Genomic DNA, 109,049 nt, shown 5'->3' on the forward strand with positions numbered 1-109,049 from the left:
TCCCGCGCCCCCGTCCCTTGGTTAACCCCAGCCCGCTACTGATCTCAATCCGTTAAACCCCCCCGCCGGCCCCGCGACACCAGGTGTCGCGGGCCCGCTTCGTGTCGAAGGGTCAGACCTTGACGGTCTGTGCTTCGCGCGGGTCGACGGCGTCGCGCGGATCGTCTTGCTGCGGTGCCTCGGTTACGGGCAGTGTCTCGGTTACGGGCAGTGCCTCGGTCGCGTGCGGTGGCTCGGCGGCGGCCTGCGACTCGGCCGACTGCTCCAGCTCGACCGACTGCGCCGGCTCGGTGGGCTGTTCCTCGATGGCTTCCTCGAATTCGACTTCCGCCGAAACGGTTTCGGCAACCACCGGCTGAGGCAACGGAACAGGATCTACGCCGAAGCCTTTCGTGGCGATCTCGATGCCGAGCTCGATCCGTGTCGTCTCGACCAGCGCCCGCTCCTGCTCGGCGGCGTGGCGCATCGCCTTCTGCCACAGCGAGGCCATCTCCTCGAGCTCCTCGACGGTCGCCTCCACGTCGATGTGCAGCTTCAGCCGCTGCATCGTGATGTGCTGGGCGGCGGTGAGGGTGCGCAGCAGGTCTTCGCACTTGTTGGGAATCCGGCGATGCGCCACCACCCGCAAGCGAGTCAGCATGCCGCCCGGGCGATCCCAGATCACCTTGTGAATCTGGGCGCCGACGCTGTCGATCTCGTCGGCCGTGACCAGATCCCATTCACCGCAGGTGGTCAGATCGGCGCGCACCGAGGCCGAGGTCTCCAGGATCGAGGCGACCGCGGCGAGCACCGCCTCGCGGCGCCACGCCTCGTGATCGCGCTGGTCGCCCACCATGTTCGACAGCTCGACATTGCGCTGCGCGGCGTCGAGTGCCTGCCTGCCGCGCTCGTCGGCGGCCGCGATTCCTTCACGGTGGGTTCGGTTGTTGGCGATGACGCCGACCAGAACTGCGCCGGCGACGGGGAGCGAGCCGAGGAGTGGGAGCCACTGAGTCACCAGGCGATCATTGCACCGGTACTCGAAACAGTCACCATGATCGGCGCGTTGGTATCGATGTCGCGTGCCGATTCGGCGCGGCCGGTGTAGTCGCCGCGGCAGATCAATGCCGCGGACCTGGGACTTCGTGTAGCAACACGCCTGCGGAGCACCGCTCGCGCATCGGCGGTGTTCTAGGCTCCCTCTTCATGCGCGTGAAATGCGTTCGCACTATTGAGGTCGTCATTCTCGGCGGCGGTCCCGCCGGATTGGTTCTCGGCAACATCCTGCAAGCGGCGGGCATCGAATCAGTGATCCTCGAGCGACGGAGTCGCGCGCATATCGAGAGTCGGGCGCGGGCGGGCTTTCTCGCACCGGACAGTGTGGCGGTTCTGCGCGAACACGGGCTCGACACCGGTCTGCGCGTCAATGGACATACCCACGGCACCTGTGAATTCCGCAGTGCCGACGGCCGATTCACCCTGTCCTACGGTGAGCTCGGGCAGCGCGAAGTACACACGGTGTATCCGCAGCAGCATCTGGTCACCGACCTCGTCGCCGAGTATCTGCGGCGCGGTGGCGAACTGCTGTGCGAGACAACCGCACAGCGAATCGGCGATCACCAGGGTGATCGGCCGTGGGTATCGGGGCAGAGTATCGACGGCACCGAGTACCGATTCCGCGCGCAGTATGTCGCCGGTTGCGACGGTGCGCGGGGGCTGGCTCGGCAGACGATCACAGTGCCACGGGCGGTGTGTGAGTACGGCATCACCTGGCTCGCCCTCTTGGCGCAGGCCCCACCCACCGCCGAGACCGTGATCTACGGCGTGCACGCCGACGGTTTCGCCGGTCAGATGCCGCGCAGCCCGTATGTGACCCGGTACTACCTGCAGAGCGCCGGACACGAGGACCCGCTGGGCTGGGACGAGCGGCGGATCTGGAAGGAACTGGCGGCGCGGCTCGGCGCGGATCGGTACGGGGCGTTGTCCGAGGGCGCGGTCATCGAGCGGAGCCTGGTGCGACTGCGTTCGGAGATCCTGGATCCGATTCAGCAGGGTCGGTTGTTCCTGGTCGGTGACGCGGCCTCGTCGATCAGCCCCTCGGCCGCCAAGGGGGCGAACCTCGCGATCCTGGGTGCCGACACCCTGGCCCGAGCGCTCCGGTCGGCGCTGCGCAACGGTGACGAGACCGCGCCGCACCGGTATTCGGCCGACTGCCTGCCCCGGATCCGGCGCGCGCACGAATTCTCGAACTGGATGATCGGCATGCTGCACCCGCCCACCGGACCGCGTTCGGTGTTCGACGCCGCCCTGCAGCAGTCCCGCTTGCACAGTTTGGCCACCTCACGAACACATCAGGACCTTTTCGCGGAGAGCTACGTCGGCATCTGACAACTGGAGGACGCGTGACCCGTTCGCTGGCAGCACCGGTAGGTATCGACACGAACGATCGCGAAAGAATCGAGGCGACGGTCGATTTCATCAGAACGCACGACACCGATGGGGTGCTGGCCGCGATGGTGCCCGATCTGACCGCGGCCGACCACGCCGCGATCGCCGAGCACTGCCGGTTCGCGCACGCGGCGGTACTGGTGTTCCCCAGTGAGCTGTCGGCCGTCGCCGCGACGCTGGAGACCTTCGATCTGGTCGCGTCGGCCAATCAGCCGAGCACCGTGGTCCGGGGTCGGCTCGCCCTTCGGCACGGCCTGTCCGAGGACCGACTTCCGGTCCAGATCCTGCGTGCCAGGGTGGGCGCTGCCGACGGAACTCTGTGCGAGATAGAGGTGTTCGTCCTTGTCGACGCGCCGCCGAAGGTCGTCGCCGCCGAACGGGCCACTGCCGCCGAGGCCCACCTGGCCCTCGACACCGGTCCTGTCGACGACCTCACGCTGACCGGCCTGCGGGCACTGTTCACCGGCGCGGGCAAACTGCGTGCCGACGGTGGCGGCTACAGTCCACACGAGGATTCGACGGTCCTCTACTTCGCCTGTATCGGGACGCGGACGTGCTCATACCGGCGGCTGGAATTGCGCGTCCCCGGTCACCGCCCGCACGTGCTCAGCACCCATCTCGACGAATCCGAGGACCCCGCACACCGTTTGCTGCGCCAGCTCACCGGAGCATGGACCACCCAGGCCCTTGCGGTGGCCGCCGACCTCGGCATCGCCGACCGCCTCGCCGCGACACCGGGTCTGCCGGTCGCCGAACTCGCCGCACAGACCGGCACCGACTGCGCCGCGCTGACCCGGCTCATGCGCTACCTGGTCGACCTCGAGGTGGTCCAGACACACGATGCCGGATACGAACTCACCGACACCGGTGCCTTGCTCGCGCGCGAGTCCGACCGAACGTTGCGGTCGATCGCGAGCCTCTACGGTGGAGCGTTCTACGAATCCTTCGGCGCCCTCGGTTTCGCGATCCGCACCGGCACCACCGCGTTCGACCATCATTTCGGCCGCCACCATTTCGACTACTTCGCCGCCGAACCCGAACGCGCCGCCCTGTTCGACAGCGCCATGGCCGCTTCCGCCGCGATCTTCGGCCAGCTCGGCCACCTCATCGACACCACCAGCGCCACCACCGTTGTCGACGTGGGTGGTGGCAGCGGCGAACTACTGGCTCGTGTCCTGTCCGGCAAACCGGGACTGCGGGGGATTCTCTTCGAACGCGACAGCACCTTGGACCGGGCGAGAGCCACCTTCGCCGAGGCCGACTGCGCGAGCCGATGCGACCTCGTCGGCGGCGACTTCTTCACCACCGATGTGCCGTCCGAAGGCGACATCTATCTGCTCTCGCGGGTGCTGCACGACTGGAACGATGACGACTGCCGCACGATCCTGCGAAGCTGTGCGGCCGCGATGAGCGCGCACGCTCGCCTGTACGTCATCGAAAGGCTACTGCCGAAAAGCAGTTCCCGGTCGCTGGTTCCGGCATGGGATCTGCACATGCTGTGCAATGTCGGTGGCCGCGAACGCAGTCGTGACCACTACGGGGCGTTGGCGGCCTCGGCCGGGCTCGAGGTCGTCGGTGCTGATGCGCTTCCGTTGGGGTTCGCCATGTTGTGCGTGCGCCACGTCACCGGGTGTGGTCCGAGCGATGAGAATTGAACCGGTGACGTAACACTCGCGGGTGAGCTAGTTGGCCGACGGGGTGGTTGTCGGGGCAACTGTGGTGGTCGGCGCGACAGTCGTGGTGGGAGCCACCGTCGTGGTCGGCGCGACGGTCGTGGTGGGTTCCACGGTCGTGGTCGGGGCGGGGGCCGCCGCCTGGTTGGTCGCCGGTTCCGGAGTGGTCGTCGACGGCGTAGTGGTCGACGGGGCCACGGTCGTGGACGGTGTCGTGGTGCTGGTGCCCGTCTTCGACGTGGTGGTCGGCTTGGGGGTGGTCGTCGACTTCGTGGTGGTCGACTTCGACGTGCTGGTCGGCGCGGTGGTGGTCGTCGCCGGCTTGGTCGGGGCTGCCAGCGCGGCAGTCACCGAGGCGTCGTCCGGTGCGGCCTTGGTGTTCACCGTCTCGCCCGCCTGTGCCTGCTTGGCCAGGTGCGTCAGCCACGCCGCGGCGTACTCCGCCGAGGTCAGCGGCTTGCCGTTCGCGGCGTCGGAGTCACGCCAGTAGTCGAAGTGGTGACCGGTCCCGTTCGGGCCGAGGGTGAGCTGGTACGGATCGTTCATGGCCACCGGGATCGTGTTCTGGTTCGTCACGATCAGCCCGACGATCTCGTTGAAGATCTTCTGCGGCAGGTACGCCAGCGGCGAGAGCTGCTCACCGGCGATCACGTCGGCCTTGACCGGCGTGGTGGTCTGCCCCGGCTTGTAATCCGGGTCCGACACCTTCAGCAGTACGTCGAGGAAGGTCTCGTCGCTGGCCATCCAGTTCGGGTTCGACCCGATATCGGAGAACGCTGCCATCGCGATCCGGCCCAGCGTGAACGCCATGTCCTGGCCCATCGCCGGGGTGATCGCGGTGATGCCGTTGCGCTCCAGGTCGGCGCGCTGCAGTTCGTCGATATTGATCTGACGACCCACATTCGCGGCCAGTTGCAACAGTGAGATGTTGTCCGGTGCCGCGCAGGTGAGGTCGCCCTCGGAGCAGAAGGAGGCGATCTTGCCGTTGAGCGCGCCGAAATCAGCGCCCGTGGTTACGCCCTGGCCCGAGACTGGCGTCTTGCCGTCCTGGTACTTCTGGTCGAAGTTGTCGGGGCGCGCGAACGGGTCGTCCGCACCGAGGAAGGTGCCGTCGCCTGCCTTACGACCCGGATCGGCGAACATCACCACACCGAGCACGTCGTCCGGGTTCACGGTCGCGTACCCGTCGGCGGGGTCGTCGTTGCCGATGCCCTCGGCCACGCGGCGCACCACATCGGCGCCCTCGCTGTAGCCGACGATCGAGAACTTGGTGTCCGGGCAGGCCGCCGAGATCTCCCGCATCACCTGCTGGGTGTTCTCCACACCGCGGTTGACCGCGTCCTCATAGCTCGCCAGATCGGCCGGATAGGCGATGTACACGGCCGCGTACTCACCCTCGGCCACATCGTCGCGCGGGGCGTTCACCACCGGATCCACCCACACACTGCTGTGGTCGCCCGACAGCGCGGCGGGCAGCGGATTCCCGTTGGCATCGAGCAGCATCGCCGTCGTGCCCTCGACCGGGGTGTCGTTGCGCCCGGCCACCGAGATGGTCACCATCTCGCGGCACTCGGTCACCGACGTGGTCAGCTCGTAGCTGGGTGATGCCGGCTGCGACGTCACCGCGAACGAAGCGGCGACGATCGCCGCGACACCCAACGCCGCAGGCGCGGCAACAGCCGAAGCAATGCGATGTTTCGCAAGAAACTCACGCAGATTCATATGTTGATCCCGTTCGAATGACCTACAGGTGGGCAGGCCCCCCGACGGGCCGCATGTCACGAACAATGTCGTGACCACCAGCAAGATCGTTACTGACGCGAACAGGAACCCGGTCGACTCAGAGGCCGAGCGGGGTGGCAGGCAGCTTCGCCGCGAGTCGCCCGGCCGCCAGCGCCGCCACCGCGATGGTGCACAGCGTTGCCAACATGATCGCCGAGCCCTCACCCGGCACGAGCACCCCCAATTGACTGCCGACGGTCACCGCCGCCACCGGCACCCCGATCTGTGCCGCGGCCAGCGCGCCGTAGGCCACCGGCTGGCCGAGCAGGCGCGCCGCGCAGTGGACAGCGACAGCACCGAACCCGAGGGCGAGGCCGAGCAGGATGAACCGCGGATGCTCCCCGAACTCCCGCAGATCGAGCCGGGCGCCGAGCCACACGAAGAACAGCGGAGCGAGCAGTCCGTCGCTGATCGCGAACACCTGCTTGGCCACCCGCCGCGGCTCGCCGACCCCGGCCACCGCCAGGCCCGCCGCGAACCCGCCGAGCATGATCGAGACTCCCATCTCGCTGGCCACCCCGCACAGCGCGAACACCAGGACCAGGCTCACCCGCAGTTCGAGCGTGAACTTCCGGTCCTCGGACACCTCGTGCATCTGACGCTGCGCACCCGTCTTTTGTAGATAGCGCAGGACGAAGAACATCACGACGGCACAGAGCGCGACGACCACCGCGCCGATCGCGGCCTTGCCCGCGTTCGCCGGGTCGATCACCAGCGGCAGCGCGACGATGCAGGCGGTGTCGGCGATGGCGACCTGTGCGGTGAGCGAGAGCACCGGCGGCCCGCTCAACCGCATCGAGTCGATGATCGGCAACGCCATCGCCGCCGACGACGACGCCATCAACACCGCGTACACGGCCGCGTGCCCGATATCGAACGCCTGCGCCACCGCCCAGCCCGCGACCGCCGCGACCACACCGACCAGCACGGCCCGCGCCGCCCCGCTGCCGAGCGCGGTCCGGACCCGCGGATCACGCACGGGCACGTGGGTCCCCGCGGCGAACATCACCAGCGCGAATCCCATGTCGGCGAGGAACACGAAGATCGGGTCGGTGGGGTCGAGAATGCGAAGACCGGTGGTGCCGAAGATGATTCCCGCGATCAGTTCGCCGAGCAGCACCGGCAGGTACAGCTGCTTCGGCAAGGCGAGCAGCGGCCCGATCAACCCGAGCGCGACCACCAGCGCCAGGGTCGCGAAAGTCATGGCATCGTGGCGATCTTGGCGGGAATCTCGATGTTCTCGTCGGCCCAGTACAGCGCGCACACGCGGTGATACCCGTCGGCGATCAGCATCGGCACGTTCCGGCGGCAGTCACCGCGCACCAGCAGGATCGGCGAGAGCTTCTTGCCCTCGTTCACCTTGAGCAGGTCTTTGCGGACATGCGGGTTGTCGGGGGTGAGGGCATCGAGCTGGGAGGCGCGCAGAATGTCCTTGGCCTTCTTGACGACCACCGGCGCGGCCATGAGCTCGGCCACGATCGCGTCGACCATCGTCTTGTCGCCCAGTAGCTCGAGATAATCGGCGGCAGCGGGATAGTCATGGTCTTCCGGCGCGGACTTCCACTTCACCTGCAGGATCGGGTCGGTCATCGAATCATCATCCGCCGCACCCAACCGGTTTGCCGAGAGGTCGCTATCTGTCGGCGATCCGGTGGTCCTGCCCTGATTCCGATCTCTGTGCGTGTGTTCAGTTGGTTTCGGCCGAGACCGGTGGGTCCACGGGCAGGAACATCGACAGGATCGTGGGGTTGGCCATGACGATCTCCATCAGCTTGTAGCGCAGTTCCGGCGGGACGAACTCGGCGAGCGCCTGCGGGTCGGCGAGGATCGAGTCCATGATCTCCTCGCGGATCCGGATGGTCGGGTCGACACGGATCGCGCTGATCACCGCTCCGATGTAATTGGTCACGATGAGCTCGCGGACTTGGTCGCGGGTCAGGGCGTCGGTGTGCAGCCAGTGCAGGACCAAGCCCTCGATCGACGCGATACAGCCGGTGATCGCGGCGCGAAGAACGGGACCCGGTTCCGCGCCGGTGAGCTCGAGCGCCAGTTGTTCGGTGATCTGGTCGAAGCTCCGGTCCCTGATCTCGCGGACCTGGGTGTCGGCGACATCGGCGACCATCAGCTCGTAGCCGCCGGGATGCTGCTCCGCCCGGTCGAGCAGACTGTCGATGACGCGGTTGAGCCACTCCAGTGCCGGTCCCCGCGTTGCCAGGATGTCGGCGCGGAACTCGTCGAAGGTCTGCTCGATGACGGCGAGATAGAAGCCGCGCTTACCACCGAAGTGGTAGCTGATCGAGCCCGCGGCGACGCCGAGGGTGCGCGCGAGGTCGACGATCGAGACTTCCTCGTACCGTTGGTGGCTGAACGCATCCTTGCCCGCGTCGAGCAGCGCCGCTCGCGCCGCCTCCCCGCGTCGGTTGCCTGCCACTGAACCTCCGCCCTGGAACAGCCGTTGAAGACCGCTCGAGTTGAAGATATGTCGCGTCCCGCCGAGACGTCAAACCAGCTCCGCGCAGCGCGATACCCCCCGCCACGGCATCAGGACGCGAGCTCTGAGCTCGGCTTTCGGTCCGCTTCGGCGAAGCGATCGGCAAGGAACGCGAATCCGGCACGGGCGAATCGCGGTGCCGAGGTGAAGTGCCCACCGAGCCGGATCCGGTGCCGGCTGATCTCGACACCGAGTTCGCGCCAACGCTGGGTGAGCAGCTCGGTCTGCCGATAGGCGACCACCCGGTCGCGCTCGCCGTGGCCGACGAGCACGGGCGCGGTCGGCGGCAGATACCCGAGGCTCGCCTCACGCATCCGCTCGATCCATGCCGGATCCTCGAACGGGTCGGTACTGAGATAGAAGGTGCGAGATTTGGGCAGGATGAACCCGGCCGAGGCGAGCAGCAAGGGGTGCAGCCGACGGGCGAACGGCATCATGAGCTTGCCTGCGGTATTGAGGCATCGCTCGAGATCCAGGTCATCGAAGCTGGCCGCCAAACCCATCGCCGAGTACATGAGCAGGAACACGCCCGCGGTGCGATCGAGGCTCTTACCCATTTCCACGAGGTCGGCCGGCGGAGCGCCGACGGCGACACCGGCCAACGGCAGATCCGGGGCGTAGGAGGCGTTGAGCTGCGCGGCCCAGGCGGCAGCGTTCCCACCTTCGGAGTAGCCGTAGATCCCGTACCGGCTCACCTGCGTGGAACGGGTTCCGAGCAGAAAGCGCGCGGCCCGCATGACATCGAGCACCGCGCGACCATTGGTAGGACCGATCACATAGGGATGGGTTCCCTGCGTGCCGAGTCCGGGATAGTCGGTGACCGCGACCGCCCAGCCGCGGGCGAGCGCGAGCGCGATGAACACGCCTTCGTATTCCAGTCCCTTTTCGAGCAGCTGTGACACCGACGCCGAACGCGACATTCCCTGCGTGCCGGGGGCGAAACCGACGAGCGGAACAGACCCGGAACTCTGCCGGGGAATCAATATCGCGCCCGACACCGTGATCGGGTTCCCGGCCAGATCGGTCGAGCGGTACAGCACGCGAAACGCGTCGGCACGCATCGTGATGCCGGGGGCGATCCGCGCCGTCATCGTGCTGACGCGCAGCACCTCCCCGCACTCGGCCCGGCTGACGGTCAGGTCGGGAAGATCTCGGTAGAACTGTTTGCGGCGCCCGCGCCCGGTCGACATCATCGTCATCTTTCGGATTCGCATCAGGTGAGATCAGCGCCGCGCCGACGCGGTGATTTTGTCGAACCGCAGGACACCGTCGAGTAGTTCGTCTTTGCCCAGCGATACGCGGTCGCGGTAATAGTTGTTGACGACTTTCCACGGAGCGCGCCGTCCTTGCCGTGGCATGACACCGTCACCGCGTTTGATGTATCCGGCGGTCAGGGCGTCACCCATGACGGACGATTCAGCGAAGTCGTCGGCGCCGGCTCGAACCGAGAATTGTGAATATCCGCCGTCGCGCATGGCGTTGAGTAATCGACAGAAATACTGCGCGGCGAGGTCGGCCTTGAGCGTCCACGACGCGTTGGTGTAGCCGAGGATGATCATGGCGTTGGGCACGCCGGAGATCAGCACTCCCTTGTAGAGCACCGACTCGCGGGTGTTGACCGGCACACCGTCGACAACCAGTTCGGCGCCGCCCGCGATCTGCACGTTCAGGCCGGTCGCGGTGACGATGATGTCGGCCTCCAGCTCCTGCCCCGATTCGAGCAGAATGCCCTTCTCGGTGAACTTCGCGATGCGGTCGGTGACGATGTCGGCCTTACCGCTCTGAAGGACTTTGAACAGATCGCCATTGGGCACCACACACAGCCGCTGATCCCACGGGTTATAGGACGGCGTGAAGTGCTTCATGTCGATCTTGTCGCCCACCTGCAGCTTGATCTGCTTCAGCAACGCCTTCTTGGCCAACTCCGGGCTGGTGCGCGAGAGCTGGAAACTGGCGCGCTGCAACGCGATATTGCGGGCGCGGCCGATGCGATAGGCGATCTTGTCGGGCACGCGGGCCACGCGCATCGCGATCGCGGCCGGGTCGTCCGAGGGCAGCGCCAGGATGTAGGTGGGTGAGCGCTGCAGCATGGTGATGTGTTCGACGGCATCGGCCATCGCCGGAATCAGCGTGATCGCGGTGGCACCCGAACCGACTACCACGACCTTCTTGCCCTGGTAGTCAAGGTCTTCGGGCCAATGCTGAGGGTGCACGATCTGCCCGGTGAAGTCATCGGCGCCGGGGAAGTCGGGCTGGAATCCCTGGTCGTAGTCGTAGTAGCCGGTGGCGCCGACCAGGAACTTCGACGTCCAGATCTCGGTCTCGCCGGTCCGCTCGTCGACGACCTCGCCCGTCCACAGTCCGGTGCTGCTGTCGTAGGAGGCGCGAATCCCCCTGCGGCCGAAGTGAATATGTTCGAAGACGCCGTATTCGCGGGCGGTGTCCTCGATATAGCGACGGATATTGCGCCCGTCGGCCAAGACCTTGGTGCCGATCCACGGACGGAACCCGAAACCGAAGGTCAGCATGTCCGAATCCGACCGGATTCCGGGGTATTTGAACAGGTCCCACGTTCCACCGACATTGTCGCGGCGTTCGATGATCGCGAAACTACGACCGGTCTTCTCCCGGATGAGCTGGCAGGCCGTGCCGATCCCGGACAGCCCGGCACCGATGATCAATACGTCGACATAGCGTGTCGTCATCGCAGGTTTCCATCCTTGTGGCCGATCAGGAAGTCACGGTCGTCGGGTGCGGTGAGCAGGGCGGTCATGGTCTTGCGGTCGAAAGGCCACAGGTCGATGGTGTTCTCCTCGGTGAAGTACCAGGAATTGCAACCGGTGTTCCACACAGTCGGGCCCATCGCCTCGGCGACGCTGTCGTTGAACCTGACGGTCGCTTCCTCGGTCACTTCGACCGTCTCGAACTCGCCGTCGCGGAAGCGTTCCAGCCACTGCGTGATGTACCGGGCGGTCAGTTCCGCCGAGTACTGCAACGAGATCGACCCGGTGGGCGAGTTCGGGCCGAGCACAGTGAACAGGTTCGGGAAACCGGGGATCGCGGTCATCCGGTAGGCGCGCGGCCCTTTCGCCCATGCCTCGTCGATGCTCAGTCCGTCGCGGCCACGCAGGTTCATCGGGCGCATGTAGTTGTGCGGGTGGAAGCCGGTCGCGAAGACGATCAAGTCGAGGTCGTGGTGGGTGCCGTCGGCGGTGCGGAGACCGGTTTCGGTGATCTCGCTGATCGGTTCGGTCACCAAGGCGGCGTTGTCGGCGCCGATCGCGCGGTGATAGGTGCCGGAGAGCACCTGCCGCTTGCAGAACGGCTCGTAGTCGGGGGTCAGCGCGGTTCTCAGCTCGCGATCGCGGACCTGGGTGGTCAGCGACCACCGGGCGAGTTGCTGCGCGGCCCGGCGTCGCCACGTCGGCTTCAACGCGATATCGGCGAGGATGCCAGAGCCCCACAACAGCGTGGAGTAGAGCCGCTGATGCGCGGCGGGTGCGGCGGCAAGCAGCTTGGCCACCAGCCGCGGCTGGCGCAGACCCATCGGCGCCCAGAGCACCCACTGCGGTGTGCGAGCGAACTGGGTCAGCGCGGCCGCCTGCGGTTGCAGCGCCGAGACCACCTGCACGCCGGTGGATCCGCTGCCGATCACCGCGATGCGTTTGCCGACCGTCTCGATCGCCTCGCGGTGATAGCGCTGGATCTCGCTGCCCTCGGCCCAGATCTGCGACCAGTCAGGCTTGGGTGCGAAGCCGAACTGATAGATCTGCGACGGAACATCGCAGGTCAGGCCGGGATACCGGTTCCAATGCCAGACCCCGCCGACATCGGACCCCTTCTCCACGATCACGAAGTTCTCGAAGCCGGCCTGTTCTAACACGACACCAGCGGTGATTCCGGCGACGCCCGCTCCGATGATCACAACCCTGGGGTCACGGGATGGCATCTTGCTCATGGCCTCAGACTGCCACATGTATTGAATCGAATTCAAGAACTTGTGGAGAATCTTCGGCGAAACCAGGTGCTCGCAGTCGTCTACCACCCGAAATGCTGAATCGAATTCAAAGCAGGACTTCACCAGATGAGTCGCAGCCCATACCCGCTTGACCTGAACCACTGTTGAGGGTCGAGGGTTTCTCCCATGAGCACGAACATGATTCAGCCCCCGGTCGTCGACGACGCCACCGTGGACCACACCGCCGACATCGCCGCGATTCGCCAGATCGTCGCCGACACGCAGACCGCGTACAACACCAACGACGCGGACCTCATGACCGCGCAGTTCACCGCGAACGCCGTGGTCGGCAACGCGGTCGGCATGCTGATCAGCGGGCACGACGCGCTACTCGACTCGAACCGGCGCGGGCTGGCCGGATTCCTGAAGGACGAATACGTCCGCTACGACGTCGTCGACGTGGTCTTTCTGCGCCCGGACGTGGCGATTGCCCACAAGACAGCACGCGCCACCACCGCCGACGGCACCCTGATCGACACCGAACCGGCGATGGTCGCGCTCTACGTGCTGGTCAAACAGGACGGGCAGTGGTGGACCGCCGCCCGGCAGAACACCCTGGTGCCGTCGGCAGTGTAGGTTCTCACTTCTCCTAGCTCGCCCTGCACGGATTGCGATCGGGCTGACTGCCGATAACCCGGATGCACTGCACCGCAACCGATTCGGTGCCACCGCAATTGGCCATCGAACCCCCGGCGAAGTAGAGTCCGAGTGGCCCGACCAGCGTCGGACCGCGCAGGAATATCGAAGACCTGCGAGTTGGAGAATGTGATGCACGAGGAAATTCAAGGTGGCGAGAATGGACAGGCGCCGCCGATCAAGAGTTACGACACTTCTATCCATCCAAATTTTCCAGTAGTCGACTTGAGCAAATTCAAGACAATTCGCGATTTCACCGGTGATTTGATTCAAGCCAATGCCACTCAAGCGGCGGCTGTGGGGATCTACTTCAGCTCGAGAGATCGCCCCGTCGCCAAAAAATTGTTCGATCACTATTATCGCGTGACCGGCGATGACTACGTGCTGGAGGAATCGACGATCGAAAGTTGGATCAGCGAAGACCGCCACGCGTACAACAATTCCGCGATTTCAACCTGCCCCGTGGCAATCTCCGACAACAAGGAGGCCGCGATAAGCCGGGCGATCACCGAAGTGGACAAGACCCAGAATCCCGTCAAGGTCATCCTGTCCACCGACTGGGTCATCGTCGCCGGAATCTCGAACGATCATGTCCAATCGCTCGGCCGGTACAGCCTTGCCTCGACCACCGTGGTGGTCGCCCATCCAGGTGCGGCAGGATCACATCAGATCGAACTGAGGCAGCAGTCCCACATCTGCGATATCTACAATTTCCATACCGACGCCGACTACGGCAACATGGCCCAGGCCGCCGTGAATACCATGGCGCAGAGCGAGGAACTCGGCCTTGCCAAGTCGTTCCTGGTATACGGTTCCGGTGCGGTGCATTCCTGGTCGGGTTCGAAATAGGTGGGGATATGACTGACAAGAACAGCAGGACGGATGATGTACTGGTCCCAGCGACCTTCGGAGTCATCACCGGCGGCATACTGGCGGTGATCGCCTATTTCCCCTTGGTCGCGCTGCTGCAGAACGTCTTCGACGTCCCCGAGCTCACGGCGACTCCCAAGAAATACCGAGGCGACACGGAACCGATCTCGCCGTGGTATTGGATAACGTGGATGGTTCCGGTACTCGTCGCGATTCCCGCCGGATTGGCATTGTCCTGGTGGCGGCGCATCCGGGTTTTCGCACTGGCGTCCACGGTGACGTTCGTCCTCGGCGCTGCCGCGGTCGCCGCTGTCGTGATTTCATTCGAGGTCAACGGATTCGCGCCCGACTGACCTGTCCGGCGTAGCCGGGTCAGACGGAGACGGCGTGTTCGAACCACACGTTGTCGCCGTATCCGTACCGAATGGCGCCCAGGTCGACGATCACCTTCTCGGGGAGTTCGAATTCACTCGCCTTGTAGACCGGGGCGGTGCGGCCGGACTCGTAGCCCAGGGCGCCGGAGATCCGCTGGATCGTGGTCGTTATCGCGTCCTGGCGAGTCGCGGCCGACTTCTTCAGCGCGTCGACGGCGGAGGTGATCTGAGATTTGGTCGACTCGTCCATCGGCTGGTCGATCAGCTGCGCCCAACTGGCTAGGGGGAGCATGAAATTGGCGAAAGTCATGCGCTTCGTGAGGGAGCTCGCCAGGTCCGCGGCCTGGTTGTAGACGAGCCGTTCGAGCAGTAACGCGCCGTTCTCGACGATCTTGGCGACCGCATCGAGATCGATGCTGCGGGTGTCGAACGACTGTCCGAGGGTGGTCGCGGTAGCTCCGAACGCGGTCGCGGCTGCACCGGTCCAGTCGGCCTGGATCCACCCGGTGCCCGCGGACAGGTTCTGCGAGTGGGCGAAGTCGTTGATGCCGAGCAGGCCGATCCGCTTACCCACTCCCCGCAGCGCCTCCCAGTCCGCCTCCACCGGCGCCAGGTAGTCGGCGACGGGCTTGATGCCGATGGTCCGGCCGAGCGGCTCGTCGTAGGAGGTGAGCAGCTCGACGCAGCCGGTGACGACCTGGCGGACCGTGTACTGGGCTTCCTCCACGTTCTGCAGGCTGGGCTCCTGCAGGCCGGTGAATCGGCGGACGTCCCCGGCCGGGCTTGTCGCCGCGACACCCTGCCCGTCGGTCACGGTCGCCCCGGCCTGGTTGATCGAGACAGCGTGCTGCTCATCGGAATTCTTGTACGCGGTGGCCGCGGTCCCCAGTCCGGAACCTAGCGTGCCGAGGGCGCTCGTGTCCTTCTGATGGTCGCCGGACAGTGTGGTTTGCAGCTTCTGGATCGGCAGCGACAGCTGTGCCAGCTGTCCGGATGTTCCGGCTGGTAGCGCTAGACCCGGTAGCAATCGGCCCGCGTTCTCGGTGAAATTGGCGCCGATGTTCTGGAGATCCAGTGTGAAGCCGGACAGCTTCGACACATCAACAGTGAAGTCGACCATTCCATCCCCCCGAGACAAACGCTGCGCACATGCTGACCCGGGACGACCGCAGCCGGGTCACCGAGGCTCGGGCCGGGTGAACCGGCAACCAATCCTGGCAACCAACGAATCCAACTCGGCCACATTGTGATCCAACACCACACTACATCTACCAGCACGGCCTTAGGAGAGCCTGCGGCTGCGCCGCCCGCGTAGCACCAGGGTGATCAGCCGCGGGCCATGTCCACGAAGCGGCTCAGGTGCAGCTGGTGGGCAACGGTGATGGTCGCGGTGGGGCCGTTACGGTGTTTGCCGACGATGAGGTCGGCCTCGCCGCCGCGCGGGTCGTCGCGTTCGATGGCATCCGGGCGATGCAGCAGGATGACCATGTCGGCGTCCTGCTCGAGCGAGCCCGACTCGCGAAGGTCGGAGACCATGGGCCGCTTGTCGGTTCGCTGTTCCGGACCACGGTTCAGCTGCGAGATCGCGATCACCGGAACCTCTAGCTCCTTGGCGAGCAGCTTGAGGTGGCGTGAGAATTCCGAGACTTCCTGCTGCCGGGACTCGACCTTCTTGCCCGAGCTCATCAGCTGGAGGTAGTCCACCACAACGAGTTTCAGGTCGTGGCGCTGCTTGAGGCGTCGAGCCTTGGCCCGAATCTCCATCATGGTCAGGTTCGGCGAATCATCGACGAACAGCGGCGCTTCGCTGATCTCACTCATGCGGCGAGCCAGTTTGGTCCAGTCGTCATCGCTCATGCGGCCCGAGCGCATGTCGCCCAGCTTGATCTTCGCCTCGGCCGAGAGCAGACGCATGACGATCTCGGTGCGGCTCATCTCGAGCGAGAAGATGACGCTGGCCATGCCGTGCTTGATCGAGCAACTGCGCATGAAGTCCATGCCGAGCGTGGAGTTGTGCGTGGGCACCATGGTGCGCCCGGCCAGGTACATGTGATCGGTGTTGTCGACCTCGACGCAGCGGACGAGTACCGGGTCGACCTTGCGGACATCGACGATCTGACGGGCCGCCGAACGCGGGGATCGAGGCACCATGTGGGCGAAATTGTCCCTCGGTGTGCGCAGGGTGTGCGCGATATCGCCGGTTGTCCGGACCACCGGATGCGGTGCAAGGGTGGGGGCGAGCGTGGTCCACTGATGTTCTTCGTCGGCGACGATCACTGTGCCGTCGGAGAATTCGACCTCGTAGCAAGGCCGGTCGGCCATCTCCTCGGTGGCCGCGAGCACCCTGGTGGGCCTGCCATCGGCCCCGAGCAGCTCGTCACCGACGCGAACCTCACCCATCGTGGTCCAGCCACCGGGCTTCGGCAGCGGGGTGTCGAGCGCCAGCGCCTTACCGACACCGGGCCGGGCCGCCACGATGATCATCTGACCCGGGTGCAGACCGTTGGTGAGTTCGTCGAGTTCGGTGAAGCCGGTGGGGACGCCGAGGGAGATGCCGCCGCGGGAGGCGATGGAGTCGATTTCGTCCATGGTGGGCTGGAGGAGTTCCTCCAGCGGGGTGAAGTCCTCGGTGGTGCGGCGTTCGGTGACTTCGTAGATTTCGGCCTGCGCGCGGTCGACCACTTCGGCGACGTCCTGGCCGTCGGCGCCCGCGTAGCCGAACTGCACGATGCGGGTGCCCGCTTCGACGAGGCGGCGCAGGATGGCCTTCTCGGCCACGATCTCGGCGTAGAAGCCGGCGTTGGCCGCGGTGGGGACGGTCTGGGTGAGGGTGACCAGGTAGGGCGGGCCGCCGATGCGCTTGAGTTCGCCGCGGCGGTCGAGACCGGCCGAGACGGTGACGGGGTCGGCGGGTTCGCCACGGCTGTAGAGGTCGAGGATGGTGTCGTAGACGGCCTGGTGCGCGGGGCGGTAGAAGTCGCCGGGGCGCAGCACCTCGATCACGTCGGCGATGGCGTCCTTGCTCAGCAGCATGCCGCCGAGGACGGACTGCTCAGCGGCCATGTCGTGCGGAGGCTGACGGCCGAAGTCCTCGCCGGGGGGTTCAGGCGTGAACTCGGTTTGCGCGCGGTCACCGGTGGTTGTCACCAGGGGAGTCCTCTCTGCCCGCAGAACCGGGGGTTACACATCGATGTACTCGTTGTACTCCCGGACACCGACACCGATGTCAGCAATCGGTTGCCTGCGCGATTCCCGGGCCCGCCCGCAGGGCAATGCGACGAACCTAGGCGACGTTTTCGGGACTCGCCAACCCGACATGTGCACACAACTGTGGATAACTTGGGGGTAGTTCACCCGTTGTTGTGCAGCGCCTGTGGAAAACATGGGGAAAACCCAGGTCAGTACGGAAAAACGCCCTGCTAGGCCCTGGTTTGTCCAACTTCGGCCCTGTGGATGAAAGAAGTTCCGGCGTGTCGGTAAAGGTGAACAGCCGGGCGTGTTGGGTAAACAGCGATGGTGCAGGATATGACGGGAGTCACAAATCTGCCGGTCGTGTTCCTCGGTCATCCACAGGGTGAATAACCGGAGGTCAACAAGTTACCGACCGTGAGCCGCGCAACACGACCTCCGCCGACCGCGAGATGGGCTACCGATCAGTTATCGCGAAATCGGCTTGAAAAAGGCAAGCAGAAACCACCCCTGTGCGCGCACAGGGGTGGTTTCCGGCGAACTCAGTTCGCAGCAACCTCGAGGTTGAACTTCGCCGACACGTCGGGGTGCAGGTGCACCACGATGCCGTGCTTACCGGTCGCCTTGATGTGCGACTTCGGCAGCTCGATGCTGCGCTTGTCGACCACGGGGCCGCCGGCGGCCTTGATGGCCGAAGCCACGTCGGTGGTGGTGACCGAACCGAACAGCTTGCCGCTGTCGGCGGTCTTCACGGCCAGCGAAACCGCGGCGAGGCCCTCGATGGCCTGCTTCAGCTCGTTGGCGTGATCCAGGTCGCGCACCTTGCGGGCGTCCTGGGCGCGACGGATTCCGTCGACCTGCTTCTGGGCGCCACGGGTGGCCGGGATGGCCAGACCGCGGGGCAGCAGGAAGTTACGGCCGTAGCCGTCCTTGACCTCGACAAGGTCGCCGGGGGCGCCGAGGTTGTCGACATCAGCGGTGAGGATGAGCTTCATCTGTGTGACTCCCTTTCTCAGCGAGCGGTCGACACGTAAGGAAGCAGAGCCACCTCACGCGAGTTCTTGACGGCGACAGCGATGTCACGCTGGTGCTGCACGCAGTTGCCGGTGACGCGGCGAGCGCGGATCTTGCCGCGATCGCTAACGTACTTACGCAGCAGCGTGGTGTCCTTGTAATCGATATTGACGATTCCGGACTTTGCTTCCTTGCAGAAAGCACAGGCCTTCTTCTTCAGTACCTTTTCGCGCGCGGGCGCTTTAGGCATGGTTTTTCTCTCCGTACTATGAGTGCCGTTCGATCAGAACGGCGGTTCGTCATCCATGCGGCCGCCGCCCCCGAAGGAGCCGGCCGCGGGCGCGCTACCCCACGGATCGTCTTCGCCACCGGCATTGCTGCCACCGGCCGGACGTCCGCCGCCATTGTTGGCGTTGTAGCCGCCTGCGCTAGATCCACCACCGGCATTGCCGGAACCACCACTGAAGCCGCCACCGCCGCCTCCGCCACCGCGACCGGCCTTGGAGACCTTCGCAGTCGCGTAACGCAGCGAGGGACCGACTTCGTCGACCTCGAGCTCGACCACAGTGCGCTTCTCACCCTCGCGGGTTTCGTAGGAGCGCTGCTTGAGCCGACCACTCACGATGACGCGAGCGCCTCGGGTCAGACTTTCGGCGACGTTCTCCGCTGCTTCACGCCAGATGTTGCAGCGCAGGAACAGAGCCTCGCCATCTTTCCATTCGTTCGAATTGCGATCGAACACACGGGGAGTCGACGCGACGGTGAAATTTGCCACCGCTGCGCCTGCGGGCGTGAAACGAAGCTCCGGGTCTGCCGTCAAGTTTCCGATGACGGTAATGACCGTGTCGCCTGCCATGGGGTTCCTCCTGCTCGGGGTGCAGTCCGCATCTCGGGGATTTGCGCTCGAGCCTAAAGCCAGGCTCCGACAAATTCGAGGGTGCGGACTACTTGTCGTTGCGCAGAACCTTGGTGCGCAGCACCGTCTCGTTCAGGCCCAGCTGGCGGTCGAGTTCGCTCACGGTGGCCGGGGTCGCGGTCAGGTTGACGATCGCGTAAATGCCTTCGGCCTGCTTGGCGATTTCGTAGGCGAGCCGGCGGCGGCCCCAGATGTCGACCTTGTCGACGTTGCCGCCCTCGGTCTTGACGACCGTGAGCAGGGTATCCAGGGACTGCCCGACGATGCGCTCGTCCAGGCTCGGGTCGAGGATGACCATTACTTCATATTGACGCACGGACCAATCACCTCCTGTGGACTAGGAAACGGCCATGGACTCTCCATGGCAGGAGGGTTCGTTGCGTCAGCAACCCGCCAAGGCTACATGAGCGGGTAGTGACCAGCGAAATCGATGCCCGGCGCGGGTGTGCACGGGTGATCGGCGCGCCGCCGCATAATGTGGTCGCATGACCACAGTCGGCCCGCGACAGCGCGCAGCACACCGCGGCGCGACGTGGGCCGCGGCCTTCAGCATCCTGGTGATGCTGCTGTGTGCACTCACTCTCGCGCTGGCCTATGCCAACAAGGCCAGGTGCGCGGGCGGCGCGATCGATGAATCCGGTCGCAGTCTGGTATTCGAGGAGCGCAAGGATTCGGATGTCTGCTATTCCGATATCCAATTCCTGTGGCTGGGCCGCGATATCGACAATCACGTCTTCCCGTACATCGACGGCGCGATCACCGACGACGGGGCGCTGACCGGCGGCGCGGTGGAATACCCGGTACTCAGCGGCGTGCTGATGTGGGCGGGCGCCATCGGGGTGGACAACGACGCCGACTTCCTGTGGCACTCGGCGCTGTTGCTCGCGCCGTTCGCCCTGCTCACGGCCTGGATGCTGGCCCGGCTCGCAGGCCCGGCGGCGCTGCTGTGGGCGATCGGCCCGCCGCTGGTGTTCTACGCCTTCCACAACTGGGAACTGCCGGTGGTGTGCACGGCGGTGGCGGCGGTCTACGTGATGACGATGCTCACCGGCTTGTCCGTGCGCACCCGCGGAATCATCGCCGCGGTGCTGCTCGCGCTGGGTTTCTGTCTCAAGCTCTATCCCGGAATCTTCGTGCTCCCGCTCGCGGTGTTCGTGCTCACCGAGGGCGCCCCGCGCGGTCGGCGCCGGATCGGCGAGCTCGACGTGGCGGGTGCCGCGCAGACCCTGCTGGCCGCGATGGTCACGGTCGTGGCGGTGAACCTGCCGTTCGTGCTGGCCGGGGTGGAGGGCTGGCGCGCCTCGATCACGTTCCAGCAGCTGCGCCAGGCCGACATCACCACCAACTCGATCTGGTACTGGGGCCACCAGCTCCTCTTCGGCCGGTCGGCGGAAACGACGCAGACCTGGCACGACGCTGTCGCGATCGCCTCGCCCGCCTTGATCTTCGGTGGGTTCGCGCTGGCGATGTGGCTGGGCTGGCGGCGCTGGACCCCGAGTTCGGCGTACCCGTGGGTGGGCGTGAGCGCGGCGATGCTGGCCGCCTTCATGCTTTTCCACAAGGTGCATTCACCGCAGTACACCCTGTGGATAATTCCGTTCCTGGTGTTGCTGGAGGTGCCGTGGTCGCTGGTCGCGGCCTATCTGGTGGCCGACGCGGCGGTGGGCGTGGGGGTGTTCCGGTACTTCGCCGCGCTGGGTGAGGGCGAGGGCGTCGAGCTGATGGAAGGGATCGTCCAGTTCGGCGTGTGGTTGCGCACCGCCCTGTTGATCACCCTGTTCTTCCTCTTCCTGCGGGCGAGGGCGCGCGGCCCGCGCATCGAACCGAGCACCGCGCCGGGCCGCCAACTGCAACCCGCGTAGACGACAACGGCGGCGAATCCCCGAAGGGACTCGCCGCCGTTGTGGATCTTCGGCCGTTGATCAGCTGACCGGAGTGGATTCCTTGGCGTCCTCCACAGCGTCGGGCTCGGCCTTGCGGTTGCGCAGGACGCTGGAGACGAGCGCCGCGCCGATGAACGCCACGCCGATCAGGCCCGTGATGAGCTCGTTGACGTGCACGCCGATCGAGACGAGCAGGATCGCCGCCAGCGCACCGATCGCCCAGTGGGCGCCGTGCTCGAGGTACACGTAGTCCGACAGCGTGCCCTGGCGAACCAGGTACACCGTGATCGACCGGACGAACATCGCACCGATCAGGCCGAGGCCGAGCGCGATGATGATCGGGTCGGAGGTGATGGCGAACGCGCCGATGACACCGTCGAAGGAGAACGACGCATCGAGCACTTCCAGGTAGAGGAACAGGAAGAACGCGGCCTTACCGGTCGCCTTGACCAGCGTGGACGGGCCGCCCTTCGGGCCTTCTTCGAACTCCTCGGTGTGGAACATCGAACCGAGTCCGTCGACCAGGATGTAGACGATCATGCCGAGCAGGCCGGCGGCCAGCACGGTCGAGCGGTCCTCGTCCTTGGCCAGGAATTCGGCGACCAGCACCAGGCCGGTACCGGAGACGACCACCGACAGCATGTCGAGCTTGCCTGCCTTGGCCAGCGGCTTCTCGAGCCAGCTGAGCCAGGTGATGTCGCGCTCTTCGAAGATGAAGTTCAGGAACAGCAGCGCGAGGAACATGCCACCGAACGCCGCGATCTGCGGGTGCGCGTCGGTGAGCAGGGTCTCGTAGCTCGGGCTGCCGTCAGGGAAGGTGGCCGCGTCGTTCGGCGGCGGGTTGAGGGCCAGATCGAAGGCCTCGATCGGGTTCAGTCCGGCGGTGACCCACACGATGGCCAGCGGGAACACCAGACGCATACCGAACACGGCGATCAGCACGCCGATGGTCAGGAAGATCTTCTGCCAGAATTCGCTCATCCGTTCCAGGACGGTGGCGTTGATGACGGCGTTGTCGAACGACAGCGACACCTCGAGAATGCCGAGGATGGCGCACAGTGCGAGAGCGGTCAAGCCACCGTAGAGGTAGGCCACGACCAGCGAGACCACCGTGATGGCGATGGACAGGCCGAAGATGCGCGTTATCACGCGGAGGGACCTTTCTGTTTCGCACAAACAGGGGGCCCGATGTGTCGAGCCCCCTGTTCGCGATGATGACTAGACGTTGACGCCGTAGTCGCGGGCGATACCGGACAGGCCGGAGGCGTAACCCTGTCCAACAGCGCGGAACTTCCATTCGGCACCGTTGCGGTACAGCTCGCCGAAGACCATAGCGGTCTCGGTCGAGGCGTCCTCGGACAGGTCGTAGCGGGCGAGCTCGGTGCCGTTTGCCTTGTCGACCACGCGAATGTAGGCGTTGCGCACCTGACCGAACGACTGCGAGCGGGTCTCGGCATCGTAGATCGATACCGGGAAGAAGATGCTCTCGATGGTCGGCGGGGTGTTGGCGAGGTTGACGTCGATGACCTCGTCGTCGCCTTCGCCTTCACCCGTGGTGTTGTCGCCCTTGTGCTCGATGGCACCTTCGGGAGACTTCAGGTTGTTGAAGAACACGAAGTGCTTGTCGGAGACGACCTTCTTGTCGGCGCCGGTCGCGATGGCGCTGGCGTCGAGGTCGAAGTCGGTGCCGGTGGTGGTGCGCACGTCCCAGCCGAGGCCGACCGACACAGCGGTCAAGTTCGGAGCCTCTTTGGTCAGCGAAACGTTGCCGCCCTTGGACAGACTGACACCCATGCGGGAATCCCTTCGGTTAGTCCGGTGTGTCGTTTCCCAGCATGTCCGAATCGCCGGGTACCGCTACGACAGTAATAGGTTTCGCGGATCTTGCGTAGGAACCGTCTGCAGCCCAGGTTAACGGGGGGAATCTCCTACCATCGACGGCAGTGAGCGACGTGGTCCGCATGCGCGGTTCGGAAAGGGGATGTGCCGGTGACACCTCGCAGACGCGGATGGTTCAGATCGGGGGCGGATCATGAGTGGATCAGCGGGGCTCGGGCCGCTACCTCGGCCGCCTTTCTGGATATGGATCGCAGGCAAACGGCGGCGGAGGCGGGCGTGGTGGCCAGTGAGCAGGTCTTCCCCGAGCGCCGGATGGGCGCGATCTGGGAGCCGGTGCGCGCGCGGTGCTACGCCGCGGCGGGCGCGTACCTGAGCTACACCGATGAGCTCGACGCCGCCGAGGCCGCGGGCACCCCGATCGCGGACGGCCGGGCCAGAGCCGACGCGTTGGTCGGGCAGCTGAACGACGCCGCACGCGGGGTCGACGATTTCTACAACGCGCACCGCAACGGCCTCGCCGAAGCCGCGACCGTGCGGGCGTCGGTGCCGCAACTGCTCACGCATGTGCGTGCCGAGGCCGAGCAGGTACTGGCCGCGGCGGAGTCGTCCGGATTCACGAAATACCCCTCGATCTCCACTGGTGTAAGGAGGCTGAATGAGGCTCTGATCACAGCCTCTTCGACCGATCCCGGCACGGCTGTCGCGGGCGCGCGCGAGGCAGCGGCACAGGTGCAACAGGCGACCGCGGAATTGTCGAATGCATTGGCGCAGGCGCCTTCTCGTGCCTCGGCTGCCGCGAACGGGATCGCCTCGGTGACCACCAGGCTGGCCGCGGTCCGCAATCGCGCGGGCGCGCTCGGCCCGGCCTACTCCGCGCTGCTTCGTGAGTTCAGTGCTGCGAGTTCGGCGGACTTGACCAACAATGAGCGGGAAAGCCGTCGTGGCATGGACGCCGCCGACGAAGCGCTGGTCGGCGCGCGCGTCGCGGCAGCCGATCGTGATCCGGAGACCGCCCTTGATTTGACCGCCACCGCACGCGAGTACCTCGCCGAGGCCGAGCAGTTGGTCGACGCCGTCACCCGGCGCCTCGAATTGTTGCGTGAGGTACGTACCGACCCCGGAGCTCAGGCTCGCACCGTACGATTCCGGCTGCGGGACGCGCAGATGCTCGCGGTCGACCGAGGACTGGTCGCCGAGTGGGGCTCGGTTCTCGATGCACAAGCAGAACGCCTCGACCGCGTCACTGCCGGACTGACGGGTCGTCATCCAGACTATTGGGCGTATGTCACCGAGCTGGGTACCGTCGCAGAGTTCATCGCCGGTGTGGTCGAGCGCATCAGAAAACAAGCTTCCGAAAAGTAGAAATGACAATGGGTCGACAGATGAGGTGGGGGGAATGACCGCGGGCTACGCCATCGCACCGGAAGTTTGCTTGCGTAAGCAGGTGCCGCTGCGCCATTTCCAGCAGTTGCAGGGTCCCCGCAGCCGGGAGTTGTTCCTGGTGGAACCGGAGCCGATACAAGGCCACGAAGACCGGGAGTTATTGGCGACCGCGCTCGGCGCCACGCTGTATGTACCCGCGACCCGCCCCGATCTCGCCGCGACGATCCGCAGGCGGGCCGAGCGCGGGGTGTGCTCGATGGTGATCGACCTCGAGGACGCCGTCGCCGATCACCAGGTCGAGGCCGCCAAACAGCACGCCGTGGACACCCTGGATCTGCTCGCACGCAGCGAGGCCGCCAATCCGATGCTGTTCATCCGGGTCCGCGACGCGGCCTCGGTCGGCGAGCTGGTCGCCGCGCTCGGGCCGGGCGCCGACGTGCTCACCGGATTCGTCTTCCCCAAGTTCGACGCTGTCAGCGGGCCCGCCTACCTGGCCGCCCTCGACGACGCCAACCGCGAGCTCGGCCGTCCCGTCTACGCGATGCCGGTGCTCGAATCGGCGAACCTGGTGCACCGCCAGACCCGCGACGAGCAGCTCTCACGCATCGCCGAACTGCTCGCCGGGCACCGTGAGCAGCTGCTGGCTGTGCGGATCGGCGCCACCGACATGTGCTCGACCTTCGGTATCCGCCGCGACCGCGACCTCACGATCTACGACGTGCGGGTGGTCGCCGACGTGATCGCCGACATCGTCAACTACCTCGGGCGCGTCGACGGCACCGGCTTCATCATCACCGGACCGGTGTGGGAGTACTTCGCCGATCACGAGCGGATGTTCCGGCCGCAGCTGCGCAGCGCGCCCTTCGAGGAATCCGACGCGGTGAAGTTCCGCCAGTACCTGGTGAGCCGCGACCTCGACGGCCTGCTGCGCGAGATCACCCTCGACCGCGCCAACGGCATCCAGGGCAAAACGGTGATCCACCCCTCGCATGTGGCGGTGGTACACGCGCTGTCGGTGGTGACCCACGAGGAGTACGCCGACGCGCTCGACATCATGGAGGCCGATGTCGGTGGCGTCGCGGCCTCGGAATACCGCAACAAGATGAACGAGATGCGCCCGCACCGCAGTTGGGCCCGCCAGACGCTGGTTCGGGCCCGTGCGTTCGGGGTCGCGAACAAGGGAGTGTCTTTCGTGGACTTGCTGACAGCGATGATCGCCGAATGAACGGCGTCGAAACTCCATGGGCCACGGCTCATCTGGGCATTCGCCTGCATCACGGTGAATCGTTCGCCGCGTCGCTCGACGCACCGGCGGCCGACCTGTCGATCGCTGAGCTGGTGCAGCCCGGCCTGCGCCGCAATCCACGCCGGGCGCACCTGTTGGTGTCCACCGTGCTGGGTAAGCACCTGCCGACCGACCCGCGCGTGGTGATCGGCGCGGGCAACCGGCTGGGTGATCTCGTGCGCGAGGTACTCGGTGATCGTGAAGCTGTGGTGCTCGGATTCGCCGAGACCGCCACCGGTTTGGGCCACTGTGTCGCCGCGCGGATCGATGCGGGTTGCTACTTGCACTCCACCCGCAGGCACGAGTCGCGCGCCACCACGCTCACCGGCTTCGAAGAGGGCCATTCGCACGCCACCTCGCACCTGCTCCAGCCCGCGCCCGCCGCGATCTTCGCCAACGATCTCCCGCTGGTGCTGGTCGACGACGAGATCTCCACCGGCGACACCGCCATCGACGCGGTCCGCGCGCTGCACGCCTTCGCGCCCCGCGCGCACTACGTGCTCGCCTCGCTGGTGGATATGCGTACGCCTGCCGATCGCACCAAATTCGAAGCTGCCGCAACCGAACTCGGTGCGCGCATCGACACGGTCTGCCTGGCGTCCGGTAGCACCGAGCTGCCATCCGGGCTGATCGACACGGTGACCGCCCTGCCCGATCCGCAGCTGAATCCGGTGGCAGACCGACCGGGTTCGTACGGCCGCATCCCATTGAGCTGGCCCGCGGACGTTCCCGAGGGTGGCAGGCACGGAATCCTGCGCTCGGATTCCGCTGCCTTCGACGTCGCGTTGAAATCCATCGCCGACGAGGTGAACACCCGCCTCGACGCCGAGTTCGCCGGGCGCCCGGTCATCGTCATCGGCCACGAAGAACTCATGTACCTGCCCCTGCGCCTGGCCGCCGACCTGGCCGACGCGGGCACCCCCGCCCGCTTCCAAACCACCACCCGCTCACCGGCATACGTCCTCGACGATCCCGGCTACCCGCTGCGCCGCGGCTTTCGCTTCACCGCCCCGGAACCGGACCCCACTGCCCAGCGCTACCTGTACAACGCGCAGTGGCCCGACGCAGACCCCGTCCTGCTGGTCGTCATCGATCCCCCCGCCGACACCCCCGAACTCGTCGCCCCCGGCGGCCTGGTCGACGTCCTCACCGCATCGGGCGCCGATGTCCTGATCGCGGTGCTCCCGGGCGCGGATCCCCGCGCGCTGCATGCGGGCCGCACCGCTGAGCCGGTCGCCGCGAAGGCGTCTGTGTCGGCGTCTCACACCGCTTCCGCGAGTGCGGATCCGGCGGTCCGAACCGAATCGACCGCTGATCTCCCCGTGGCCCTACAGGGCCCCGAGTTCGGTTCCTATGCGCCCGAGGATGTTTCGTGGCTGCTCAAGGATCTCTCCGACGCCGATCTCGAAGCCGACGTCGCCGAACGCGAACGGCGTATCCAGGCCGGTCATGCCCACTACGCGGAATCGCTGCCGGTGGAGTTCCAGCCCGATGCCGAGTACCGCGAGCTCTTCGATCGGGTGCTGGCCGACAGCGCCGAGCGGTTGGCGCTGGCAGTGGCGACCGTGGCCGAACTCGTGATCGCCGAACGCGGCGAGAACGTCGTGCTGGTCTCGCTGGCGCGGGCGGGCACCCCCGTCGGCGTGCTGATGCGCCGTTGGCTGGCCGGCGGTATCGGCCGCCCCGCGCTGGCCGTCCCGCACTACGCCGTGTCGATCGTGCGCGACCGCGGCATCGACGCGGTGGCCCTGGACTACCTCGCCCGCCACCACGATCCGTCCTCGATCGTCTTCGTCGACGGCTGGACCGGCAAGGGTGCGATCACCCATGAACTCACCGCCGCTCTCGACGCGTATCACGCCGCGGGTGGCGCCCGGTTCAACGACGAGCTCGTCGTCCTCGCCGATCCCGCCAACTGCGTGCGGACCTACGGCACCCGCGACGACTTCCTCATCGCCTCCGCCTGTCTGAATTCGACAGTGTCAGGGCTGGTTTCACGAACGGTCCTCAACGACACCTTGATCGGGCCCGGCGAGTTCCACGGTGCCAAGTTCTACCGAGACCTGATCGACTCCGATGTCTCGAACCAGCTGATCGACACCGTCACAGCGGCTTTCGACGCGATCGGCGACAAGGTCCCGGCCGCCGTCGCCGCGATCCGCGATTCCGACCGCACCCCGGACTGGTCCGGGTGGGCGTCGGTAGAGAAGGTCCGCGCCGAATACGACATCAGCACAGTCAATTACGTGAAGCCCGGCGTCGGCGAGACCACTCGCGTGCTGTTGCGCCGGGTACCGTGGCGGGTGCTGGTCCGCGAGGCAGACGCACCGGAGCACGCCCACATCCGCCTGCTCGCCGCGGCGCGCAATGTCCCGGTGGAAGTGGTCCCCGACCTGGCCTACTCCTGTATGGGCCTGATCAAGGAGCTATCCCGGTGACCGCCGAGTCCCTCTTCGCGACCGATCTGGATCGCACGATGATCTTCTCCCGCAACGGCTTCGGTGGTGCCGAGGCCGTTGCGAAGGAGTGTGTCGAGTACTACGAGGGCGAACCCCTCTCCTACATGACCACCACCGCCGTCGCCGCCCTGCGCGAACTCGCCGACATCGCCCCGGTGATTCCCACGACCACCCGCACGATCGAACAGTTCCAGCGCATCACCCTCCCTGGTGCGCCTTGGCGCTACGCCATCACCAGCAACGGTGGCAACATCCTCGTCGACGGCATTCCCGACCCCGCGTGGCGCGTCGCCATCGACGACCAGGTCAACGCGTCCGGCGCCACTCTTGCCGATGTCGGTGCCGAATTACGTTCGCGCACAGACGATTCCTGGGTCACCAAGTACCGCGAGGCCGACGAGCTGTTCTGCTACCTGGTTGTCCTCCCCGACGAGGTCCCCGCCGGTTTCCTCGCCGAATGGGATACCTGGTGCCGCGCCAACGGCTGGTCGGCGTCCCAGCAGGGCCGCAAGATCTACACCATGCCCGACGCCGTCTGCAAGAGTCTCGCCGTTGCCGAGGTTCGCCGAAGGCTGACCGAATCCGGCGACTTGACCACCGGGGCAACCCTGTTCACCGCGGGTGACGGCGCACTGGACGCCGAAATGCTGAAGGCGGCCGATGCCGCGATCCGCCCGCGCCACGGCGAACTGGAAGAACTGAACTTCACCGCGCCCAACCTCACGATCACCACGGCAACGGGAATCCTCGCAGGCGAGGAAATCCTCGATTGGTTCCATACCGCGCAGCAGCGCGTCACTGTGCCGGTCGGTTAGCCGGCGAAAACCCGGGTGCCGCAACGGCACCCGGGTTCGACGCGTTCAGTACTGCTGCGGCTGACCAGCCAGCTGCTGAGCGATCACACCTTGAATGCGCTGTAGACCACCGACCGTGACTCCGCTCTGGAGCTGGCCCTCGATGGTGCGGACCAGCGCGTTGTCGCTCATGATCTTCTCGGTCGACTGAATCAGCACAGTGCCCGCGCCGGTGAAGTCGAACTGACGCTCCTCGCCGGAGTTGGCGCCCATCCTGGCCGCGCCCGCCGCGAGGAAGCTGCCGATCCAGCCCTGGTCGTAGTGGTGACTGGGCGAAGGGCAATCGGCCCAGCCGACAAGGGATTCGGGGTCGACGCGCAGGGGCGGCTCGGCGAACATCACCGGCCCGTTGGACGACGCGAGGAACTTACCGGTGCCGATCAGCGTGAGGAACCCGGGCACGATCGACTGCTTGAGCGCCAGTCCCGGCTCGAAGGCCAGCAGATTCGCACCACGGATGGTGAGGTTGCCTTCTTCGAGGTCATAGGAATTGATGTCGTAACCGCGGTCGCCGATGATCAGCTTGCCGTGGCCCTGCGCCACCACGTAGTCGCCCGCGAACAGCGGCGCCGAGAACTGGCTGCTCACCATGTGCATCAGGCCGCCCTGCAGCCCGTGCGTGAGCATCTGGAACTCGATCTGGCCGTAGTAGGCGATCATCGCGCCCTTGCGCATGAACCACGGCCCGGTCAGGTCGATGCAGTAGGCGTAGCTGTTACCCGGAATGTTGTCGCTGGCACCGAGATTCATCGGCGAGAGGATTTCGCTCATCGGTTCACAACTTCTCTTCGGAGGCCTGCACGTACACCACACCCTGTCCGTGGCAATGCAATTGCATCGCCTCGCCCGCGCCGCGGCCCACCGCGTCGCGCCAGCTCATCGCGGATTTCAGTTCGGTCTGCACATTGCCGTACGCGGCGACGAACGCCTGCGGGTCGACAACGACCGGATTCGGTCCGCCCACCTGGAGTTCCAGGAATCCACCGTGCGCGAGCAGTACCGCCGAACCCTGTCCACTCAGCTGAGTGGTGAACATGCCCGTGCCGGTCGCGACACCCGCGGCGGCACCGCGCAGCGCGCCCATCAGACCGCCGCCCCCACCGCCGCCGCCACCCGAACTGGCCACCGACACCACGGAAGCCTGCAATCCGGCCGACTGCGCGAGCAGTCGCGAAGCCTCGGCTCGCATCACCGCGCCCGGCTGCATCTGCACCACGTGCACTTCGAGCCCGGCGAATCCGTAATGGACTTCGCCGTTGCCCTGCGCCAGCATGGTTCGCTCGTGCTCACCGGCCATCATCTGCCCGGCCATCCGCATCAAACCACCGCCGCCCATGCCCTGACCGGCACCGGGAATCTGATGCGGCGCGAACGCCACCTGACCCGTGTAGAACAGCATCGCGCCGGAGCGGGCGACGACGCCGCCCGCCTGCCCGACGTTTACCTTCACGACCTTGCTGTTGACCTTCTCGAACATCGCCTGCCCCTACCGTTCCGCCGGCTGGATCAGCACGACACCCTGGCCGTCGAACCGCAGCGAGAATGCCTCGCCCGCGTCCTGGCCGACCATCGTCCGCCAGGAGACATCGGTGACGAACGACTGGTTGAGATTTCCGCGCGAAGCGACGAACGCGTCGGGATCCACGATCAGCGGATACTGCGGCGTCACCTCGAGGTGAATCAGCGGCCCACCGGCCGACAGCAGCGCCACCTGCCCCTGACCGCTGACCGTGGTGGTGAACAGCCCGCTGCCCGCCGACATCCCGCCGACCCCGGCGAACCGCACATCGGTGCGCAGATTGCCCGCGAAGGCCAGCAGCTGCTGCGACTCCACCTGCAGTGTCTCGTTGTTCAGGTTCACCACGGTGACGTTCTGGCCGTTCACCGCCAAGAACACGCGCCCGTTGCCGTTGCACTCCATCAGTGACAGTTTCTCGCCGGTGGCGCGGCGCTTGAGGCCGTTGAGCACGCCCTCGCCGCCGCCGAACCCGGCCGATTTGAACTGCACATTGCCTTCGTAGGCCACCATCGAGCCTGCGATCGCGCGGATGCTCGTCCCCGCGAGCTGCGCCTCGATCACCTTCTTCGACTGTTCGAACAATTGCGCCATGACAGGCTCCGCTGTCCCCTCTGAATAGGCGGCGAACCGCCGCCGTCCGACTGCGTCGTCACCCTAACCGATCAGGCGAAACTCCGCCCGCGACGCCGGACAATGTGTGCCCGCGGCACAACGCCCGGACGCGTGCGCCCGGTTTCTCGTAGAGTGGCAGGCGAGTCTCGTCGACACCCCACAACGACAAGCGAAGGGTCGAACTTGTCTGCAACACTCGCCAAGGGCCAGAACGGCCCGGTGGCCGTCAGTGACGTGGTGATCTCGCTCCAGGTCACCGCACCGGCCGACCTGTCCGCTCTCCTCGTGACCGAGCAGGGCAAGGTCCGCACCGACGCTGATTTCGTCTTCTACAACCAGCCGAGTGGACCGGGTGTCGATCTGCGCCCCGGGCCGGCGGGTCAGCCTGCCTCGCTTGCTGTTTCGCTGCCCGCGGTACCCGCCGACATCGATCAGATCCGCGCGGTGATCACCCTCGACGACGCGAACAGCAATTTCGGCCGCTTCGCCCCGCCCACCGCCATCGTCTCCGACGCATCGGGCAACCAGCTGTTCAGCTACCAGATCGATGGTCTCGACGCCGAGTCGATCGTGATCGCGCTCGAGCTGTACCGCCGTCAGGGCAGCTGGAAGGTGCGCGCTGTCGGCCAGGGCTACGCCGGTGGTTTCGCGGCACTGGTCACCGATCACGGTGTGCAGGTCGACGATTCGCCCGCGCAGGCCGCCCCGCAGCAGGCGCCGCCGCCCCCGCCGCAGCAGGCCCCGCCCGCGTACCCGGCGCAATCCGCGCCCAGCTACCCGCAGCAGCCCGCGCCCACCTACGCCCCGCCCGGTGGTGGCTATCCGCCCCCGCCCGGCCCGGCCCAGCAGCCGCCCGGTGGTGGCTACCCGCCGCCGCCCGGACAGGGCTTCCCGCCGCCCGCGCAGGGTGCGCCACCGGCGCCGCAGCAGCCGCCCGCCGAGATCAGTTTGAGCAAGGATCGCCCGGTCAGCCTGCAAAAGGGCCAGCGGGTGACGCTGCGCAAGGAGGGCGGCGCCGCGCTGACCTTCGTGAAGATGGGCCTCGGCTGGGACCCGGTGCGCACGCGCGGGATGTTCGGCAACCGCACCGTCGACATCGACCTCGACGCCTCGGTCTGCCTGTTCGCCGACCAGAACCTCGTCGACGTGGCCTATTACGGCCAGCTGTCGTCGAAGGACGGTTCGGTGCGCCACCAGGGTGACAACCTCACCGGCGAGGGCGAGGGCGACGACGAGATGATCCTCGTCGACCTGACCAGGATCCCGGCGCACATCAGCACACTGCTGTTCATCGTCACCTCCTACAAGGGGCACTCCTTCGAGCAGGTGCAGAACGCGTTCAGCCGCCTGATCGACGGCACCACCAACGCCGAGCTGGCGCGCTACACCCTCGCGGGCGGCATGCCGTTCACCGCGATGGCGATGGCGAAGGTGTATCGCGTCGGCGGCGACTGGAAGATGCAGGCGCTCGGCGAGGGCTTCAACGCCAAGCACCCCGGCGAAGCGGTGCCCCAACTGGGCCGATTCCTCGGCGGCAACTAAAACCGCGACAGAGCAGGGCAGACACCGTGATTCACCTGAAGGCGGGGCAGAACACTGCTCTGACCGCTGATTCCGTGCGCTTCACCGCGCAGACCGCAGGCGCCGTCGAACTCGGCGCGCTGGTGGTCGGCGAGGATCTGCGGGTTCGCGACGTGCACGATCACGTGTGCGCGTCGCGGCCCGCGGCACCTGGCGTGAGCTTCGCCGGGGCGGCGGTGGATCTCACGCTGTCGCAGATCAGGTCCGACGCGCATGCTGTGCTGCTGTTCGTCGTCGGCGGGCAGACGCTGGGCACCGTCACCGCCGCGCTGTACGAAAACGGCAGTCCGGCTGCTGAATTCGTCATCGCGCCCACGTCCGGTGAGAGCGCGCTGATCTGCCTCGAGGTGTACCGGCGCGGTGGTGGCTGGAAGTTGCGGGCGCTCGGTCAGGGTTACGCGGGCGGCGCGGCACAATTGCTCACCGCGCACGGCGTGACCGCGCCCGAGCCCGCACCGGCGCAGGCGTGGCAGCCCGCACCACTGGCACCGCCGAGCGCCCCCACCGAGACGGTCGCGAGACCCGTACCCACATCGGGCATTCCGCTCGAGGTCGACCACGGCCTGCAACGCATGTGGATGATCTTCGAAGACGCCGCCCGCTCGGCCGCCGCGCTCGTCTCGGCCCGGGACTACGCGACCAAACGCCTGGATCAGGAACTCTCCGAAGCGGTTTCGAACCCGGCGACCCGTAATACCCCCGCCGCCGACGCGGCTCGCGCCCAAGCGCAACGTCGCCACGACGACCTGGTGGCCCTCGCCGACGCCGACCACCGTCGCGACAGCGACCAGCTCGGCCACGAGATCGCCGAGGCCGACGCCTCCATGCCCGCCGCGCTGGCCTCCTGGCTCGCTCCCGCATGGACCACCCGCGCCGCCCGCAGCGACGGCATCCGCCTCGGCGAGCTCTACGCGCTCGACCGCGGCGGCCTTCGCGTGCCGTATTGCGTTCCGGTGCCGCTGAATCGGCCGCTGTGGGTCGACACCGAATCCACCGGCGCGGCCGCACGCGTGATCGGCGCACTGGTGGCCCGCCTCGTCGCCGCGATCCCCGACAAGCCGACCAAGGTCGACCTGATCGACCTCACCGGCGGCCTGCGCACCCTCGCCGCCCCCCTCGCCCCACTCTTGGCGGGCCCGGTGATCGCCGACCACGGCGACATCTCCGCCCGCCTCGCCGAGCTCGCCCACGCGGCCGAACTCGCCGAAATCGCCTACAACAGCGGACAAGCCGTACCCCCCACCGAACACCGCATCCTCGTCGCCGCCGACTTCCCCCACGGCTACCAGGGCAGCGATGTGGTGCGCCTGGGCCAACTGATGGTCCGCGGCGACCTGATCGGCCTGTCCCTGGTCATAGTCGGCAGCGGTAGCGGTGAATTCGGCGACGGCCCGGTGGACCTGCTGGCCCAGTCGTGCAGACACCTGCCCACCATGCCCGGCACCCCGCTCTTCGACCCATGGACAGGCAACGCCTGGGAACTCGACCTCGACATGCTCCCCGCCGAGCCCGAACTCCAGGCCCGCTACTTACGAATGTAGAACCGGGGTTCCGGTCAGTTCAGCACCGACACGGGTCGGGAGCTGATCGTTGCCTGCCTCGGGCGCAGGAATTCCGGGAGCCAGGGGAGTAGTGGGTCGAGGGCGCGGTCGAGTACGCCGCCTGCCGGGTCGTCGACGAAGTCGCGACGGACGACGTCGTTCTGGGGGCGCAGGATCTCGTAGACGATCAGCGCGCACAATCCGAGTACCGCCAGGTCGCGCAGGACGACGGTGCCGGTGAACCACTGTTCCGGCAGGCCCTTGTTGTCCTCGCCGAGGTAGTAGTACATCCGCGGTACCCAGACGAGTGCGTCGATCGTCATCCAGGCCAGCAGGATTCGCCGATGCGGCAGCGCGAGTACCGCCAGCGGCACCAGCCACAGCGAATACTGCGGGCTCCACACCTTGTTCGTCAGCAGGAAGGCCGCGACGACGAGGAAGCACAGCTGGGTCAGGCGTGGGCGCCGTGGCGCGGTGAGCGCGAGGTAGGCGATGCCCGCGCAGGCGGCGACGAAGGCCAGCAGCGAGACCGTGTTCAGGATGGTGGGCGGTTCGCCGTGCCCGATCGGGCCGTCGAAGCCAGTCCAGCCGGTGAACGAGGTGATCACGTTGTAGATCGAATCGGGGTCGGCGTGCCGAGTGGTGTTGAGCCGGAAGAACTCCCGCCAGCCATCCGGGTACAGCGCCGCGATCGGGAGGTTCACCGCAGCCCATGTTCCCGCGGCGGCGAGCACGGTGAGGGTGGCCGCGCCGAGCGGGCGCAATGCGAAAAGGTGTGTCCTCGCCGGTGTCTCACGCAACCAGATGCGGGCGCTTTCGAGACTGTCGACATCGCGCAACCGCAGCCCGGCCCGTGCGGCGGGCTGACGCTGCATCGGGTCGATCCGCATGCACAGCACCACGATCGGCCCGAGCAGCAACAGCGGATACAACTTCGCCGCCCCGCCGAGTCCGAGCAGAACGCCCGCGAGCACCGGCTTACGCCGCGCCCACGCCAACAGCCCCGTCGCCGCGAAAGCCGTTGCGAGAGCATCGAAGTTGGTGAACATGTGCACGATCACCAACGGCGACACCGCGATCAACGCAGCGTCCCAAACCCGGCGCCCGGCTAATCGCGACGACGCCCACACCGTGATCAGCCACCCGACCGAAAGGCCGAGTGCGACAACGTTGAAGTACACCACCACCGACAGCGCACCGGGCAGCGGCAGGTGATCCCAGACATTGCCGATCTGCATCGCCGCGTACTGGTACAGGCCCGAAAGCACCGGATACTCCATGTATCTGGTCTCGGTGCCACCGTCGGGCGTCGATTCGGTCCAGGATTTCTTGTACGGGAACGCGCCCTCGTTGAGCCGTTCGGCGCCGTAGAGCGGCACCGTGTCGGAGTAGCACATGGCCACGTACTGGCGGCCGTTGTTCCAGTCCAGCATCAGGCCACCCTCGCCGTCGCTGGTCTGCTGGATGCAGCCGGCCTTGGCGGTCCAGCCGAGCGCCAGGAAGATCACCGTGAAGGCGAACAGCACCCGCAGCGGCGTCCAGAACCGCACCCGCCCGATCAGCGCGTGATCGCCGACCGGGCCGCCGATCACGGTGGAGAGCTGCGCGGTCAGTGAATCGTTGCGGCTGGGCCGGTCCCGCGCATCGATCGAGCGCAGGTCGGGTGCCAGCCGGGCGGGCGCCACGTACCCCACCTCGCGGCCCGGCCGGGTACCACTCGACGCCGGCTGGTCCGCGAGTTGCTGATCGGTCACGACATCCGAGGCTACCGGTGGCTACCGGGATCGGGTCGGCGTGGTTCCCGCGCCGCTGCTCTCGTTGTCGTTGCCCGAGGCGCCGTTACTCGGTCTGGTCGACCCGCCGTTGCCATTTCCCGGCGTCGCGGGGGAGCCATCCGGGCCTGCCGTCGGCTGACCGGGCAGCGGGCCCGCACCGGTCTCAGCAGGCGACTGCTGCGACTGCGGCACCGCGGGCTGCTGCACCCCCGGCACCGGAATCCGGATGCCGGGCAGGATCTCGACCTGCGAGGGCACGATCACCGGCGGCACGATCGCCGGAGCGGTGGTGGACGGCGCGGTGTAGGGCGCCGACCATTCCGGCACACCGGCCTGGCCCTTGATCGGGGTGGGCTTGGGGAACGACTCGTTCGACGTGCCCGACAGCGCGCCGTCCATCGTCGCCTTCCAGATGTCGGAAGGCAGACCGGAACCGTAGATGCTGCCGCCGCCGTAGTTCTTGAGCGGGTCGCCCTGCTCGGTGCCGACCCATACCGCGGTCGACAGCGACGGGGTGTACCCGACCATCCAGGCGTCGCGGTTGTTGCCGGTGTCGCCGAGCTGGTGGGTGCCGGTCTTGGACGCGGACTCCCGGCCACCGGCCAGGTTGTGGTTGCGCGAGTACGCCGCGATCGGCTTCATCGCCGCGGTGACGTTGTCGGCCACGGCCGCGCTCACTCGCTGCTCACCGGCGGGCTCGCCGCGGTCGAGCAGCACCTGCCCGTCGGCGGTCACGACCTTCTGCACGAAGTGCGGCGCGTGGTAGACGCCCGACGCCGCCAGGGTGGCATACGCCGAGGCCATGTCGAGCGGCCGCGACTGATACTGGCCGAGCACGATGCCGTTGTTGGGGCCCACGCCGCCGGGCTCGGTCAGCGTCTCGCCGACACCGGGCAGCTCCTTCGCGATACCGAGCTTGTGGCCCATATCGGCGATCTTCTGCGGACCGTTCTGCATGTCCAGCTGCATGCGGTAGAAGCTGGTGTTCAGCGAACGCTTGAGCGCCTCGGCGATGGTGCACATGCCGCAGCCCTCGCCCTCGACATTGCCGATCTTGATGCCGTTGACGGTGATCGGTCCACTGTCGTAGAGCTGCGAAAGCGGAACGCCCTGTTCGAGATTCGCGGCAAGGCCGATCACCTTGAACGAAGAACCCGTCGGCAGACCGGCATTGGCGAAGTCGAAGCCCTGACCGTCGCTACCGCCGTAGTAGGCGCGGACCGCACCGGTGCGCGGGTCGACCGAGACCACCGCGGTGCGCAGGTTCTCCGGCTCGCCTTCGAGCTTGCCCTGCGCGGCCTTGATCGCGGCGTCCTGCGCCTTCTGGTCGATCGTGGTGGTGATCTGCAGGCCTTCGGTGTTCAGCTGCTGCTCGCTGATGCCGGCGGTCGAGAGCTCTTGGAGCACCTGGTTCTTCACCAGGCCGGACGGGCCCTCGTCGTTGTTCTTGTCGCCCAGCGATTCCAGCGAGACCACCTGCGGGTACTGCATCCCCTGACGCTCCGTCGCGGGCAGGTTGTTCTCCGCGACCATGCCGTCGAGCACGTAGTTCCAGCGCGTCCTCGCGCCCTCGGGGTTCTTCTCCGGATCCAGCATCGAGGGCAGCTGGATCGTGGCGGCGAGGACAGCGCCCTCGGCCACGGTCAGCTCCTGCACCGGCTTGCCGAAGTAGGACTTGGACGCGGCGTCGATGCCGTACGCGCCACGACCGAAGTAGATGGTGTTCAGGTAGGCGGCGAGGATGTCTTCCTTGCTCCACTGCCGCGCCATCTTGGCCGAGATCACCAGCTCGTGCATCTTGCGCGTCATCGACCGCTCGTCACCGACCAGCGCGTTCTTCACGTACTGCTGGGTGATCGTGGAACCACCACCGGCGCTTTCCTTGCCGAGGATGTTGTCGCGGGCGGCGCGGGCGAAGCCCGAGACCGAGAAGCCGGGGTTGGTGTAGAAGTCGCGGTCCTCGGCGGCGATCACGGCATTGCGCACGTGCGGCGGGATCTGATCGATCGAGACCTCGGTGCGGTTGCCCTGCGGCGGAACCACCTTGCTGATCTCGGTGGTGCCGTCGCTGGCGAAGATCGTCGCTACCTGGTTGGTCTCCAGATCGCCCGGCTTCGGCACCGATACCGCCGTGTAGGCGACCAGGAACACCGCGCTCGGCACGACGATGGCAAGGGCCATCAGGACATAGAGCGTCCGGCGAACGATCCGCCACGGCGATTTCTTCACCGCACCAGCACTACCCGAGCCGTCGTCGCCCCCGCCGCCGGCGCGGCGGCTGCGCGGACCGGTCGGCGGTGGTGTGCCACCCACACCCGCGGCACGACGTTCACCGGTGCTCGGGCCACCCACGGTGGCGCGACGTTCACCGGACGTAGGGCCACCGGGGCGTCGCCCCGCACCGGCCCGCGCGGCCGCGGCGGCACCGCCCGCGCGAGCTGTCCGCGCTACGTCTTCGTTCGCACCACGCACGGCCCGGCCCGCACCGGTCTGACCCGAACGCACGGTCGACTCGTCGGGGCCGCCGGGACGCGGCAACTTCTGGGTGGCACCGGCAGCGGGCGTGCCGGGACGGCCCGGCTGCGCGGGCCTGCCCTGCGGCGGCCTGCCCTGACCGGGCGCACCCTGCGGAGCGGGTCCACCCTGCGGTCCACCCGGACGCTGCGGGGGCGGACCAGGCCGACGCGGTGGCATCCCACCGGGCGGGGGACCCTGCTGACGATTCGGCGGCGGCCCTTGCGGACCACGCCCTCCAGGCACCGGACCACCCTGCGGACGCCCACCCTGCGCGGGACCACCGGGCGCACCCTGCGGGCGCGGGCCCGCGGGCGGCATCGGCCGACGCGGCGGGGGACCGCCGGGCCGATCACCCGACTGTGGGGGGAGACCCGGTTGCGCACCCCGAGCCGGACGGCCGCCGCGCGGATCATCGCCGTGGGGGGAGGACTCGTAGGGCGAACTCACTGACCAGATCTCCATAACTTGTAAGGTTCGGGCACACAACATCCGCGCCGGAGTACCGGCGCGGAGAGGGTGCACCCCGAACAGTGGCGCATCACGCGGTGGCCACCATCACTTGTGCGGGCCGCCCGTCACCGGGCAGCCCCGTCGCTGCGCAAGCCATCATTCGGCAGCAGAGCGCCGGGCTCGCGAACTCGTCCGTCGCCTGGCGGGGGCGGGAGCCGTGCCGAGCACATACGACTGCACCAGATGGTTCCAGCTGCACGAGCGACATACCTCGACGACATGCACCGAGAATTCCTCGTTCGCCTCGGCCATCCGAATCAGTTCCTCGGGCGTTCGCGCCGACCCGGCCACTTGGCCGAGCCCATCGCCGAACACCCACGAAACCAACGTCAGCTGCTCTTTCCGGCAGATCGGGCAGGTCGCCTCGCTGCCCCGGCCATGGAACTTGGCGGCCCGGAGCAGATACGGATTCGCGTCGCACACCTCGGCGACGCCGACCCGCCCCGCGTAGACATCGGCCAGCAGGGACCGGCGCCGGAGCGCATAGTCCACCACCTGCCGCTGAATTCGCACGATCACCAGAGTAGCGGGGTTCGCATACGCGTGCCCACGGCATCGTTTGATCCGATCTCCCTGACCACTCCGGCTATTTCGGGGCAGATCCGGGTGTTTTCGCAGGTGAGGCGACGCGCGGCACGCGGATGCCCGGCAGACCTCGATCGGGGGTCGCCCATCCGGTCTCGCGGGTACGTGACATCGATCGCCCAGCGGCGTCGAGCATGCTTGACGCCGACGCACCCGTAAAAAGCGCCAGTTCACCCCACTGCGCTGACCTGCGGGAATGACGCCTGCGTCACATTCGACTGTGCGTAGATGTATCGCTCCGATATAGTTGGAACTCGCATCCACGGTTAGGTCTGTTCGGCCTGTCAGGTCGTCATAGTCAGGGAGTGAGGTCGGCAGTGCTCGAATTGGCGATTCTCGGCCTGCTCCTCGACGCGCCCATGCACGGTTACGAGCTGCGCAAGCGGTTGACGGGCCTGCTCGGAGCGTTCCGGGCCTTCTCCTACGGTTCGCTCTACCCGACGCTGCGCAGAATGCAGGCCGACGGGTTGATCGCCGAGGAGCTTCCGGAGGGCGCGATCGCGCGCCGTGCGCGCCGCGTCTACCGGCTCACGCCGGTTGGGCGGGAACGGTTTTCTGAACTCCTCGCCGACACCGGTCCGCAGAACTACACCGATGACGGTTTCGGCGTTCACCTGGCCTTCTTCAGCCGCACTCCCGCCGAGGCGAGAATGCGAATTCTGGAGGGCAGGCGACGCCAGGTCGAGGAGCGCCGAGAGGGTCTGCGGGAAGCGATCAAGAAGGCCAGCGGCTCGCTGGATCGCTACACCCGCCAGCTCCACCAGCTCGGATTGGAATCAAGCGAGCGCGAAGTGCGCTGGCTCAACGAGTTGATTGCGGCGGAGCAATCGACGAAGGCGGCACCACAGAAAGAGGGAAAGAGCGGCCATGAGTGATGTCAACAAGGTTGGGTCCGGCGAAGTTCGCGTCGCGATCGTCGGTGTGGGCAACTGCGCATCGTCGCTGGTGCAGGGCGTGCAGTACTACAAGGATGCCGACGAGAACCAGGTCGTTCCCGGCCTCATGCACGTCAAGTTCGGTAGCTACCACGTGCGCGACGTGAAGTTCGTGGCCGCGTTCGATGTCGACGCCAAGAAGGTCGGCTTCGACCTGGCCGAGGCCATCTTCGCCAGCGAGAACAACACCATCAAGATCTCCGATGTGCCGCCGACCGATGTGACGGTCCTGCGTGGCCCGACCCTCGACGGCATCGGCAAGTACTACGCGATGACCATCGAGCAGTCCGAGGCCCCCGCGGTCGACGTCGTCAAGGCGCTCAAGGATGCCAAGGTCGACGTGCTCGTCTCCTACCTGCCGGTGGGTTCGGAAGAGGCCGACAAGTTCTACGCGCAGTGCGCGATCGACGCGGACGTCGCCTTCGTCAACGCGCTGCCGGTCTTCATCGCCTCCGATCCGGTCTGGGCGAAGAAGTTCACCGATGCCGGTGTCCCGATCGTCGGCGACGACATCAAGTCCCAGGTCGGCGCGACCATCACCCACCGCGTGATGGCCAAGCTGTTCGAAGACCGCGGCGTGGTGCTCGATCGCACCTACCAGCTCAATGTCGGCGGCAACATGGACTTCAAGAACATGCTCGAGCGCGACCGGCTGGAGTCGAAGAAGGTCTCCAAGACCCAGGCCGTCACGTCGAACCTCACCGGTTCGCTCGCGGGCAAGGTCCACGACCGCAACGTCCACATCGGTCCCTCGGACTACGTGGAGTGGCTCGACGACCGCAAGTGGGCCTACGTGCGCCTCGAGGGTCGCGCCTTCGGTGACGCCCCGCTGAACCTGGAGTACAAGCTCGAGGTGTGGGACTCGCCGAACTCGGCAGGCATCATCATCGACGCCGTCCGCGCAGCGAAGATCGCCAAGGACCGCGGCATCGGCGGACCGGTCATCCCGGCCTCTGCCTACCTGATGAAGTCCCCGCCGGAGCAGATCGCCGACGATGTCGCGCGCACTCAGCTCGAGGCGTTCATCATCGGTGCCGATTAATCACTGAACGAAAAAGCCGGTGTCGCACGAACTTTCGTGCGACACCGGCTTTCTTTGTAATCCAGGGAGTTCTAATCCAGGGAGACGTACACCTCGACCGAAGTCGGGCCGGTGTAGCGCTCCAGCTCCGCCGTGTGCGAGCGAGTGATGGTGCCCGCGTTCTCGGCCTTGATCACCTGGGCCCATGCGGTACGCAGCAGATCGTAGGGCTTGTCCGAGACCACGAACTTGGCGTAGCGCCCCGCGGGAATGCGGGTGAGCACGTCGCCGTGGTCGACGTCCTCCAGCCCGCCGACCTCGTAGCCGAGCACGGCCACCGCATGATCGTTCTGCCCGATGTAGGCAGCCGCGCGGGGAACCATCTTCTCCCGCGAGAGATACCTATCCCAGGTGAAATTCACCAGGTCGAGATCGCGTGCGGTCACCTCGCGCCCGGCCAGCGGCACGGTGAGACCCGCGATCAAACCGTCGTCGAGGGTGACGATTTCGAAATCCACGGCCATCAGCTGTCCTTCTCATCGGTCAGCGAAACGAAGATCTCGACCGTGCGCTCGTCGGGATACTGCTCGCAATCGCCGGTATAGGCGCGCACGAATTCACCCGCTGCCTCCGCGTCCCACACCTGGCGCCACAGCCCGACGATGGTGTCGCCGAGGTTGTCGCCACTGGCCACGAATCGCGCGTAGCGGCCCGCCGGAATCTTGCCGAGCACATCGCCCACCTGTAGGTCGGCGAGAGTTTTGCACTCGTATCCGACGATGTGGGTCAGGTAGGAGTTGATCTCCGGCGCGAAATCGACATAGCCCGTCGCGACCGGCCCCGGTAACGTTCTCGTCCGCAGGTTCGCCCACGCCTCGACCACCTTGGCGCGGCGCGGCCCCTCGACGGCGAGCGCCGGGCTGCGAAGCACCGTGCCCGCGATCAGCGTCTCGGGACGGTCAACGACATTGAAATCCACCTGCGTAGCCCCTATGTCTAGTGTCGTCGCATGTCGGTACCGACCGCACATCCTCCCGTATCGGTCCGACAGGTTCCGCGCCGGGATCAGTCGACCCCTGGTCGGGCGGTTCGCGCTCTGGGCAACGATGTTGCCATGTCCCTAGGGTAGTCGGGTCCGGCTGCGCCAACTCGTGATCTATCGCGGCCCTTCACCCCCGAGCCCGGGGAAAAGCTCACCGGGGGCCGACGGGTTCGGTGCTGGCGGGATGATGATCAACGGCGGCGGTGGCGGATTGTTCGGCGAGTTCGTCGGCGGACCGAAGATGTCGAAGCCACGGCCCTGCGTCGGCGCCGTCCCGGTACCCGGCACCGGCACCAGCGGCGGGCTCGGCAACGGTGGTGTGTCGAACTGCTCGACCGGTGTCCCCGCCAGTGCGGCGTCCATCGACTGCTTCCAGATGTCGGCGGGCAGTCCCGAACCCCAGATGGCCCCACCGCGACCGTTGCGCAGCGGCTGGGGGTGCTCGGTGCCCACCCACACCGCGGTGGACAGCGAGGGCGTGTACCCGACCATCCACGCGTCCTTGTTGTCCTTGGTCTCGCCGAGCTGGGTGGTTCCGGTCTTGCTCGCCGATTGCCTGCCCTCGGCGAGCCCGTGGCCGTTGGAGTAGTTGGCGATCGGCAGCATCGCCGACGTAGTCGCATCGGCGATTTCGGCCGAGATCCGCTGCTCGGGCTCCGAATGTCGCTTGCCCGTCGCGGTTTCCCAGCTGCGGTCGAGCAGCACCCGGCCGTCACCGGTGCTCACCTTCTGCACGAAGTACGGCCGGTGATAGACCCCGGAGGCGGCCAGCGTCGCATACGCCGACGCCATGTCGATGGGCCGCACCAGATACTGCCCGAGCACGATCCCGTTGAGCGGGTAGCCGTCCGGTTCCGCCAGGGTGACGCCGTCGACGCCGGGAATGTACTCGGGGATGCCTGCCAGGTGCGCGGCCTCGGCGATCGAGCGCGGGCCGTCGGCCATCGTCATGGTGAGCCGGTAGAAGCTGGTGTTCAGTGAGCGTTTGAGCGCCTCGGCGAGCGAGCAGCGCCCACACGAGTCGCCTTCGACGTTGGTGATCTCGGTGCCGCGGTCGGTGATGGGCGAGCTGTCCATCGCCCGCGTCACCGGAATGCCCTGCCGTTGGGCGGCGACGAGCGCGAAAACCTTGAACGCGGAGCCTGTTTGGAGCGGTGCCTGCGCGAAATCGAACCCGGCCCCGTCCTCGCCGCCGTAATAGGCGCGCACGGCCCCGCTGCGCGGATCGATCGACACCACCGCCGAGCGCAGTTCCGGCGGCTGCCACGAGAACCGTTCACGTACCGAATCGACCGCGCCCGCTTGCGCCGCGGCATCGATGGTGGTGGTGATCTGCAGTGCGCCCGTGTTGATGTCGGCGTCGTCGAGGCCGGCGGCCCGCAATTCGCGCAGCACCTGGGTGCGGATATGTCCTTCCGGTCCGAGTGTCGTCGCTTCGGCGGGCACATCGTCGAGCGGGATGATCGGCGGGAACACCGTCGCGTCACGGTCGCCGGGCGCGAGCACGCTCATCTCGACCATCCCGTCGAGCACGTACTGCCAGCGTGCTCGCAACTGATCGAAATGATTCTCCGGGTCGAGCACCGAAGGCGAGCGGATCACGGCCGCCAGCACCGCGCCCTCGGCGAGGGTCAGCTCCGGCACCGGCTTGTCGAAATAGGCCTTCGACGCGGCCGCGATCCCGTACGCCCCGCGCCCGTAGTAGATCGTGTTGAGGTAGGCGGACAGGATCTCGTCCTTGCTCCACTGCCGCGCCATCTTGGCCGCGATGATCAGCTCCCGCATCTTGCGGGTGACGGTGCGTTCGGAGCTGAGGAAGGCGTTCTTCACGTACTGCTGGGTGATCGTCGAGCCGCCGCCCGCGTAGTCCTGACCGGTCACATTGTCGCGGGCGGCGCGCAGGAAGCCGCTGGTCGAGTACCCGGCGTTGGTATAGAAGGTGCGGTCTTCGGCCGCCAGCACGGCGTCACGCACCGGATACGGCACATCGGTGAGCGGGATGGGTATCCGATTGCCCTGTGGCGGAATGAATTTCGTCAGAACCGTGGTGCCGTCGGCGGCCAGCACGGTGGCGGGCTGCTCGACCGCGACCTCGGCCGGTTCGGGGATCTCCGAACTCCAGTACACCGCGACGAACAGCAGCGCGGGCACACACACGAAGATCACGAACAACGCGAGCAGCAGCCGCCGGATGCGCTGGCCCCTGGTGCGCGGCTTGCGTTCCGAGGGCTGGTCGTCGGTGCCGAGCAGGGCAGCCTGTGCCCGTCGCGCGGCGCCCTTGTCGCGGGGCCCTTCGGTGGCGGCCAGGCGCGCCGCCTGAGCCCGTCGCGCCGCACCCTTGCTCGGCTTCTGCTCCTTCGCGAGTGGATCGCGGAACCCGGCAATCGAGGTGTACGGCGCGTCCTCATCGGAACGCCCGCGCCCGCGCTGGGAGGCCACACCATCTCCTTTCGGAGCGAGCAGAAGAACTCACCTGCACCGACGTCGATATCGGTGCAGGCGACTCTACCCGGCGGTAGCGGCAGAACCCGGCAGGTCAGCTCTTGACGCCGCCCGCGGTGAGACCGGAGATGATGCGACGCTGGAAAATCAGCACCATGATCACCAGCGGCACGGTGACGATCACGCCCGCCGCCATGATGGCCGCGTACGGCTGCACCAGCGGGTCGTTGCCCGAGAAACTCGCGATGGCGACCGTCACCGGCTTGGTGTCGTCGCCCGACAGCAACCTGGCCAGCAGGTACTCGTTGATCGAGGCGATGAACGCCAGGATCGCGGTGGTGAACACCGCGGGCGCGGCCAGCGGCAGCATGATCAACCGGAAGGCCTGGAACTTGCTCGCACCGTCGATGCGCGCGGCCTCTTCGAGCTCCCACGGCAGTTCGGCGAAGAACGAGGCCAGGATGTAGACCGTCATCGGCAGCACGAAGGAGATGTTCGGGATGATCATCGCCTGGTACTGGCCGATCCAGCCGATATCGGTGAACAGCTGGAACAGCGGCGTCACCAGCACCACGGCCGGGAACATCGACGCCGACAGGATCAGCCCCGAGATCAGGTACTTGCCCGCGAAGGTCATCCGGGCCAGCGCGTAGGCCGCGAGTACGCCGAGGAGCAGCGCCACTGCGGTGGTCACCGAACCGATGATCACGCTGTTGAGCAGTGCCTTGCCGAAGTCGTTGCCGCGGCTGGTGTCGAAGGCGTTGCGGAAGTTCTCCAGCGTCACGTGGGTGGGCCACGGCGTGCTGTCGAAGGTGTGGGCCGGGTCGCGGAACGCCACCACGGCCATCCAGTAGAACGGGCCCAGGCCCCACACCAGCACGATGGCGACACCGAGATAGAGCCGCACCGTGCCGATCCGCTTGCGCCACGACACCGGCTGCACCGGCAGCGTCTTCGGCTCGGCGGCAGGTTCTTTCGTCATCGACATGGTCATCAGTTCGCCTTCCGCTGTTCTTCCTGCGTGCGAACAGCGTTGGCGCCGAGCACCTTCACCAGGACGAACGCGATACCGAAGACGAGCAGGAAGGTGATCACCGACAGTGCCGCTGCGCTGTTGGGACCTTGGCGCACCTGCTCGACCACCAGGATCGACAGCGTGTTGGTCGACGGGTTACCCAGCGTCATGATCGCGGGCAGGTCGTACATGCGCAGCGCGTCCATGGTGCGGAACAACACCGCCACGAGCAGCGCGGGCTTGAGCAGCGGCAGCGTGATGTGCAGGAACCGCTGCCAGGCCGACGCGCCGTCGACCTTGGCGGCCTCGTACACATCGGCCGGAATCACCTGCAGCCCAGCGAGAATCAGCAGCGCCATGAACGGCGTGGTCTTCCACACGTCGGCCGCGATCACCGCGAACCGCGACGCCCACACGTCCGAGGTCCACAGGATGTGCGTGCCGAGCACCCGGTTCACGACACCGTCGTACTGGAACATGAACTCCCACAACCGCGCTGTGACGGCGGTGGGGATCGCCCACGGGATCAGCACGGCCGCGCGCAGCAGCGCCCGGCCGCGGAAGGTCTTGCCCATCACCATGGCCATGCCGAGCCCGAGCAGAGCCTCGAGCGAGACCGTCACCACGGTGAAGAACAGGGTGATCCCGACGGCCGACCAGAACTGTGAGCCGAGCGTGCCGGTGGGGCACGACACCGTGCCCATTATCGACCCGCACTGCTGCATCAGCCAGTGCGTGTAGTTGCTGAATCCGGCACTGCCGCCCTCGACGAACATCCCGGTGGCCGGGTCGATGCCGGAGTCCTTCGAGAAGGACATCCAGACCGCCTCGACCACCGGATACCCGATGACCACTGCCAGCGCGACGAGCACGGGCGCGACGAACAGCCACGCCTTGCCGGATTGTCGCAGTTCCAGCGCTAGCCCGCGCTGCTTGGCTCCCGAAGGATCCGACACCGTTACTACTCTCCTACGGTCTGGTCGGGTCCGCTGCGCGTACCGCTACGAACCGGCGGTCTCGATGCCCTTTTGCATGCCGGCGACCGCGTCGTCGACGGACTTCGTGCCGTTGAGGGCAGCATAGGCGTTGTCCTGGATGGCCTTCGACACCGCGGGATAGAACGGGGTCACCGGACGCGGCACGGCGCTGGCGATGGATTCCTTCAGCGTGGGCAGGTACGGCATCTTCGCGATCAGGGCCGGGTCGTCGTAGAGCGAGGAGCGCACCGAGGGCAGCGAGCCCGAGGCGATGATCTGCTGCGCCTCTTCGCTGATCAGGTAACGAACGAAGTCGGCGGCGGTGGCCTTGTTCTTGGAGAACGCGCTGATCGCGGCGTTGTAGCCGCCGAGGGTGGAGGCGCCGACGCCGGTGTTGCCCGGCAGCGGGGCGACGCCGAACTTGTCCTTCACCGCGGAGCCGTCGGCGGAGGCCTGGGCGTAGAGGTAGGGCCAGTTGCGCAGGAACAGCAGCTTGCCCGACTCGAACGCGCTGGCGCTCTCGCCTTCCTTGAAGGTGATGGCTTCCTTGGGGATGTCACCGTTCTTGTAGGCGTCGACGAGGACCTTCAGGCCCGCCTTCGACTCCGGGCTGTTCACGGTGGGGGTCTTGCCGTCGGCGCCGACGAAGCTGCCACCGAAGGCGTTGATGACCTCGGAGGTGTTCACGGTCAGGCCCTCGTAGGGGGCGAGCTGACCGGCGTAGCAACCGATGTTGTTGTCCCGGGCCACCTGGCACTGACCGAGCATCTCGGTCCAGGTCTTCGGCGGGTTGGGCACCAGGTCCTTGCGGTAGTACAGCAGGCCACCGTTGGTGTTCTTCGGCGCCGCGTACAGCTTGCCGTTGTAGGTGGCGCTGGCCACGGTCGGCGCGAGCAGCGGCGCGGTGTCGATCGCGAAATTGCCCTCGAGCGGCTGGACCCAGCCCTTCGCGGCGAACTCGGCGGTGTCCTTCACGTCGAGGGCGACGACGTCGTAGCCGTCCTGCTTGGCACGGAAGTGCTCGGCGAGGTCGTCGTGCTGCTGGGTGCCGTCGGCCGACTGCTCCTTGAACGTCACCTGCTCGTTCGGGTGCGCGGCGTTCCAGCGGTCGATGAGCTGTTTGACCACACCGGTTTCGGTGGTGTCCTTACCTTCGACGTAGGTGATCGGGCCGCGGCCCGTCAGGTTCTGGTCGAGCGCGTTGCCACCGTCGTCACTGGAGCAACCACTGGCGAACGTTGCGGTGAGCAACGCGATCGAGGCAGCAGCCATCGTCGCTCTGGGGACAAACTTCAAGGCCATCGCAGACACTCCAGGGTCAAGACGTGAGCAGCAGCACACCGTGCGGTGCAACAGGCAACATACAGTATTTGCGGCGGGCCGGGGCCCGCGTGTTCTCGGCCCTGAGGCCTCGATCTTCCCTCCCTACGGGCACTCCTTCGTCGCACCCTTCGGTCAGTCCAGATCGAGGCGGCCGAGAACGGGCAAAGACTTACACAGTTTTCTGTCGGCGGGGTGGCTTAGGGTCAATGCTTGTGACAAGTCCTTCGACCGCTGATACTCCCGATCGGATGCTCACCCGCATCGGTGGTTTGCTGCGCAAGGCCGAGTCCACCGACAACGCGCACGAGGCCGAAGCCTTCCTCGCCGCGGCCCAGCGGCTGGCGACGAAGTCCTCGATCGATCTCGCCGTCGCGCGCTCGCATGTCGCGTCACGCGAGCGCAGGTCGGCGCCGGTGCAGCGGATCATCCCGATCGGCGAACCGGGCCGAAAGGGCCTGCGAACCTACGTCCAGCTGTTCGTCGCGATCGCGGGCGCCAACGACGTTCGCTGCGATGTCGCCCGTACCTCCGCCCAGGTCTACGCCTACGGCTTCGCCGCCGACATCGATACCTGCGAAGCGCTCTACGCGAGCCTGCTGATTCAAATGGTGCGAGCCTCCGACCACTACATCAAATCAGGCGCCTACCGCGAGGCCACGGTCGTCAAAGTCGTCGCCGAGAAGAGGCTCGGCCGCACCGTCCGCCGCCGAGTCGAGGTGCCGGTGGCTGGGGTGACAGCGCGGCTGAACTTCCAGATGGCCTTCGCCGCCCGGATCGGCGCGCGCCTCGCCGAGGTGAAAGCCGAAGTCGTCGCCGAGGAATCCGTCGTCGAATCGACCGGCACCGCCCTGGCTCTGCGCGACAAGGAGGTCGCGCTCACCGACTTCTACACCGCGACCTCCGAAGCGCGCGGAACGTGGCGAGGCCCCCAAACTTCCACGGGTCATTCCGCCGCGGCCCGTCGCGCGGGCGACCGCGCGGGCCGCACCGCCCGTTTGGGTACCTCGCCAGAGCTGCCCGCCGCTCGCGGAAAGCTCACCGGTAGATGATGTCTGCGCGCCGTCCCCGGATAGCGACCACCCAGTCGCGCACAGCGGCCGGCCGGGTCGGAACAGTTCGTGTCCGAGGTTGAGTCGGGTCGGCGGCGCGACAGTCAGCGCGCCAAGGTCTATGACGGTGAGCAGCTGGTGCGTGGGGTGTTCGATCGTGCCGACGAGTTCGGGCATCGGACGGTGGAGGTCTACGGCTCCCAGCTGACCCTGCCGGTGGAGCGACGCTTCGCCTCCGTCGAATCGGTGCAGACCTATGTGGACAAGGTGCTGGCGCTGAATTGGGTTCGTGCGCAATGGGAACGGGCCGCCGTATCGGTCCGTGTCCGCGCCCGTGGTGGTGCCGCAGCAGCCCACTACGAGCCCGAAACCGCCGTCCTGGCCGTTCCGCTACACACCGGCTCTACCGCTTGGGCCCTGCGCGAACTGGTGGTCCTGCATGAAATCGCCCACCACCTGTCGCCCGATCCGGCACAAGCCCCCCACGGCCCCGAATTCTGTACCCGTTATGCCGAATTGGTCGACGGTGTGATCGGTCCGGAGGCCGCGCTGCTCATCCGTGCGACCTTCGCGGGATGTGGTGTTCGATTCGGCTAGTCGGGCGAGGGGTTCTCGAGCAGGGCGCTGACTCGCTCGTATCGCCGCAGCCACCAGTCGACCCGGTCGGGATCGGGGTGCCGGTATTTGTCGAGCAATACGGGATCGGGTTCGGGTGGTGTGGTGGGAACGGGCAACCATCCATCTACCGGCAGCAGCGACTCCGCGACGAGATCGCCTTCGAACAGCGCGAGAGTTCCGAGTCCACACGCGAATTCGAGATCGGGCAGCGCACCCGCCAACGCCAGTTGCGCGGACAGCCCGACGCTGGTCTCCAGCGCCGACGAAACAACAGTCGGCAGCCCAGCCGCCCCGGCCACCGCCAACGCCCGCCGCACCCCGCCCAGCGGAGTGCATTTCAGCACCGCCACATCAGCAGCCCCCGCCACCGCTACCCGCATCGGATCCTCGGCCCGCCGAATCGATTCGTCGGCAGCGATCGGCACCGAAACCCGCCGCCGAACCTCGGCCAATTCCTCGATCGTCGAACACGGCTGCTCGACATATTCCAAACCCCCAGCAGCCCTGTTCAGCTCGCCGATATTGCGAACAGCGGTCTCCACATCCCACACCGCGTTCGCGTCGACCCGAACGGCCCCCGATTCCCCGATCGCCGCCCGCACCGCCGCCACCCGCGCCAGATCCTCGGCCAACGAGTCCGGGTGATCGGCCACCTTCACTTTCGCGGTCGCACATCCGGATTCCCGAACAATCCGCCCGGCCCGCCCGGCATCCACCGCGGGCACAGTGCAATTCACCGGAATCCGATCACGCACCGGCACCGGCCACCCCACCGTCACCTGCTCAACAGCGGTAGCCAACCACCCAGCCGCCTCCCGATCCCCATATTCCGGAAACGCGCAGAACTCCCCCCAACCCAACTCCCCCCGAATCAACATCCCCTCCCGCACAGTGATCCCCCGAAACCGCGTCCGCAACGGAATCGCATAAACAAACAGGTCGGCGTTCACCCGACCGATCGTAGAGGTCTCGCCGGACGGCGGCGCTCGCGTGAGCGCCGCCGTTTCGGTTCACAATCGTTCGATGATGGTGGCGTTGGCGAGACCGCCTGCTTCGCACATGGTTTGCAGCCCGTAGCGTGCCCCACGTTGGCGCATCGCGTGCACCAGCGTGGTCATCAACCGCGCCCCGGACGCGCCGAGCGGGTGTCCGAGTGCGATTGCTCCACCGTTGACGTTGACCCGGTTCATATCAACACCGGTCTCCTTCGCCCAGGCCAGCACAACCGGTGAGAATGCCTCGTTGATCTCGAACAGGTCGATATCGGAGATCTCGAGACCCGCCCGTCGCAGTACCTTTTCGGTGGCCGGGATGACCGCGGTGAGCATCAGCAACGGGTCGTCGCCCGCGACGGAGAAGCTGTGCAGCCGGGCCAGCGGACGCAGGCCGAGCTGCTCGGCGCGTTCGCCGGACATGATCAGCACCGCGGAGCTGCCGTCGCTGACCTGACTGGCCGAGGCGGCGGTGATCTCCCAGCCGATCTGCGGGAAGCGCGCAGCCATCGCGGGGTCGTAATACGCGGGCTTCAGTTTCGCGAGCGTGTCGATGGTGCTGCCGACCCTGATTCCCTCATCGGTGTCGAGCCCGTTGATCGGCGCGAGTTCGTCGGCGAAGAGTCCGTCCTTGGTTGCCCGAGCGGCCTTTTCGTGACTGCCGAGCGCGAATTCGTCGAGCTGGGTCCGCGTCAGACCCCATTTCGCGGCAATGAGCTCGGCGCTGATCCCCTGCGGGACGAGGTCATCGGGATACCGCTCCGCGAACGCGATACCCGACAGATCGGTGGCACCGACCAGGTTGGCGCCCATGGGAACTCGCCCCATCGATTCCACGCCCGCGGCGACCACGATGTCGTAGGCCCCCGCGATAACCCCTTGTGCCGCGAAGTGAATCGCCTGCTGACTGCTACCGCACTGCCGATCCACCGTGGTGGCGGGCACGGATTCCGGATACCCGGCGGCCAGCGCGGCCCGCCGGGTCATATTCGCCCCTTGCTCCCCGACCTGGGTGACGATGCCGCCGATCACATCGTCGATCAGCACGGGATCGATCCCGCTGCGCTCGACGACCGCCCGCAGGCTGTGCGCCAGTAGATCAACAGGATGAACATCGTGAAGTGCGCCGTTCGGCTTGCCCCGCCCGATCGGGGTGCGTACCGCTTCGACGATGACCGCGTCTCGCATGGAAGTCCTCTTTCGCCAATGCTGGCTCTATCTGACAATAGCCAGCGTAGATCCTAACTATCATCGACTCAAGTCAGATTGGCTATGATGTCTCTCATGGCAGCCGTGATGGAAGGACCTCTGGCCGATCTCAGCAGATGGGACACGGCGGGCTGCTCCATCGCCCGAGCGATGGATCTCATCGGCACCCGCTCGGCGATGCTCATCCTGCGCGAGGCCTACTACGGCACCCGCCGCTTCGACGGCTTCGCCAGCCGAGTAGGCATCACCGACGCCGCCGCAGCGGCCCAGCTCCGCAAACTCACCACCGCGGGCCTCCTGGAAAAACGCCCCTACCAGGAAGAAGGCAAACGCACCCGCCACGAATACGCCCTCACCCAAATGGGCCGAGACCTACTCCCCGCGGTCGTGGCCCTCTGGCAATGGGGCGACGCGTACCTCCAACCGGGCCCCCCACCCCTGCTCCGGGTGGACGCCGAGACCGGTGCCCCGGTCCGCGCCGATCTGCGCACCCCCGACGGCACCGAAATCCCCCTCGAACGACTGGCCGTCCGAGTCAACGAGGACTACCTCCGCGAACGCCGAAAGAACAAGAACAGCTGATCACTGGCTTACCTGGTGATCAGCTGCTCAGCACGTCAACTCAGCGCAGGCGTCGGCCGTCGACGCTGAAGAAGTACACGTGTTCGGGGTCGGCGGTCAGGCAGAGGCGTTCGCCCTTGGAGGGTGGGTTGCGCCAATCCACGCGCGCCACGATCGTTTCGCCGGTCTGGCCGCTGACGCCCGCGGACAGGGCGCGGCCGTAGACGTAGGCGTCGGAGCCCAGTTCCTCCACCACGTCGACCTCCATCTCGAGGCCGCCGTCGCCCACCTCGAGATGTTCGGGGCGGATGCCGAGCACCACCGAGCCCTCACCCGCGTCGGCCACCGCACGCGGCACCCGCACCGGGTATCCACCGATGGTGACGGTTCCGTCGTGAACGGGCAGCGTGAACAGGTTCATCGCGGGCGAACCCATGAATCCGGCGACGAACATGTTCGCCGGATCGCGGTACAGGTCGCGCGGCGACGCGCACTGCTGGAGCAGGCCGTCCTTGAGGACCGCGACCCGGTCGCCCATGGTCATCGCCTCGACCTGGTCGTGGGTGACGTAGACCGTGGTGGTTCCGAGCCTGCGCTGCAACTGCGCGATCTGGGTGCGGGTCTGCACGCGCAGCTTGGCGTCGAGGTTCGACAGCGGCTCGTCCATCAGGAACACCCGCGGCTGCCGCACGATCGCGCGCCCCATCGCCACCCGCTGACGCTGCCCGCCCGAGAGCGCCTTCGGCTTGCGATCCAGGTACTGCTCGAGGTCGAGGAGCTTGGCCGCCTCCAGCACCCGCTCGTCGCGCTCGGCCTTGGACACCTTGGCCAGTTTCAGCGCGAAACCCATGTTCTCCGCGACCGACATGTGCGGGTAGAGCGCGTAGTTCTGGAACACCATCGCGATATCGCGATCCTTGGGCTCGGCGTTGGTCACGTCCTTGTCGCCGATCCGGATGCACCCGCCGTTGACCTCCTCGAGGCCGGCCAGCATGCGCAGCGAGGTCGATTTGCCACACCCGGAGGGGCCGACGAGTACCAGGAATTCGCCGTCGGCGATCTCCAGGTCGAGCGCGTCGACCGCGGGTTTGGTGGCACCGGCATAGAGCCGGGTAGCGCGGTCGAAAGTCACGGTAGCCATGCGTAGATCAACATCCCATCCCGGCAGGAACGTGCCGGACGATCCGAGTAGTGGGTCGCTGGGGATCGTAGCGGCCGATAACGGCGCCGGGTAGCCTCGGTCGCGAAGGCCAGCCCGAGCCATCGAGGAGCCAGCGATATGAGTCGTCCGGTCCGTATCGGAGTCCAGCTTCAGCCGCAGCACGCGCCCGATTACGGCCTCATCCGCGACGCGGTGTTGCGGGCCGAGGACGCCGGGGTCGACATCGTCTTCAACTGGGATCACTTCTTCCCGCTCACCGGCGACCCGGCGGGCGCGCATTTCGAATGCTGGACGATGCTCGGCGCGTGGGCCGAGCAGACGGAGCGCGTCGAGCTCGGCGCACTGGTCACCGGTGGTGGCTACCGCAATCCCGACCTGCTCGCCGATATGGCGCGCACGGTCGACAACATCAGCGGCGGCAGGCTGATCCTCAGCATCGGCGCCGGCTGGTTCGAGCGTGACTACGACGAATACGGCTACGAGTTCGGCACACCGGGCAGCAGGCTGAACCTGTTGAAGGACAGCATGTCTCGCATCACGGCCCGGCTCGCGAAGCTGAATCCGGCACCGGTCAGGGAGATTCCGATCCTCATCGGCGGCGGTGGTGAGCGCAAAACGCTGCGGCTGGTCGCCGAGTACGCCGACATCTGGCATTCCTTCTCCGACGCGGCGACCCTGGTGCAGAAGAACAAGGTGCTGGCCGAGCATGCGGCCGAAGTCGGCACCGATGAGTCCAGAATCGAACGCTCGGTGCCGTGGCGCGGGCGCGACGGCGCGAAGGCGCTGCACGACGCCGGTGCCACCCTGTTCACCGTCGGCGTCTCCGGTCCCGACTACGACCTCACCCAGGTGCACCGCGCCATCGAATGGCGAGATGACGTGAACCCCGCGCTGCTCGAGGGCCTCGCATAAGCCCTGACCACCCCGTGGCGCCGCGATGCGCAACCTTCGATGTGCAAGGTTGCGACTAGGGTCTATCGGCATGGCAGGTGTACGAACTCGGGCGCGGATCGCTGCCCTCTTGCTCCTCGTCGGTGTCGCGGCGACCGGTTGCGGTGGCTCCGACAGCAGCTCGGCGCGCGATCTCTGTTCCCCACCCGGGCCATCGGCTGCCGCCGCCGCGCCGACCAATCTGGCCGCGGGCGAGACGGCCGGCGCCGACCGCTACACCACCGCGACAACGGCACCGGTCGACTCGATCGACACCGCGAAACTCGGTCTGCTCAACCCGGGCACCCTGAGTGTCGGCACCCTGTCCGACGCGCCGCCGAGCATCTGCGTCAACGGCCAGGGCGCCTTCACCGGCTTCGACAACGAACTCCTCACCGCGATCGGTGCGAAACTCGGTCTGCGCGTGGAGTTCTCCGGCACCGAGTTCGCCGGGCTGCTCGCCCAGGTGTCGGGCAAGCGCTTCGATGTCGGCTCGTCCAACATCACCACCACCGACGCCCGCCGCGAACTCGTCGGCTTCACCAACGGCTACGACTTCGGCTACTTCTCCCTGGTCGTCCCGCAGGGCAGCGCGGTGAAGGGCTTCGGCGACCTGAACCAGAGCTCGCGCATCGCGGTGGTGCAGGGCACCGTGCAGGACGAATTCGTGGTGAACCAGCTGAAGCTGGATCCGGTGAAGTTCCCCGACTACAACACCGCCTACGCGAATCTGAAGTCCGGCCAGGTCGACGCCTGGGTCGCACCGTCGGCGCAGGCCGAGGGCGCGATCAAGCCCGGTGACGGAATCGTGGTCTCGCAGAACACCTTCAGCCTCGACAACTTCGTCGGCTACGCGGTGGCGAAGAACAACCAGCCACTGATCGACGCGCTCAATTCCGGTTTGGACGCGGTGATCGCCGACGGCACCTATGCCCGCCTCTACGCCGACTGGGTGCCGCGCGAGCTCCCGCCGGGCTGGAAGCCCGGTTCGAAAGCCGCACCCACACCCCAACTCCCGGACTTCAAGGCGCTCGCGGCCGAGAATCAGCCTGCCGATACCGAACAGGTCGCGCAGAAGTCGACCCTGCAACAGCTGAAGGACACCTTCTTCGACTGGTCGTTGTACCGCAAGGCTTTTCCCGATCTGATCAAGACCGGCCTGCCGAATACCCTGATCCTGGCAGTGGTTTCGGGTGTCCTCGGCACCGTGATCGGCATGCTGCTCGCGGTGATGGGCATTTCCCGCACCCGCTGGTTGCGCTGGCCCGCCCGCGTCTACACCGACATCTTCCGCGGCCTGCCCGCCGTGGTGATCATCCTGCTCATCGGCCTCGGCATCGGTCCGGTGGTCCGCAATATCACCGGCGGGAACCCGTACTGGCTCGGCGCGGTGGCGCTTGCCCTGCTCTCGTCGGCCTATATCGGCGAGATCTTCCGCTCCGGTATCCAGTCGGTGGAGCCAGGTCAGCTCGAGGCCGCGCGTGCCATCGGTTTCGGATACCGCCAGTCGATGACGCTGGTGGTGATCCCGCAGGGCGTGCGCCGGGTGCTGCCCGCGCTGATGAACCAGTTCATCGCGCTGATCAAGGACTCGTCGCTGATCTATTTTCTCGGCCTGCTCGCCTCCCAGCGCGAGCTGTTCGCCGTCGGCCGCGACCTCAACGCCCAGACCGGCAACCTGTCCCCGCTGGTCGCCGCAGGCTTGATGTATCTGGTGCTCACCATCCCGCTCACCCACCTGGTCAACTACATCGACCAGCGCATGCGCACCGGTAAACCCACCCCCGCCGACCCGATCGAGCAGGCAGTCATCACAGAAGGGCGAGGCGCGTGAGTGCATCGTTGACCGGCACCGGGCTCGAGCTCACGCTCGGCAACAACCACATTCTGCGTGGTGTCGACATCCACGTCGAGGCAGGTCACGCCACCACCGTCATCGGCCCGTCGGGCTCGGGCAAATCGACCCTGCTGCGCGTGCTCAACCGCCTGCACGAACCCGATTCCGGTGACGTGCTACTCGACGGCAAATCGGTACTGAAAGACAACCCCGACAAGCTGCGCCAGCGCATCGGCATGGTCTTCCAGCAGTTCAACCTGTTCCCCCACAAGACCGTCGCCGACAACATCGTGCTGGGCCCACGCAAACTGCGCGGCCTGTCCGCTGAGGAAGCCCGCGCGCTGGCGATCGAACAGCTCGAGATCGTCGGCCTGGTCGACAAGGCCGACGCCAGGCCCGCTTCGCTGTCGGGCGGCCAGCAGCAGCGCGTGGCCATCGCCCGCGCGCTGGCCATGAAACCGGAGTTGATGTTCTTCGACGAGGCCACCTCCGCGCTGGACCCGGAGCTGGTCAAGGGGGTACTCGCGCTGATGGCCGACCTCGCCTCTGGCGGCATGTCGATGATCGTGGTGACCCACGAGATGGGCTTCGCCCGCGAGGTCTCCGACAGTGTCGTGTTCATGGATCAGGGCGTCGTCGTGGAGACCGGCACCCCCGACGCCCTGTTCGACGACGCCAAGACCCCACGCCTGCGCCGCTTCCTCGATCAGGTCCTCTGACCAGGTAAGGGGCCTCACAGCAACGCATGCGCAACTGCTAATGTCGGAAGTGCTTCAGCTCCATTCGATCAGTACCGGACCGAGTTCCGGGAAACCGGAAAGAGAGAGCCGATGACCACCACGCACGCCGAACATCCGCAGCACACCCATGTCCACGGCCCCACCTGCGGCCACGTCGCCGTTCCGCACGAGGATCACGTCGACTACGTCCACGACGGCCACCTGCACCGCGAACACGAGGGCCACTTCGACGAGTGCGAGACCTCCGCACACGTCGAGCACGCCGCCCACACTCACCAGCACGGTCCCGGCTGTGGGCACGTCGCCGTTCCGCACGGCGACCACGTCGACTACATCCACGACGGTCACCGCCACGCCGCGCACGCGGGCCACTACGACGATCACTGACCACTGGGCCCGGCCCCGCCTCGGGCGGGGCCGGCTGCCCGTATTACCACCGGCTCGACGATCGATCGGTTCCCCGGATACTGTCTGTGCCCTGCGGCCTGCGTCATGCCTGCCGACTCATGGATGGGGAATTTTCGGCCGATGGGCAAAACATTCAGGCGCACAATGGCTTTCGGTGTCGTCGGCAGCGTGCTGGCGGCGTGCGTCGCCACCTTCGGCGCGGGCAACGGCCTGGCCGAGGGCGGTGATCCGATCATCGAAGCCAAGAAGCTCCTCGCGACGCCGACCACCGCGAACGGCTCGAACATCATCTCGAGCAGGGTCGATGATCGAAATCTGACCATGCTGGTCTTCTCCGCCGCGATGAACAAGGCCATCACCGTGAAGGTGCAGCGCCCCGCGGACGCCTCCGTGCCGCGCCCGGCGCTCTACCTCCTCAACGGCGCCGGTGGCGGCGAGGACCGCGCGACCTGGTGGCAGAACACCGACGTCGGCGATTTCCTCGCGACCAAGGACGTCAATGTGGTTATGCCGATCGGCGGCGCCTGGGCGTACTACACCGACTGGCAGCACGACGACCCCGCGCTGGGCCGCAACAAATGGCGCACCTTCCTCCTCGACGAACTCCCACCCCTGGTCGACGCGGCCCTCGGCACCAACGGCGTCAACGCCATCGCCGCCAACTCGATGACCGCCACCGCGGTCCTGCAATTGGCGCAGGCCAGGCCGGGCTTCTACCAGTCCGTCGCCGGCTACAGCGGCTGCGCGCAGATCTCGGACCCGATCGGCAAGCAGTTCACCAAGCTGGTCGTGGAGACCTACGGTGGAGGCGATGTCCGCAATATGTACGGTGCCGACGACGACCCTGCCTGGGTGGCCAACGACCCCGTCGTCCACGCCGAGAAGCTTCGCGGCACAAGGCTGTTCGTCTCGGATGCCTCCGGTCTGCCCGGCCCGCACGACCGCATCGACGACCCGTACATGATGAATCCGACGCCGTTCGGCCTGGCCAATCAGCTCGTCGTCGGCGGCATCATCGAGGCCGCTGTCAACTGGTGCACCCGCAATCTCGAGACCCGGCTGGGCGAGTTGGGGATTCCCGCGACCTTCGATCGTCAATCGAGCGGCACGCACTCCTGGGGCTACTGGCGTGATGCCTTCTACCGGTCGTGGCCGGTTCTCGCAGCGGGATTGGGACTTCCCGAATAGCCGTGCGCTCAGCCGGTGACGGTGGCGAAGGCGGCCCACAACAGAGGTGAGTTCTCGGGCGCCGGTGCGTCGCGCCATGCGGCCAGCCGAGACCTTTGCCAGGTCAGCAGGGTGGGGATGGGTGTGGGTGAATCGTGGGCGGTGTCCACGGCGCAGATGGCCGATTGCAGTGGGTAGGTCGTAGTGGGGGTGAGGGTGTGGAAGGCGTGGTCGGTGGGGAGGGGCCAGCGGGTGGCCGTCACCAGTTCCGCACCTGCCGCCATGGCCGCGGTGGTGAGGCCGAGGGCCTCGGTGAAGCGCAGGTCGCCGCCGCTCTCGCAGGCGATGAGGGCGACGCGGCTCGGCATCGGCCAGAGGTCGCAGCCGGATATCGGGGACGGGTCGAGGGAGTGGGTGCCGAGGAGGAGGTCTTTCGCCGAGAGGGGCCGGTGGGTGCGGTTCGTCGCCGCGAAGCCCCGGGTGCCCGCGGTGCAGCTGAGGTGGAGTTCGGCGTGTTCGCTCTGGCCGGATTCCGGTGCGGGGGCGGTGACATGGCCGACGTAGACGAGTCGGCTCGCACCCGCCCGAAGAACTTCGGACAGCCAGTCGCGGTCGGTGTCGGCGCGGCGGAACAGCTCCACGGGATCGTCGGCACGGGGGACTACGCGATCGCCGTAGCGGCCGAAGTGCTCGGCCACCAGGGATTGCGCACTCGGTCGGCCGAGCACCGAGCCGAGCTCTGAGTCGGCGCGGAATCCGGGCACCCGAGGATCGAGCACCGCGACCACCGGCAGAGCGTGAGTGTCCTTCCAGCGGCGCACGATTCGCTGCGGTGCGTGAACCACCGACACCGGCGCGAGCAGGCTCACATCGGCGATATCGAGCAGCCGGATCGCGGGATCGGGGGCGATGATCTCCCACGGCACCTGCGCCAGCCGAGGCGAAGGCTGAATCCGCAGATGCGGCCGAACCCCGCGCTGTGAGAGTTCATAGAGCTGCACAGCCAGTCCATACGGCAACAGGGTGCGTGATAATGCCTGCGCCAGAGCGCTTTCCGCGGCTGGGTCGACCAGCGCGCCCTCGGTCATCACGCGCCGCAGATCCTCGGACCGGGTGGGATCGGGCACGGCCTCGGCCAGCATCCGCAACGTCTCACGCACCTGATCGCGGGGCAGTGTCGCGACACCGCGTCCGAGCGCCTCGTCGACCCATCGCCACGACACGTAGACATCGCCCGCATCGGCCATTCTGATGAGCGCGGTCGGTGTGTTCGGGGAAGGCGGTTGGGCGATCACAGCGCGAGTACCCGTCGGTCGCGGACCGAGCGCCCGTAGCGTTGTTCGGCGTAGGTGATGAAGTCCGCCAGCACTATTCGATCACCGTCGGTGAGTCGAGGTGGGAGTGCGACGGGGATTCCCGCCGCTGCCGCCACGTCGGCGAGTGCGGCGCCGAGTTGTAGTGCGGGCGTGCTTATCTGCTCGGCGGGCATCGGATCGAGTAACTCGAAATCGAGGGTGGGTGTGCCGGAGTCGGTGTAGGCGGTCAGATCGAGAGTTGTTCCCGCGCATTGGGTATCGATCAGGTCGCTGACCAGCTGACCGTTGCCGGAAAGGGCGGCGCAGTGGAAAGCCAGGCGCATGGCCGGTTCGGCGACGGTGCGGTGCCAGTGTTCACGCTGGTTGCCGTTGGGGAGGGTGTGGCGAACGGCGTCGATGGCCAGGGCGGCCGGGACCGATAGCGAGACCGCGCGGGCCAGTAGTTCCGAATCCGGTTGTGCCGCCTGCTCGATCGAGGCGTAGAGGAGTTCGGCGTGCCAGTAGTCGAGTTGGGCGCAGTGCATCCCGAGCCCGTGGCCGGCGTAGACCGCGAACGACGCGTCGAGTAGCTCTTCGGCGACCGCGAGATCACCCTCGGCACAGGCGAGGGTGGCCATGCGCAGGCGAACATCCGCCGCGTCCACCACCGCGCCGGTGGAGTCGAACCGTTCGAGCGCCCGCTCGTAATGCCCACGCGCCGTACCGAAGTCATCCCGGCGTTCGGCGAGAAAGCCCATCGTCTTGGCCCCGATGCCGGACCAATGCCCCAATTCGCCTGCCTCGAAGAACTCCTGACTGGCCCGCAACGGCTCCTCGGCGTCGTCGAAATGGCCCGCCCGCACCAGCATGGTGGCCAGATTCTGCCGCGACTCGGCGACGGAGGCCTCCTCGCCCGCCGCGAGGAAAGCAGCCACCCCCTGCTGGGCGAAGTCGATGGCCAGCTCCCACCGTCCGGTTTCGAAGGAGCTGGCTGCCAGATTCATCAACGGGTGACCGGCCAGTTCCGGTGCGAAACGCTCTGTCACACCGAGAGATTCGGTGGCCAAAGCGCCGGCGCGCGCCCACTGCTGCCGGTGCAACGCCACCGCTGTCAGCGACAGCAGGCACGCCACCCGCAACAGCCCCTGATCGGTGCTGTCGGTAAGCAGCGCGTGCGCCTCCTCGAGTACATCCTGCGCGGCATCGAACTCGCCCAGATGCTGGAAAGCCTGCGACAAGTTCACCAAAGCCGCAGGACGCTGATGCGCTGCGTCCTCGGGCATTTCAGCGAGTGCCGTCCGGAACAGCACCACCGACCGTCGGTGATCGCCGAGCTCATCGGCCATACTCGCGGCATTGATCAGCGCCGCGCTCCGCAACCGCGGCGCCGCACCGTCGGCCGCCTGCTCGAACATCTCCAGCGCCGCGACCACATCGCCACGCTGATACGCCGCATACCCCGCGGTGAGCTGCGCATCGTCGCCCTCCGAGGTTCTTCCGGTGGCTGCCATCTATCTGCTCCTGCTCGCGGTCATCAGAAGTCCTCGTCCGTTTCGGCTGCGTCGGTTTCGGCGCTCAGGCGTGGTTCGCCGGTGGGTTCGGTGAGGCGACGGCGGGCGAACCGGCGGATTCGATCGCGAACCGCCGACTCGTCCACCGGATCGGCCGGACCGACTCCGGGAACGAAAACGGTTATCTCAGGCGATATCTCCGATTGTCCGGGGATTCGCACCGCTCCCGTCCAGGCGTCTCCGCTCAGGTGCAAGGGCGTCGTGAACTCCGTGCCTGCCGACCTCACCCGCGCATACGGCCGAAGATGGTCGGCGACCACGCGCGGACAGTCCGGTGCGGCAACCACACTGACCCGCACCGTCGATACCCCGGCCGCCCGCGCCACCTGCCACGACACGGCCTGCTCGCCCGCGTCGAGAATGCCGGGCGGGCAACGCCGCCAGTCCCAGCCACCACTACCCCGCGCGACGATCAGCCCGTCGGAGGAATCCGCGCCACCGGCCGCCAACGCGTAATCCTCAGCGCGACCACGCGATCGACCGATCGACTCGGCATCGCCTTCGGCGGTCTCCGCCACGTCGGCCACCGGCTCGCGGGATCGCTCGTCGACCATCATCTCGCACTGCTCGGTGAGCACCTCGATTTCCTCGTGCAGCAGCCGGGGATCCAGCGCGGGAATCCCGTCGACGGTCGACGCGGGCCACCACCGACTCGCCCAGTGCGCATAGGCGAGTCGACGCAGGGCCGCCGCCGATTCCGGCCGAGCAGGCACGGCTGTCAGTGCTCGGGCGTGATTGTCCGCGACAGCCAGTGCGACCTCTTCGCCGTACACCGCCCACACCCAGTCTTGCGCCGCCTCGACATCATCGAGCACCGCGCCGGGTACCAGCTCATTGTCGAGCAGGTTCCAGCTCAGATGTCCCCCAGCAACTTCGAGCACCAGCGCATCGAGCCCCGGCACGGCATCGGTGACCAGTGGTGCCCCGTCAGGCGCGATGACGAGCAGGCCGGGCTCCGCATGGCGAAGATGGACGACAGTCATCAGCTGGCCCTCGCTTCCATAACGCTCGCGGCGTCGGCGGTCAGCGCCTGTTTGACCCGGGTGCGGTGGTCCAGAATCACCGACCGGGCGACACCGTCGAGCAGATCCCACAGCTCACCGGGATCGAACACCGGCAGCTCACGCACGTCCCGACCGTGCAACCGCACCCACAACCTGCGCGAATACGGCCGCCACGGTGTACGTAACTCGGCGGCCACCGCCGCGAGCGGCCCCGACCGGCCGTCGACCACATGGACCGCGTACCGACGCGCTTGTAACACATACCCTTCCCGTCGCCAGCGACTGTTGACCACCTCGTGCGCGCGCGATGACGGCCCCCGGCCTGCCTCACGGGATTCTTCGACAGCCGTGTCGATCGGTGCCAGACCGAGCGCCAGTTCGGACCCCGCCGCCGCGGCGATCCGCAGCGATTCATCGAGCAGACCCCACGGCGAACAACTGCGTGAGATCTCCCGGGTCACCAGCGCCGGAATCTCGGGCAGGTCGGTGCGATCGATGCTGCCCTGCAACACCGTGAAGACCCGTTCGTACACGGTCCGGTCGAAGGGCAGACCGAGACTCGCGGTCGACGCGGACGCGCCCAGCTCGGGTCGTTGTGGGCTGGAAAACGTGGTGAGCCCCAGGTCGTCGGCGCCGGCATCGGGATGTTCGAGCCACAAGGCGATCCCGCGGTGGGTGCCCGCGCGGTTGTCGAGGAGGTCGTCGAACAAGGGACCGGCGTCGGCGGGATCACCCGAATGGGCGAGCGTGCAGGCTTCGAGCAGCTCGGTCAGTTCGGCTGCCAGGTCACGGGCTCCGTAGGGGGCGAGCGGGCGTCGCGCCCAGGCGATACCGAGCAGTTCTGCCAGCTCGGCGGCTCGATGTGGTTCGGTGACATGGCGTTTCAGCGCTGCGGTGGTGCGCCCGCCGGTGCTGTCGTGGACTTCCCGCAGCATCGCCGCGGCCCTCGCGTGCCCGCTTTCCCCCGCGGGCGCACCGGCCACGGTCGCCAGCTCGAAACAGCGCTGGAAGTAGAGATCCTGTGCGTTGCCCTCGGTGATCCGCAGCCGGCGCCGCACCTGCTTCAGGACGCCGAACCACGCCGCACATGCCCGCAGCGCATCGGACTGCGCGTGCACCAACGCCGTGAGCAGCGCGATCGCATCCTCGTCGAGCACGCTCGAAGCCAGCACCGGGTGCTGCATCGGCCGGAGCACCAGCGGATCCAGAATCAACTTCACGGTCCGCCGCAACGGCCCACCATCGGCCCCACTCAACGCGTCGACACCGTCGAGTCCCCGCCACACCTCATCGAGCACCATGGCGCGCGGTCTCCGCATCCGACCAGGTTATAGGTATTTTCCGCGGCCGGTGCGGCGGTTGTGCAGCGCGAAAGTTGGGATCGGTAGGCGGCGCGGGATTTCTACCTTTCTCTCAACGGGTTACCAACCCGCCGACACCGAGAGAAACGGAACCACCATGAACACCAAGCTGATCGCCGCCCTCGCCGCTTCCGCCGCCGCCACCGCGCTGTTCGTCACCGGATGCAGCGACGACGCGGGCACCGCCTCCCCGAGCACCCCCGGATCGGCAGCGCCTGCCCCGGCCGCCGGTAAGTCCACCGCCAGCGTCGGCGGCAAGGAATTCACCGCGAAGTTCGACACCACCTGCGCCAAGCAGGGCGGCACCCTCGCCCTCGCGCTCACCGACACGGCCAACGCCACCTACGGCAGCCTCTCGGTCAGCGCGTCGGTCGAAGGCGAGAAGGTCCAGGCCGTCGCCATCGGCGGTAGCCAGGGCGGCGCCAACGGCCTGCCCTACGCCGTCGGCTACGGCAACGGCCAGCCCGGCGGCGCCGCGACCCTGGCCAAGGACGGCAACACCTACCGCATCACCGGCGAGGGCATCAGCGCCGACATGACCAACCCGCTGGCGGGTCCGTCCACGACCAAGTTCGACATCACCTTCGCCTGCTCCACCATCGTCGGCGCCTGACCTCATCTGCGACCCGGGCACACACCGCAGTTCTCGGCGCGCCTCCGCCTCTGGACTGACCGGAGGGTGCGACGAAGGAGTGCCCGGAGGGAGGGAAGAGGCGGAGTCAAGCGCCGAGAACCGCGGCACCAGCCGCAATTAGACAAGGAGAATCATGAAATCCAAGCTGCGTGCGGCCGCGGTCGCCTTCGGAATCCTCGCCATCGGCTACTACCTCTACTACGGAATCACCTACACCCCTGACGAATACACCGGCGCGATGCTCGGCTGGGTCGGTCCCCAGATGGCCCTGCCGATCATCGCGTTCACCATCGTCCCCATCGTCTTCGCCTTCACCGGCGACGGCATCCTCGAAGCCTTCACCGGCCGCAACAGCAGCGAGTTCCGCGACGCCGCGGTCGGTATCGGCACCATTACCTCGTTCCGCCAGACCGGTGTCTCGGTGAACGACCAGCCCCAGGTCAAGATCGCCTTCCGGGTCGAAGGCGCCGACGGGAAGGTCTTCGATTCGCACGCCAAGATGATCGTTCCGCTCACCGAACTGGCCCTGCTGCAGCCGGGCGTCGTCCTGCCGGTCCGGTATCTGCCGGGCCGCACCGACAAGGTCGAGGTCGACCGCTCCGGCGACAACGGCGCCGCCCAGCGGGCGATGAACGAATCGCTCATCCGCAAGGGCATCACCACCCGTGGCAAGCTCGACATCGCCGAACGCGGGCTGGCCGCCCAGGCGGTGGTCCGCAGCCTCGATGTCCCCGGTCGCATCCGCGGCGGCTACACCGAGATCGCGCTCGGCCTGGTGGTAACCCGCCCCGACGGCACAACTTTCGAGACCCGCGCCGAGAAGTACCTGTCCCCGTCGGCGGTCGGGGCGGTCCAGGTGGGCCGGATAGTGCAGGTGCACTACCTGCCCGGCAACGAGCAGGAGGTGGTGATCTCCCTTCCGGTCAACGCCTGATGACAACCGCATACTCACTCGGCGCGTGCTATCGCTGATCCATCCGTGATCGGTCACAGCGCGCGCCGAGTTTTGGTCGTCCGTTCATCTATGCGTTCCCGATGGCTCGCTTGGGCTGCTTACGGTGCCCGAAGTCCGTTCTACTCAGGAGTCACCGTGAGTCCGAAACCGCTCGCCCTGTTCGTCAAGCACGACGGTCAGTCGGCACGCGCCGCCCTGACCTGTGAATACAAGTGCGGCAACGCCTGCTTCCACGAGGTGCCCAACACCTCCGACGGTGCGTACTTCGGTGACATCGTCGCCGGGCTCAACCGCCGTGGCCTGATCAAGGGCGGCGCCGCCGTCGTGCTCGGAGTCGGCGCGGTGAGCGTGCTGGCCGCCTGTGGCGACGACAGCTCCGACACCGGCTCGAGCCCCACCGGCTCGCCCGGCACCGGCACCGGTTTCACCGCCGTCGCGCCGAACAAGGAAGACGCGCTGGTCATTCCGGAGGGCTACGAGCAGTCCGTACTCATCCGCTGGGGTGACGCGGTTATCGAAGGCGCACCGGCGTTCGACTTCGACAAGCAGACTCCCGCGGCCGCGGCCAAGCAGTTCGGGTACAACTGCGACTTCGCCGGACTGCTGCCGATCGAGGGCCAGGCAGACAAGTACCTGCTGGTCGTGAGCCACGAGTACAGCACCGAGCCGATGATGTTCCGCGGCTACAAGAAAGACGCGCCGACCCGTGAGCAGTTCGACATCGCGTTGGCCTCGCACGGCCTCAGCGTCGTCGAGGTGCACGGGCAGTCTGGCTCGGGCCAGCTGAAGCCCGCGTTCGGCAAGTACAACCGGCGTATCACCGCGACCACCGAGTTCGAGGTCAAGGGTCCGGCCGCGGGTAGTGCGCTGCTGAAGACCAAGGCCGACCCGACCGGCACGAAGGTGCTCGGTACCCTGAACAACTGCTCTGGCGGTGTAACCCCTTGGGGCACAGTGCTTTCGGGTGAAGAGAACTTCAACCAGTACTTCGGCAACGCCGCGAGCGTCACCGAACCCGCCGCCGCGGCGCGCCTGAAGCGCTACGGCATCGAGGGCGCGGCTTCCGAGCGCAAGTGGGAGAGCTTCGACCCGCGCTTCGATGTCGCGGCCGAACCCAACGAGGTCAACCGTTTCGGTTACGTCGTCGAGGTCAACCCGTGGGACGCGAGCTCGGCTCCGGTCAAGCACACCTCGCTCGGCCGGTTCAAGCATGAGGCCGCCACCATCCACGTGACCGGCGACGGCAGCGTCGTGGCCTACAGCGGTGACGACGAGCGTTTCGACTACATGTACAAGTTCGTCTCGACCAAGAAGGTGCAGCCGGGCGTCGGCGCGTCGAGTATGCGCCACAACATGACCATCCTCGACGAGGGCACCCTGTACGTCGCCAAGCTGACCGGCGATCACGCCGCCGAGATCGACGGCTCCGGCAAGGTTCCCAACGGCGGCTTCACCGGCAAGGGCCAGTGGATTCCGCTGCTGGAGACCGGTGCCGACGGCAAGGGCAAGTCCCTGGTCGAGGGTATGTCCGCCGAAGAGGTCGCGGTGTTCACCCGCCAGGCCGGTGACAAGGTCGGCGCCACCAAGATGGACCGTCCCGAGGACTTCGAGACCAACCCGAAGACCGGCAAGGTCTATGTCGCGCTGACCAACAACTCCAACCGCGGCGCCGACGGCAAGCCAGGTGTGGACGAGGCCAACCCGCGCAAGCTGAACAAGAACGGCCAGGTCCTCGAGCTCACCGACAACCACACCGGCACCGGCTTCACCTGGACGTTGCTGCTGGTCTGTGGTGACCCCACCACCGCCGACACCTACTTCAGCGGCTTCGACAAGTCCAAGGTCAGCCCCATCTCCTGCCCGGACAACCTGGCCTTCGATCCGTACGGCAACCTGTGGATCTCCACCGACGGCAACGCGCTCAAGTCCAACGACGGCCTGTTCTCGGTGGTCCTCGACGGCCCCAACCGCGGTGAGACCAAGCAGTTCCTCACCGTCCCCCGCGGTGGCGAGACCTGCGGCCCGATCGTCACCGAGAAGCAGGTCATCGTCTGCGTGCAGCACCCCGGTGAGTCCGACGACGCCTCCATCGAGAAGCCGCTGTCGAGCTGGCCCGACGGCGGCGCTTCCCAACCCCGCCCCTCGGTCGCGGTGGTCTGGAAGAAGAACGGCGGTCGGATCGGCGTCTAGCCGGCCACCGATCCGCTGACGAGACCGCTACTCGGCTGGGCGAGTAGCGGTCTTGTCGTTTCACGGTCGATCTCGGGGTGGCGGCGATCACCCGAACAGCGCTTGTCTCCTTTTGTGGCCAATCACAATCGGCCCTGCCTTTTGTAACGTGTGTCACTGGCGTGGGTAAGCTGCGGCAGGTTGCTGCCACACGTGCAGCGGGTTAGTGGGGCTTTGAAATGCGCGCATGGGTCAACAGTGTTGTTGTGGCGCTCGGTACGGTTCTCGCGCTGGCGGCAGGGCCTGCCGCCGCGCAACCGCAGGAACCTGTCACAGGGCCGCTGCCGGTGCCGTTCGATCTGGGGGCGGGCATCCTGCCCGCGGGCCTGTTTCCCGCTCAGGCACCGCCGGGTGCCAACGACTGGAACTGTCGACCCAGCGCCGAGCACCCGAATCCGGTGGTGCTGGGGAACTCCACGTCGACTTCGCAGGCGATCGCGTTTCAGGCCGGGGCGCCCTACCTGAAGAACAACGGCTACTGCGTCTTCACCTTCAATTACGGCAACATGGCCTGGCTGCCCGGCCAGGTCCCGTTGCAGGCTCTCGGTGACATCCGGAGTTCGGCGCGCGAGTTGGCCGTTATGGTCGACCGGGTGCTCGCCGCGACCGGCGCCGCGAAGGTGGACCTGGTCGGCCACTCCCAAGGTGGCGGAATCATGCCGCTGTACTACCTCAACGTGCTCGGCGGTGACGCCAAGGTCGACAAGATGGTCGGTATCTCGCCCAGCAATCACGGCACCACGTTGAGCACGATCGCGTTCCTGCGCAGTTTCATTCCGCCGGTGGGGTGGTGGATCTACGACGGCCTCGGCTCCGTCGCGCCCGCGCTGACCCAGCAGGCGATCGGCGACGGCTTGTCCACGGAGGTGTACGGGGCAGGCGATACGCGACCTGGCGTCACCTACACCACGATCGTCACTAAATACGACCAGATCGTGACCCCGTACGACCAGCAGTATCTTTCCGGTCCGAACGTCACCAATATCACTCTCCAGGATGGATGTCCGGCCGACATGTCGGAGCATCTGGCGACTATGTACAGCGAACGAGCGTGGCGCTTCGTGCTCAACGCGCTCTCGCCCAGCACGGCCACTCCGGTGCCTTGTATGGCAGTGAGCCCGTACTTCCCCAACGTTCGTTGACGGCTCAGCTACTGCTGAACAAGCCCGACATGTTGGCGAAGTCGGCGAGGTCGCCCTGGGCTCCGCTGTAGATGTTGACGTCGGTGGCGCCGCCGATGCCGGGGACGGCGCCGCGGTCGGTGGTTTGCCAGAAGGTCCAGGTGGGCCAGTTGCCGGGGACTTCTGGCTTGTCGTTGCCGCTGTAGTCGGCGATCCAGAGCGGGTATCCGGTGAAGATGCTGGTGTCGGCCATCGCTGTCTTCCAGAAGTTCGGATACGTGTAGATGATCGGCGTGCGGCCGGTGAGGAATTGCAGGGCGTCGAGGTAGCGCTGGGTCCAGTCGATGAGGTCGGCGGGGGCGAGGCCGCCGGAGGTTTCCAGGTCGAGCACCGGTGGGAGGTCGAGGGGGCCGTTCTGGCCGAGGACCGTCGCCGCGTACATCGCGGCCTGCGGTTCGGGCGGCAGTTCGGGGCGGGCGAAATGGTAGGTGCCGCGCGCCACCCCGGCGGTGCGCATCAGGATGCTGTCCTGCACGAAGAACGGATTGACGTAGTGCAGGCCCTCGGTGGCCTTCACCATCGCGAACTGATGTCCGGCCGCGCGCACCGCGTGCCAGTCGATCATCCGGCCGTCCACATGCTGCCAGGACGACACATCCGGCCCGCTGGGCTCCGCCTGCGCGGTAGCCGGTAGCGCGAAGACCAGGGCGACGAGCGCAATACAACCACGAACCGTCGAACTCCAGCGCTTGGTGTCCATGGTCGTCGACCGTAGTGGCTTGTTGCTGGAGTGACCAGTGGTGTTGGTGGGTGTCTGTGAATAGTTACGGAAAGCCTGTCGGTCCGTGCCCGTATCTTGGTGCGGACATCGGCTGACAGGGAGTGGTGGGCATGGCGCGCAAGCGTGAGGTGCGGTTCGAGCCTGCGGTGGCGAAGCCGGGGGCGCTGCGCCCGGCGGTCTCGCCCGGCGACGACCCGATCGACGAACTGACCGTGACCGACGTCGAATATCGCGAAGCGGATTTCGCCGAGAGGCACGTCTCCGGCGTGAGCGTCGAAGCCTGCCTGTTCGACAGCGTTCGATTTCCGAGCACCCTGCGCCACAGCACCATCGCCGAATCCACGCTGCGTGTCTGCGATCTGGCCAACGTGCAGGCCGACGACTCCTCGATGATCGAAACCCTGATCGAGCACGGTCGTCTCACCGGATTGTCGTGGACCGCGGGCGTTCTCCGCGACGTGCTGATCGACTCCACACGCGCCGACCTGTCCTCCTTCGCCCAATCGCGGATGCGCACAGTGGTTTTCCGTGACTGCGACCTACGTCAAGCCGACTTCCAGAGCACCGAGTTCCGCAATGTCCGCTTCGAACGCTGCAACCTCGTCGGCGCCCGCTTCACCGGCGCCCGCATCCAGCAGAACCTCCGCTTCGAAGACTGCGACCTCACCGGCATCTACGGCATCACCGCGCTGCGCGGCGCCACCATCAACGGCGGCGACCCGGAAGGACTGGCATCGACTCTCGCGCGCGAACTCGGCATCACCGTCGAATGGCAGGCCGCCATCGGCGAGGACTAGCCGAGCCAATCGAGAACCGAAGCGGCGGTCCAGGATTGCTGCATGCTGCCGAGTGGAGCGCCGGTGAACGGCTCGTAGTACTCGGCGAAGCTGCCGTCGCTGGCCTGGCGCAAACCTTCGGCGCGGAGCATGTAGGAGCGCTCGGCCCAGCCTCGGTGGGCGAAGGCCCAGGAGAACAGCCAGCTCATGACCGGCCAGACGGGGCCGCGCCAATATTCGCGGGGGCGGAAGTCTCCGGAAACGGGGGAGGTCGATGGGGGCAGGGCGTAGCGGAGGTCGGGGTGCCCGCAGAAGCGAGGGCCCTCGAAGGTGTTGAGGAGGGCCCGCTCGGCGTGGCGGGACAGGCCACCCGAGATCAGCGGCGCGAACATGGCCAGGGTCTCGGTGCTGATCCAGCGTTGCAGGCGGACGTCGTAATCCCTTGCCGCGCCGGTCCGTTCGTCTGTGGTGGCGACCACGCCCGCGCGGAAACGTTCGGCCCAGCCGTGTAGTTCGCGGACGTCGGCGTGCGGTTGCTTGTATTCCTCGCCGATGTCGGCCAGCACCTCACAGGCCAGCGCGAAGATCGCCGAGACGAACACGTCCTCCACGGCGAAACTCATCACCGAGGTGAGCTGGAAATCGTCGTAGTTCGCGCGCCGCATCTGCTCGACCAGCCACAGGTAGCGGTCGTATTCGCGGTCACTCGGACGCTGGGTCGGGTCGGAGACGATCGAGGTGTCCGCGCGACGATACGGCGGAAGATCCTTCCCCGGAACAACATTGGCGTAGGCGCGGTCCCAGCGCGGCGAGTTGTCCATCCCGGATTCCCAGCCGTGGTACAGCGTCACCCGCCCGGTTTCCTTGGGGTCGCGGGCATGCGCGAGCCAGCGGTGCCAGCGCACCAGATCGGGCCAGCGCCGGTTCAGGAATTCCTCGGCGACGGCGCGGGTGGAGCGGCCGTGCCTGCGGGAATGGTCGAGGATGCGCTGCACGGCGATGGCGTGCACCGGCGGCTGGGTGATGCCGGACGTGTCGGGGCCGTCGGGTGCGTTCGCGGCCAGCTTGCGGCACTCCCAGCGCGCGGGCCCGGGGAAATACCCGTCGACACCGTTGGCGAAGACGATGTGCGGGATCATCCCGTTCTTCCACTGCGCCGACAGCAGCGTGTCGAGCTCGACCACGGCCCGCTCCACGCTCAACGGCGCCAGCCCGACCGCGACGAACGCCGCGTCCCAGCTCCACATGTGCGGGTAGAGGCGGGGCGCGGCGCTGGTCATCGTGCCCAGGTCGTTGCCGCGCAGGAGGTAGGCGGCGCGGGCCGCGAGCTGCGTCGAGGTGAAACCTGGGTCGGTCATCTATCTATTCTGCGGCTGGGCAGACCCGCTGGCATCTCGGCGGCACTGTGACGATCAGTACCCGGCTTGACGCGGCGTGTTCTGGGCGGCCGACCCCACCGAGCTGAGCATGGTGGTGATGCACAGGCCGACCACCAGGTTGATCACCGCGGTCGCGATCTTGGCATCCAGGTCGGCGACCAGCGTGAACGGCAGAATCACCGCGACGGCGGTGAGGAGCAGACAGATCCAGGTGAAGAAGGTGAGCGGGCTCGGCATGGCCAGCAGCAACACCATCAGCAGAGCCGTCGCCAGCAGCGCGGCGCCCGCGGCGGCGATGGCGTAGGAGGTGGTGGAGACGGTGCCGTACGCGCCCGCGCCTTCCGGCGACAGGATCGCGATGCCGAGTACCCCGCGGATCAGCATGATCGCGACCACCACCAGCAACGCGGCGACAGCGGCCGTGCCGATACCGCCCGCCCACAGCTTGCCCACATTGACCTTGGGTTCCGGCTCGCCCTGGTGGGGATACTGCGGCTCACCCTGGCCGTGGGCGTACTGCGGCTGACCCGGGTGCTGGTGGTACTGCGGGTTGTCTGGTCCGTAGTTGTACCGGGGATCGGTCATAGTCCGACGGTACTAGTCGGTGCTGTCATCCGCTTGCGGAAACGGTCAGCCTGTCGAGATCTCCGTGCCCGCTAGCGTGGGACCCATGACGGTGACCAGTACTCCCGCCCCGACCGCTCTCATCACCGGCGCGAGCCGCGGACTCGGCGCCGCGATCGCCCGCGAGCTCGCGCCCACCCATGACCTGCTGCTGGGCGCCCGCTCCGCCGATGCGCTGAAGCCGATTCTCACCGAGCTGCCCGACGCGACCGGCTGGCCCGTGCCGCTCACCGACTACCCCGCCGTGGCGGCGGCCGCCGAGCGGATCTCGCGGCTCGATGTCCTCGTTCACAACGCGGGCATCGCCGATCTCGGTACCGTCGCCGAGTCCTCGGTCGAGCAGTGGCGCGAAACTCTCGAGGTCAATCTGATCGCCGTCGCCGAGCTGACGCGGGTGTTGCTGCCCGCGTTGCGCGCCGCGAACGGGCATGTGGTGCTGATCAATTCGGGTGCGGGTCTGCGCGCGCATCCTGGTTGGGGTTCCTACGCGGCGAGCAAATTCGGGCTGCGCGCTTTCGCTGACGCGCTGCGTCAAGAGGAGCCATCGCTGCGGGTGACCTCGCTGTTCCCCGGCCGCATCGACACCGATATGCAGCGCGCGATCGTTGCCGACGAGGGTCGTGAGTACCGGCCGGAGGAATTCCTCACCGCCGAGACGGTGGCCGGTGCCGTGCGAACCGCCCTCGACACACCGCGTGACGGGCATCCGACCGAGATCGTGCTGCGTCCCCGCTGAAAGAGACCATACGATTCGGTATGGTCGCCGGTAACCGCGTCCATGGGGCCGACGCTGGAATTCGCACAGAGGTATCCGCTGGTTCAGGTGCTCGATGGATTCGGTGGGTACCGTCCCGCTGATTTGATCGTGCCCTGGCTCGCGGCGAGGTGCACCCGGTTTCGAGTAGGGGTTGGTAAGTGGACAGACGTCGAATGCTGGCGATGTTGGCCGCGGGTACCGCCGTGGCGCTGACCGGCTGCGCGACCGCCGAAGGCGAGACCGTCGAGGCCGGGTCCGCCGGTGAGATCCCCACGCCGCCAACCGTTCCGGCCCCCGCACAGCCCCTGCTCCCGCCCCCGCCGGGCGGCCCGAAGTCGATCATTCCCCCGAAACCCATCACCGCGCTCCCGGGTCAGGGTCTTTCCATGGCACTGACCGTCGATGACGGAGCCAGCCCCGAAGTCGTTGGCGCCTACGTGAAATGGGCCAGGGACACCGGCGCCCGCTTCACCTTCTTCGTCACCGGCTACTACGAATCCTGGACCATCCACCGCGACGCGATGCGCCCGCTGGTGGACTCGGGCCAGATTCAGCTCGGCAACCACACCTGGGATCACGCCGCCTTGACCAAGATCGGCACCACGGAGGTCGCCGACCAGCTCAGCCGCACGAAAACATTCCTGCGCAACAACTTCGGCGTCGACGGCACCCCGTTCTATCGCCCGCCGTTCGGCTATCACAACGCCACCGTCGACAAGGTGGCCGCCGACCTCGGCTACACCGTCCCCACCATGTGGTACGGCTCGCTCTCCGACTCAGGCCTCATCACCGAGGAATACCTGATCGAATGCGCCTACAAGTACTTCGCCGCCCAGTCGATCATCATCGGCCACGCCAATTTCCCCCCGGTCACCCATTGCTACGGCCAGCTCGTCGACATCATCAAGGAACGCAACCTGTCACTGGTGACGTTGAACGACGTTCTCCAGGTGCGAGCCTGAGTCGAACCGGCGCTCGCTCGGCAGTGTCCCCGGCGATGTGACCAGGGTCAGGGATCGTTCCGTTCGGCGGCGGAAGCGGCCATCGGCGCTGGCAGGAAGATTTTCAGTTTACTTAGAGCGAGTATCCTGCCAGCTGTGCCCCGCAGTGGATCGGCGCGGTCGGCGGATGATCGGCGGTGGCCCGACTTCATCGCGTTAGGCGTGTTGACCAGGGTTTTTCCACCCGATGTCGTCGACGCGGCGCTGATCGAGTGCGGTCGGGTCGAACGCCGCGATCGACTGCTGCCCGCGCGTTTTGTGGTCTACTACGTGCTCTCGCTGGCGCTGTTCGCTCCCTCCTCGTACGAGGAGGTGATGCGCAAGGTCACGGCGGGGCTCGAGTGGGCATTGGGATGGCCACACCAGAGGGTGGTTCCGACGAAGGCCGCGCTGTTCCAGGCGCGTAAGCGCTTGGGCCCGGAACCGCTGCGTGTGCTGTTCGACAAGGTGGCGGTGCCACTGGCCGATCCCCGGTTTCCCGGGGGTTTCTACCGATCCTGGCGGCTGATGAGCGTTGATGGATCGACATTGGAACTGCCGGGTAGCGAGGCGAATGTCGAGCAGTTCGGTCCGCCGTCCTCCAGTGTGGGCCCGTCGTTGCCCCGGATGCGGGTCCTCGGGTTGGTCGAGTGTGGTTCACGCGCGGTCATCGATGTCGCGTTCGGGACCTGCCGCGACGACGAGCAGGCCCTGACCGAATCCGTCGCGCGGTCACTGTGCCCAGGGATGCTGCTGCTCGCCGATCACGCGCACTTGCGCCACCATCTGTGGGACCTGTGCAGATCCTCCGGGGCGGACCTGCTGTGGCGGGTGGCGTCAGATGTCGCGCTTCCGGTCGAAAAACGTTATCCCGATGGGTCTTTCGTATCACATGTGTACCCGGGTACGCGCGGATATCACAATGATCGCGACGCGATCCTGGTGCGGGTCGTGGAGTATCCGTGTGCCCCGTCCGAAACCGCCCCGGTCGGCGGCGCGGAACGAACCGGTCGGCTGCTGACCACCATTATCGATCCCGCGGCCGCACCCGCGGACGAGCTGGTCGCAGTGCACACCCGGCAGCCAGACGTCGAGACGTTGTTCGGGGTGCTCGCGACCCGTCGGCGGGGGGCGGGCGCGGTGCTGCGGTCGAAGTCGCCGGATGGCGTGATCCAGGAGCTCTACAGCTATCTGTGCGTGCACTACGCGGTTCGCTGCATGATGCAGTGGAGCGGTGCCGCGGGCCCGGTCACCGGCCGCGTTAAGTAAACGACCCGGTCGACTCTCCCTGTTGCGCACGTCACGTGTGACGTGTCACAGTTCCTCCACTCAATCGTTACCGAAAGGTAACTGTGAACGTTGGAAACAGGAGTTTTGCATGGTCAATGTAGTTCGCACGCAGATCGCTGCGGTTTTTGCGACAGCCCTCACGGCCGGTCTTGCCCTCGTGGCCGCCGCGCCCGGCGCCCAGGCGACACCGAGTCTCAGTCCCTATGTCGCGATGGGTGACAGTTACAGCGCCGGATCGGGGATCCTCCCGCTTGACCCCAACGTCACTCCGGTGTGCGCGCGAACCACTCGCAACTACCCGAACCTCGTGGCGAAGTCGCTCGGTCTTGCCTCGTTCACCGACGTCACCTGCGGTGATGCCGACACCACGCACTTCTACAAAAAGCAGTACCCGAGTCTGACCCCACAGCTGGATGCGGTCAACGCCGATACCAAACTCGTCACGCTGACCATCGGCGGCAACAACAACAACACATTGATCAAGGTGATCGCCGCCTGCATGAGCGCCGGAACGGCGACGCTCGGTCAGGGCAACCCGTGCGAGGAGATCTACGGCGGCCGATTCGTCGACGACATCCAGAACAAGACATATCCCGACGTCAAGAAGACGCTCGCCGACATCCGTGCGAAGGCACCGTCGGCGAAGGTCGCCATCGTGGGTTATCCCCAGATCATGCCTGCCGACAACAGCAACTGCTTCTTGAAGATGCCCATGGCCAAGGGCGACGTCCCCTACATCAACAACATCCAGGCCACCCTCAACGGTGTGGTCAAGCGAGCCGCCGACGAGACTGGCGCCACCTTTGTCGACATGTCGAGCTCGGTCGGCCATGACGCGTGCAAGCCCATCGGTACCCGCTGGGTAGAGCCTGCCGTGTGGGGTGTGAACGTCGTGCCGATCCATCCGAACGCGACCGGTATGCAGAAGATGGCCGACCAGGTGCTGGCCGCGATCCGCTGACACCACGACAAGACCGGCCCCTGCGCGCGCGGGGGCCGGTCTTTCGTCGTTGCCAAGGGCAGCTGCCCTCGGCTCGAGCCGGAGGTCAGACGACGATGTTGACCATCTTGCCCGGCACCACGATGATCTTGCGGGGCGCTTGACCCTCGAGCAGGGCGATGACCTTCTCGTCGGCCAGGGCGGCGGCCTCGATCGACGCGGGGTCGGCGTCGGCGGGGACCTGGATTCGGCTGCGCACCTTGCCCTTCACCTGGATCGGGTACTCCACCGAATCCGCGACCAGTAGTGCGGGATCGGCAGTGGGGAAGGGGCCGTGGGCCAGGGAGGTGTTGTGGCCCAGGCGTTCCCAGAGTTCCTCAGCGATGTGGGGGGCCAGCGGAGCGAGCATCAGCACCAGGGGTTCCACCGCCGCGCGGGGTGCACCGGTGGGGTAGTTCTTGGTGAGGTGGTTGGTGAGCTCGATCAGTTTGGCGCCCGCTGTGTTGTCGCGCAGGGCGGCCAGGTCTCCGTCGACACCGGCGATGGTGTGGTGCACCAGGCGCAGGGTTTCATCCGACGGGGCGGCGTCGGTGGCCTTCACCGTGCCGGTCTCCTCGTCGACCACCAGACGCCACACGCGCTGCAGGAAGCGGTGCGCGCCGACGACATCCTTGGTCGCCCACGGGCGCGAGGTGTCCAGCGGACCCATCGACATCTCGTAGAAACGGAAGGTGTCGGCGCCGTACAGATCGCACATCTCGTCGGGCGAGATGGCGTTCTTCAGTGACTTGCCGATCTTGCCGTACTCCTGGAAGACCTCGATCTCGACACCATCGGCACCGGTCCAAAAGAACTTCGCGTCACGCTCGACGATCTCGGCGGCGGGCACGTACGCGCCACGAGAGTCCGTGTACGCGTAAGCCTGCACCATGCCCTGGTTGTACAGGCGGCGGTAGGGCTCGCTGCCGGACACATCGCCCAGGTCGAAGAGCACTTTCTGCCAGAATCGCGCGTACAGCAGGTGCAGCACCGCGTGCTCCACACCACCGATGTACAGGTCGACACCGCCGGGGTCGTTCGGGCCGTGCTCGGCCGTGCGCGGGCCCAGCCAGTACTGCTCGTTCTCCTCGGCGCAGAACGTCTCGGCGTTGGTCGGGTCGGCGTAGCGCAGCTGGTACCAGGAGGAACCGGCCCAGTTGGGCATGACATTGGTGTCGCGGCGGTACTGCTTCGGCCCGTCGCCCAGGTCCAGTTCGACGTTCACCCAGTCGGTGGCCTTGGCCAGCGGTGGGGACGGCTCGGAGTTCGCGTCGTCGGCGTCGAAGGTGACCGGCGCGAAATCCTCCATCTCCGGAAGTTCCACGGGCAGCATGGATTCCGGCAGCGCGTGCGCCACACCGTCGGCGTCGTAGACGATCGGGAACGGCTCGCCCCAGTACCGCTGACGGGCGAACAGCCAGTCGCGCAGCTTGTACTGGACGGTGCCGGTGCCGTGCCCCTCGGCTTCGAGGTGCCCGATCATGGTGGCCTTGGCCTCGTCGACCGAAAGTCCGTTCAGGAAACCGGAATTCACCAGTTCGCCGTCGCCGGAGTGGACGGCTTCGCCGACGTCGCCGCCCGCGATCACCTCGATGATCGGCAGACCGAGTGTGGTCGCGAAATCCCAGTCGCGGTGGTCGTGGCCGGGCACCGCCATGATGGCGCCGGTGCCGTAGCCGCTCAGCACGTAATCGGCGATGAAGATCGGCACCTGCGTGCCGTCGGCCGGGTTGGTGGCGTAGGAGCCGAGGAAGACGCCGGTCTTCTCCTTGTTCTCCTGACGTTCCAGATCCGACTTCGCCGCGATCGACTTGCGGTATGCGGCAACGGCTTCGGCCGGGGTGGCGCTGTCGTTGGTCCAGCGGGCGTCGGTGCCGGCGGGCCAGGCATCGGCGGTCAGCTTGTCGACCAGCTCGTGCTCGGGGGCCAGCACGACATAGGTCGCGCCGAACAGGGTGTCGGGTCGGGTGGTGAACACCTCGATGGTCTCGCCGTCGGCGTCGAACCGCACCTGGGCGCCACGTGAACGCCCGATCCAGTTGCGCTGCATGGACTTCACGTTGTCCGGCCAGTCCAGCGTGTCCAGGTCGTCGACCAGGCGATCGGAGTAGGAGGTGATGCGCATCATCCACTGCCACATGCGCTTACGGAACACGGGGAAGTTCCCGCGCTCGCTGCGTCCGTCGGTGGTGACCTCTTCGTTCGACAGCACCGTGCCAAGACCTGGGCACCAGTTCACGATCGAATCCGACTGGTAGACAAGGCGATACGAGTCGATCAGCGCACCGCGTCCGGCCGCCGACATGGTGTTCCAGTCACCGTCGGGAACCGGACGCGCGCCCGTGGCGAACTGCTCTTCCAGCTCGGCGATGGGGCGGGCGCGCCCGGCTTCCTGGTCGTACCAGGCGTTGTAGATACGCAGGAAGATCCACTGCGTCCACCGGTAGTACTCGGGGTCGGTCGTGGCGAACGAGCGCCGCGGGTCGTGGCCGAGGCCGAGGCGGTCCAGCTGACGCTGCATCGTCGCGATATTGGCCTCGGTGGTCACCCGTGGGTGCGCGCCGGTCTGCACGGCGTACTGCTCGGCGGGCAGACCGAAGGCGTCGTAGCCGAGTGCGTGCAGCACGTTGCGGCCACGCATGCGGTGGTAGCGACCGAACACATCGGTGGCGATATAGCCGAGCGGGTGACCCACGTGCAGGCCCGCGCCCGAGGGGAACGGGAACATGTCCTGGATGAACAGCTTGTCGGTCGGCGTCTCGCCGGCGAGCGGCCCTACCGGGTTGGGCGCGTTGAAGGTGCCGCGCTCGGTCCAGTTCTGCTGCCAGCGGCGCTCGATCCGCCCAGCCAGCTCGGCGTTGTACCGGTGCTGAGGTACGTCAGTCTCGGTTGCACGAGTGTCCTGCACGGTCCTGCCTTCTTGTTCTCGCCGATCCCCGGTAAACATCGTCTAACAGCGTAGAACGTCGGTGCGAGGTGATTTCCCAAGGGCCGAGAACGTGCCGCCCGGTCCTGTGCGGCCCCGTCGGCGCGCACCGGCGGTGTGTGGCCGGTCACCCTGGGCGGGGAGCCCTGATTTCGGGTCTTTACGGGTGCGCTAGCCTGCATGAATGGTCGTCGTCGCTCTCCTGTTGTTCGCGCTGGCCGCGGTCGCCATCGTGACCGGCGTGCTCGGACTGCTCGGCAAACTGCCCCGCAACCGCTTCCTCGGTGTCACCACCGAAGCCGCGCTGCACAGCGACGACAATTTCCGCCTCGCGAACCGGATCGCCGCCCCCACCTCTGTCGGCGCGGGCGCCCTGCTGTTCGCCGGCGGCCTGGTCGTGCTGGTAGCCGGTGGCTTCGCCGGCCTCGGCGTAGCCGCACTGGTCGCGGTAATCGCGGTCTTCACCCTCGGCGCGGGCGCCAACGCCGCAGCCCGCACAGTAGAGCCACTGCTGCCCCCCGCGCCCGTCGGCGGCTGCGGCTCCTCCTGCGGCGGCTGCTCCCTCCGCGACACCTGCGCGCCCGCCAACTGACCTGGCGGAAGGCCCTGCGATCCCGTACAACGAAAGTACGGTCTGAGCAGGGGGAGTTCCTCATGATTTTCGGCGCGTCGTTTCTCGTTGGGTTGGTCGGTGTGATTGTCGCCGGCCATGCGTTGCCCGTCGGTCTCGCGATAGTGGGCATCGCGGTGGTGCTGCTGGTGACCGGTGCGGTTCTGCAAATACGCGATGCTCGTCGTCTGCGGTCCGGGTATCAGCGCCGACGCTTCGATACCGGTGGGAAGGCAGGTCGGCGCGGGATCGACGACGCGGACTCGCTGAGTACCACCTACGACGGTGGGAATTCCGGTTCCGGCGGCGGTGGTGGTGGGGACTGACCGTCGGCATTCCGCTGCGGCACCCGTCGGGTAGCGGTGAGTGGTCGGCGGTGTGGCAATCGGCGGTGGCGGCTGGTCCTGCGCTCCGGTACAACTGAGGCAGGACCTTGATCGGGGGGGAATCGTGAAGGTTGTCGGGGCGGGGCTCTTGCTCGCATTGGTCGGGGCGATCACTACCAGCTATTCGGCGGTCGCGGGGATTGTCGTGCTCGTCGTCGCGGCTGTTGTCTTCGCGGTCGGTGGTTTTCTCATCCTTCGTGATCCCGGGGGTTCACGGAAGTCGAAGCGGCGGTGGGGGGTTGGTACGTCTGCGGCCGGGGCCAGCTGGTTCGGCGGTGGCGGCGGGCAGCATCACGGCGGCGGTGGGGGCAGCAGCGGAAGTGGTGGTAGTGGCTGTGGCGGTGGTGGCAGCGGCTGTGGGGGCGGCGGTTGTGGTGGTGGTGGCGAATGATCGGCGCTGCGCTCTAGCGGTAGGCAATTCGGTGTCGCCGGAATCGGCGATGCTCTTCTCGGGGGAGGAATCATGTTCTTTGTCGTGGCGTTCATCGTCGCTGTAGTCGGCCTATTGGTCGGCGGGGGTACGGGAGCCGTTCTACTGGCGACCACGATCGTGCTGGTGCTGTTCGGGCTCGTCATGCTCGGTGTCACACCGGAAGCCAAAAACGAACGACACGCGGCCGCTGTGCGCCGGGCGCGTCGGCGGGCGACGGCGGGGCAGCCGAGGAGATAAGAGAGGCGGACCGGCGGCTCGTTTGCGCTGAAAGCGTTGGGGTACACCGTAGTAACGACTGAATCAGGGGAATCATGAAGGTATTCGGTTCGGGGCTTGCCCTGTTGTTCATCGGCATATTCATCGGCGTCTTCGCGCCGGTGATCGGTGTGCTGACCGTGGCGGTCGCGTTGGGCTTCATCGGGACCGGTTGCGTCCAGCTCGCTCGCGGGTCCGGGAACACCGGCCCGTCCGGGCGCCGCAACCGGGGCTGGGGCGCGGGTGGGGCCGGTGCGGGCACCATCGGCGTCGGTGACAGCGGCAGCAGCTGCGGCGGTGGCGGCAGCAGCTGTGGCGGCGGCAGCAGTAGCGGTGGTGGCGGCGGGGGTTGTGGCGGCGGTGGTGGGGGCGGCGGCTGACAGGTCGGCCGCAAGGGGATTGCAAGAACTCGCGGTTACGTTCGGCCTCGACAAGCTGATCGAGCGAGGAGGGGTCCCATGAGTATCGGCGACGTGATCGGAACGATTCTTGCGCTGCTTATCGGGTTGATCGGAGTGGTCGGGATCGTGACGGTGCCGATCATGATCATCGTGGCGATTGTTCAGCAGGTGTCCGATCCGCAGGGCAGGCCGGAGCGGCGTGCCCGCATCGCCGCGAACAGACGGGCACGGGAGCTGGCTCGCGCTCGTCAGCGGAGATACAGCTCGGGTTCGACCAGCTGGAGTTCCGCTGACGGCGGCTGGTCCAGCGGCAGCAGCAGTGGCAGCTGGTCGGGTAGCAGCGACTCCGGGTCGAGCAGCAGCAGCTGTGGCGGTGGAAGCAGCAGCAGCAGCTGTGGCGGCGGCAGTAGTAGCAGTTGCGGCGGCGGCAGTAGCAGCTGCTGAACTGCGGGGATTGAACCGCGGAGGACCGGGACCTGGTGGAGGGATCCAGGTCCCGGTCGTGATGACCCGGCGGCAGGGCCGGGTCGGGTTCCGTTGCCGAACTGATTACCGCAGGTCGGCGAGGGCGGCGTGGACTGCACGGCCCGCGACGGGGTCGCCGACCGCGATGCGGGCGCTACCGTCGGGGTAGGCCTTTGCCCTGATGCCGGCGCGGCGCAGGGCGGTGGCCACGCCGGGACCGGGCAGGTAGAGGAAGTTCGCATAGCTGCGGGGAACCTCGATCCCGCAGGCACGCAATGTCATTCGTAGGAGCTCTCGTTCGCGGTTGATGTGGTCGACACGGTCGCGGAGTTCGGTGCCCGCCGTGTAGGCGGCGCGCACTGCGGCGATGGACGCGGTGGGGATGCCGAAGGGCAACTGCTGGTTGCGGATTCGTTCGATCAGCTTGCCGCGGCCGACGCAGTAGCCGATCCGCAGCCCGGCCAATCCGTACGCCTTGGAGAAGGTGCGAAGGATCAGCAGATTCGGGTGCTGGTGTAGCAGGGTGTGGATGTCGAGACGGTCTGCCGGATCGAGGAATTCGACGTAGGCCTCGTCGAGGAGGACCGGCACTCGGCGGGGGATCGCGGCGAGGAAGGATCGGACCGCCGCCGCGTCGAGGACGGTCCCGGTGGGGTTGTGCGGTCGGCACAGCACGACCAGGCCGGTGCGCCGGTTCACCGAGCGGCGCATGGCGGTCAGGTCCTGATTGCCGCCGGTGTCGAGCGGGACCGGGACCAGCGTCATTCCGGCCATGTCGGCCATGATCGGGTAGCCGTCGAAAGTCGGTGTACTGGTGAGGAGTTCACCGCTACCGAGCGCCCGCATCACCTGCATCGCGACACCGGTGGCCCCCGCACCGACCACCACGTCGTCGGGCGAGACCCCGAGATGATCGGCGATGACCCGTGGCAGTTCTTCCGGAAGGAACTCCGGATACCGGTTGGCCTGGGTCAGCGCGGTATTCACCGCCGCCAGAATGGAAGGCAATGGCGGGAAAGGGTTCTCGCTGAGGCCGAGGTCGAACACTGTGGATGTCGCCGTGGTGTGGAATCGGCGGGAAGGGATGGTCGGTTCCACCAGCCGCACAGTCATCGCGCGGCGCCCCAGCGAATGGCCGCCGCACCGGCGAAATCGCCCGCGTGCGCGAACGCCGACAGCAGCACCACCGAACCGTTGCCCAACCGGCCTGCCCGGTTCTCCGCGTCGAGCGTCACGGGAATGCCCGCGGCGAACAGGTTTCCGCACTGATCGAAGGTATCGGGATGACGTTCGGCGGGCAGTTCCAGCGCGTCGTGCCAGTTGCGCAGGAACAGCCGATTCGGCTGATTGGTGATGAAGGTATCGATATCTTTGCTCTTCACCCCGATCCGCGCACACACCGCAAGCGCCACCTCGGGCACGAGCCGGTTGCCGCGCGCGAACACCTTGGTGATCTTGGATTCGGAGAAGCTCACGCAGCCCTGGCCCTCGCCCGGCTCCCAGTACTTGCGCGGACCATTCGTGGTGAAGTCCATATCACCGGCGAATTCCGGATAGGTCCGGGTTTCGATATCGAGGATCGGACCCGAATCGTCCTTGCGCAGCAGGCCGATTCCGCACCCGTCACCGGGCACCGGCGCCTGTGCCAGTTTCCGGATGTCGGGCTGGGTGAACACCGGTCCCGCGCAATTCTGCGCGGCGACGATCAGCGCGGTCTTCGCGTCGCTGGTGGCCATCATCATCCGGGCCATCGCCATCATCTGGACGAACGCCGCGCAACCGCTGTTGTGCACGTCGAGCACCTGCGACGGTTTAGCGCCGAGCCTGCGAGCCAGTTCGGGCCCGGCGCCGAGCACCGGATTATCGGGCAACTGGGTGTGGGTGATGATGATGTCGATCTCGGCGGCGAGGTCGGCGCCGTGGCGTTCGCGCAGCACGGCGAAGGCCTGCTCGGCCATGTCGACGGCGGTTTCGTCGCGGCCGATGTGGTGGCGGCCGGTCGGCGAACGGAACATCACGTTCTTCGCCATCCGCTCCGAACGTGAGAACTGGGTGAAATAGTCGGTCGGGACGGGGTCACCGGGCAGATAGCTCGCGACATCGACCAGACTCACCTGCGGCGTATTCACTGCATCCACTCCGGCTTGATCGGCAGCCCATTGGCCGCGCGGTATTCACAGATGGCTTTGAGGTTGTCCAGCTCGAGCTGGTGTCCGGCGGAGAACATCTCCCAGAAATCGCCGACCCAGACCGGGCGCTTCGGCGGAGCTGTTTCGGGATAACCGTTCTCGTCGTAGAAGGGGTGTTTGCAGTTGACCCACGTCACCACCGAACCAGGCTTGTTGAACACCACCTTGGCGTCGATCACCCGCATCAGATAGATCATCCAGAGGTGCTCGGACTGGTCCCACGCGCAGTGATAGTCGACGGTCATCGCGTCGGGATGGGCGACGGTGCGGGTGAAACATTTGGTCGTGTCACCGAGGCGGTCGTAGGACAGCCACAGTCCGGGCTCGTCGGTTTCGACGAATCCGCGCAGGCTGTAGGTCCACTCCTCCAGCGAGCGAGTGTCGGCGAGGTATTCGTAGACCTCGCGCGGCGGTGCGGCGATGTAGGTCTGCACGGGGCAGTAATCGCCGAAGATCTGGTCGTGCGGATACACCGAACGCAGCATGTCCATGATGATCGGCGTGGTGGTCTCCCGGTCGGAGTTCTCGATTCGGATGACGCCGGGCACCACCTCCTCGGGGATGTCGGACAGGGCAGGCAGGGCGCTGGTGGTCACGGGGTGCTCCTGGATGATTCGAGGGCGGACAAGAAGGGCAGAAACGGGGGGACTTCGTCCGGGTCACAGAGGATTTCGAGAAACGAGGGTCCGGTGGCGGCGAAGCTGTGGTCCAGTGCGTCGGACAACCGGTGGGCGTCGGAGACGGTGCGGGCGGGCAGCCCGGGGAACATGGCCGCGATGCCCGCTCCCAGATGGGACGGTTGAAAGCGGTTGAAGCTGTAGCGATCCTGGTAGTAGAGCTGTTCGCGGGTAACGCACATGGCGTGCGCGTTGTTGTTGAACACGACGAAGGTGATGGGCAGGTCGTGTTCGATCGCGGTGTGTATCTCCATGCCGTGCATGAAGAACGAGCCGTCACCCGCGATGACGACGGTGCGGTGCGGGCCGTCGGGCGCGGCGCGGCGGGCGAAGGCGGAACCGATGCCCGCGCCGAAGGCGTAACCCATTCCACCCATCCCGAGTGCGACCGTGAAACGTCCGCGCTCGGGTACCCGTAGGTAATGCACCACCGAGGCGCCGGTGTTACCCGCGTCGGCGAAAACATCGGCGCCGTCGGGCAGCGCGCGCTGGATCGCCTCGACGACGGTGCGATAGCGCAGGCCGGGCCCCGCGGCTTCGGGGACGGTCATCGCGGTGAGCTCGGTGGCGTGCGCGCTCGTGCCCGGCGTCGCGCCGAGGCCTGCCAGCAGTGCGGTGATGGTTTCAGCGAGATCCGCACTGGTGGCGTGGGTTGTCGCCAGGTAGGGCGGTAGTGCGCCGACGCTGAGTACCGGCAGATCGGCGAGGGCGGCATCGAGGCCGGCGCGGGCGGTGACCGGCAGGCGGGTGCCGATCAGCAGACAGGCGCTCGCCGCCGCCAGAGCCTCGACCAGCTCGGCATGGCCCATGCTGCCCGCGACACCGCAGTAGCCGGGGCCGGTATTGGAATACACGTCCTTGGCATCGGGGGCGACGCCGACGGAGGCGTCGAGCGCGGCCACCAGTTCGGCGAGTTCGGCGCGGGCGTTGTCGCGAGCGATCTGATCACCGGCGATGATCACCACCTTTCCGATGCGTCGGGCGTCGGCGAGTTCTGCCGCGATGGTGGGCGCGGAAATGCCGGGTGTAAGGGAGTCTCGGCCTGCCTCGGCGGTCGACACGACTGGTATGTCCGGCATCGACTGTTGCTGAACATCTTTCGGAATCAGCAGCACGGCGGGCCCACCACCCTCGGCCGCGGCGATCGCCGCCTCGAGCTGGGCGGGTAGCTCGGCCGGGTCGGTCACGCGGGCGCAGTACCGGCTCACCGTGGCGAACAGTGCTGCCGCATCGATGGATTCGGCCAGGCCGCTCGAATCCTGAAATGCGCCTGCCCCTTCGAGGCTGGTGGGAGCTTGTCCGATCAAGGCCAGCACCGGTACCCGCGAGGCGAACGATTCAGCAAGTCCAGCAACGAGATTCATGGCCCCACCGCCCGAAGTGGCGGCGACGACCCCCATCCCGCCGGTGCTGCGCGCGTACCCGTCAGCCATCGTGGCCGCGGAGAACTCGTGCTTGGCGACGATTCCGGCAGGCGAACCGCCCGCGTCGAAGATCGCGTCGTACAGGTCCTCGATATTGGCGCCGTCGACGCCGAAGATCTGGGTGATTCCCCGGTCGGCTACCGTTCGTACCAGGTAGTCGACCACTCTGTCCGGCATCGGCCCTCCTTCTCCGCGACGAAATGTGACGCCGTTGTGCACCGCGTCTGCCTGGACTACGAGGCGGGCCGAGGGGGAGTTCAGAGGGTGGGCGAAAACTAACCCTTGTGTGTACGTACACATATACGTATAGTGAGTTCATGCCCAACAAGACGATCTACGTATCCGACGACGATCTCCCCGTGTTCCAGCGGGCTCAGGAGCTCGTCGGCGGCAACCTCTCCAGCACCGTGGTCAGCGCGCTGCGCAGGCTCATCGAGCTGGAAGAAGGTCGCGAGGCCGGCTTCGAGGAGGTCGTCTTGCAGGTGGGTCGCGACGGTGTTCGGCAGGTGCGCTTCCTCGGCTCCCTGCTGGGCGAATGGCGCGACATCGGCGACGGGGAGGTGGTGGACCAGAAGGTCTATCGCAGCCGCAAGGGCAAGCTGGTGCTCCATACGCACATCGCGCGGTGGGAGGACTACCCGACCGGCGAGGCAGCCGGTGACATGAAGGACTGGAAGTACTGGCGCCGGATGTTCGGCATCGGTGACCGGCCCTGGGACTGGGGCGATTACGAATACGAGATTCTCGACGACCTGAAGGCACTGAAGGGGCGCATCCCCGACAAGCTGTTCCGCAAGGTCGAAGACATCGTCGCGCACCCGCAGATCGAGGAACTCGACATCTAACTCCTCGACCACAACCACACACCGAACACCCGAACCGCAGCCACTGGGGGCTGTGTCGATAACTCATGCACATATTCGCAGCAATGAATGCAATCCTGTGGAAAGGGACGATCATGGTCAACTCGGCCATCACCGCACGCGGCCTGCACAAGGCCTACGGCGACAAAACAGTTCTCGACGGCATCGACATCACCGTCGCCGAGGGCACCGTCTTCTCCCTGCTCGGCCCCAACGGCGCGGGCAAGACCACCACCGTGCAGATCCTCACCACGCTGATCGCCGGCGACTCGGGGGAGTGCGCCGTCGGCGGCCACGATGTGGTGACCGAGCGCGGCGCGGTGCGTGAGCTGATCGGCGTCACCGGGCAGTTCGCCGCGGTCGACGAGCTGCTGACCGGCCGGGAGAACCTGCACATGATGGGCGACCTGAACCATCTACCGCGCCGCGAAACCCGCGCTCTGGCAGACGAATTGCTCGAACGCTTCGACCTGGTCGAGGCCGCCGACAAGCCCGCGAGCACCTACTCAGGCGGCATGACCCGCAGGCTCGATCTGGCGATGACGCTGGTCGGCAATCCGCGGGTGATCTTCCTCGACGAACCGACCACCGGCCTCGACCCGCGCAGCCGCCGCTCCATCTGGGAGATCATCCGCGGCCTGGTCGACGATCTCGGCGTCACCGTCTTCCTCACCACCCAGTACCTCGAGGAGGCCGACCACCTGGCCGATCGCATCGCGGTACTCGACAACGGCCGGATCGTCGCCGAGGGCACCGCGGCGGAACTGAAACGGCTGATCCCGGGCGGCCACATCCGCATCGACTTCACCGATCAGCCCGACGTGGCAGCCGCCCAGCGCGCGTTCGGCTCGACGGCGAAGCTCGTCGAGGGCACCGACGGGCTGACCCTCGCCGTGCCGAGCGACGGCGGCGTGCGTTCCCTGCGCGCCGTGCTCGACCTGCTCGATGCCGAAAACATCGAAGCGGGCGGCATTTCCGTGCACACCCCGAATCTCGACGACGTCTTCCTCACCCTCACCGGCATGAGCGGTCAGCGGCCGGAGGCGGAAGCGGAGCGTGACCACGCAGGCCGCCCGAGCATGCCCAATGTCAACAGGCGCGCCACCATCGAGCAGGAGTCACTGCGATGACCACTCTGACCAAGTCCAAGTCCTACGTCTTCGCCGACACGATGACGATGTTGCGGCGCAACATGATTCACGTCAAGCGCTACCCGAGCATGACGTTCAGCATCATCATCATGCCGATCGTGCTGATGCTGGTGTTCAAGTACGTCTTCGGCGGGGCGCTCGAGAAGTCCTCGGGCGGTAGCTATATCGACTATCTGGCACCGGGCATGATGTTGCTGTTGCCCGCCTATCTCACGGTGTCGGTAGCGGTCTCGATCGCCACCGACGCGAGCAAGGGGATCGTGAATCGCTTTCGGGTGATGGCGATTTCGCAGTCCTCGGTGCTCACCGGGCACGTGCTCGGAGCGCTCATCCAGGCGATGGCGGGTGTTGTCGCGATGACCGCCGTCGCGATGCTGGTCGGCTTCCGGCCGAACGCGAACGTCGTCGAGTGGGTCGGCGCGTTCGGGCTGCTCGCACTGGTGACGTTCGCCTTCACCTGGCTGGCCATCGCGCTCGGCCTGCTCTCGCCCACCCCCGAAAGTGCCAGCAACGCACCATTTCCCATCGTGCTGCTGCCCTTCCTCGGCAGTGGCCTCGTCGCCACCGACACGATGCCGGTCGGGATGCGCCAGTTCGCCGAGTACCAGCCCTTCACGCCCATCACCGAGACGCTGCGTGGACTGCTGATGGGCACCGAGATCGGCGCCAACGGCTGGATCTCGCTGGTCTGGTGCGCGGTCATCGCGGGCGGCGGCTTCCTGTGGTCGAAGTCGATCTTCGGCAAGCAAGCGAAGTAGCCTGTCGCGCGAACGGTCCGGTCTCCTCGCGGAGACCGGACCGTTTGCGCGTTCAGACCTGGGCGACCAGGACGGTCCGGCCGGAATCGACGGAGGTGATCTCCACCTTGCTGATCGAATCCGGCGGGGCGTCGATGGTGCGATCCACCGTCAGCTCGGTGCCGGGTCCCGCGGGCCACTGGTCGAGCTCGAACCGCTGCTCACCCGCGGTTACCACCAGCCCGTACGTTCGGGTGTAGCCGGAGCCGTAGGCGCTCGGCGCGTAGCGGCAGGTCATTACCAGGCGTGTGCGGTCACCGTCGCGGACCAGCTTCACCTGCGCGCTCACCGGGGTCTGCTCCACCGCCTGCATCTGTTGCTCCGCGACGATCTGTTCGGTCGGCGTGTCCGAGCGCGCCATGGTGATCGTGACCGGAATCGCGATCGCCACCGCGGCCGCGGCAGCCGCCACCGCGCTCCCGACACTCACCCAGCGCCGCCGCTTCCTGCGCCGTTCGGCGGCCGCGGCCAGTGCCGGGAGCAGGTCGGGGACCTGCGGCGCGTCCGGCTCCGGCGCCTCGATCATCGACAGTGCGGTATCGCGGTCGACCAGACCGAGCATGCCCGGCATCCCGGACAGTTCGGCGACCGCCTGCTGGCAGTGGGCGCAACCGAGCAGGTGCGTCTCGTATTCGCGCCGCTCAGCGGCACCGAGCGAACCGAGGACATAGGCAGCGTCCCAGGTGCTGTACTCGTCGGCGAGGTCGGTCATCGGTTCGTCACCCCCATCTCCTGAAGCGCCAGTCGCATGGCGCGCATGCCGTAGTGCAGGCGCGATTTCACCGTCCCCGGTGGGATGCCCAATTCGTCGGCGATCTGGGCCATGCCGAGGCCGCGATAGTAGGCCCGCACGATCACCTCGCGATGGTCCGGGCTCAGCGTGCTCAGTGCGTCGGCGACCAGCCAGCCGTCCAGCGCCCGATCCGATTGGTCGGGGCTCACCTGCTCCGGCGGGGTGTCGGTGCCGAACTCGCGGCGGTGCCTCGCGCTGCGATGCTCGTCGACCGCGAGATTACGAGCCACGGTGAACAGCCATGCGCGCGGTGAGGTTTCGGTCTGCTCCAGTACGGCGGGGCGCTGCCAGGCGCGCAGCAGCGTCTCCTGCACGATGTCCTCGGCCCGGCCGGGATCGCGCACCAGCCCGAGGGTGAAACGCCACAGTGCGGGTGCGTGCTCGGCGTAGAGCGCGCGCATCAATTCGTCGCGACCATCGTTCATCGGCGGCCCTGGTCACTGCTCGTCGTAATTCATGAGTCACTCCTGCTCGTCGAAGGAGTAACGGCGTCAGTTGCGTTCGAGTTCAATCGGGTGTGTCGCCAGCAGGGCCAGCGGCAACGGCTGACGCCGCAATACCGCGGCCCACAGGTCATGGCGGTCGGTGGCGATCGGGTCCGAGGGCAGCGCCGACACCACGATCCAGTCGTCGTTGTCGAGTTCGCCGTCGAGCTGGCCCATCGACCAGCCCGCGTACCCGGCGAAGATCCGGATCTGCTCGATGAGCGGGCCGATCTCGGCGGGGTCGGCGTCCAGATCGACCAGCACCACCCGGCCGTCGACCCGGCGCAGCCCGCGGATATCGGAGATGTCGACGCCGGCGCGCAGCACCGCCAGGCACAGCGCCGCATCGCGTTTGACCGGGCCGCCGATGTAGAGGTCGGTCGGGGCGGCGGCCAGGTCGGCCCAGGCGGGCAGCACATCGACGACCGGGGTCTCGCTCGGCCGGTTCAGCACCACGCCGAGGCTGCCCGCGTCGTTGTGCTCGATCACATACACCACGGTGCGCCGGAAAGTAGGTTCCACCAGGTCGATCGCGGACACCAGCAGGTTGCCCGCCCGGACGTTCACCGCGGGCTGACCGCGCCGCCGATCGTCACCGTGCCCGTCGCGAGTCCGGCGCTCGTCCGGGTCGTCTCCGCCTGCCACCGAGTCATCATCGCATTGGAGCGGCGGTACGCGCTTCCCGCGGACCGGATCGGAACCGGAATTTCTTCACGCGCGTGCCCGTGGGATCGCCCGGTAGGGTCGCGCTATGCACTTGCCCGAGGTCCTGCTCGACGACAGCGACGCCGTGTACGACTACTACCTGCGGCATCAGCAGAACAGGTGGAAGGCGCTGGCTTCGTACGCGGTGCTGGCCCGGCGGTTCCGGCCGCGCGTGATGTTCACCGATGGCGCGAAACAGCAGCTGAAGGCGCTGGTCCGCAGTGGGCGTCCGGTGATCTTCGCGATCAACCATCTGTCCACCAGCGACCCGTACACGATCGCGGCGACGGCGTGGCGCTCACCGTTGCGCTCGAAGATCGGGCGGATCCGGGTGCTGGCCAAGGACGAGCTCTTCATCGATCCCGAGCAGCGCCGCAAGGTGGACATGATGGGCGGGATCCCGGTGTTCCGCGGCAAGGATCATGGGATTCGGGCGGTCAATGCCGCAGGTCAGCGCATGATGGATGTGTGCGCGCAGCGGTTGGCCGCCGGTGACCACCTCGCGATCTTCCCCGAGGGGACCTGCAATGAGGTAGATCACACCAAGGTGCAGGCGGTCGGTAGCGGGATCGGGCATATCGCGTTCCGTGCGGCCAAACTGGATGCCGCGCCCGCGCTGGTCGCCATCGGCATGAATTACGGGAACCGCGACGCTACCGTCGAAACGACCGCTGCCGACGTGGTGTCGGGGGTCGCGTACTTCCGGGCGCCGATTCTCGAGTTGCCGCAGCGGCCCGCCGACATCGCCAGGCTCGTCAAAGAAGAGCTGCAACTGGCTGTCGACGGGGCCGTCGCGCACTACTGAGGTAGGCCGAACAACTCTCTGGCTCGCTGCGGGACATAGGCGATGTAATCGGGATGGGTGGTGATGAAATGCAGAACCACCGGGCACATCGGCAGCACGCTGAAGCCTTGGCCGCGGCTGGCGTCGAGTGCCGACTCGACCAGGATGTTCGCTAGTCCGCGGCCTTCGAACCGGGGATAGATCTCGGTGTGGACGAGCGCGCGTTCGTCGCCGGTGTCCTGGTATTCGATGTAGCCGGCGGGTTGACCGTCGGCGGTGAGTTCGAACCGCTCGAGCGCGGTGTTGTTGCGGACCTCGGTCGCCATGGGTCGACGCTACCGTGTTCGGGAGGACAACCCACTGAGCAAGTGGGAACATGGGTAACTTCTCAACCACCTCCGAGCCGCTGCGGCCTGAACCCAAGACCGAGAGCGAACGGCCAAACTCCCGAACGACACGCTGAATACACGGAGAGGCGGAACAGGTGACTCGTGGACCGCTCGTTGTGCTTGCACCGGACAAGTTCAAGGGTTCGCTGTCGGCACCTGAGGTCGCTGAGGCGCTGGGACGTGGGATCGCTCGGCGGGCGCCGGGGGCGCAGGTGCGGTGTGTGCCGGTCGCCGATGGCGGCGATGGGATGGTCGACGCGTTCGTGGCGTCGGGGTGGAAGCGCGTGGAACTCGCTGCGCCCGGGCCGACCGGGGAGGTCTCGACGGCGGTGTACGCGGTGCGCGGCGATACCGCGGTGGTGGAGCTGGCGGCGGCCGTCGGGCTGGTGAAATTGCCGGGTGGGCGGCTGGATCCGCTGCGGTCCGACACCTTCGGGTTGGGGGTGGCTATCGCGCACGCGCTCGACGCGGGGGCTCGCGAGATCGTGCTCGGGCTCGGTGGGAGTGCGTCGACCGATGGCGGGGCCGGATTGTTGCGGGCGCTCGGGTTACGGCTGCTCGACCGGGAGGGGCGGGAACTGGCGGGGGTCGCGGATGTGGCCACGATGCTCGAGCAGGTTGCCTCGGTGGATCGAGCCGGGCTGCATCCGGCGGTCGCGACGGCTCAGTTCACGCTTGCCTGCGATGTGGACAATCCGTTGCTCGGACCCGCCGGGGCGGTGGCGGTGTACGCGCCCCAGAAGGGGGCCAATCCTCGGCAGATGCTGAAACTCGAAGCAGGGCTCACCAATTGGGCCGCCGTGCTGGGTACGGGCTATGCCGAGATCGGTGGTGCGGGCGCGGCGGGTGGTACCGGGTTCGGGGTGCTCGCGGTGCTGGGGGCGCAGGTGCGGAGCGGGATCGATGTGCTGCTCGAGCTGCTGGACTTCACGACGCTGGTCGACGGGGCCACGCTGGTTGTCACCGGCGAGGGCTCGCTGGATCATCAGAGCATGCACGGGAAGGCGCCGGTCGGGGTCGCGGCTGCGGCCAAGAAGGCCGGGGTGCCGGTAGTCGCGGCGGTGGGCCGAACTCTGCTGTCGCCCGGGGAGATTCGAGCCGCCGGGTTCGCCGCTTGCTACCCGCTCAGCGACCTCGAGCCCGATCCCGCGCGCTCGATCATGGCCGCGGCGAACCTGCTCGAGCGAATCGGCGAGCGAATCGCCGTGGAACACTTGCTATGACGCGCTGATACCCACCGCGCGATTCGCCGAGGGCGAAGGCGCCGGGGCGGACGTTCGGGCGGCGGTGCTCAACGCCGCGCGGTGCTCGTCGCCCCAGGATTCGAGCGGCTCCAGTGCCAGGCGTAGGGTTTCGCCCAGCTGGGTGAGCGAGTACTCCACCCGCGGGGGGATCTCGGGGAAGATCTCGCGGTGCACCACGCCGGTGCTCTCCAGATGACGCAGGTTCTCGGCGAGCACCTTCTCACTCACACCGTCGAGCATCCGCCGGATCTGGCCGAACCGCTGCGGCCCGGCGCCGAGCACCCACATCAGGTGCAGCTTCCATTTGCCGCCGACGACATCGATGGCCAGGCTCATGCCACACACATCGTGATCTGCGTCACTATTCATCCTCGGCACACCCTTCTGACCGTATTTCGAACCTCTAGGTAAGCAACCACACCCGAACGTTCGGTCTTCCCGACGATACCCGCGCCGACCACCATGGAATGCGGCGCCGAACCATCCAGTTGTCGAGTATCGAAGGGCTACAACATGTCCGAGCAAACCGCTTCCGTTTCCGTTCTCGGCCTCGGCCCGATGGGCCAGGCCATGGTCAAGGCCTTCCTCGAAGCAGGCGTCGAGGTGACGGTATGGAATCGCAGCACCGCCAAGGTCGACGCGCTGGTGGCGCTGGGTGCCAAGCGCGCCGACACCGTCGCCGACGCGCTCGCCGCCAACGAGGTCTCCGTGCTCAGCCTGACCCACTACGACGCCATGTACGACGTGCTCGGTCAGGCCGTCGACCAGCTGCCAGGCAAGGTCATCGCCAACCTGTCCTCCGATTCACCGGACAAGGCGCGGGCAGGCGCGAAGTGGGTTCGTGAGCGAGGCGCCGAATTCCTCTCCGGCGGCGTGATGTCGGCGGGCGACAATATCGTCCACCCCTCGTCCTACATCTTCTACAGCGGCCCGAAGGCGGTATTCGACGCGCACGCCGAGCTGCTGCGCCCGCTCAGCCCGCAGGAATACCTCGGCGCCGACGACGGCTTGGCCCAGATCTTCTACCAGGCCCTGCTGATCACCTTCCACCCCTGGCTGCTGGCGTTCGACCAGGCGTCGGCGATGATCGCGAACTCCGGTCACAGCATCGACCAGTTCGTGCCGTTCGCCGTCCGCTCCGCCGGCGCCTACCCGTTCTTCATCGAACAGTTCGCCGAGGCGAACAAGGTAGGCGGCTTCGCGGAGCTCTCGCACCTGAAGATGATGGACGCGGGCGCCCAGCACATCATCGACGCCAGCGAGGAGGCAGGCGTCGACGCGAGCTTGTCCCACCTCGCCCAGTCGTTCTGGCGCAAGGCTGTCGCCGCCTCCGAGGCCACCGGCAAGCAGATCTCGCCGTACGCGTTGTTCCGCGGCGAGGCGTCCTGATGCCGATCTCGGGCCGGGCGGCCGATGCGGTCACCGTCATCGGCCTCGGCCCGATGGGGCAGCAGATCGTGCGCACCTACCTCGCCGCAGGTTTCGCGGTGACGGTCTGGAATCGCACCCCCGGCAAGGCCGACGGTCTCGGTGCCCATCGCGCCGAGACCGTGGCCGACGCGGTGGCTGCGGCCGAGCTCATCCTGCTCAGCCTGACCCACTACGACGCGATGGACGAGGTTCTCGGCTCCGTCGATCTGACCGGCAAGGTCGTGGTCAACCTGTCCTCGGATTCGCCGCAGCGGACTCGGCAGGGCGCGGCGTTCGTCCGGGCTCGCGGTGGCGAGTTTCTCGCCGGTGGGGTGATGGCTCAGCCGCACGAGCTCGCTGGACCGGCGGCTTTCATCTTCTACAGCGGCCGGCCTGCGGTCTTCGAGGAACAACGAGAGTTGTTGCGGCCCTTGGCGGCAACGGAGTATCTGGGTGCGGATGACGGCGCTGCCCAGGTCTTCTACCAGGCCGTGCTCGCCCTGTTTCTGCCTTTGCTGCTCGGCTACGAACAGGCGCTGGCGATCGTCGACCGGTCCGGTTTCGAGATGGCTCGGTTCGTGCCCTACGCCCAGCGTTCACTGGGCAGTGTCGGCGAGCTGTACGCCGCGTGGGCGGGAACGGCCGAGGACGGTGGGCCTGCCGATCCGGCGTACCTGCGGATGATGGCCGCCGGCGCGCGGCATGTGGTGGCGACCGGTACCGCTGTCGGTGTGGACACCGTGCTGGCCGAGTCGGTTTCGTCTTATTGGGAGCGAGCGGTCGACGCGTCCGAATCGACGCTGCGGGTATTTCGCGGATGACATGCCGAAACCGTTCGGCGTGGTGCCGAACGGTTTCGGGTGTTCACGCGGTCTCGGCGCCTGATCCCAACCTCGGGAACGGCTCGGTGGAGAACACCACTTCCACCGCTACCTCGAAATAGGCCGCCAGTCGCAGGGCGAGGTGCAGGCTGGGGCTGTATTCGCCGCGTTCGAGATAGCCGACGGTTTGGTAGTGCACGCCGAGCGCTTCGGCCAGGTCCCGCCGCGAGATGCCGCGTTCGGCACGCAACATCGCGATGCGGTTGTAGATGACCTCAGAAGGCACGCTGCATCGCTTTCTCGCGGCGGACGGCCACGCTGGATCCCGACTCATGGCGGGCCGCTCGCCGCAGCACGATCGGCGCGAGCAGCAACCCGACGATCGACCATACGCCGAGCACCGCGACGGTCTCGAGGTGCCGCCACGACCCGTCGATCTCGATCGCCGCCGCCTCGGCAGGCAGCAGCGCCGAGCGCATGCCGAGGCCGAGCCAGTACATCGGGAAGAGCTGGGCCAGTCCCTGCACCCAGCCGGGGAGCGCGGTGATCGGGTACCAGATGCCGGAGATGGCGATCAGTCCCATCAGCGGCAGGGTCAGCAGGAAGATCTCGCGGGCGCCGACCATCAACCCACCCAGAATGGCGCCGATCGGCAGGGTGGCCAGCAGCCCGAGCACGATCACCCAGGCCAGTGTGATCAAGGCGCCGCTCGGCGTCGACAAGCCGCCGACGATCACGGCACCGATGGCCAGCACCACCACGAGCTGGACGAGTACAGCGCCCGCGGTCGTGCCGATCTTGCCGATGAAGTAGCCGAGGATGCCGTTCGGAATCGTCTTGGCGCGCAACAAGGTTCCGTCCTCCCGGTCGAGAGCGAGGACTTCGGCGATCCCGTACAGGCCGTTGAACGCGATGATGCCGCCGAGCAGTCCGGGCACCGCCAGTTCACCGAGGGACAGCTCGGTGTCCTGGTAGGACCGGTCGCGCAGGAAGAAGATCGCGATCAGAAACAGTGCGGGAGTGAGGAACTGGCCCACCAGGCTCGGCCCGTTGGTGTACAGCTGCCGCAGCTCGATCCACATCGCCGCCAGGCCGCCCCTGATCGCTACCAGCGTGGGATTCATCGCGTGACCTCCTGCAGTGAACGGACGGGTTCGGCATCCGTGCCGGATTCGAAACGGCGGACCAGCGCCATGTAGGTGTCCTCCAGCGACGCGCGCTGCACCTCGAGGTCCTCGATCAGTTCACCGTGCTGCTTGAACAGTTCGTGGACGTATTTGGTCGACTCGGTCGTCGTGTGGACGAAACGTTGACCGTCGCGGGTCCAGCGCACCTCGGCCTCGCCCGCGGTGGCGGCGCTGAGCTCCTCCGGGGAGCCGTCGGCGATGATCCGACCACCCGCCAGGATCAGGATCCGGTCGGCCAGTTTCGCGGCTTCGTCCAGGTCGTGGGTGGTGAGCAGGACGGTGGTCTCCTCCAGATCGGCCAGTCGATGCACCAGGTCGTGGAAGTCGCGGCGGGCGGCGGGATCGAAGCCGGCCGTCGGTTCGTCCATGAAGAGCAGTTCCGGTCTGCCGACGATGCCGATCGCCACATCGAGTCTGCGTCGCTGACCCCCCGAGAGGGTGGCGATCTTCGCATCGCGCTGTTCGGTGAGACCGACCAGCTCGATGAGTTCATCGGTGTCCCATGGTCTTACGACGCGGTCTGTGGAATACGGCCGGTAGTACCCACCGAGATGGCCGAGCAGTTCGCCCACCCGCCATCTCGCGTGGTCACGCCAGGATTGGAGCACGACGCCGATGCGGGCGCGCCAGAGTTCGTCACCGTGTTCGGGATCGGCCCCCAGCACGTCGACCCGGCCGGCCGACCTCCTGCGGAACCCCTCGAGGATCTCGATCGTGGTGGTCTTGCCCGCGCCATTGGGTCCGAGCATGACGAGTACTTCCCCGCGCTCGGCTTGAAACGTCACATCGTGCAGGACGTCTGTCTCGTCGTATCGCATCCGTAGTTGCGCGACATCGAGAACGACGTTGTTGTTCGAAGTCATGAGTCCTCCCAGTCATCGACCTTCGATGAGATGTAGCATACGTACTACATTCCATCGCGGCAATACTTCACCGAAGAGGGGGTCTTCGGAAACTGTGAGCACTGCTCTTGACTTTGAGTCGCGGGTGGCGCTTGCTTGTACTCAACAGAGAGCAGTGCTCACAGTTTCAGGAGTGATCATCATGGACAACGCGACCCGCCACCTCCCCCCGACCGGCATCGATCCGATCGTCAACAAGATCGCCAACCTGCTGCCAAAGCTGGGGATCAGCATCATGGGTTCGCGGCTGCTGGCCGTGCGCGGCCGCAAGAGCGGTGAATGGCGCACCACCATGGTGAACGTGATGACGGCCGCCGACGGCGAGCGCTATCTGGTCGCGCCGCGCGGGCACGTCCAGTGGGTGCGCAATCTGCGCGTGGCAGGCGACGGCGAACTTCGCCTCGGCCGCAAAACCGAACAGTTCACCGCCACCGAGGTCGCCGACGCCGACAAGGTGCCGCTGCTGCGGCTGTACCTGGAGAAGTGGGGCTGGGAGGTCGGCAAGTTCTTCGACGGCGTCACCAAGGACGCGACCGACGCCGAATTGATCGCTATCGCACCGGGTTTCCCCGTTTTCCGACTCGCCTAGGGCGTGCTCAAGAACTCGATCGCGGCGGCGTAGCCATAGATTCCCAGCCCCGCGACGACCGCGGTGGCGATCGGGGAGATGAACGAGTGGTGCCGGAACTCCTCGCGCGCGTGCACATTGCTGATGTGCACCTCGACGATCGGCACCTCCGGGATCACCAGGGCGTCGCGCAGCGCGACCGAGGTGTGCGTGAGGCCGCCGGGATTGATGACGATGGCCGACACCTCGCCGCGGGCCTGCTGGATCCGATCGATCAGCGCACCTTCGTGATTGGACTGGAACGCGACGACCTCGCGGCCGAATCGGGTGGCGGTTCGTTCGCACAGCGCGACGACATCGTCGAGGGTGTCGGCGCCGTAGATCTCGGGCTGACGGGTGCCGAGCATGTTCAGGTTCGGCCCGTTGATTATCAGGATCGGACCAGTGGCCTGCGCGGTTTCCATGCAGGCCACCTTAAGTCACAAGCCGGTTGGTCCCTCCGAGCGCAGGTCGTCGACCTTGCGCATGGCTTCGCGGAGTTCGGCCAGCCAGGTTTCGGCGTGCTTGCCCGCGAGTTTGACCGTCCAGGCCAGGGCGTCGGCGCGGGAGCGGGCCACGCCTGCGTCGATGAGGGTGTCGAGGACCTGGCGTTCGGGCTGGCGTAGGCGGGTCATCACGGGGACGGCCAAGTGGGTGAAGATGATTCGTTCGCCGTCTACTTTCACGCCCCAGGCGACGCTGCGGCCATAGCGGCGCTGGGCCTCGTCGGCGATCTGCATGCGGGCCGGGCGGGTCGACTCGCGGAAGCGGGCGAGCGCGCCTTCTTTGGTGGCTGCCGGGGTGCTCGCGTCGCCGGAGACGGGCAGTTCGCCGACCACGACGATCTCGTCGCGGTCGATCTCGATCTCCACCGGCCCGGTGAACCAGTCGGCGGGCAATCGTCCGGCGAACCAGTCGGGGGCGTCGGCGGGATCGGGAAGGTCGGCTTGCTGCCAACCGCCGGGTCGGCCGAATCCGCGTCCGCGTTTGTCGTTCCGCATGGAAATCACCTGCTATCTCTGTTGCGCACTTTGCGTTGATTACAAGATTACGCCGATATCAGTGCGTTGGATTCCGCTCTGCGTGAACGGGTGCGCACCGGCCCGGCACGGCCGACGCCGTGCGGTTGGATGTAGATGGCCTGGGTACCCTCGCGTTGAATCGCCGGACAAATGCGAGATCCGCACCACGCGGCGCGGCTGTCGGTACGGTTGACACAGCAGTTGTTGCCGCTTACTGGGCGAGGTTGGAAAACGGACCCTCATTCGGGCGAGATTTCCGGCACAATCGAAGCGTCGAGGTCGGGCAGTGGCCCGACTTACCGGGGCATTGGAGACGGGTCAACTTCCGGTACGGTGGATTTGTTACCGGAGTGGCAAGAGTGAAGAGTGGGCGATATGGATGTGTGGGGATCCCGCCGCTTTCGCGTCCGGGGCGCAATGGCGATCGCGGGGGTTGCGACCCTCGCCATGGCACTGTGCTCGTGCGGAGTGGGTGGGAAGACGAGTGAGTCGGAGACGGTGGTCCAGCGGTTCACCGAGCTCCTCGATGTGCAGGACTACGGCAAGGCCGCCGACCTGACCTCGTACCCCGCTGCCGCGTCGGCAACCATGAAGCAAATGTTCGAGGGCCTGCAATCGGGCACCGTCGACTACGAGGCGTCACAGGTCATCGACCTCGACAAGCAATCGGCGATCTTCAGCATGGAGGTCGCCTGGAACTTCGGCGAGAAGAAGGACTGGACCTACACACTGCAGGGCACCGTCCGCAAGCTCGCCATCGGCTGGCGGATCTCCTGGGAGCCCGCGGTGGTGATGCCGCAGCTCACCAACAATCGCACCGTCAAGCTGGTGCGCACGAACGCGAAGCCGCCGCCGAAGGTTGTCGACCTGCCGGGTGAGGCGCTGATGACCGAGCAGACACTCAACGTCATCAAGATCGACCCCAGCCGCACCGGCGATCTCGTCGGCACCACCAACGCGCTCGCCGACGCCATCGAACCGGTCGCATCGCTCATCACCGGGCCATCGCTGATGCAGCAGTTGGCGGTCTCGCAGGGCAAGCCGATCGTCGCGGTGAACCTGCGAGAGGGGGATTTCGCGATCCTGGAACCGCGGATGGCCAAAGTGCCGGGCGTGGTGATGGAGAAGCAGACCAAACTGATCTCCGCCGACCGGCGCACGCGCTCGCCGATGCTCGACGCGCTGCACAAGGTATGGCAGGACAGCCTCGACGCGACGTCGGGCTGGGGTGTGCAGATCTTCGAGGCCGACGGCAGGTTCGTCAACCAGGTGGCCGGATATCAGGGGCCTGCCGGGCCGGATATCGCCGCGACGCTGGATCAGCGACTACAGCGTGCCGCCGAAGCCGCGGTGGTGAGCGTGGGGACCGCGGCCACTGTCGTGGCCATCCAGCCCTCGACCGGCGCGGTCGTCGCGGTGGCGCAGAACTCCTACGCCACCGCAAAGGGCCCGGTCGCCTTCACCGGGCTGTTCCCGGCCGGCGGCACGATGGAGTTGTTCCGCGCCGTCGCCGCGGTGACCAAGAACAAGCCGCCGCAGGACGTGACGGTGCAGGAAGCGGCCGAGGCGGCCACCGCGCTCGGCGTCGGCGTCGACTTCAAGGTGGCCGGACTCGACGAGGTGACCGGGCGGATCAGCGCGCCCGGCCGCAGCACCGAACAGGTACGTCAGGGTGCGGGTGCCGATGCGGTGCAGGTCAGCCCCTTCGGCATGGCCATCGCGGCCGCCGCGATCTGGCGTGGCTCGGTGGTGCCGCCGATGATCGTGGCGGGCAATCCCGGCACGACCGATACGCCCGTTCCCGCGCTGTCCCAGCCCGCGGTGGACCGGTTGCGCGCGATGATGCACGAGGGCATCGGTAAGCCGGAAACCGCTGCGCTGCGCGGATTCCGCGATATCACCGCGTTCGCCGCGACCGGCGACACCGACGGCTGGCTGCTGGCCACGATGGGCGATCTGGTCTTCGCGGTGCACATCGCCGACGTCGACAGTAGTGACGCCACTTCACGGCTGGCGGCCGTACTGCTGAAATCGCTGGCGACGCCGGAGCCGTAGACGCGGGGTTATCACTGCTCAGTGGGTACGAACCCGGTCTCGAAGTCGATCTTGAGCGGTTACGCTACGTCCGTGAAGAGATACGCGCCGTTCGGTATCGATGCCTTATTGGTGATCGTCTTCTGCGCGATCGGGAGGCGCAGTCACGACGAGGCCGTCCTCGCCGGTCTGCTGAAAACGGCGTGGCCCTTCGGGTTAGGGCTGATCCTCGGCTGGGGGTTAGCGGTGCTCGTCGCGCGGAGTACGCGGTTCGACGCTACGGCGTTGTGGCCGAGCGGAATCCTGATCTGGGCGGGCACCTTCGTCGGCGGGATGGTCTTTCGTGCCATCAGCGGACAGGGTGTCGCGCTCAGCTTCATGATCGTCGCGGCGAGCGTGCTCGCGCTGTTCCTGCTGGGTTGGCGGGCGGCCATTCGCGCGTTGCGGTGATCAGATTCGTCGCTGCTGCTTGAATTCCTGCTCGTATTCCTCGTCGTCGGCTTGCGGTGTGCGGAACAGGAACGCGAACACGATCCAGCCCACGACGGCGACCAGAATGAAGCTGACCAGCCGGTAGACGAACGCGGCCGCGACGGCCTGCGAGGCAGGCAAGCCGGCGCCGACGGTGAGACCGTAGATCAGCGTCGCATCCACGTAGACGATGCCGCCCGGCGCGAACGGAATGGACCCCACCGCCTTGCCCGCCGCGAACGCGATGAGCAGCCCGGACAGCTTGGGATCGGCACCGACCGCGAAACAGGCGGCGCCCAGACACGCCACGTCGGCGAACCGGTGCACCAGCGCCCACACCCCGACGAGCGCCGCGTCCTTCTTCCCCAGATCGACCGACTCGAGCTGCGCCCGGATCTCGGCCAGATTGGTGATGCCGTGATCGGCGGGCTTCTTCCGCAGCCGGTTGACCAGCCCGAGCACCCGCCGCAGCACTGCCTCGAGCGTGCCGGGATGGCGGGCGAGATAGTTGCCGATGAACACGACCAGGCCGAGCACCACCAGCGAGACGACGAATTTGAACCCGATCCCCTGCCCGACCAGCGCGGCACCGCCGATTCCGAGCAGCGCCAGCCCGGCGGCGGCGACCACACCCGAGAAGACCAGCTGCCAGGAGGCGACGATCGGGCTCGCGCCCCAGCGCCGGGTCTGGCGGTAGGTGAACGCGGTGGAGAAGACCTGGCCCGCGGGCAGCGTCAGCGACATCGCGGTCGCGCCGTAGACCACCGAAACGGATTTCCCCTGGCTGACATCCACCCCGCCCGCGTGCAGCAGCTGCTTCTGCACCCGCCCGAATCCGCTCATCGACATCGCCTGCAGGACGATGCACAGGAACAGCCAACCCCAGTGGATCTCGGTGAGCGTGCGCCAGGATTCGTGCAGGCGGGGCCACAGATACACGCCTTCGCCGACGAGCAGCGCGAGGACCACCGCGCCGAGCACCCACTTGACCCACCTGAACCGGCGGCGGCGCTCGGCCGGTGCCCCTGTTGGGTCGCCGTCGGCCGTCACGGTCTCAGCCTAACGAACGCATCTGTTCTCCCTCGTCCTCGCGCGGCGCGGCGATCGCGGACTTCGGCCAGGCCAGGCGGGTTTTTCTGCGTCTGCCGCGCAGTTGGACCTCGTCTCCGGTTATCCAATGTTCTTGCTCGCTTTCGTCGGCGAAGTAGAGCGCGCTGCCCGAAGCGAGAACGCGGCCGGGATGATCTTTGGCCAATTCGGTGAGCCGCGACGCCTCGTTGACGGGGTCGCCGATCACGGTGTATTCGAAACGATTCGCGGCACCGATGTTTCCGGCGACCGCCAGGCCCGCCGAGACACCGATGCCGATGTCGAGGCTGGTCACCTCGCGCAGTGCCTCGCGCAGATCGCGGGCCGCGGCGAGTGCGGCACTCGGTGCGTCGGGGCGATCCAGCGGGGCCCCGAAGATGGCCAGCGCCGCGTCGCCGACGAACTTGTTGACGAACCCGTGATGGCTGTCGATCACGTCGACCACCACCCGGAAGAACTCGTTGAGCAGGCTGACCACCTCGGTCGGCGGGCGTTCGGCCGCGGCGGCGGTGGAGCCGACCATGTCCACGAACAGCACCGCCACGAATCGGGTCTCACCGCCCAGTTCGGTGCCGTAGTCCAGTGCCCGTTGCGCCACGTCCTCGCCCACGTGCTGGCCGAACAGCTCCTGCAGCTTGCGCCGCTTGGCCGCCTCGTCCATCATCCGGTTGAAGCCGACCTGCAACAGCCCGATCTCGCTGCCGTCGTAGACCTCCACCTGCACATCACGAGAGCCGCCCTGCACCCTGTTGATGGCTTGGGACAACTGGCGCACCGGGTCGGAGATCGACGAACCGGTCAGCATCGACAGCGCCAGCGCCTGCAGGATCACCACGCCACACAGCAGCAGGATCGAGATCGCCAGGGACTTCGCCGAGAACTTCACGTCCGAGGAGATCTGGGTGACGCACAGCAGCACGATCGCGATGGTCGGCGCGAAGGTGCCCATACCCCAGGTCATCGCCATGCGGGTGCCGACGCCGGGCGTCAGCGTGTGGTCGAAGGAGCCCTCGGTCAGCGCCTCGGCGGCCACCGGGCGCAGGATGCGCTCGCCGAGCATGTAGGTGAAGCCGAACACGATGGTGGCGGCCATGCACTCGGTGACGATCACCGCGCCGGCCAGCTCGGGCGATTCGGTGATGATCATGGCGGCCAGGATCCCGCCGCCGATGATCCACAGCACCAGGTGCACGATCGACTGCCGCAGCGGCACGTGCAGCGCCGCCATCTGCTCACGTCTGCTCGGGGGCCCGCCGCGCATCTGCCAGCGCATCACCGGCCGCAGCATGAACGCGGCGGCGCAGATGCTCAGCACCGCGGCGACACCGAAGACGAGCAGGGGCGCGAGCAGACCGGTCTGGCGCACCCCACCCGGATCGCCCTCGGGAACCGGCAGGCCGTATTGGATGAACGCCCACACCAGCACCGCGCCGAAGGCATTGGCCAACAGCACCGACGTCAGATACAGCGGCCAGCGCGTTCGCATGGTCTGTTTGACCGCTTCCAAGGGCGCCGACACGACCACCAATCTAGCGTTCGGACCGATAGGCTCTGTCGGGTGACCGACCAGAAGGTAGTTTCGGGGCCCACGTCGTCGCCGTGGAGCTCGGACGCCGAGGCAGTTCATCCCCTGGTCCGGAAAGCCGCGGCATGGAGCTGGCGGTTGCTGATCATCTTCGGCGCGTTGCTCGCGGTGGGGATGCTCGTGCAGAAGTTCGCCACGGTGGTGATCCCGCTGGCGATCGCCTTGCTCGCCGCGGCGCTGCTCGCGCCGCTGGTCGATTGGATGCAGCGGGTCGGGATCCCGCGTTCGCTCGGCGTGTTCGTCGCGCTGCTCGGGTCGATCGGGCTGCTCGCGGGGGTGCTGACCTTTGTCGTCGAACAGTTCGTCGACGGTGTGCCCGGGCTGTCCAACGAGGTCACCAACAGCGTGCACAAGGTGCAGGACTGGTTGATCAACGGTCCGCCGCACCTGAGCGATCAGCAGATCCGCAGTGCGGGCGACACCATCGTGCGCACCATTCAGGACAACCGCGAGAGCCTGACCAGCGGCGCGCTGACCACCGCCACCGCCATCGGCCACATTCTCACCGGCGCGTTCCTGATCCTGTTCATCCTCATCTTCTTCCTCTACGGCGGGGATCAGATCTGGAACTTCATCACCCGGATCATCCCCACCGCGCACCGCGAAAAGGTCCGCACCGCCGGCGAATTGGGTTTCGGGACGCTGGTCGGGTTCGTGCGCGCCACCGTCGTGGTAGCGGCGGTCGACGCGATCGGTATAGGAGCCGGGCTGGCGATTCTGCATGTGCCACTCGCGCTGCCGCTGGCCTCGCTGGTGTTCATCAGCGCGTTCATCCCGATCATCGGCGCGTTCTTCGCCGGGTTCGTCGCGGTGTTCATCGCCCTGGTCACCAAGGGTTTGGTGACCGCGCTGATCGTGCTCGGCATCATCATCGCGGTGATGCAGCTGGAAGGCCATGTGCTGCAACCGCTGCTGCTGGGCCGGGCCGTGAGCATCCATCCGCTGGCCGTGGTGCTGGCCATCACCGCCGGTTTGGTCGTGGGCGGGATCGCGGGGGCACTGCTCGCGGTGCCGTTGATCGCGGTGGGCAACACCGCGATCCGGTACCTGCTCGCCGACAGCCCGGCGGAGGCCTTCGGCGAACTTGTCGCCACCGAAGAGCGAAAACGGTTCACCGCCGAGCCCGACAAACCGGAGCCCCCAGGCCGCTTCGACGTGGCGAAGCGGCTACGCAAGGAAGAAGCCGAGTCCGGCGATGCGGACCCACACAGCTGAGCTGAGCTCGGCCGATGCCGCGACCGCGCCACTGTGGCGGGCCGCGCAGGCGTTTCGGCTGGTCACGCTGCTGTACGCGATCGGGCAGCAGATCGCCTCGGTGCCGTATTACGAGCATCCGCGACTGAGCTGGATGCTGATCGCGGTGATGGCGATCTGGTCGGGGAGTTCGGCGCTGCTGTTGTCGCAGTGGTACTTCCCCGAGGCGACCGGGAAGATCCGCGGCTGGGTGGTGTTCGGCGATCAGGTGGTGACGATCGCGCTGATCGCCTCGACCCGGCTTGTCGCGGATTACGATTGGTACCACGGGCATCAGACCCTGCCGACGACGTTGTGGATCGCGAACTCGGTGATCTCCATGGCGATTCTGCGTGGCCCGGTCGCGGGTGTGGTTGCCGGACTCGCGATGTCGGCTGTCGTCGTGACCGTGCGTGATCAGTGGGGGCAGGACGTTTGGGGCGATGCGACCGCGCCGGTCCTCGTTTCGGTGGGGTTGGCGCTCGGGCTGGCGGCCAATACCGCTCGACGGGCGCAGGGACAGCTGGAGCGGGCATTGCGGATCACGGCGGCGGCGCAGGAGCGCGAGCGGTTGGCGCGCGAGGTGCACGACGGGGTGTTGCAGGTGCTCGCGTACATCAAGCGGCGCGGTAGCGAGATAGGCGGGCCCGCACAGGAACTCGCGCAGCGGGCGGGCGAGCAGGAGGTGGCGTTGCGGGTGCTGTTGTCCGAACAGGCGCAGTTGCCCGACTCCGGTTCGGGGGAAGTGGATCTGCGGCCGCTGCTCACCGCGCGCGCTACCCCGACGGTGTCGGTGGCAACGCCGGGCGATCCGGTGCGCGTGGGACGGGTGGTCGCGCAGGAGATCGCGGCGGCGGTGACCACCGCGCTGTCGAATGTCACGCTACATGCCGGGGCCGACGCGAAAGCCTATGTGCTGCTGGAAGACACCGGCGACGTGCTGGTGGTGAGCGTGCGAGACGACGGCGTCGGCATCGCGGCGGGGCGCCTGCAGGCGGCCGAAGCCGAAGGGCGGATGGGGGTTTCGCGGTCGATCGTCGGGCGCGTCGAGGCGCTGGGCGGTACCGCCGAGTTGCTGACCGAGGGGGAGGACCTCGGTACCGAGTGGGAATTCCGGATTCCGCGCCACCCGGCGCGCTGAGAAGAGGAGTTGGGCGATGCCGGTCATTACGGTGATGGTGGTCGACGACCATCCGATGTGGCGTGAGGGAGTTTCCCGCGATCTCGCCGAAGCCGGTTTCGAGGTGCTGGCCACCGCTGACGGCGTCGGAACGGCTTCTCGGCGCGCCGCGGCCGTGCAGCCGGATGTGGTGCTGATGGATATGCAGCTCACCGACGGGAACGGGGCCGCGGCGACGGCCGAGGTGTTGCGGGTCTCGCCGCACAGCCGGGTGCTGGTGCTGTCGGCTTCGGCAGAGCGCGACGATGTGCTCGACGCGATCAAGGCGGGGGCAAGCGGGTACCTGGTGAAGAGCGCTTCAGCTGCCGAGCTGATCGATGCTGTCACGGCTACTGCCGCAGGTCAGCCGGTGTTCACGCCCGGGCTGGCCGGATTGGTGCTCGGGGAGTACCGGCGGATGGCGACCGCCCCGGCGGCCGCTGATCAGCCGCATCGGCCGTCGTTGACCGAGCGGGAGACAGAGGTCTTGCGGATGGTGGCCAAGGGCTTGTCGGCTAAACAGATCGCTACCCGGTTGAATCTCTCGCATCGGACGGTGGAGAACCATGTGCAGGCGACATTGCGCAAATTGCAGCTCGCGAACCGGGTCGAGCTCACGCGCTATGCGATCGAGCAGGGCCTCGAGTAGTCGTAGTGATTAGGGGTTTGCCCTGATGTGCTCGGTGGGTGTGTCTGGTTACCCTCGATGACATGGGCGGTCCTGAATCCCTCTTCGTACCCGGCGCCGCGACGGCTGGTCCCGTCGGTGATCGTGAGCTGCGTGTTTCCGATGCCGAACGTGAGCATGTCGGCCAGTTGCTCCAGCGTGCCGTCGGGCTCGGCATGCTCTCGCTCGGGGAGTTCACCGAGCGGATGGATACCGCGCTGGCCGCCAAGACCCGTGGTGAGCTCAACGCCGTGCTGGTCGACCTGCCCGGGATGCGGGTGGCGGGTACGCCGCAGCCCGCGGCTATGCCGCGCCCACGACACATCCCGGTCCCGGCCGGTGGGTCCAATCCGAGTGCGATCCGTAGCCGGTTGTCGGGGGTCCATCGACGGGGACCGTGGCAGGTGCCGCCGGTGCTGCATCTCAACAACCTCATGTCCGGGGTGACCTTGGACTTCACCGAGGCGGTCATGCAGACGCAGATCGTCGAGATCCAGGTCGACGATTACTGCACGAGTTTGACGTTGCTTGTTCCGGCGGCTGCGACCGTCGACCTCAATGGTCTGGATTTGGTGGGGTCTTCGGCCAACAACAAGGTCCGCACGGGGCCGCCGATCGGGCCGTTGCATCTTGTTGTGCACGGGCGGATTCGGTTCGGGTCGGTCACCGCGAAGTATCCGTTGATGGTGCAGTGGAGACGGTTCCTGGGTTCGTAGGGGCACATCCGGCTCGGGGCGGTAGGCGGCTGCTCGGGGTGCGGTTCGAATTCGGGTAAGAACAGTGGGCAGGGCAGGGGTTTCTACTCATGTTCGGCGTTCCTCGCGCGCCGACTATTGGGTTATGAGTACTGGTATCGATCCCGCGCTGGTTGCGCGGCTCTCGGGTGAGTTCATGGTTGCGTCCAATAGCGTGGTGTACGGCCCGACCATCGGACCAGGTCCGAGCGTGTCGTAGCCGGAAATAGGGAGGTCACCGCGTGACCCTTGAA

At 66.8% G+C, this 109,049-nt stretch carries 105 protein-coding genes; 49 read left to right on the forward strand and 56 right to left on the reverse strand.

Annotated elements, in window-relative coordinates:
- Nucleotides 1-112: 112 nt before the first annotated feature.
- Entirely contained in the window at nt 113-997 is an 885-nt protein-coding gene (locus ACFWPK_RS15765; RefSeq protein WP_378916014.1) for a hypothetical protein, read from the reverse strand.
- A 188-nt stretch (nt 998-1,185) separates the two neighbouring features.
- Between ACFWPK_RS15765 and ACFWPK_RS15770 the strand changes: the two genes are divergently transcribed.
- Nucleotides 1,186-2,367 (forward strand): 4-hydroxybenzoate 3-monooxygenase, encoded by a 1,182-nt coding sequence (locus ACFWPK_RS15770; RefSeq protein ID WP_378916016.1) that lies wholly within the window; start codon nt 1,186-1,188, stop codon nt 2,365-2,367.
- Nucleotides 2,368-2,381: 14 nt separating this feature from the next.
- The gene (locus tag ACFWPK_RS15775; RefSeq protein WP_378916018.1) at nt 2,382-4,082 is read left to right on the forward strand and encodes a methyltransferase; all 1,701 of its coding nucleotides are present in this window, start codon (nt 2,382-2,384) and stop codon (nt 4,080-4,082) included.
- A gap of 27 nt (nt 4,083-4,109) precedes the next feature.
- Here the strand turns inward: ACFWPK_RS15775 and ACFWPK_RS15780 are convergent, their stop codons facing one another.
- From ACFWPK_RS15780 to ACFWPK_RS15810, 7 genes are all read right to left on the reverse strand, one after another.
- Nucleotides 4,110-5,822, reverse strand: a complete 1,713-nt coding sequence (locus ACFWPK_RS15780) for a cutinase family protein (RefSeq protein WP_378916020.1) — start codon at nt 5,820-5,822, stop codon at nt 4,110-4,112.
- Between the two features lie 118 nt (nt 5,823-5,940).
- Nucleotides 5,941-7,086 carry a cation:proton antiporter gene (locus ACFWPK_RS15785; RefSeq protein ID WP_378916023.1) on the reverse strand — a complete coding sequence of 382 codons (1,146 nt, stop codon included), beginning with the start codon at nt 7,084-7,086 and terminating at the stop codon, nt 5,941-5,943.
- Nucleotides 7,083-7,460 carry a hypothetical protein gene (locus ACFWPK_RS15790; RefSeq protein WP_378916266.1) on the reverse strand — a complete coding sequence of 126 codons (378 nt, stop codon included), beginning with the start codon at nt 7,458-7,460 and terminating at the stop codon, nt 7,083-7,085. The genes ACFWPK_RS15785 and ACFWPK_RS15790 overlap by 4 nt, the downstream gene beginning before the upstream one ends.
- A 109-nt stretch (nt 7,461-7,569) precedes the next feature.
- A complete protein-coding gene (locus ACFWPK_RS15795) occupies nt 7,570-8,313 on the reverse strand; it encodes a TetR/AcrR family transcriptional regulator (protein ID WP_378916026.1) in 744 nt (247 codons plus the stop codon).
- A gap of 110 nt (nt 8,314-8,423) precedes the next feature.
- Nucleotides 8,424-9,587 carry a lipase family protein gene (locus ACFWPK_RS15800; protein ID WP_378916028.1) on the reverse strand — a complete coding sequence of 388 codons (1,164 nt, stop codon included), beginning with the start codon at nt 9,585-9,587 and terminating at the stop codon, nt 8,424-8,426.
- 9 nt (nt 9,588-9,596) lie between these two features.
- The gene (locus ACFWPK_RS15805) at nt 9,597-11,078 is read right to left on the reverse strand and encodes a flavin-containing monooxygenase (RefSeq protein ID WP_378916031.1); all 1,482 of its coding nucleotides are present in this window, start codon (nt 11,076-11,078) and stop codon (nt 9,597-9,599) included.
- Nucleotides 11,075-12,322, reverse strand: coding sequence for a flavin-containing monooxygenase (locus ACFWPK_RS15810; RefSeq protein ID WP_378916269.1), 1,248 nt, complete (start codon nt 12,320-12,322; stop codon nt 11,075-11,077). The genes ACFWPK_RS15805 and ACFWPK_RS15810 overlap by 4 nt, the downstream gene beginning before the upstream one ends.
- Before the next feature lie 195 nt (nt 12,323-12,517).
- On the opposite strand from ACFWPK_RS15810, the gene ACFWPK_RS15815 reads away from it, so the two are divergent.
- The 3 genes from ACFWPK_RS15815 to ACFWPK_RS15825 all read left to right on the forward strand — a co-directional run bounded on the left by ACFWPK_RS15815 (nt 12,518) and on the right by ACFWPK_RS15825 (nt 14,250).
- On the forward strand, nt 12,518-12,967 hold the full coding sequence (locus ACFWPK_RS15815) for an SgcJ/EcaC family oxidoreductase (protein WP_378916033.1): 450 nt from the start codon (nt 12,518-12,520) through the stop codon (nt 12,965-12,967).
- Between the two features lie 192 nt (nt 12,968-13,159).
- On the forward strand, nt 13,160-13,876 hold the full coding sequence (locus ACFWPK_RS15820; RefSeq protein WP_378916036.1) for a hypothetical protein: 717 nt from the start codon (nt 13,160-13,162) through the stop codon (nt 13,874-13,876).
- Between the two features lie 8 nt (nt 13,877-13,884).
- On the forward strand, nt 13,885-14,250 hold the full coding sequence (locus ACFWPK_RS15825; RefSeq protein ID WP_378916038.1) for a hypothetical protein: 366 nt from the start codon (nt 13,885-13,887) through the stop codon (nt 14,248-14,250).
- A gap of 19 nt (nt 14,251-14,269) precedes the next feature.
- On the opposite strand, the gene ACFWPK_RS15830 is transcribed toward ACFWPK_RS15825, so the two are convergent.
- The 6 genes from ACFWPK_RS15830 to rpsF form a co-directional block, all read right to left on the reverse strand.
- The gene (locus ACFWPK_RS15830) at nt 14,270-15,370 is read right to left on the reverse strand and encodes a hypothetical protein (RefSeq protein WP_378916041.1); all 1,101 of its coding nucleotides are present in this window, start codon (nt 15,368-15,370) and stop codon (nt 14,270-14,272) included.
- Nucleotides 15,371-15,597: 227 nt separating this feature from the next.
- Nucleotides 15,598-17,334 carry a replicative DNA helicase gene (gene dnaB, locus ACFWPK_RS15835; protein WP_378916272.1) on the reverse strand — a complete coding sequence of 579 codons (1,737 nt, stop codon included), beginning with the start codon at nt 17,332-17,334 and terminating at the stop codon, nt 15,598-15,600.
- A gap of 668 nt (nt 17,335-18,002) precedes the next feature.
- Nucleotides 18,003-18,455: a 50S ribosomal protein L9 gene (rplI, locus tag ACFWPK_RS15840; protein ID WP_378916044.1), complete on the reverse strand. Its 453-nt coding sequence runs from the start codon at nt 18,453-18,455 to the stop codon at nt 18,003-18,005.
- 17 nt (nt 18,456-18,472) lie between these two features.
- Nucleotides 18,473-18,724 (reverse strand): 30S ribosomal protein S18, encoded by a 252-nt coding sequence (gene rpsR, locus ACFWPK_RS15845; RefSeq protein ID WP_056823934.1) that lies wholly within the window; start codon nt 18,722-18,724, stop codon nt 18,473-18,475.
- A 33-nt stretch (nt 18,725-18,757) separates the two neighbouring features.
- Nucleotides 18,758-19,330 (reverse strand): single-stranded DNA-binding protein, encoded by a 573-nt coding sequence (locus tag ACFWPK_RS15850; RefSeq protein WP_378904447.1) that lies wholly within the window; start codon nt 19,328-19,330, stop codon nt 18,758-18,760.
- Nucleotides 19,331-19,418: 88 nt separating this feature from the next.
- Nucleotides 19,419-19,706 carry a 30S ribosomal protein S6 gene (rpsF, locus tag ACFWPK_RS15855; protein ID WP_056823926.1) on the reverse strand — a complete coding sequence of 96 codons (288 nt, stop codon included), beginning with the start codon at nt 19,704-19,706 and terminating at the stop codon, nt 19,419-19,421.
- Between the two features lie 169 nt (nt 19,707-19,875).
- Here rpsF and ACFWPK_RS15860 point away from each other — a divergent pair, with 169 nt between their 5' ends.
- Entirely contained in the window at nt 19,876-21,252 is a 1,377-nt protein-coding gene (locus ACFWPK_RS15860; RefSeq protein ID WP_378916047.1) for a hypothetical protein, read from the forward strand.
- A gap of 60 nt (nt 21,253-21,312) precedes the next feature.
- On the opposite strand, the gene ACFWPK_RS15865 is transcribed toward ACFWPK_RS15860, so the two are convergent.
- Complete coding sequence (locus ACFWPK_RS15865; protein ID WP_378916050.1) at nt 21,313-22,422, reverse strand: DUF475 domain-containing protein; 1,110 nt, start codon at nt 22,420-22,422, stop codon at nt 21,313-21,315.
- Between the two features lie 69 nt (nt 22,423-22,491).
- The gene (locus ACFWPK_RS15870; RefSeq protein ID WP_266294605.1) at nt 22,492-23,067 is read right to left on the reverse strand and encodes a TerD family protein; all 576 of its coding nucleotides are present in this window, start codon (nt 23,065-23,067) and stop codon (nt 22,492-22,494) included.
- 288 nt (nt 23,068-23,355) lie between these two features.
- Here ACFWPK_RS15870 and ACFWPK_RS15875 point away from each other — a divergent pair, with 288 nt between their 5' ends.
- Genes ACFWPK_RS15875 through ACFWPK_RS15890 form a run of 4 tightly spaced genes read left to right on the forward strand, consistent with a single transcriptional unit; the run spans nt 23,356 to nt 29,054 of the window.
- Nucleotides 23,356-24,474 (forward strand): hypothetical protein, encoded by a 1,119-nt coding sequence (locus ACFWPK_RS15875; protein ID WP_378916053.1) that lies wholly within the window; start codon nt 23,356-23,358, stop codon nt 24,472-24,474.
- Between the two features lie 34 nt (nt 24,475-24,508).
- Nucleotides 24,509-25,720, forward strand: coding sequence for an HpcH/HpaI aldolase/citrate lyase family protein (locus tag ACFWPK_RS15880; RefSeq protein ID WP_378916056.1), 1,212 nt, complete (start codon nt 24,509-24,511; stop codon nt 25,718-25,720).
- On the forward strand, nt 25,717-28,218 hold the full coding sequence (locus tag ACFWPK_RS15885) for a phosphoribosyltransferase (RefSeq protein WP_378916059.1): 2,502 nt from the start codon (nt 25,717-25,719) through the stop codon (nt 28,216-28,218). Before ACFWPK_RS15880 ends, ACFWPK_RS15885 begins: the two co-directional genes overlap by 4 nt.
- Before the next feature lie 38 nt (nt 28,219-28,256).
- Nucleotides 28,257-29,054 carry an HAD family hydrolase gene (locus tag ACFWPK_RS15890; RefSeq protein WP_378916275.1) on the forward strand — a complete coding sequence of 266 codons (798 nt, stop codon included), beginning with the start codon at nt 28,257-28,259 and terminating at the stop codon, nt 29,052-29,054.
- Between the two features lie 45 nt (nt 29,055-29,099).
- On the opposite strand, the gene ACFWPK_RS15895 is transcribed toward ACFWPK_RS15890, so the two are convergent.
- From ACFWPK_RS15895 to ACFWPK_RS15905, 3 genes are read right to left on the reverse strand one after another with little or no spacing between them, the layout of a single operon-like run.
- Nucleotides 29,100-29,864 (reverse strand): AIM24 family protein, encoded by a 765-nt coding sequence (locus tag ACFWPK_RS15895; RefSeq protein ID WP_378916062.1) that lies wholly within the window; start codon nt 29,862-29,864, stop codon nt 29,100-29,102.
- A gap of 4 nt (nt 29,865-29,868) precedes the next feature.
- A complete protein-coding gene (locus tag ACFWPK_RS15900; RefSeq protein WP_378916065.1) occupies nt 29,869-30,570 on the reverse strand; it encodes an AIM24 family protein in 702 nt (233 codons plus the stop codon).
- A 9-nt stretch (nt 30,571-30,579) separates the two neighbouring features.
- Nucleotides 30,580-31,203, reverse strand: coding sequence for an AIM24 family protein (locus ACFWPK_RS15905; RefSeq protein ID WP_378916068.1), 624 nt, complete (start codon nt 31,201-31,203; stop codon nt 30,580-30,582).
- A 204-nt stretch (nt 31,204-31,407) separates the two neighbouring features.
- Here ACFWPK_RS15905 and ACFWPK_RS15910 point away from each other — a divergent pair, with 204 nt between their 5' ends.
- Together ACFWPK_RS15910 and ACFWPK_RS15915 are read left to right on the forward strand one after the other, a co-directional pair.
- Nucleotides 31,408-32,766, forward strand: a complete 1,359-nt coding sequence (locus ACFWPK_RS15910) for a TerD family protein (RefSeq protein ID WP_378916071.1) — start codon at nt 31,408-31,410, stop codon at nt 32,764-32,766.
- Between the two features lie 26 nt (nt 32,767-32,792).
- A complete protein-coding gene (locus ACFWPK_RS15915) occupies nt 32,793-34,346 on the forward strand; it encodes a TerD family protein (RefSeq protein ID WP_378916073.1) in 1,554 nt (517 codons plus the stop codon).
- Nucleotides 34,347-34,360: 14 nt separating this feature from the next.
- Here ACFWPK_RS15915 and ACFWPK_RS15920 read toward each other — a convergent pair whose 3' ends face one another.
- From ACFWPK_RS15920 to ACFWPK_RS15930, 3 genes are all read right to left on the reverse strand, one after another.
- Complete coding sequence (locus ACFWPK_RS15920; RefSeq protein ID WP_378916076.1) at nt 34,361-36,100, reverse strand: glycosyltransferase family 87 protein; 1,740 nt, start codon at nt 36,098-36,100, stop codon at nt 34,361-34,363.
- A 21-nt stretch (nt 36,101-36,121) separates the two neighbouring features.
- The gene (locus tag ACFWPK_RS15925; RefSeq protein WP_378916278.1) at nt 36,122-38,302 is read right to left on the reverse strand and encodes a transglycosylase domain-containing protein; all 2,181 of its coding nucleotides are present in this window, start codon (nt 38,300-38,302) and stop codon (nt 36,122-36,124) included.
- Between the two features lie 942 nt (nt 38,303-39,244).
- Nucleotides 39,245-39,661, reverse strand: a complete 417-nt coding sequence (locus ACFWPK_RS15930; protein WP_378916079.1) for a DUF5318 domain-containing protein — start codon at nt 39,659-39,661, stop codon at nt 39,245-39,247.
- Between the two features lie 389 nt (nt 39,662-40,050).
- On the opposite strand from ACFWPK_RS15930, the gene ACFWPK_RS15935 reads away from it, so the two are divergent.
- Nucleotides 40,051-40,608 (forward strand): PadR family transcriptional regulator, encoded by a 558-nt coding sequence (locus tag ACFWPK_RS15935; protein WP_266295864.1) that lies wholly within the window; start codon nt 40,051-40,053, stop codon nt 40,606-40,608.
- Nucleotides 40,601-41,710, forward strand: coding sequence for an inositol-3-phosphate synthase (locus tag ACFWPK_RS15940; protein ID WP_378916082.1), 1,110 nt, complete (start codon nt 40,601-40,603; stop codon nt 41,708-41,710). Before ACFWPK_RS15935 ends, ACFWPK_RS15940 begins: the two co-directional genes overlap by 8 nt.
- 71 nt (nt 41,711-41,781) lie before the next feature.
- Here ACFWPK_RS15940 and ACFWPK_RS15945 read toward each other — a convergent pair whose 3' ends face one another.
- The 6 genes from ACFWPK_RS15945 to ACFWPK_RS15970 form a co-directional block, all read right to left on the reverse strand.
- A complete protein-coding gene (locus ACFWPK_RS15945) occupies nt 41,782-42,213 on the reverse strand; it encodes a GyrI-like domain-containing protein (RefSeq protein WP_378916085.1) in 432 nt (143 codons plus the stop codon).
- On the reverse strand, nt 42,213-42,668 hold the full coding sequence (locus ACFWPK_RS15950; RefSeq protein ID WP_378916088.1) for a GyrI-like domain-containing protein: 456 nt from the start codon (nt 42,666-42,668) through the stop codon (nt 42,213-42,215). The genes ACFWPK_RS15945 and ACFWPK_RS15950 overlap by 1 nt, the downstream gene beginning before the upstream one ends.
- Before the next feature lie 177 nt (nt 42,669-42,845).
- Nucleotides 42,846-45,170, reverse strand: a complete 2,325-nt coding sequence (locus tag ACFWPK_RS15955; RefSeq protein ID WP_378916091.1) for a transglycosylase domain-containing protein — start codon at nt 45,168-45,170, stop codon at nt 42,846-42,848.
- Between the two features lie 97 nt (nt 45,171-45,267).
- Nucleotides 45,268-46,155 (reverse strand): carbohydrate ABC transporter permease, encoded by an 888-nt coding sequence (locus ACFWPK_RS15960; protein ID WP_378916094.1) that lies wholly within the window; start codon nt 46,153-46,155, stop codon nt 45,268-45,270.
- Nucleotides 46,156-46,166: 11 nt separating this feature from the next.
- Nucleotides 46,167-47,144 (reverse strand): carbohydrate ABC transporter permease, encoded by a 978-nt coding sequence (locus ACFWPK_RS15965; RefSeq protein WP_378916096.1) that lies wholly within the window; start codon nt 47,142-47,144, stop codon nt 46,167-46,169.
- 45 nt (nt 47,145-47,189) lie between these two features.
- Entirely contained in the window at nt 47,190-48,467 is a 1,278-nt protein-coding gene (locus ACFWPK_RS15970; protein WP_378916099.1) for an ABC transporter substrate-binding protein, read from the reverse strand.
- Nucleotides 48,468-48,736: 269 nt separating this feature from the next.
- Between ACFWPK_RS15970 and ACFWPK_RS15975 the strand changes: the two genes are divergently transcribed.
- Nucleotides 48,737-49,537, forward strand: a complete 801-nt coding sequence (locus ACFWPK_RS15975; RefSeq protein ID WP_378916280.1) for a DUF2786 domain-containing protein — start codon at nt 48,737-48,739, stop codon at nt 49,535-49,537.
- A 69-nt stretch (nt 49,538-49,606) separates the two neighbouring features.
- On the forward strand, nt 49,607-50,134 hold the full coding sequence (locus ACFWPK_RS15980; protein ID WP_378916101.1) for a TIGR04338 family metallohydrolase: 528 nt from the start codon (nt 49,607-49,609) through the stop codon (nt 50,132-50,134).
- On the opposite strand, the gene ACFWPK_RS15985 is transcribed toward ACFWPK_RS15980, so the two are convergent.
- Both ACFWPK_RS15985 and ACFWPK_RS15990 read right to left on the reverse strand, forming a co-directional pair.
- Entirely contained in the window at nt 50,131-51,105 is a 975-nt protein-coding gene (locus tag ACFWPK_RS15985; protein ID WP_378916104.1) for an o-succinylbenzoate synthase, read from the reverse strand. The two genes, ACFWPK_RS15980 and ACFWPK_RS15985, sit on opposite strands and share 4 nt — an antisense overlap.
- A 60-nt stretch (nt 51,106-51,165) precedes the next feature.
- Nucleotides 51,166-52,335 carry a thiolase family protein gene (locus ACFWPK_RS15990; protein WP_378916106.1) on the reverse strand — a complete coding sequence of 390 codons (1,170 nt, stop codon included), beginning with the start codon at nt 52,333-52,335 and terminating at the stop codon, nt 51,166-51,168.
- A gap of 84 nt (nt 52,336-52,419) precedes the next feature.
- Here ACFWPK_RS15990 and ACFWPK_RS15995 point away from each other — a divergent pair, with 84 nt between their 5' ends.
- A complete protein-coding gene (locus ACFWPK_RS15995) occupies nt 52,420-52,938 on the forward strand; it encodes a winged helix-turn-helix transcriptional regulator (protein WP_378916110.1) in 519 nt (172 codons plus the stop codon).
- A 40-nt stretch (nt 52,939-52,978) separates the two neighbouring features.
- Here ACFWPK_RS15995 and ACFWPK_RS16000 read toward each other — a convergent pair whose 3' ends face one another.
- Nucleotides 52,979-54,058, reverse strand: coding sequence for an ABC transporter ATP-binding protein (locus ACFWPK_RS16000; RefSeq protein WP_378916113.1), 1,080 nt, complete (start codon nt 54,056-54,058; stop codon nt 52,979-52,981).
- Between the two features lie 138 nt (nt 54,059-54,196).
- Between ACFWPK_RS16000 and ACFWPK_RS16005 the strand changes: the two genes are divergently transcribed.
- From ACFWPK_RS16005 to ACFWPK_RS16025, 5 genes are all read left to right on the forward strand, one after another.
- Complete coding sequence (locus tag ACFWPK_RS16005; protein ID WP_378916116.1) at nt 54,197-54,991, forward strand: LLM class F420-dependent oxidoreductase; 795 nt, start codon at nt 54,197-54,199, stop codon at nt 54,989-54,991.
- Between the two features lie 70 nt (nt 54,992-55,061).
- Nucleotides 55,062-56,843, forward strand: a complete 1,782-nt coding sequence (locus ACFWPK_RS16010; RefSeq protein WP_378916119.1) for an ABC transporter substrate-binding protein/permease — start codon at nt 55,062-55,064, stop codon at nt 56,841-56,843.
- Nucleotides 56,840-57,565, forward strand: a complete 726-nt coding sequence (locus ACFWPK_RS16015) for an amino acid ABC transporter ATP-binding protein (RefSeq protein WP_378916122.1) — start codon at nt 56,840-56,842, stop codon at nt 57,563-57,565. The genes ACFWPK_RS16010 and ACFWPK_RS16015 overlap by 4 nt, the downstream gene beginning before the upstream one ends.
- Nucleotides 57,566-57,676: 111 nt before the next feature.
- On the forward strand, nt 57,677-57,973 hold the full coding sequence (locus ACFWPK_RS16020; protein WP_378916125.1) for a hypothetical protein: 297 nt from the start codon (nt 57,677-57,679) through the stop codon (nt 57,971-57,973).
- Nucleotides 57,974-58,114: 141 nt separating this feature from the next.
- Nucleotides 58,115-59,182 carry an alpha/beta hydrolase gene (locus tag ACFWPK_RS16025; protein ID WP_378916128.1) on the forward strand — a complete coding sequence of 356 codons (1,068 nt, stop codon included), beginning with the start codon at nt 58,115-58,117 and terminating at the stop codon, nt 59,180-59,182.
- A gap of 8 nt (nt 59,183-59,190) precedes the next feature.
- Here the strand turns inward: ACFWPK_RS16025 and ACFWPK_RS16030 are convergent, their stop codons facing one another.
- From ACFWPK_RS16030 to ACFWPK_RS16045, 4 genes are read right to left on the reverse strand one after another with little or no spacing between them, the layout of a single operon-like run.
- The gene (locus ACFWPK_RS16030) at nt 59,191-60,408 is read right to left on the reverse strand and encodes a CHAT domain-containing protein (protein WP_378916283.1); all 1,218 of its coding nucleotides are present in this window, start codon (nt 60,406-60,408) and stop codon (nt 59,191-59,193) included.
- A 44-nt stretch (nt 60,409-60,452) separates the two neighbouring features.
- The gene (locus ACFWPK_RS16035; RefSeq protein WP_378916131.1) at nt 60,453-61,967 is read right to left on the reverse strand and encodes a tetratricopeptide repeat protein; all 1,515 of its coding nucleotides are present in this window, start codon (nt 61,965-61,967) and stop codon (nt 60,453-60,455) included.
- A gap of 23 nt (nt 61,968-61,990) precedes the next feature.
- The gene (locus ACFWPK_RS16040) at nt 61,991-63,010 is read right to left on the reverse strand and encodes a hypothetical protein (RefSeq protein WP_378916134.1); all 1,020 of its coding nucleotides are present in this window, start codon (nt 63,008-63,010) and stop codon (nt 61,991-61,993) included.
- A complete protein-coding gene (locus ACFWPK_RS16045) occupies nt 63,010-64,332 on the reverse strand; it encodes a hypothetical protein (protein WP_378916286.1) in 1,323 nt (440 codons plus the stop codon). Before ACFWPK_RS16045 ends, ACFWPK_RS16040 begins: the two co-directional genes overlap by 1 nt.
- Nucleotides 64,333-64,489: 157 nt before the next feature.
- On the opposite strand from ACFWPK_RS16045, the gene ACFWPK_RS16050 reads away from it, so the two are divergent.
- From ACFWPK_RS16050 to ACFWPK_RS16065, 4 genes are all read left to right on the forward strand, one after another.
- Complete coding sequence (locus ACFWPK_RS16050) at nt 64,490-65,005, forward strand: lipoprotein LpqH (RefSeq protein WP_378916136.1); 516 nt, start codon at nt 64,490-64,492, stop codon at nt 65,003-65,005.
- A gap of 154 nt (nt 65,006-65,159) precedes the next feature.
- Nucleotides 65,160-65,960 (forward strand): hypothetical protein, encoded by an 801-nt coding sequence (locus ACFWPK_RS16055; RefSeq protein WP_378916139.1) that lies wholly within the window; start codon nt 65,160-65,162, stop codon nt 65,958-65,960.
- Between the two features lie 156 nt (nt 65,961-66,116).
- A complete protein-coding gene (locus ACFWPK_RS16060; RefSeq protein ID WP_378916142.1) occupies nt 66,117-68,171 on the forward strand; it encodes a PhoX family protein in 2,055 nt (684 codons plus the stop codon).
- 245 nt (nt 68,172-68,416) lie between these two features.
- Nucleotides 68,417-69,352, forward strand: a complete 936-nt coding sequence (locus tag ACFWPK_RS16065; RefSeq protein WP_378916145.1) for an esterase/lipase family protein — start codon at nt 68,417-68,419, stop codon at nt 69,350-69,352.
- Between the two features lie 4 nt (nt 69,353-69,356).
- Here the strand turns inward: ACFWPK_RS16065 and ACFWPK_RS16070 are convergent, their stop codons facing one another.
- Complete coding sequence (locus tag ACFWPK_RS16070) at nt 69,357-70,091, reverse strand: glycoside hydrolase family 25 protein (RefSeq protein WP_378916147.1); 735 nt, start codon at nt 70,089-70,091, stop codon at nt 69,357-69,359.
- A 131-nt stretch (nt 70,092-70,222) separates the two neighbouring features.
- Here ACFWPK_RS16070 and ACFWPK_RS16075 point away from each other — a divergent pair, with 131 nt between their 5' ends.
- Nucleotides 70,223-70,909: a pentapeptide repeat-containing protein gene (locus tag ACFWPK_RS16075; RefSeq protein ID WP_378916150.1), complete on the forward strand. Its 687-nt coding sequence runs from the start codon at nt 70,223-70,225 to the stop codon at nt 70,907-70,909.
- Here the strand turns inward: ACFWPK_RS16075 and ACFWPK_RS16080 are convergent.
- Together ACFWPK_RS16080 and ACFWPK_RS16085 are read right to left on the reverse strand one after the other, a co-directional pair.
- Nucleotides 70,906-72,246 (reverse strand): amylo-alpha-1,6-glucosidase, encoded by a 1,341-nt coding sequence (locus tag ACFWPK_RS16080; protein ID WP_378916155.1) that lies wholly within the window; start codon nt 72,244-72,246, stop codon nt 70,906-70,908. The two genes, ACFWPK_RS16075 and ACFWPK_RS16080, sit on opposite strands and share 4 nt — an antisense overlap.
- A gap of 54 nt (nt 72,247-72,300) precedes the next feature.
- A complete protein-coding gene (locus ACFWPK_RS16085; protein ID WP_378916158.1) occupies nt 72,301-72,852 on the reverse strand; it encodes a DUF6069 family protein in 552 nt (183 codons plus the stop codon).
- 85 nt (nt 72,853-72,937) lie between these two features.
- On the opposite strand from ACFWPK_RS16085, the gene ACFWPK_RS16090 reads away from it, so the two are divergent.
- The 4 genes from ACFWPK_RS16090 to ACFWPK_RS16105 all read left to right on the forward strand — a co-directional run bounded on the left by ACFWPK_RS16090 (nt 72,938) and on the right by ACFWPK_RS16105 (nt 76,879).
- Nucleotides 72,938-73,627 carry an SDR family oxidoreductase gene (locus ACFWPK_RS16090; protein WP_378916161.1) on the forward strand — a complete coding sequence of 230 codons (690 nt, stop codon included), beginning with the start codon at nt 72,938-72,940 and terminating at the stop codon, nt 73,625-73,627.
- A 194-nt stretch (nt 73,628-73,821) separates the two neighbouring features.
- Nucleotides 73,822-74,610 (forward strand): polysaccharide deacetylase family protein, encoded by a 789-nt coding sequence (locus ACFWPK_RS16095; RefSeq protein WP_378916289.1) that lies wholly within the window; start codon nt 73,822-73,824, stop codon nt 74,608-74,610.
- A gap of 135 nt (nt 74,611-74,745) precedes the next feature.
- Nucleotides 74,746-75,897: an IS4 family transposase gene (locus ACFWPK_RS16100; RefSeq protein ID WP_378916164.1), complete on the forward strand. Its 1,152-nt coding sequence runs from the start codon at nt 74,746-74,748 to the stop codon at nt 75,895-75,897.
- A 109-nt stretch (nt 75,898-76,006) separates the two neighbouring features.
- Entirely contained in the window at nt 76,007-76,879 is an 873-nt protein-coding gene (locus ACFWPK_RS16105; protein WP_378916166.1) for an SGNH/GDSL hydrolase family protein, read from the forward strand.
- An 85-nt stretch (nt 76,880-76,964) separates the two neighbouring features.
- On the opposite strand, the gene leuS is transcribed toward ACFWPK_RS16105, so the two are convergent.
- Entirely contained in the window at nt 76,965-79,805 is a 2,841-nt protein-coding gene (gene leuS / locus ACFWPK_RS16110; RefSeq protein WP_378916169.1) for a leucine--tRNA ligase, read from the reverse strand.
- A gap of 202 nt (nt 79,806-80,007) precedes the next feature.
- On the opposite strand from leuS, the gene ACFWPK_RS16115 reads away from it, so the two are divergent.
- The 4 genes from ACFWPK_RS16115 to ACFWPK_RS16130 all read left to right on the forward strand — a co-directional run bounded on the left by ACFWPK_RS16115 (nt 80,008) and on the right by ACFWPK_RS16130 (nt 81,887).
- Nucleotides 80,008-80,415: an SdpI family protein gene (locus ACFWPK_RS16115; protein ID WP_378916172.1), complete on the forward strand. Its 408-nt coding sequence runs from the start codon at nt 80,008-80,010 to the stop codon at nt 80,413-80,415.
- Nucleotides 80,416-80,477: 62 nt separating this feature from the next.
- Nucleotides 80,478-80,759 (forward strand): hypothetical protein, encoded by a 282-nt coding sequence (locus ACFWPK_RS16120; RefSeq protein WP_378916175.1) that lies wholly within the window; start codon nt 80,478-80,480, stop codon nt 80,757-80,759.
- Nucleotides 80,760-81,282: 523 nt separating this feature from the next.
- Nucleotides 81,283-81,489, forward strand: coding sequence for a hypothetical protein (locus tag ACFWPK_RS16125; protein WP_378916178.1), 207 nt, complete (start codon nt 81,283-81,285; stop codon nt 81,487-81,489).
- A gap of 74 nt (nt 81,490-81,563) precedes the next feature.
- Complete coding sequence (locus tag ACFWPK_RS16130; RefSeq protein ID WP_378916181.1) at nt 81,564-81,887, forward strand: hypothetical protein; 324 nt, start codon at nt 81,564-81,566, stop codon at nt 81,885-81,887.
- Between the two features lie 269 nt (nt 81,888-82,156).
- Here ACFWPK_RS16130 and ACFWPK_RS16135 read toward each other — a convergent pair whose 3' ends face one another.
- The 5 genes from ACFWPK_RS16135 to ACFWPK_RS16155 are packed head-to-tail and all read right to left on the reverse strand — an operon-like array spanning nt 82,157 to nt 86,840.
- Nucleotides 82,157-82,492 carry a hypothetical protein gene (locus tag ACFWPK_RS16135; RefSeq protein WP_378916184.1) on the reverse strand — a complete coding sequence of 112 codons (336 nt, stop codon included), beginning with the start codon at nt 82,490-82,492 and terminating at the stop codon, nt 82,157-82,159.
- Nucleotides 82,458-83,471: a pyridoxal phosphate-dependent aminotransferase gene (locus tag ACFWPK_RS16140; RefSeq protein WP_378916186.1), complete on the reverse strand. Its 1,014-nt coding sequence runs from the start codon at nt 83,469-83,471 to the stop codon at nt 82,458-82,460. The genes ACFWPK_RS16135 and ACFWPK_RS16140 overlap by 35 nt, the downstream gene beginning before the upstream one ends.
- Before the next feature lie 11 nt (nt 83,472-83,482).
- A complete protein-coding gene (locus ACFWPK_RS16145) occupies nt 83,483-84,502 on the reverse strand; it encodes a 3-oxoacyl-ACP synthase III family protein (RefSeq protein ID WP_378916292.1) in 1,020 nt (339 codons plus the stop codon).
- Entirely contained in the window at nt 84,499-85,158 is a 660-nt protein-coding gene (locus tag ACFWPK_RS16150; protein ID WP_378916189.1) for an SRPBCC family protein, read from the reverse strand. The genes ACFWPK_RS16145 and ACFWPK_RS16150 overlap by 4 nt, the downstream gene beginning before the upstream one ends.
- Complete coding sequence (locus ACFWPK_RS16155) at nt 85,155-86,840, reverse strand: thiamine pyrophosphate-binding protein (RefSeq protein ID WP_378916191.1); 1,686 nt, start codon at nt 86,838-86,840, stop codon at nt 85,155-85,157. Before ACFWPK_RS16155 ends, ACFWPK_RS16150 begins: the two co-directional genes overlap by 4 nt.
- A 140-nt stretch (nt 86,841-86,980) precedes the next feature.
- Here ACFWPK_RS16155 and ACFWPK_RS16160 point away from each other — a divergent pair, with 140 nt between their 5' ends.
- The 3 genes from ACFWPK_RS16160 (at nt 86,981) to ACFWPK_RS16170 (ending at nt 89,435) form a co-directional block, all read left to right on the forward strand.
- A complete protein-coding gene (locus ACFWPK_RS16160) occupies nt 86,981-87,508 on the forward strand; it encodes an EXLDI protein (protein WP_378916194.1) in 528 nt (175 codons plus the stop codon).
- An 83-nt stretch (nt 87,509-87,591) separates the two neighbouring features.
- Nucleotides 87,592-88,656: an ATP-binding cassette domain-containing protein gene (locus tag ACFWPK_RS16165; RefSeq protein ID WP_378916197.1), complete on the forward strand. Its 1,065-nt coding sequence runs from the start codon at nt 87,592-87,594 to the stop codon at nt 88,654-88,656.
- On the forward strand, nt 88,653-89,435 hold the full coding sequence (locus ACFWPK_RS16170; RefSeq protein WP_378916200.1) for an ABC transporter permease: 783 nt from the start codon (nt 88,653-88,655) through the stop codon (nt 89,433-89,435). Before ACFWPK_RS16165 ends, ACFWPK_RS16170 begins: the two co-directional genes overlap by 4 nt.
- 52 nt (nt 89,436-89,487) lie before the next feature.
- Here the strand turns inward: ACFWPK_RS16170 and ACFWPK_RS16175 are convergent, their stop codons facing one another.
- The 3 genes from ACFWPK_RS16175 to ACFWPK_RS16185 form a co-directional block, all read right to left on the reverse strand.
- Entirely contained in the window at nt 89,488-90,186 is a 699-nt protein-coding gene (locus tag ACFWPK_RS16175; protein ID WP_378916203.1) for a zf-HC2 domain-containing protein, read from the reverse strand.
- Nucleotides 90,183-90,692: a sigma-70 family RNA polymerase sigma factor gene (locus ACFWPK_RS16180; protein WP_378904606.1), complete on the reverse strand. Its 510-nt coding sequence runs from the start codon at nt 90,690-90,692 to the stop codon at nt 90,183-90,185. Before ACFWPK_RS16180 ends, ACFWPK_RS16175 begins: the two co-directional genes overlap by 4 nt.
- 66 nt (nt 90,693-90,758) lie before the next feature.
- Nucleotides 90,759-91,397: a YqgE/AlgH family protein gene (locus ACFWPK_RS16185; protein ID WP_378916206.1), complete on the reverse strand. Its 639-nt coding sequence runs from the start codon at nt 91,395-91,397 to the stop codon at nt 90,759-90,761.
- A gap of 106 nt (nt 91,398-91,503) precedes the next feature.
- On the opposite strand from ACFWPK_RS16185, the gene ACFWPK_RS16190 reads away from it, so the two are divergent.
- Nucleotides 91,504-92,262, forward strand: coding sequence for a lysophospholipid acyltransferase family protein (locus ACFWPK_RS16190; protein ID WP_378916209.1), 759 nt, complete (start codon nt 91,504-91,506; stop codon nt 92,260-92,262).
- Here ACFWPK_RS16190 and ACFWPK_RS16195 read toward each other — a convergent pair.
- Entirely contained in the window at nt 92,256-92,567 is a 312-nt protein-coding gene (locus ACFWPK_RS16195) for a GNAT family N-acetyltransferase (RefSeq protein WP_378916212.1), read from the reverse strand. The two genes, ACFWPK_RS16190 and ACFWPK_RS16195, sit on opposite strands and share 7 nt — an antisense overlap.
- Nucleotides 92,568-92,725: 158 nt before the next feature.
- On the opposite strand from ACFWPK_RS16195, the gene ACFWPK_RS16200 reads away from it, so the two are divergent.
- The gene (locus ACFWPK_RS16200; protein WP_378916215.1) at nt 92,726-93,853 is read left to right on the forward strand and encodes a glycerate kinase; all 1,128 of its coding nucleotides are present in this window, start codon (nt 92,726-92,728) and stop codon (nt 93,851-93,853) included.
- Here ACFWPK_RS16200 and ACFWPK_RS16205 read toward each other — a convergent pair.
- Nucleotides 93,848-94,243 carry a winged helix-turn-helix transcriptional regulator gene (locus ACFWPK_RS16205; protein WP_378916218.1) on the reverse strand — a complete coding sequence of 132 codons (396 nt, stop codon included), beginning with the start codon at nt 94,241-94,243 and terminating at the stop codon, nt 93,848-93,850. The two genes, ACFWPK_RS16200 and ACFWPK_RS16205, sit on opposite strands and share 6 nt — an antisense overlap.
- 144 nt (nt 94,244-94,387) lie before the next feature.
- Between ACFWPK_RS16205 and ACFWPK_RS16210 the strand changes: the two genes are divergently transcribed.
- Nucleotides 94,388-95,263: an NAD(P)-dependent oxidoreductase gene (locus tag ACFWPK_RS16210; protein WP_378916221.1), complete on the forward strand. Its 876-nt coding sequence runs from the start codon at nt 94,388-94,390 to the stop codon at nt 95,261-95,263.
- On the forward strand, nt 95,263-96,105 hold the full coding sequence (locus ACFWPK_RS16215; protein WP_378916224.1) for an NAD(P)-dependent oxidoreductase: 843 nt from the start codon (nt 95,263-95,265) through the stop codon (nt 96,103-96,105). Before ACFWPK_RS16210 ends, ACFWPK_RS16215 begins: the two co-directional genes overlap by 1 nt.
- A 43-nt stretch (nt 96,106-96,148) precedes the next feature.
- Here ACFWPK_RS16215 and ACFWPK_RS16220 read toward each other — a convergent pair whose 3' ends face one another.
- The 3 genes from ACFWPK_RS16220 to ACFWPK_RS16230 are packed head-to-tail and all read right to left on the reverse strand — an operon-like array spanning nt 96,149 to nt 98,155.
- A complete protein-coding gene (locus tag ACFWPK_RS16220; RefSeq protein WP_056823747.1) occupies nt 96,149-96,391 on the reverse strand; it encodes a helix-turn-helix transcriptional regulator in 243 nt (80 codons plus the stop codon).
- A complete protein-coding gene (locus ACFWPK_RS16225; RefSeq protein WP_378916227.1) occupies nt 96,381-97,229 on the reverse strand; it encodes an ABC transporter permease in 849 nt (282 codons plus the stop codon). Before ACFWPK_RS16225 ends, ACFWPK_RS16220 begins: the two co-directional genes overlap by 11 nt.
- The gene (locus ACFWPK_RS16230; protein ID WP_378916230.1) at nt 97,226-98,155 is read right to left on the reverse strand and encodes an ABC transporter ATP-binding protein; all 930 of its coding nucleotides are present in this window, start codon (nt 98,153-98,155) and stop codon (nt 97,226-97,228) included. The genes ACFWPK_RS16225 and ACFWPK_RS16230 overlap by 4 nt, the downstream gene beginning before the upstream one ends.
- Nucleotides 98,156-98,336: 181 nt before the next feature.
- Between ACFWPK_RS16230 and ACFWPK_RS16235 the strand changes: the two genes are divergently transcribed.
- Entirely contained in the window at nt 98,337-98,783 is a 447-nt protein-coding gene (locus ACFWPK_RS16235) for a nitroreductase/quinone reductase family protein (protein WP_378916233.1), read from the forward strand.
- Here ACFWPK_RS16235 and aroQ read toward each other — a convergent pair.
- Together aroQ and ACFWPK_RS16245 are read right to left on the reverse strand one after the other, a co-directional pair.
- On the reverse strand, nt 98,780-99,226 hold the full coding sequence (gene aroQ, locus ACFWPK_RS16240; protein ID WP_378916236.1) for a type II 3-dehydroquinate dehydratase: 447 nt from the start codon (nt 99,224-99,226) through the stop codon (nt 98,780-98,782). The genes ACFWPK_RS16235 and aroQ overlap by 4 nt on opposite strands.
- 15 nt (nt 99,227-99,241) lie before the next feature.
- Complete coding sequence (locus ACFWPK_RS16245; RefSeq protein ID WP_378916239.1) at nt 99,242-99,802, reverse strand: hypothetical protein; 561 nt, start codon at nt 99,800-99,802, stop codon at nt 99,242-99,244.
- A 396-nt stretch (nt 99,803-100,198) separates the two neighbouring features.
- Here ACFWPK_RS16245 and ACFWPK_RS16250 point away from each other — a divergent pair, with 396 nt between their 5' ends.
- Entirely contained in the window at nt 100,199-101,878 is a 1,680-nt protein-coding gene (locus ACFWPK_RS16250) for an NTF2-like N-terminal transpeptidase domain-containing protein (RefSeq protein ID WP_378916241.1), read from the forward strand.
- Nucleotides 101,879-101,950: 72 nt separating this feature from the next.
- Nucleotides 101,951-102,307: a DUF3054 domain-containing protein gene (locus ACFWPK_RS16255; protein WP_378916244.1), complete on the forward strand. Its 357-nt coding sequence runs from the start codon at nt 101,951-101,953 to the stop codon at nt 102,305-102,307.
- On the opposite strand, the gene ACFWPK_RS16260 is transcribed toward ACFWPK_RS16255, so the two are convergent.
- Both ACFWPK_RS16260 and ACFWPK_RS16265 read right to left on the reverse strand, forming a co-directional pair.
- The gene (locus tag ACFWPK_RS16260) at nt 102,308-103,378 is read right to left on the reverse strand and encodes a YbhN family protein (RefSeq protein ID WP_378916247.1); all 1,071 of its coding nucleotides are present in this window, start codon (nt 103,376-103,378) and stop codon (nt 102,308-102,310) included.
- Between the two features lie 4 nt (nt 103,379-103,382).
- Nucleotides 103,383-104,936 (reverse strand): adenylate/guanylate cyclase domain-containing protein, encoded by a 1,554-nt coding sequence (locus tag ACFWPK_RS16265; protein ID WP_378916250.1) that lies wholly within the window; start codon nt 104,934-104,936, stop codon nt 103,383-103,385.
- A gap of 39 nt (nt 104,937-104,975) precedes the next feature.
- Here ACFWPK_RS16265 and ACFWPK_RS16270 point away from each other — a divergent pair, with 39 nt between their 5' ends.
- The 4 genes from ACFWPK_RS16270 (at nt 104,976) to ACFWPK_RS16285 (ending at nt 108,777) form a co-directional block, all read left to right on the forward strand.
- On the forward strand, nt 104,976-106,217 hold the full coding sequence (locus ACFWPK_RS16270; protein WP_378916252.1) for an AI-2E family transporter: 1,242 nt from the start codon (nt 104,976-104,978) through the stop codon (nt 106,215-106,217).
- Nucleotides 106,198-107,376: a MacS family sensor histidine kinase gene (gene macS / locus ACFWPK_RS16275; protein WP_378916254.1), complete on the forward strand. Its 1,179-nt coding sequence runs from the start codon at nt 106,198-106,200 to the stop codon at nt 107,374-107,376. Before ACFWPK_RS16270 ends, macS begins: the two co-directional genes overlap by 20 nt.
- Nucleotides 107,377-107,392: 16 nt before the next feature.
- Nucleotides 107,393-108,043, forward strand: coding sequence for a response regulator (locus tag ACFWPK_RS16280; RefSeq protein ID WP_378916257.1), 651 nt, complete (start codon nt 107,393-107,395; stop codon nt 108,041-108,043).
- Nucleotides 108,044-108,105: 62 nt separating this feature from the next.
- Entirely contained in the window at nt 108,106-108,777 is a 672-nt protein-coding gene (locus ACFWPK_RS16285; protein WP_378653837.1) for a DUF1707 domain-containing protein, read from the forward strand.
- Nucleotides 108,778-109,049: the final 272 nt, after the last annotated feature.

This window comes from Nocardia sp. NPDC058519, from assembly GCF_042719755.1.
Lineage (GTDB): Bacteria > Actinomycetota > Actinomycetes > Mycobacteriales > Mycobacteriaceae > Nocardia.

Bases quoted from the DNA above. Each gene is read 5' to 3' on its own strand.
- ACFWPK_RS15770 (WP_378916016.1), top strand. From the start codon at position 1,186: ATGCGCGTGAAATGCGTTCGCACTATTGAGGTCGTCATTCTCGGCGGC.
- ACFWPK_RS15780 (WP_378916020.1), bottom strand. From the start codon at position 5,822: ATGAATCTGCGTGAGTTTCTTGCGAAACATCGCATTGCTTCGGCTGTT.
- ACFWPK_RS15785 (WP_378916023.1), bottom strand. From the start codon at position 7,086: ATGACTTTCGCGACCCTGGCGCTGGTGGTCGCGCTCGGGTTGATCGGG.
- ACFWPK_RS15800 (WP_378916028.1), bottom strand. From the start codon at position 9,587: ATGCGAATCCGAAAGATGACGATGATGTCGACCGGGCGCGGGCGCCGC.
- ACFWPK_RS15805 (WP_378916031.1), bottom strand. From the start codon at position 11,078: ATGACGACACGCTATGTCGACGTATTGATCATCGGTGCCGGGCTGTCC.
- ACFWPK_RS15810 (WP_378916269.1), bottom strand. From the start codon at position 12,322: ATGCCATCCCGTGACCCCAGGGTTGTGATCATCGGAGCGGGCGTCGCC.
- ACFWPK_RS15815 (WP_378916033.1), top strand. From the start codon at position 12,518: ATGAGCACGAACATGATTCAGCCCCCGGTCGTCGACGACGCCACCGTG.
- ACFWPK_RS15820 (WP_378916036.1), top strand. From the start codon at position 13,160: ATGCACGAGGAAATTCAAGGTGGCGAGAATGGACAGGCGCCGCCGATC.
- ACFWPK_RS15825 (WP_378916038.1), top strand. From the start codon at position 13,885: ATGACTGACAAGAACAGCAGGACGGATGATGTACTGGTCCCAGCGACC.
- dnaB (WP_378916272.1), bottom strand. From the start codon at position 17,334: ATGGCCGCTGAGCAGTCCGTCCTCGGCGGCATGCTGCTGAGCAAGGAC.
- rplI (WP_378916044.1), bottom strand. From the start codon at position 18,455: ATGAAGCTCATCCTCACCGCTGATGTCGACAACCTCGGCGCCCCCGGC.
- rpsR (WP_056823934.1), bottom strand. From the start codon at position 18,724: ATGCCTAAAGCGCCCGCGCGCGAAAAGGTACTGAAGAAGAAGGCCTGT.
- ACFWPK_RS15850 (WP_378904447.1), bottom strand. From the start codon at position 19,330: ATGGCAGGCGACACGGTCATTACCGTCATCGGAAACTTGACGGCAGAC.
- ACFWPK_RS15860 (WP_378916047.1), top strand. From the start codon at position 19,876: ATGACCACAGTCGGCCCGCGACAGCGCGCAGCACACCGCGGCGCGACG.
- ACFWPK_RS15870 (WP_266294605.1), bottom strand. From the start codon at position 23,067: ATGGGTGTCAGTCTGTCCAAGGGCGGCAACGTTTCGCTGACCAAAGAG.
- ACFWPK_RS15875 (WP_378916053.1), top strand. From the start codon at position 23,356: ATGGATCGCAGGCAAACGGCGGCGGAGGCGGGCGTGGTGGCCAGTGAG.
- ACFWPK_RS15880 (WP_378916056.1), top strand. From the start codon at position 24,509: ATGACCGCGGGCTACGCCATCGCACCGGAAGTTTGCTTGCGTAAGCAG.
- ACFWPK_RS15885 (WP_378916059.1), top strand. From the start codon at position 25,717: ATGAACGGCGTCGAAACTCCATGGGCCACGGCTCATCTGGGCATTCGC.
- ACFWPK_RS15890 (WP_378916275.1), top strand. From the start codon at position 28,257: ATGATCTTCTCCCGCAACGGCTTCGGTGGTGCCGAGGCCGTTGCGAAG.
- ACFWPK_RS15895 (WP_378916062.1), bottom strand. From the start codon at position 29,864: ATGAGCGAAATCCTCTCGCCGATGAATCTCGGTGCCAGCGACAACATT.
- ACFWPK_RS15900 (WP_378916065.1), bottom strand. From the start codon at position 30,570: ATGTTCGAGAAGGTCAACAGCAAGGTCGTGAAGGTAAACGTCGGGCAG.
- ACFWPK_RS15905 (WP_378916068.1), bottom strand. From the start codon at position 31,203: ATGGCGCAATTGTTCGAACAGTCGAAGAAGGTGATCGAGGCGCAGCTC.
- ACFWPK_RS15925 (WP_378916278.1), bottom strand. From the start codon at position 38,302: ATGGCCCTTGCCATCGTCGTGCCGAGCGCGGTGTTCCTGGTCGCCTAC.
- ACFWPK_RS15940 (WP_378916082.1), top strand. From the start codon at position 40,601: ATGAGTGATGTCAACAAGGTTGGGTCCGGCGAAGTTCGCGTCGCGATC.
- ACFWPK_RS15945 (WP_378916085.1), bottom strand. From the start codon at position 42,213: ATGGCCGTGGATTTCGAAATCGTCACCCTCGACGACGGTTTGATCGCG.
- ACFWPK_RS15960 (WP_378916094.1), bottom strand. From the start codon at position 46,155: ATGACGAAAGAACCTGCCGCCGAGCCGAAGACGCTGCCGGTGCAGCCG.
- ACFWPK_RS15970 (WP_378916099.1), bottom strand. From the start codon at position 48,467: ATGGCCTTGAAGTTTGTCCCCAGAGCGACGATGGCTGCTGCCTCGATC.
- ACFWPK_RS15975 (WP_378916280.1), top strand. From the start codon at position 48,737: ATGCTCACCCGCATCGGTGGTTTGCTGCGCAAGGCCGAGTCCACCGAC.
- ACFWPK_RS15990 (WP_378916106.1), bottom strand. From the start codon at position 52,335: ATGCGAGACGCGGTCATCGTCGAAGCGGTACGCACCCCGATCGGGCGG.
- ACFWPK_RS15995 (WP_378916110.1), top strand. From the start codon at position 52,420: ATGATGTCTCTCATGGCAGCCGTGATGGAAGGACCTCTGGCCGATCTC.
- ACFWPK_RS16000 (WP_378916113.1), bottom strand. From the start codon at position 54,058: ATGGCTACCGTGACTTTCGACCGCGCTACCCGGCTCTATGCCGGTGCC.
- ACFWPK_RS16005 (WP_378916116.1), top strand. From the start codon at position 54,197: ATGAGTCGTCCGGTCCGTATCGGAGTCCAGCTTCAGCCGCAGCACGCG.
- ACFWPK_RS16010 (WP_378916119.1), top strand. From the start codon at position 55,062: ATGGCAGGTGTACGAACTCGGGCGCGGATCGCTGCCCTCTTGCTCCTC.
- ACFWPK_RS16020 (WP_378916125.1), top strand. From the start codon at position 57,677: ATGACCACCACGCACGCCGAACATCCGCAGCACACCCATGTCCACGGC.
- ACFWPK_RS16025 (WP_378916128.1), top strand. From the start codon at position 58,115: ATGGGCAAAACATTCAGGCGCACAATGGCTTTCGGTGTCGTCGGCAGC.
- ACFWPK_RS16030 (WP_378916283.1), bottom strand. From the start codon at position 60,408: ATGGCCGATGCGGGCGATGTCTACGTGTCGTGGCGATGGGTCGACGAG.
- ACFWPK_RS16035 (WP_378916131.1), bottom strand. From the start codon at position 61,967: ATGGCAGCCACCGGAAGAACCTCGGAGGGCGACGATGCGCAGCTCACC.
- ACFWPK_RS16040 (WP_378916134.1), bottom strand. From the start codon at position 63,010: ATGACTGTCGTCCATCTTCGCCATGCGGAGCCCGGCCTGCTCGTCATC.
- ACFWPK_RS16045 (WP_378916286.1), bottom strand. From the start codon at position 64,332: ATGGTGCTCGATGAGGTGTGGCGGGGACTCGACGGTGTCGACGCGTTG.
- ACFWPK_RS16050 (WP_378916136.1), top strand. From the start codon at position 64,490: ATGAACACCAAGCTGATCGCCGCCCTCGCCGCTTCCGCCGCCGCCACC.
- ACFWPK_RS16055 (WP_378916139.1), top strand. From the start codon at position 65,160: ATGAAATCCAAGCTGCGTGCGGCCGCGGTCGCCTTCGGAATCCTCGCC.
- ACFWPK_RS16070 (WP_378916147.1), bottom strand. From the start codon at position 70,091: ATGGACACCAAGCGCTGGAGTTCGACGGTTCGTGGTTGTATTGCGCTC.
- ACFWPK_RS16075 (WP_378916150.1), top strand. From the start codon at position 70,223: ATGGCGCGCAAGCGTGAGGTGCGGTTCGAGCCTGCGGTGGCGAAGCCG.
- ACFWPK_RS16080 (WP_378916155.1), bottom strand. From the start codon at position 72,246: ATGACCGACCCAGGTTTCACCTCGACGCAGCTCGCGGCCCGCGCCGCC.
- ACFWPK_RS16085 (WP_378916158.1), bottom strand. From the start codon at position 72,852: ATGACCGATCCCCGGTACAACTACGGACCAGACAACCCGCAGTACCAC.
- ACFWPK_RS16090 (WP_378916161.1), top strand. From the start codon at position 72,938: ATGACGGTGACCAGTACTCCCGCCCCGACCGCTCTCATCACCGGCGCG.
- ACFWPK_RS16095 (WP_378916289.1), top strand. From the start codon at position 73,822: ATGCTGGCGATGTTGGCCGCGGGTACCGCCGTGGCGCTGACCGGCTGC.
- ACFWPK_RS16105 (WP_378916166.1), top strand. From the start codon at position 76,007: ATGGTCAATGTAGTTCGCACGCAGATCGCTGCGGTTTTTGCGACAGCC.
- ACFWPK_RS16115 (WP_378916172.1), top strand. From the start codon at position 80,008: ATGGTCGTCGTCGCTCTCCTGTTGTTCGCGCTGGCCGCGGTCGCCATC.
- ACFWPK_RS16120 (WP_378916175.1), top strand. From the start codon at position 80,478: ATGATTTTCGGCGCGTCGTTTCTCGTTGGGTTGGTCGGTGTGATTGTC.
- ACFWPK_RS16125 (WP_378916178.1), top strand. From the start codon at position 81,283: ATGTTCTTTGTCGTGGCGTTCATCGTCGCTGTAGTCGGCCTATTGGTC.
- ACFWPK_RS16130 (WP_378916181.1), top strand. From the start codon at position 81,564: ATGAAGGTATTCGGTTCGGGGCTTGCCCTGTTGTTCATCGGCATATTC.
- ACFWPK_RS16155 (WP_378916191.1), bottom strand. From the start codon at position 86,840: ATGCCGGACAGAGTGGTCGACTACCTGGTACGAACGGTAGCCGACCGG.
- ACFWPK_RS16160 (WP_378916194.1), top strand. From the start codon at position 86,981: ATGCCCAACAAGACGATCTACGTATCCGACGACGATCTCCCCGTGTTC.
- ACFWPK_RS16165 (WP_378916197.1), top strand. From the start codon at position 87,592: ATGAATGCAATCCTGTGGAAAGGGACGATCATGGTCAACTCGGCCATC.
- ACFWPK_RS16170 (WP_378916200.1), top strand. From the start codon at position 88,653: ATGACCACTCTGACCAAGTCCAAGTCCTACGTCTTCGCCGACACGATG.
- ACFWPK_RS16175 (WP_378916203.1), bottom strand. From the start codon at position 90,186: ATGACCGACCTCGCCGACGAGTACAGCACCTGGGACGCTGCCTATGTC.
- ACFWPK_RS16180 (WP_378904606.1), bottom strand. From the start codon at position 90,692: ATGAACGATGGTCGCGACGAATTGATGCGCGCGCTCTACGCCGAGCAC.
- ACFWPK_RS16190 (WP_378916209.1), top strand. From the start codon at position 91,504: ATGCACTTGCCCGAGGTCCTGCTCGACGACAGCGACGCCGTGTACGAC.
- ACFWPK_RS16195 (WP_378916212.1), bottom strand. From the start codon at position 92,567: ATGGCGACCGAGGTCCGCAACAACACCGCGCTCGAGCGGTTCGAACTC.
- ACFWPK_RS16205 (WP_378916218.1), bottom strand. From the start codon at position 94,243: ATGAATAGTGACGCAGATCACGATGTGTGTGGCATGAGCCTGGCCATC.
- ACFWPK_RS16210 (WP_378916221.1), top strand. From the start codon at position 94,388: ATGTCCGAGCAAACCGCTTCCGTTTCCGTTCTCGGCCTCGGCCCGATG.
- ACFWPK_RS16215 (WP_378916224.1), top strand. From the start codon at position 95,263: ATGCCGATCTCGGGCCGGGCGGCCGATGCGGTCACCGTCATCGGCCTC.
- ACFWPK_RS16225 (WP_378916227.1), bottom strand. From the start codon at position 97,229: ATGAATCCCACGCTGGTAGCGATCAGGGGCGGCCTGGCGGCGATGTGG.
- ACFWPK_RS16230 (WP_378916230.1), bottom strand. From the start codon at position 98,155: ATGACTTCGAACAACAACGTCGTTCTCGATGTCGCGCAACTACGGATG.
- ACFWPK_RS16235 (WP_378916233.1), top strand. From the start codon at position 98,337: ATGGACAACGCGACCCGCCACCTCCCCCCGACCGGCATCGATCCGATC.
- aroQ (WP_378916236.1), bottom strand. From the start codon at position 99,226: ATGGAAACCGCGCAGGCCACTGGTCCGATCCTGATAATCAACGGGCCG.
- ACFWPK_RS16245 (WP_378916239.1), bottom strand. From the start codon at position 99,802: ATGCGGAACGACAAACGCGGACGCGGATTCGGCCGACCCGGCGGTTGG.
- ACFWPK_RS16250 (WP_378916241.1), top strand. From the start codon at position 100,199: ATGGATGTGTGGGGATCCCGCCGCTTTCGCGTCCGGGGCGCAATGGCG.
- macS (WP_378916254.1), top strand. From the start codon at position 106,198: ATGCGGACCCACACAGCTGAGCTGAGCTCGGCCGATGCCGCGACCGCG.
- ACFWPK_RS16280 (WP_378916257.1), top strand. From the start codon at position 107,393: ATGCCGGTCATTACGGTGATGGTGGTCGACGACCATCCGATGTGGCGT.
- ACFWPK_RS16285 (WP_378653837.1), top strand. From the start codon at position 108,106: ATGGGCGGTCCTGAATCCCTCTTCGTACCCGGCGCCGCGACGGCTGGT.